The organism is Nonomuraea sp. bgisy101 (assembly GCF_057708945.1).
This window is the reverse complement of record NZ_JBYITD010000015.1, coordinates 112,376-221,975: the sequence shown is the minus strand read 5'-3', so window position 1 is coordinate 221,975 and position 109,600 is coordinate 112,376. Positions and strand designations below refer to the sequence as shown.

At 71.0% G+C, this 109,600-nt stretch carries 113 protein-coding genes and 3 pseudogenes (1 of these 116 only partly in view); 66 read left to right on the top strand and 50 right to left on the bottom strand.

Annotated features, from left to right (window positions below; all coding sequences use genetic code 11):
• Positions 1–237 precede the first annotated feature (237 nt).
• The 4 genes from AC3EO4_RS27990 to AC3EO4_RS27975 all read left to right on the top strand — a co-directional run bounded on the left by AC3EO4_RS27990 (position 238) and on the right by AC3EO4_RS27975 (position 4,880).
• A complete protein-coding gene (locus tag AC3EO4_RS27990; protein ID WP_431898542.1) occupies positions 238–2,631 on the top strand; it encodes an ATP-binding cassette domain-containing protein in 2,394 nt (797 codons plus the stop codon).
• A gap of 340 nt (positions 2,632–2,971) precedes the next feature.
• Positions 2,972–3,739, top strand: a complete 768-nt coding sequence (locus tag AC3EO4_RS27985) for an SDR family oxidoreductase (protein WP_379580583.1) — start codon at positions 2,972–2,974, stop codon at positions 3,737–3,739.
• Positions 3,733–3,960: a hypothetical protein gene (locus tag AC3EO4_RS27980; protein ID WP_431898541.1), complete on the top strand. Its 228-nt coding sequence runs from the start codon at positions 3,733–3,735 to the stop codon at positions 3,958–3,960. The genes AC3EO4_RS27985 and AC3EO4_RS27980 overlap by 7 nt, the downstream gene beginning before the upstream one ends.
• Positions 3,957–4,880: an RNA polymerase sigma-70 factor gene (locus AC3EO4_RS27975; RefSeq protein ID WP_431898540.1), complete on the top strand. Its 924-nt coding sequence runs from the start codon at positions 3,957–3,959 to the stop codon at positions 4,878–4,880. Before AC3EO4_RS27980 ends, AC3EO4_RS27975 begins: the two co-directional genes overlap by 4 nt.
• Positions 4,881–4,990: 110 nt before the next feature.
• Here the strand turns inward: AC3EO4_RS27975 and AC3EO4_RS27970 are convergent, their stop codons facing one another.
• Both AC3EO4_RS27970 and AC3EO4_RS27965 read right to left on the bottom strand, forming a co-directional pair.
• Positions 4,991–5,626 (bottom strand): hypothetical protein, encoded by a 636-nt coding sequence (locus tag AC3EO4_RS27970; RefSeq protein WP_379580577.1) that lies wholly within the window; start codon positions 5,624–5,626, stop codon positions 4,991–4,993.
• A 60-nt stretch (positions 5,627–5,686) separates the two neighbouring features.
• Positions 5,687–6,433: a VOC family protein gene (locus AC3EO4_RS27965; RefSeq protein ID WP_431898539.1), complete on the bottom strand. Its 747-nt coding sequence runs from the start codon at positions 6,431–6,433 to the stop codon at positions 5,687–5,689.
• Positions 6,434–6,825: 392 nt separating this feature from the next.
• Between AC3EO4_RS27965 and AC3EO4_RS27960 the strand changes: the two genes are divergently transcribed.
• Positions 6,826–8,154: a hypothetical protein gene (locus AC3EO4_RS27960; protein ID WP_431898538.1), complete on the top strand. Its 1,329-nt coding sequence runs from the start codon at positions 6,826–6,828 to the stop codon at positions 8,152–8,154.
• Positions 8,151–8,951 carry a substrate-binding periplasmic protein gene (locus tag AC3EO4_RS27955; RefSeq protein WP_379580573.1) on the top strand — a complete coding sequence of 267 codons (801 nt, stop codon included), beginning with the start codon at positions 8,151–8,153 and terminating at the stop codon, positions 8,949–8,951. The genes AC3EO4_RS27960 and AC3EO4_RS27955 overlap by 4 nt, the downstream gene beginning before the upstream one ends.
• On the opposite strand, the gene AC3EO4_RS27950 is transcribed toward AC3EO4_RS27955, so the two are convergent.
• The 3 genes from AC3EO4_RS27950 to AC3EO4_RS27940 all read right to left on the bottom strand — a co-directional run bounded on the left by AC3EO4_RS27950 (position 8,948) and on the right by AC3EO4_RS27940 (position 11,837).
• Positions 8,948–9,958, bottom strand: a complete 1,011-nt coding sequence (locus tag AC3EO4_RS27950) for an ABC transporter substrate-binding protein (RefSeq protein WP_379580571.1) — start codon at positions 9,956–9,958, stop codon at positions 8,948–8,950. The genes AC3EO4_RS27955 and AC3EO4_RS27950 overlap by 4 nt on opposite strands.
• Positions 9,959–10,243: 285 nt before the next feature.
• The gene (locus tag AC3EO4_RS27945) at positions 10,244–11,392 is read right to left on the bottom strand and encodes a hypothetical protein (RefSeq protein ID WP_431898537.1); all 1,149 of its coding nucleotides are present in this window, start codon (positions 11,390–11,392) and stop codon (positions 10,244–10,246) included.
• A 76-nt stretch (positions 11,393–11,468) separates the two neighbouring features.
• Complete coding sequence (locus tag AC3EO4_RS27940) at positions 11,469–11,837, bottom strand: hypothetical protein (protein WP_431898536.1); 369 nt, start codon at positions 11,835–11,837, stop codon at positions 11,469–11,471.
• Positions 11,838–12,086: 249 nt separating this feature from the next.
• Between AC3EO4_RS27940 and AC3EO4_RS27935 the strand changes: the two genes are divergently transcribed.
• On the top strand, positions 12,087–12,284 hold the full coding sequence (locus AC3EO4_RS27935) for a transposase (RefSeq protein ID WP_431898535.1): 198 nt from the start codon (positions 12,087–12,089) through the stop codon (positions 12,282–12,284).
• On the top strand, positions 12,251–12,571 hold the full coding sequence (locus tag AC3EO4_RS27930; protein ID WP_431898534.1) for a hypothetical protein: 321 nt from the start codon (positions 12,251–12,253) through the stop codon (positions 12,569–12,571). Before AC3EO4_RS27935 ends, AC3EO4_RS27930 begins: the two co-directional genes overlap by 34 nt.
• Before the next feature lie 369 nt (positions 12,572–12,940).
• On the opposite strand, the gene AC3EO4_RS27925 is transcribed toward AC3EO4_RS27930, so the two are convergent.
• Positions 12,941–13,576, bottom strand: a complete 636-nt coding sequence (locus tag AC3EO4_RS27925) for a transcriptional regulator (RefSeq protein WP_431898533.1) — start codon at positions 13,574–13,576, stop codon at positions 12,941–12,943.
• Positions 13,573–13,968 carry a DNA-binding protein gene (locus AC3EO4_RS27920; protein ID WP_431898532.1) on the bottom strand — a complete coding sequence of 132 codons (396 nt, stop codon included), beginning with the start codon at positions 13,966–13,968 and terminating at the stop codon, positions 13,573–13,575. The genes AC3EO4_RS27925 and AC3EO4_RS27920 overlap by 4 nt, the downstream gene beginning before the upstream one ends.
• A 59-nt stretch (positions 13,969–14,027) precedes the next feature.
• Here AC3EO4_RS27920 and AC3EO4_RS27915 point away from each other — a divergent pair, with 59 nt between their 5' ends.
• The 3 genes and pseudogenes from AC3EO4_RS27915 to AC3EO4_RS27905 form a co-directional block, all read left to right on the top strand.
• Positions 14,028–15,275, top strand: a complete 1,248-nt coding sequence (locus AC3EO4_RS27915) for a PEP/pyruvate-binding domain-containing protein (protein ID WP_431898531.1) — start codon at positions 14,028–14,030, stop codon at positions 15,273–15,275.
• Between the two features lie 245 nt (positions 15,276–15,520).
• On the top strand, positions 15,521–16,135 hold the full coding sequence (locus tag AC3EO4_RS27910) for a histidine phosphatase family protein (protein WP_431898530.1): 615 nt from the start codon (positions 15,521–15,523) through the stop codon (positions 16,133–16,135).
• Positions 16,136–16,190: 55 nt separating this feature from the next.
• Positions 16,191–16,727, top strand: a pseudogene (locus AC3EO4_RS27905) (IS5 family transposase); the annotation flags it as partial.
• 22 nt (positions 16,728–16,749) lie between these two features.
• On the opposite strand, the gene sigJ reads toward AC3EO4_RS27905, so the two are convergent.
• Positions 16,750–17,649, bottom strand: a complete 900-nt coding sequence (gene sigJ / locus AC3EO4_RS27900; protein ID WP_488186357.1) for an RNA polymerase sigma factor SigJ — start codon at positions 17,647–17,649, stop codon at positions 16,750–16,752.
• Between the two features lie 342 nt (positions 17,650–17,991).
• On the opposite strand from sigJ, the gene AC3EO4_RS27895 reads away from it, so the two are divergent.
• On the top strand, positions 17,992–18,498 hold the full coding sequence (locus AC3EO4_RS27895; RefSeq protein ID WP_379580555.1) for a carboxymuconolactone decarboxylase family protein: 507 nt from the start codon (positions 17,992–17,994) through the stop codon (positions 18,496–18,498).
• Between the two features lie 353 nt (positions 18,499–18,851).
• On the opposite strand, the gene AC3EO4_RS27890 is transcribed toward AC3EO4_RS27895, so the two are convergent.
• Positions 18,852–19,538, bottom strand: a complete 687-nt coding sequence (locus AC3EO4_RS27890; RefSeq protein ID WP_379580553.1) for an alpha/beta fold hydrolase — start codon at positions 19,536–19,538, stop codon at positions 18,852–18,854.
• A 2-nt stretch (positions 19,539–19,540) separates the two neighbouring features.
• A complete protein-coding gene (locus AC3EO4_RS27885) occupies positions 19,541–20,341 on the bottom strand; it encodes a DinB family protein (protein ID WP_379580551.1) in 801 nt (266 codons plus the stop codon).
• A gap of 70 nt (positions 20,342–20,411) precedes the next feature.
• On the opposite strand from AC3EO4_RS27885, the gene AC3EO4_RS27880 reads away from it, so the two are divergent.
• Positions 20,412–21,374, top strand: a complete 963-nt coding sequence (locus AC3EO4_RS27880) for a helix-turn-helix transcriptional regulator (protein WP_431898527.1) — start codon at positions 20,412–20,414, stop codon at positions 21,372–21,374.
• 91 nt (positions 21,375–21,465) lie between these two features.
• Here AC3EO4_RS27880 and AC3EO4_RS27875 read toward each other — a convergent pair whose 3' ends face one another.
• From AC3EO4_RS27875 to AC3EO4_RS27865, 3 genes are all read right to left on the bottom strand, one after another.
• Positions 21,466–24,255 carry an AAA family ATPase gene (locus AC3EO4_RS27875; RefSeq protein WP_379580547.1) on the bottom strand — a complete coding sequence of 930 codons (2,790 nt, stop codon included), beginning with the start codon at positions 24,253–24,255 and terminating at the stop codon, positions 21,466–21,468.
• Between the two features lie 352 nt (positions 24,256–24,607).
• A complete protein-coding gene (locus AC3EO4_RS27870; RefSeq protein ID WP_379580545.1) occupies positions 24,608–25,312 on the bottom strand; it encodes an alpha/beta fold hydrolase in 705 nt (234 codons plus the stop codon).
• 622 nt (positions 25,313–25,934) lie between these two features.
• Positions 25,935–26,639 carry an alpha/beta fold hydrolase gene (locus AC3EO4_RS27865; protein WP_379580543.1) on the bottom strand — a complete coding sequence of 235 codons (705 nt, stop codon included), beginning with the start codon at positions 26,637–26,639 and terminating at the stop codon, positions 25,935–25,937.
• 430 nt (positions 26,640–27,069) lie between these two features.
• On the opposite strand from AC3EO4_RS27865, the gene AC3EO4_RS27860 reads away from it, so the two are divergent.
• On the top strand, positions 27,070–28,119 hold the full coding sequence (locus AC3EO4_RS27860) for a pentapeptide repeat-containing protein (protein WP_379580541.1): 1,050 nt from the start codon (positions 27,070–27,072) through the stop codon (positions 28,117–28,119).
• A gap of 27 nt (positions 28,120–28,146) precedes the next feature.
• Here AC3EO4_RS27860 and AC3EO4_RS27855 read toward each other — a convergent pair whose 3' ends face one another.
• On the bottom strand, positions 28,147–29,091 hold the full coding sequence (locus AC3EO4_RS27855; protein WP_379580539.1) for a helix-turn-helix transcriptional regulator: 945 nt from the start codon (positions 29,089–29,091) through the stop codon (positions 28,147–28,149).
• 61 nt (positions 29,092–29,152) lie between these two features.
• Here AC3EO4_RS27855 and AC3EO4_RS27850 point away from each other — a divergent pair, with 61 nt between their 5' ends.
• Positions 29,153–29,974, top strand: a complete 822-nt coding sequence (locus AC3EO4_RS27850) for an NAD(P)H-binding protein (protein ID WP_379580538.1) — start codon at positions 29,153–29,155, stop codon at positions 29,972–29,974.
• A 320-nt stretch (positions 29,975–30,294) separates the two neighbouring features.
• Here AC3EO4_RS27850 and AC3EO4_RS27845 read toward each other — a convergent pair whose 3' ends face one another.
• Entirely contained in the window at positions 30,295–31,701 is a 1,407-nt protein-coding gene (locus tag AC3EO4_RS27845) for a S41 family peptidase (protein ID WP_379580536.1), read from the bottom strand.
• Between the two features lie 87 nt (positions 31,702–31,788).
• Between AC3EO4_RS27845 and AC3EO4_RS27840 the strand changes: the two genes are divergently transcribed.
• Entirely contained in the window at positions 31,789–32,442 is a 654-nt protein-coding gene (locus AC3EO4_RS27840; protein WP_379580535.1) for a response regulator transcription factor, read from the top strand.
• Positions 32,439–33,563 (top strand): sensor histidine kinase, encoded by a 1,125-nt coding sequence (locus tag AC3EO4_RS27835; protein ID WP_379580533.1) that lies wholly within the window; start codon positions 32,439–32,441, stop codon positions 33,561–33,563. The genes AC3EO4_RS27840 and AC3EO4_RS27835 overlap by 4 nt, the downstream gene beginning before the upstream one ends.
• A gap of 97 nt (positions 33,564–33,660) precedes the next feature.
• Here AC3EO4_RS27835 and AC3EO4_RS27830 read toward each other — a convergent pair whose 3' ends face one another.
• Positions 33,661–34,221 carry a GNAT family N-acetyltransferase gene (locus tag AC3EO4_RS27830; RefSeq protein ID WP_431898526.1) on the bottom strand — a complete coding sequence of 187 codons (561 nt, stop codon included), beginning with the start codon at positions 34,219–34,221 and terminating at the stop codon, positions 33,661–33,663.
• Between the two features lie 224 nt (positions 34,222–34,445).
• Between AC3EO4_RS27830 and AC3EO4_RS27825 the strand changes: the two genes are divergently transcribed.
• Complete coding sequence (locus AC3EO4_RS27825; RefSeq protein ID WP_431898525.1) at positions 34,446–35,351, top strand: alpha/beta fold hydrolase; 906 nt, start codon at positions 34,446–34,448, stop codon at positions 35,349–35,351.
• Between the two features lie 15 nt (positions 35,352–35,366).
• Here AC3EO4_RS27825 and AC3EO4_RS27820 read toward each other — a convergent pair whose 3' ends face one another.
• Positions 35,367–35,966, bottom strand: a complete 600-nt coding sequence (locus AC3EO4_RS27820) for a TetR/AcrR family transcriptional regulator (protein WP_431898524.1) — start codon at positions 35,964–35,966, stop codon at positions 35,367–35,369.
• A 73-nt stretch (positions 35,967–36,039) separates the two neighbouring features.
• On the opposite strand from AC3EO4_RS27820, the gene AC3EO4_RS27815 reads away from it, so the two are divergent.
• The 3 genes from AC3EO4_RS27815 to AC3EO4_RS27805 all read left to right on the top strand — a co-directional run bounded on the left by AC3EO4_RS27815 (position 36,040) and on the right by AC3EO4_RS27805 (position 38,040).
• Complete coding sequence (locus AC3EO4_RS27815; RefSeq protein WP_431898523.1) at positions 36,040–36,864, top strand: class I SAM-dependent methyltransferase; 825 nt, start codon at positions 36,040–36,042, stop codon at positions 36,862–36,864.
• Between the two features lie 91 nt (positions 36,865–36,955).
• Positions 36,956–37,339 carry a GNAT family N-acetyltransferase gene (locus AC3EO4_RS27810; protein ID WP_431898522.1) on the top strand — a complete coding sequence of 128 codons (384 nt, stop codon included), beginning with the start codon at positions 36,956–36,958 and terminating at the stop codon, positions 37,337–37,339.
• A gap of 146 nt (positions 37,340–37,485) precedes the next feature.
• A complete protein-coding gene (locus AC3EO4_RS27805; protein ID WP_431898521.1) occupies positions 37,486–38,040 on the top strand; it encodes a histidine phosphatase family protein in 555 nt (184 codons plus the stop codon).
• A 39-nt stretch (positions 38,041–38,079) separates the two neighbouring features.
• Here the strand turns inward: AC3EO4_RS27805 and AC3EO4_RS27800 are convergent, their stop codons facing one another.
• Positions 38,080–38,676: a TetR/AcrR family transcriptional regulator gene (locus AC3EO4_RS27800; RefSeq protein WP_431898520.1), complete on the bottom strand. Its 597-nt coding sequence runs from the start codon at positions 38,674–38,676 to the stop codon at positions 38,080–38,082.
• 134 nt (positions 38,677–38,810) lie between these two features.
• Here AC3EO4_RS27800 and AC3EO4_RS27795 point away from each other — a divergent pair, with 134 nt between their 5' ends.
• From AC3EO4_RS27795 to AC3EO4_RS27785, 3 genes are all read left to right on the top strand, one after another.
• Entirely contained in the window at positions 38,811–39,533 is a 723-nt protein-coding gene (locus AC3EO4_RS27795; RefSeq protein WP_379580518.1) for a DUF4440 domain-containing protein, read from the top strand.
• A 175-nt stretch (positions 39,534–39,708) separates the two neighbouring features.
• Positions 39,709–40,311 carry a hypothetical protein gene (locus AC3EO4_RS27790; RefSeq protein WP_379580516.1) on the top strand — a complete coding sequence of 201 codons (603 nt, stop codon included), beginning with the start codon at positions 39,709–39,711 and terminating at the stop codon, positions 40,309–40,311.
• Positions 40,312–40,375: 64 nt separating this feature from the next.
• Positions 40,376–40,591: a hypothetical protein gene (locus tag AC3EO4_RS27785; protein WP_379580514.1), complete on the top strand. Its 216-nt coding sequence runs from the start codon at positions 40,376–40,378 to the stop codon at positions 40,589–40,591.
• Positions 40,592–40,622: 31 nt separating this feature from the next.
• Here the strand turns inward: AC3EO4_RS27785 and AC3EO4_RS27780 are convergent, their stop codons facing one another.
• Complete coding sequence (locus AC3EO4_RS27780) at positions 40,623–42,851, bottom strand: MFS transporter (protein WP_431898519.1); 2,229 nt, start codon at positions 42,849–42,851, stop codon at positions 40,623–40,625.
• Positions 42,852–42,917: 66 nt separating this feature from the next.
• On the opposite strand from AC3EO4_RS27780, the gene AC3EO4_RS27775 reads away from it, so the two are divergent.
• The gene (locus AC3EO4_RS27775) at positions 42,918–43,910 is read left to right on the top strand and encodes an ArsR/SmtB family transcription factor (RefSeq protein WP_379580510.1); all 993 of its coding nucleotides are present in this window, start codon (positions 42,918–42,920) and stop codon (positions 43,908–43,910) included.
• Positions 43,911–43,988: 78 nt separating this feature from the next.
• Here AC3EO4_RS27775 and AC3EO4_RS27770 read toward each other — a convergent pair whose 3' ends face one another.
• Positions 43,989–44,150 carry a response regulator transcription factor gene (locus tag AC3EO4_RS27770; protein WP_379580508.1) on the bottom strand — a complete coding sequence of 54 codons (162 nt, stop codon included), beginning with the start codon at positions 44,148–44,150 and terminating at the stop codon, positions 43,989–43,991.
• On the opposite strand from AC3EO4_RS27770, the gene AC3EO4_RS27765 reads away from it, so the two are divergent.
• Entirely contained in the window at positions 44,149–44,304 is a 156-nt protein-coding gene (locus tag AC3EO4_RS27765) for a hypothetical protein (protein WP_431898518.1), read from the top strand. The genes AC3EO4_RS27770 and AC3EO4_RS27765 overlap by 2 nt on opposite strands.
• A gap of 194 nt (positions 44,305–44,498) precedes the next feature.
• Positions 44,499–45,335: a glycoside hydrolase family 16 protein gene (locus AC3EO4_RS27760; RefSeq protein ID WP_431898517.1), complete on the top strand. Its 837-nt coding sequence runs from the start codon at positions 44,499–44,501 to the stop codon at positions 45,333–45,335.
• Between the two features lie 51 nt (positions 45,336–45,386).
• On the opposite strand, the gene AC3EO4_RS27755 is transcribed toward AC3EO4_RS27760, so the two are convergent.
• Positions 45,387–45,812, bottom strand: a complete 426-nt coding sequence (locus AC3EO4_RS27755; RefSeq protein WP_379580502.1) for a nucleoside deaminase — start codon at positions 45,810–45,812, stop codon at positions 45,387–45,389.
• On the bottom strand, positions 45,809–46,669 hold the full coding sequence (locus AC3EO4_RS27750) for an LLM class flavin-dependent oxidoreductase (protein ID WP_431898516.1): 861 nt from the start codon (positions 46,667–46,669) through the stop codon (positions 45,809–45,811). The genes AC3EO4_RS27755 and AC3EO4_RS27750 overlap by 4 nt, the downstream gene beginning before the upstream one ends.
• Positions 46,670–46,762: 93 nt before the next feature.
• On the opposite strand from AC3EO4_RS27750, the gene AC3EO4_RS27745 reads away from it, so the two are divergent.
• On the top strand, positions 46,763–47,227 hold the full coding sequence (locus AC3EO4_RS27745) for an Lrp/AsnC family transcriptional regulator (RefSeq protein ID WP_431898515.1): 465 nt from the start codon (positions 46,763–46,765) through the stop codon (positions 47,225–47,227).
• A gap of 31 nt (positions 47,228–47,258) precedes the next feature.
• The gene (locus AC3EO4_RS27740; RefSeq protein ID WP_431898514.1) at positions 47,259–47,735 is read left to right on the top strand and encodes a COG4315 family predicted lipoprotein; all 477 of its coding nucleotides are present in this window, start codon (positions 47,259–47,261) and stop codon (positions 47,733–47,735) included.
• A 450-nt stretch (positions 47,736–48,185) separates the two neighbouring features.
• Here AC3EO4_RS27740 and AC3EO4_RS27735 read toward each other — a convergent pair whose 3' ends face one another.
• The 3 genes from AC3EO4_RS27735 to AC3EO4_RS27725 form a co-directional block, all read right to left on the bottom strand.
• Positions 48,186–49,115: a hypothetical protein gene (locus tag AC3EO4_RS27735; protein ID WP_431898513.1), complete on the bottom strand. Its 930-nt coding sequence runs from the start codon at positions 49,113–49,115 to the stop codon at positions 48,186–48,188.
• 103 nt (positions 49,116–49,218) lie between these two features.
• Positions 49,219–49,446, bottom strand: coding sequence for a hypothetical protein (locus tag AC3EO4_RS27730; protein WP_379580492.1), 228 nt, complete (start codon positions 49,444–49,446; stop codon positions 49,219–49,221).
• Between the two features lie 1,106 nt (positions 49,447–50,552).
• Complete coding sequence (locus AC3EO4_RS27725; protein WP_379580490.1) at positions 50,553–51,002, bottom strand: carboxymuconolactone decarboxylase family protein; 450 nt, start codon at positions 51,000–51,002, stop codon at positions 50,553–50,555.
• A gap of 86 nt (positions 51,003–51,088) precedes the next feature.
• Between AC3EO4_RS27725 and AC3EO4_RS27720 the strand changes: the two genes are divergently transcribed.
• Positions 51,089–51,967, top strand: coding sequence for a sigma-70 family RNA polymerase sigma factor (locus tag AC3EO4_RS27720; RefSeq protein WP_431898512.1), 879 nt, complete (start codon positions 51,089–51,091; stop codon positions 51,965–51,967).
• Between the two features lie 200 nt (positions 51,968–52,167).
• Here the strand turns inward: AC3EO4_RS27720 and AC3EO4_RS27715 are convergent, their stop codons facing one another.
• Entirely contained in the window at positions 52,168–53,103 is a 936-nt protein-coding gene (locus AC3EO4_RS27715) for a LysR family transcriptional regulator (RefSeq protein WP_379580488.1), read from the bottom strand.
• A 131-nt stretch (positions 53,104–53,234) separates the two neighbouring features.
• Between AC3EO4_RS27715 and AC3EO4_RS27710 the strand changes: the two genes are divergently transcribed.
• The gene (locus AC3EO4_RS27710) at positions 53,235–54,491 is read left to right on the top strand and encodes an MFS transporter (protein WP_379580486.1); all 1,257 of its coding nucleotides are present in this window, start codon (positions 53,235–53,237) and stop codon (positions 54,489–54,491) included.
• On the top strand, positions 54,488–55,084 hold the full coding sequence (locus AC3EO4_RS27705) for a cysteine hydrolase family protein (protein ID WP_379580484.1): 597 nt from the start codon (positions 54,488–54,490) through the stop codon (positions 55,082–55,084). The genes AC3EO4_RS27710 and AC3EO4_RS27705 overlap by 4 nt, the downstream gene beginning before the upstream one ends.
• Positions 55,085–55,359: 275 nt before the next feature.
• On the opposite strand, the gene lgt is transcribed toward AC3EO4_RS27705, so the two are convergent.
• Positions 55,360–56,190, bottom strand: coding sequence for a prolipoprotein diacylglyceryl transferase (lgt, locus tag AC3EO4_RS27700; protein ID WP_431898511.1), 831 nt, complete (start codon positions 56,188–56,190; stop codon positions 55,360–55,362).
• Between the two features lie 112 nt (positions 56,191–56,302).
• Here lgt and AC3EO4_RS27695 point away from each other — a divergent pair, with 112 nt between their 5' ends.
• Entirely contained in the window at positions 56,303–57,442 is a 1,140-nt protein-coding gene (locus AC3EO4_RS27695; protein ID WP_431898510.1) for a sensor histidine kinase, read from the top strand.
• Positions 57,439–58,116 carry a response regulator gene (locus tag AC3EO4_RS27690; RefSeq protein WP_379580476.1) on the top strand — a complete coding sequence of 226 codons (678 nt, stop codon included), beginning with the start codon at positions 57,439–57,441 and terminating at the stop codon, positions 58,114–58,116. Before AC3EO4_RS27695 ends, AC3EO4_RS27690 begins: the two co-directional genes overlap by 4 nt.
• Here AC3EO4_RS27690 and AC3EO4_RS27685 read toward each other — a convergent pair.
• Positions 58,096–58,241 (bottom strand): annotated as a pseudogene (locus tag AC3EO4_RS27685) (IS982 family transposase); the annotation flags it as partial. The gene AC3EO4_RS27690 and the pseudogene AC3EO4_RS27685 sit on opposite strands and share 21 nt — an antisense overlap.
• Before the next feature lie 149 nt (positions 58,242–58,390).
• Here AC3EO4_RS27685 and AC3EO4_RS27680 point away from each other — a divergent pair.
• From AC3EO4_RS27680 to AC3EO4_RS27660, 5 genes are all read left to right on the top strand, one after another.
• On the top strand, positions 58,391–59,260 hold the full coding sequence (locus AC3EO4_RS27680; RefSeq protein ID WP_379580474.1) for a GNAT family N-acetyltransferase: 870 nt from the start codon (positions 58,391–58,393) through the stop codon (positions 59,258–59,260).
• A gap of 520 nt (positions 59,261–59,780) precedes the next feature.
• Positions 59,781–60,386, top strand: a complete 606-nt coding sequence (locus tag AC3EO4_RS27675; protein ID WP_379580472.1) for a TetR/AcrR family transcriptional regulator — start codon at positions 59,781–59,783, stop codon at positions 60,384–60,386.
• Entirely contained in the window at positions 60,383–61,555 is a 1,173-nt protein-coding gene (locus AC3EO4_RS27670; RefSeq protein WP_431898509.1) for an FAD-dependent monooxygenase, read from the top strand. Before AC3EO4_RS27675 ends, AC3EO4_RS27670 begins: the two co-directional genes overlap by 4 nt.
• On the top strand, positions 61,552–62,028 hold the full coding sequence (locus AC3EO4_RS27665) for a nitroreductase family deazaflavin-dependent oxidoreductase (protein WP_379580468.1): 477 nt from the start codon (positions 61,552–61,554) through the stop codon (positions 62,026–62,028). Before AC3EO4_RS27670 ends, AC3EO4_RS27665 begins: the two co-directional genes overlap by 4 nt.
• A 203-nt stretch (positions 62,029–62,231) precedes the next feature.
• On the top strand, positions 62,232–62,690 hold the full coding sequence (locus AC3EO4_RS27660) for a hypothetical protein (protein WP_379580466.1): 459 nt from the start codon (positions 62,232–62,234) through the stop codon (positions 62,688–62,690).
• Positions 62,691–62,861: 171 nt separating this feature from the next.
• On the opposite strand, the gene AC3EO4_RS27655 is transcribed toward AC3EO4_RS27660, so the two are convergent.
• Together AC3EO4_RS27655 and AC3EO4_RS27650 are read right to left on the bottom strand one after the other, a co-directional pair.
• Complete coding sequence (locus AC3EO4_RS27655; RefSeq protein WP_379580464.1) at positions 62,862–63,548, bottom strand: MerR family transcriptional regulator; 687 nt, start codon at positions 63,546–63,548, stop codon at positions 62,862–62,864.
• A 141-nt stretch (positions 63,549–63,689) separates the two neighbouring features.
• Positions 63,690–64,331: a DNA alkylation repair protein gene (locus AC3EO4_RS27650; protein ID WP_431898562.1), complete on the bottom strand. Its 642-nt coding sequence runs from the start codon at positions 64,329–64,331 to the stop codon at positions 63,690–63,692.
• A 193-nt stretch (positions 64,332–64,524) separates the two neighbouring features.
• Here AC3EO4_RS27650 and AC3EO4_RS27645 point away from each other — a divergent pair, with 193 nt between their 5' ends.
• Together AC3EO4_RS27645 and AC3EO4_RS27640 are read left to right on the top strand one after the other, a co-directional pair.
• The gene (locus AC3EO4_RS27645) at positions 64,525–64,830 is read left to right on the top strand and encodes a hypothetical protein (protein ID WP_431898508.1); all 306 of its coding nucleotides are present in this window, start codon (positions 64,525–64,527) and stop codon (positions 64,828–64,830) included.
• 261 nt (positions 64,831–65,091) lie between these two features.
• Positions 65,092–66,276 (top strand): erythromycin esterase family protein, encoded by a 1,185-nt coding sequence (locus tag AC3EO4_RS27640; protein WP_431898507.1) that lies wholly within the window; start codon positions 65,092–65,094, stop codon positions 66,274–66,276.
• A 329-nt stretch (positions 66,277–66,605) separates the two neighbouring features.
• Here the strand turns inward: AC3EO4_RS27640 and AC3EO4_RS27635 are convergent, their stop codons facing one another.
• Together AC3EO4_RS27635 and AC3EO4_RS27630 are read right to left on the bottom strand one after the other, a co-directional pair.
• Positions 66,606–67,010 (bottom strand): ArsR/SmtB family transcription factor, encoded by a 405-nt coding sequence (locus AC3EO4_RS27635; protein WP_379580456.1) that lies wholly within the window; start codon positions 67,008–67,010, stop codon positions 66,606–66,608.
• A gap of 20 nt (positions 67,011–67,030) precedes the next feature.
• Positions 67,031–68,050, bottom strand: coding sequence for a cation diffusion facilitator family transporter (locus AC3EO4_RS27630; protein ID WP_431898506.1), 1,020 nt, complete (start codon positions 68,048–68,050; stop codon positions 67,031–67,033).
• 257 nt (positions 68,051–68,307) lie between these two features.
• On the opposite strand from AC3EO4_RS27630, the gene AC3EO4_RS27625 reads away from it, so the two are divergent.
• The 4 genes from AC3EO4_RS27625 (at position 68,308) to AC3EO4_RS27610 (ending at position 72,178) form a co-directional block, all read left to right on the top strand.
• The gene (locus AC3EO4_RS27625) at positions 68,308–68,481 is read left to right on the top strand and encodes a hypothetical protein (RefSeq protein WP_431898505.1); all 174 of its coding nucleotides are present in this window, start codon (positions 68,308–68,310) and stop codon (positions 68,479–68,481) included.
• Positions 68,482–68,522: 41 nt separating this feature from the next.
• Positions 68,523–69,335, top strand: coding sequence for a DivIVA domain-containing protein (locus AC3EO4_RS27620; protein ID WP_431898503.1), 813 nt, complete (start codon positions 68,523–68,525; stop codon positions 69,333–69,335).
• A gap of 99 nt (positions 69,336–69,434) precedes the next feature.
• Complete coding sequence (locus AC3EO4_RS27615; protein ID WP_431898502.1) at positions 69,435–70,808, top strand: hypothetical protein; 1,374 nt, start codon at positions 69,435–69,437, stop codon at positions 70,806–70,808.
• A gap of 356 nt (positions 70,809–71,164) precedes the next feature.
• On the top strand, positions 71,165–72,178 hold the full coding sequence (locus tag AC3EO4_RS27610) for an ROK family protein (protein ID WP_431898501.1): 1,014 nt from the start codon (positions 71,165–71,167) through the stop codon (positions 72,176–72,178).
• A 56-nt stretch (positions 72,179–72,234) separates the two neighbouring features.
• Here the strand turns inward: AC3EO4_RS27610 and AC3EO4_RS27605 are convergent, their stop codons facing one another.
• Positions 72,235–72,387, bottom strand: coding sequence for a hypothetical protein (locus AC3EO4_RS27605; protein WP_379580436.1), 153 nt, complete (start codon positions 72,385–72,387; stop codon positions 72,235–72,237).
• 320 nt (positions 72,388–72,707) lie between these two features.
• Between AC3EO4_RS27605 and AC3EO4_RS27600 the strand changes: the two genes are divergently transcribed.
• The 4 genes from AC3EO4_RS27600 to AC3EO4_RS27585 all read left to right on the top strand — a co-directional run bounded on the left by AC3EO4_RS27600 (position 72,708) and on the right by AC3EO4_RS27585 (position 75,583).
• Positions 72,708–73,202 carry a dihydrodipicolinate synthase family protein gene (locus AC3EO4_RS27600; protein WP_379580434.1) on the top strand — a complete coding sequence of 165 codons (495 nt, stop codon included), beginning with the start codon at positions 72,708–72,710 and terminating at the stop codon, positions 73,200–73,202.
• Positions 73,199–74,248, top strand: coding sequence for a mandelate racemase/muconate lactonizing enzyme family protein (locus tag AC3EO4_RS27595; protein WP_379580432.1), 1,050 nt, complete (start codon positions 73,199–73,201; stop codon positions 74,246–74,248). The genes AC3EO4_RS27600 and AC3EO4_RS27595 overlap by 4 nt, the downstream gene beginning before the upstream one ends.
• 216 nt (positions 74,249–74,464) lie before the next feature.
• Entirely contained in the window at positions 74,465–75,076 is a 612-nt protein-coding gene (locus AC3EO4_RS27590) for a DUF7737 domain-containing protein (protein WP_431898500.1), read from the top strand.
• Positions 75,077–75,262: 186 nt separating this feature from the next.
• The gene (locus AC3EO4_RS27585; protein ID WP_379580426.1) at positions 75,263–75,583 is read left to right on the top strand and encodes an L-rhamnose mutarotase; all 321 of its coding nucleotides are present in this window, start codon (positions 75,263–75,265) and stop codon (positions 75,581–75,583) included.
• A gap of 91 nt (positions 75,584–75,674) precedes the next feature.
• On the opposite strand, the gene AC3EO4_RS27580 is transcribed toward AC3EO4_RS27585, so the two are convergent.
• Positions 75,675–75,950: a hypothetical protein gene (locus AC3EO4_RS27580; RefSeq protein WP_431898499.1), complete on the bottom strand. Its 276-nt coding sequence runs from the start codon at positions 75,948–75,950 to the stop codon at positions 75,675–75,677.
• Positions 75,951–76,042: 92 nt separating this feature from the next.
• Positions 76,043–77,281, bottom strand: a complete 1,239-nt coding sequence (locus AC3EO4_RS27575) for an ROK family protein (protein WP_379580422.1) — start codon at positions 77,279–77,281, stop codon at positions 76,043–76,045.
• 131 nt (positions 77,282–77,412) lie between these two features.
• Between AC3EO4_RS27575 and AC3EO4_RS27570 the strand changes: the two genes are divergently transcribed.
• The 6 genes from AC3EO4_RS27570 to AC3EO4_RS27545 all read left to right on the top strand — a co-directional run bounded on the left by AC3EO4_RS27570 (position 77,413) and on the right by AC3EO4_RS27545 (position 85,471).
• On the top strand, positions 77,413–78,471 hold the full coding sequence (locus AC3EO4_RS27570) for a sugar ABC transporter substrate-binding protein (RefSeq protein WP_431898498.1): 1,059 nt from the start codon (positions 77,413–77,415) through the stop codon (positions 78,469–78,471).
• A gap of 68 nt (positions 78,472–78,539) precedes the next feature.
• Positions 78,540–79,514 carry an ABC transporter permease gene (locus AC3EO4_RS27565; protein WP_431898497.1) on the top strand — a complete coding sequence of 325 codons (975 nt, stop codon included), beginning with the start codon at positions 78,540–78,542 and terminating at the stop codon, positions 79,512–79,514.
• Positions 79,511–80,284: an ATP-binding cassette domain-containing protein gene (locus tag AC3EO4_RS27560; protein ID WP_379580416.1), complete on the top strand. Its 774-nt coding sequence runs from the start codon at positions 79,511–79,513 to the stop codon at positions 80,282–80,284. The genes AC3EO4_RS27565 and AC3EO4_RS27560 overlap by 4 nt, the downstream gene beginning before the upstream one ends.
• 35 nt (positions 80,285–80,319) lie before the next feature.
• A complete protein-coding gene (locus tag AC3EO4_RS27555) occupies positions 80,320–81,201 on the top strand; it encodes a sugar phosphate isomerase/epimerase family protein (RefSeq protein WP_379580415.1) in 882 nt (293 codons plus the stop codon).
• Complete coding sequence (locus AC3EO4_RS27550; RefSeq protein WP_379580414.1) at positions 81,198–81,887, top strand: nucleoside/nucleotide kinase family protein; 690 nt, start codon at positions 81,198–81,200, stop codon at positions 81,885–81,887. The genes AC3EO4_RS27555 and AC3EO4_RS27550 overlap by 4 nt, the downstream gene beginning before the upstream one ends.
• 62 nt (positions 81,888–81,949) lie before the next feature.
• Positions 81,950–85,471, top strand: a complete 3,522-nt coding sequence (locus AC3EO4_RS27545; protein WP_431898496.1) for an AAA family ATPase — start codon at positions 81,950–81,952, stop codon at positions 85,469–85,471.
• Between the two features lie 31 nt (positions 85,472–85,502).
• On the opposite strand, the gene AC3EO4_RS27540 is transcribed toward AC3EO4_RS27545, so the two are convergent.
• Entirely contained in the window at positions 85,503–86,210 is a 708-nt protein-coding gene (locus AC3EO4_RS27540) for a hypothetical protein (RefSeq protein ID WP_379580410.1), read from the bottom strand.
• A gap of 275 nt (positions 86,211–86,485) precedes the next feature.
• The gene (locus AC3EO4_RS27535) at positions 86,486–87,820 is read right to left on the bottom strand and encodes a serine/threonine-protein kinase (RefSeq protein ID WP_431898495.1); all 1,335 of its coding nucleotides are present in this window, start codon (positions 87,818–87,820) and stop codon (positions 86,486–86,488) included.
• Between AC3EO4_RS27535 and AC3EO4_RS27530 the strand changes: the two are divergent.
• Positions 87,749–88,414, top strand: a pseudogene (locus AC3EO4_RS27530) (MFS transporter); the annotation flags it as partial. The gene AC3EO4_RS27535 and the pseudogene AC3EO4_RS27530 overlap by 72 nt on opposite strands.
• A 137-nt stretch (positions 88,415–88,551) precedes the next feature.
• On the top strand, positions 88,552–89,094 hold the full coding sequence (locus AC3EO4_RS27525) for an MFS transporter (RefSeq protein ID WP_431898494.1): 543 nt from the start codon (positions 88,552–88,554) through the stop codon (positions 89,092–89,094).
• A gap of 183 nt (positions 89,095–89,277) precedes the next feature.
• Here the strand turns inward: AC3EO4_RS27525 and AC3EO4_RS27520 are convergent, their stop codons facing one another.
• A complete protein-coding gene (locus AC3EO4_RS27520; RefSeq protein ID WP_379580406.1) occupies positions 89,278–89,985 on the bottom strand; it encodes a TetR/AcrR family transcriptional regulator in 708 nt (235 codons plus the stop codon).
• A 315-nt stretch (positions 89,986–90,300) separates the two neighbouring features.
• Between AC3EO4_RS27520 and AC3EO4_RS27515 the strand changes: the two genes are divergently transcribed.
• From AC3EO4_RS27515 to AC3EO4_RS27500, 4 genes are all read left to right on the top strand, one after another.
• Positions 90,301–90,633, top strand: a complete 333-nt coding sequence (locus tag AC3EO4_RS27515) for a nuclear transport factor 2 family protein (protein ID WP_431898493.1) — start codon at positions 90,301–90,303, stop codon at positions 90,631–90,633.
• A 305-nt stretch (positions 90,634–90,938) separates the two neighbouring features.
• A complete protein-coding gene (locus AC3EO4_RS27510; protein ID WP_431898492.1) occupies positions 90,939–91,832 on the top strand; it encodes an NAD(P)-dependent oxidoreductase in 894 nt (297 codons plus the stop codon).
• Between the two features lie 405 nt (positions 91,833–92,237).
• Positions 92,238–92,762 (top strand): DoxX family protein, encoded by a 525-nt coding sequence (locus AC3EO4_RS27505; RefSeq protein ID WP_431898491.1) that lies wholly within the window; start codon positions 92,238–92,240, stop codon positions 92,760–92,762.
• 272 nt (positions 92,763–93,034) lie between these two features.
• Positions 93,035–94,963: a glycosyl hydrolase family 8 gene (locus AC3EO4_RS27500; protein ID WP_431898490.1), complete on the top strand. Its 1,929-nt coding sequence runs from the start codon at positions 93,035–93,037 to the stop codon at positions 94,961–94,963.
• Between the two features lie 285 nt (positions 94,964–95,248).
• On the opposite strand, the gene AC3EO4_RS27495 is transcribed toward AC3EO4_RS27500, so the two are convergent.
• The 3 genes from AC3EO4_RS27495 to AC3EO4_RS27485 form a co-directional block, all read right to left on the bottom strand.
• On the bottom strand, positions 95,249–95,695 hold the full coding sequence (locus tag AC3EO4_RS27495) for a tautomerase family protein (RefSeq protein WP_431898489.1): 447 nt from the start codon (positions 95,693–95,695) through the stop codon (positions 95,249–95,251).
• Between the two features lie 139 nt (positions 95,696–95,834).
• Positions 95,835–96,242, bottom strand: coding sequence for an Imm7 family immunity protein (locus tag AC3EO4_RS27490; protein WP_431898488.1), 408 nt, complete (start codon positions 96,240–96,242; stop codon positions 95,835–95,837).
• Positions 96,243–96,313: 71 nt separating this feature from the next.
• A complete protein-coding gene (locus AC3EO4_RS27485) occupies positions 96,314–96,736 on the bottom strand; it encodes a hypothetical protein (RefSeq protein WP_431898487.1) in 423 nt (140 codons plus the stop codon).
• Positions 96,737–96,824: 88 nt separating this feature from the next.
• Between AC3EO4_RS27485 and AC3EO4_RS27480 the strand changes: the two genes are divergently transcribed.
• Entirely contained in the window at positions 96,825–97,607 is a 783-nt protein-coding gene (locus AC3EO4_RS27480; RefSeq protein WP_431898486.1) for an SDR family oxidoreductase, read from the top strand.
• Here the strand turns inward: AC3EO4_RS27480 and AC3EO4_RS27475 are convergent.
• Entirely contained in the window at positions 97,604–98,509 is a 906-nt protein-coding gene (locus tag AC3EO4_RS27475; protein WP_379580390.1) for a LysR family transcriptional regulator, read from the bottom strand. The genes AC3EO4_RS27480 and AC3EO4_RS27475 overlap by 4 nt on opposite strands.
• 189 nt (positions 98,510–98,698) lie before the next feature.
• Between AC3EO4_RS27475 and AC3EO4_RS27470 the strand changes: the two genes are divergently transcribed.
• Positions 98,699–99,490: an EamA family transporter gene (locus AC3EO4_RS27470; RefSeq protein ID WP_431898485.1), complete on the top strand. Its 792-nt coding sequence runs from the start codon at positions 98,699–98,701 to the stop codon at positions 99,488–99,490.
• Positions 99,491–99,706: 216 nt separating this feature from the next.
• On the opposite strand, the gene AC3EO4_RS27465 is transcribed toward AC3EO4_RS27470, so the two are convergent.
• Positions 99,707–101,314, bottom strand: a complete 1,608-nt coding sequence (locus tag AC3EO4_RS27465; RefSeq protein ID WP_431898484.1) for an AfsR/SARP family transcriptional regulator — start codon at positions 101,312–101,314, stop codon at positions 99,707–99,709.
• A gap of 152 nt (positions 101,315–101,466) precedes the next feature.
• On the opposite strand from AC3EO4_RS27465, the gene AC3EO4_RS27460 reads away from it, so the two are divergent.
• A complete protein-coding gene (locus AC3EO4_RS27460) occupies positions 101,467–102,492 on the top strand; it encodes an ArsR/SmtB family transcription factor (protein ID WP_431898483.1) in 1,026 nt (341 codons plus the stop codon).
• Here AC3EO4_RS27460 and AC3EO4_RS27455 read toward each other — a convergent pair.
• The 5 genes from AC3EO4_RS27455 to AC3EO4_RS27435 all read right to left on the bottom strand — a co-directional run bounded on the left by AC3EO4_RS27455 (position 102,449) and on the right by AC3EO4_RS27435 (position 106,215).
• Positions 102,449–102,811, bottom strand: coding sequence for a hypothetical protein (locus AC3EO4_RS27455; RefSeq protein ID WP_379580384.1), 363 nt, complete (start codon positions 102,809–102,811; stop codon positions 102,449–102,451). The genes AC3EO4_RS27460 and AC3EO4_RS27455 overlap by 44 nt on opposite strands.
• A gap of 100 nt (positions 102,812–102,911) precedes the next feature.
• Positions 102,912–103,910 carry a hypothetical protein gene (locus AC3EO4_RS27450; protein ID WP_379580383.1) on the bottom strand — a complete coding sequence of 333 codons (999 nt, stop codon included), beginning with the start codon at positions 103,908–103,910 and terminating at the stop codon, positions 102,912–102,914.
• Positions 103,911–104,007: 97 nt separating this feature from the next.
• Positions 104,008–104,469: an MSMEG_0567/Sll0786 family nitrogen starvation N-acetyltransferase gene (locus tag AC3EO4_RS27445; protein WP_379580382.1), complete on the bottom strand. Its 462-nt coding sequence runs from the start codon at positions 104,467–104,469 to the stop codon at positions 104,008–104,010.
• A 7-nt stretch (positions 104,470–104,476) separates the two neighbouring features.
• Entirely contained in the window at positions 104,477–105,580 is a 1,104-nt protein-coding gene (locus AC3EO4_RS27440; RefSeq protein WP_379580381.1) for an MSMEG_0568 family radical SAM protein, read from the bottom strand.
• A 59-nt stretch (positions 105,581–105,639) separates the two neighbouring features.
• Positions 105,640–106,215 (bottom strand): hypothetical protein, encoded by a 576-nt coding sequence (locus tag AC3EO4_RS27435; protein WP_431898482.1) that lies wholly within the window; start codon positions 106,213–106,215, stop codon positions 105,640–105,642.
• A gap of 123 nt (positions 106,216–106,338) precedes the next feature.
• Here AC3EO4_RS27435 and AC3EO4_RS27430 point away from each other — a divergent pair, with 123 nt between their 5' ends.
• A complete protein-coding gene (locus AC3EO4_RS27430) occupies positions 106,339–107,787 on the top strand; it encodes an AllF/FdrA family protein (RefSeq protein WP_431898481.1) in 1,449 nt (482 codons plus the stop codon).
• A complete protein-coding gene (locus AC3EO4_RS27425; RefSeq protein WP_431898480.1) occupies positions 107,784–108,884 on the top strand; it encodes an MSMEG_0565 family glycosyltransferase in 1,101 nt (366 codons plus the stop codon). Before AC3EO4_RS27430 ends, AC3EO4_RS27425 begins: the two co-directional genes overlap by 4 nt.
• Here the strand turns inward: AC3EO4_RS27425 and AC3EO4_RS27420 are convergent.
• The gene (locus AC3EO4_RS27420) at positions 108,866–109,180 is read right to left on the bottom strand and encodes a nitrile hydratase accessory protein (RefSeq protein ID WP_431898479.1); all 315 of its coding nucleotides are present in this window, start codon (positions 109,178–109,180) and stop codon (positions 108,866–108,868) included. The two genes, AC3EO4_RS27425 and AC3EO4_RS27420, sit on opposite strands and share 19 nt — an antisense overlap.
• On the bottom strand, positions 109,177–109,600 hold the 3' portion of the coding sequence (nthA, locus tag AC3EO4_RS27415; RefSeq protein ID WP_431898478.1) for a nitrile hydratase subunit alpha. Its footprint extends 158 nt past the window's final position; 424 of the gene's 582 nt are visible here — the last part of the coding sequence; its start codon lies off the right edge, out of view; it ends in the stop codon at positions 109,177–109,179. The genes AC3EO4_RS27420 and nthA overlap by 4 nt, the downstream gene beginning before the upstream one ends.

The window sequence follows — 109,600 nt, the reverse complement described above, 5'->3', positions numbered from 1 at the left end:
ACCACGACCAAGGGGTCTGGACGGCCGGTGCCTCGGCGCACGGTGGGCCGTACCGCCGGTTGCGCCGGAAGAGGCGCCGCGGCATCCCGGCCGGTGCCGCCGATCAGGTAGACAGGGGACCGTTGCCGTGACCGCGCCGATACCGGAAACCCAGACATGCTGCTGGAGCTGGTTAGATCGAGCGAGGCGACGCCGACAGAGACCGCGAAGGCGGCCCGCGTAACAGAGGGAGACACGATGAGCATGGCCACGAGGACGGACACGCAGTCGCCTGCGCAGCACGTAGCCGACAGCCACGATCTGATCCGCGTGCACGGCGCGCGCGTGAACAACCTCAAGGACGTCAGCATCGAGCTCCCGAAGCGCCGGCTGACGGTGTTCACCGGCGTCTCCGGCTCGGGCAAGAGCTCTCTGGTGTTCAGCACGATCGCCGCGGAGTCGCAGCGGCTGATCAACGAGACCTACAGCGCCTTCGTGCAGGGCTTCATGCCGACGCTGGCGCGGCCCGAGGTCGACGTACTCGACGGGCTGACGACCGCGATCATCGTCGACCAGCAGCGGATGGGCGCCGACCCCCGCTCCACGGTCGGCACCGCCACCGACGCCAACGCGATGCTGCGCATCCTCTTCAGCCGCCTGGGGCAGCCGCACATCGGCTCGCCCCAGGCGTTCTCCTTCAACGTCGCCTCGATCAGTGGAGCGGGCGCGGTCACTCTGGAGCGCGGCGGACGGACCGTGAAGGAGCGTCGCGACTTCAGCATCACCGGAGGCATGTGTCTGCGCTGCGAGGGCCGGGGCAGGGTCTCCGATATCGACCTCGCCCAGCTCTACGACGACTCCAAGTCGCTCGCCGAGGGCGCGTTCACCATTCCCGGCTGGAAGTCCGACAGCTTCTGGACGGTGCGGGTCTACGCCGAGTCGGGATTCGTCGACCCGAACAAGCCGATCCGCGACTACACCAAGAGGGAGCTCAACGACTTCCTCTACAAGGAGCCGGTCAAGGTCAAGGTCGACGGCGTCAACCTCACCTACGAGGGGCTCATCCCGAAGATCCAGAAGTCGTTCCTCTCCAAGGACAAGGAGGCGATGCAGCCGCACATCCGGGCGTTCGTGGAACGGGCGGTCACCTTCGCCACCTGTCCCGAGTGCGACGGCAGCCGGCTCAGCGAGGAGTCCCGCTCGTCTCGGATCAAGGGCGTCAACATCGCCGACGCCTGCGCGATGCAGATCTCCGACCTCGCCGAATGGGTCCGCGGCCTCGACGAGCCGTCGGTGGCGCCGTTGCTCGCCAAGCTGCTGCACACCCTCGAATCGTTCGTGGAGATCGGGCTGGGCTACCTCTCGCTCGAGCGGCCCGCGGGCACGCTGTCGGGCGGCGAGGCGCAGCGCACCAAGATGATCCGCCACCTCGGCTCCGCGCTCACCGACGTGACCTACGTCTTCGACGAGCCCACCATCGGCCTGCACCCCCATGACATCCAGCGGATGAACGACCTGCTGCTGCGGCTGCGGGACAAGGGCAACACGGTGCTCGTCGTCGAGCACAAGCCAGAGGCGATCGCGATCGCCGACCACGTCGTCGACCTGGGCCCAGGAGCCGGTACGGCGGGCGGCACCATCTGCTACGAGGGGACCCTCGAGGGCCTGCGGGCCAGCGGCACCATCACCGGCCGCCACCTCGACGACCGGGCCGCCCTCAAGGAGACGGTGCGGACGCCCAAGGGCACGCTGGAGATCCGCGGCGCCGGCCGCCACAACCTCCAGGACGTCGACGTCGACATCCCGCTCGGCGTCCTCTGCGTCGTCACCGGCGTCGCAGGCTCCGGCAAGAGCTCGCTGATCCACGGCTCGATCCCCGCCTCCGCGGGTGTCGTCTCGGTCGACCAGGCGCCCATCCGCGGCTCGCGACGCAGCAACCCGGCGACGTACACCGGACTGCTCGATCCGATCCGCAAGGCGTTCGCCAAGGCCAACGGCGTGAAGCCGGCGCTGTTCAGCGCCAACTCCGAGGGCGCCTGCCCCAACTGCAACGGCGCCGGCGTCATCTACATGGACCTGGGGATGATGGCCGGTGTCGACACCCCCTGCGAGGAGTGCGAGGGCAAGCGGTTCCAGGCCTCGGTGCTGGACTACCACTTCGGCGGTCGCGACATCAGTGAGGTGCTCGCGATGTCGGTGACCGAGGCCCAGGAGTTCTTCGGCGCCGGCGAGGCGCGCACGCCGGCCGCGCACGCCATCCTCGGCCGGCTCGCCGACGTCGGGCTCGGCTACCTCAGCCTCGGTCAGCCGCTGACCACGCTGTCCGGCGGCGAGCGGCAGCGGCTCAAGCTGGCCACCCACATGGCCGACAAGGGCGGCGTCTACGTCCTCGACGAGCCGACCACCGGGCTGCACCTGGCCGACGTCGAGCAGCTGCTCGGCCTGCTCGACCGGCTCGTCGACTCCGGCAAGTCCGTCATCGTCATCGAGCATCACCAGGCGGTCATGGCGCACGCCGACTGGATCATCGACCTCGGTCCCGGCGCGGGCCACGACGGCGGCCGGATCGTCTTCGAGGGCACACCGGCCGATCTGGTCGCCGCCCGCTCCACCCTCACCGGCGAGCACCTCGCGGCCTACGTCGGCACCTGACCACCGCGATCGGTGACCGGGTGACGGGTCGGCTGGCGGCGCGGTCATCACGACGATGTGCTGAGCGATGCTCGCGCCGACCCCAGCAGGGCCGCGTCCGCCGTGCGGTTCGAGACCGGGTGGGCCTTCGAGGGTGTCGTCGACCGATTCGACGATCCGGCGGATGGGTTACTGCTCGCCTGGCCGGGTGTGCGGTTGCGACAGTGAAGGACACGGCAGCCGCACGCCCCGTCGCCCCAGCTGTTTTCTGCGTGCATGTCACAGGAGGCCGGGCTGTCTCGTCTCGGGTTCGAAGGCAGGTTCTGAGAAGGACACCCCTCCTATGGCAAGGAGCTTGGTCATGAGCGGGCACACCACACAGCAGAAGGTCGCGCTGGTCACCGGGGCGAACAAGGGGATCGGCCGTGCGGCCGCCGCGCAACTCGCGGCCCTGGGCATGACGGTCCTGATCGGCGCCAGAGACCCGCGGCGCGGCGAGCAGGCCGCCGCGGACCTGCGCGCGGAAGGCGGTGATGTGCACGCGATCACCCTGGACGTCACCGACCCGGCCACCGCCCGGGCGGCCGCGAAGCAGATCGAGGAGCGCTTCGGCCACCTCGACGTGCTGATCAACAACGCCGGCATCACCGGCTCCGGTCAGGTGTCGCCCGAGGACGCCCACGACCAGGTCCCCAGCTCCGTCGACCTGGACATGGTCCGGACGGTGTTCGAGACCAACGTCTTCGGGGTGATAGCGGTGACCAACGCCATGCTGCCGCTGCTGCGGCGCTCGCCGGCGCCGCGCATCGTCAACGTCAGCAGTCACGCCGCCTCGCTGACCCTCACCAGCGACCAGGACGGCCCCTTCGCGGCACTGCTGCCGTCGGCCGCGTACACGCCCTCCAAGAGCGCGCTGAGCGCGCTGACCGTGCAGTACGCCAACGAGCTGCGGAAGGACGGCATCCTTGTCAACGCCGCCGCCCCCGGCTACGTCGACACGGACAGCAACAACCACAGCGGGCACCTCACCCCCGCGCAGGGCGCCGCGGTCTTGGTGCGCCTGGCCACGCTCGGCGCGGACGGGCCGACCGCCGGGTTCTTCAGCGAGGACGGCTCGGTCCCGTGGTGACGGCAACCACCGAGCCGCTGCAGGTCCCGGTCGTCAGGGGCGGCGCCGGGTACCGCTCGCGGGTGCACCTCGACGACGCGGCGAGCGCTACCTGGCCTGCCCGGCCGCCGGCCGGGCAGGTGGCGGTGACGACCGCGGGGCGCGGCTTCTCCGCCACCAAGGCCGAACGGGAGCCGCGCCACCCCTCGTGGCGCCAGGGCCGCAAGGAAGAGCCGGCATGACCCGCGCCGAGGAGTTCGAGGAGCTGCGGCCGCTGCTGTTCTCGATCGCCTACCGGATCCTGGGCAGCGTGAGCGAGGCCGAGGACGCGGTCCAGGAGACCTGGCTGCGCTATGAGGCCTCCCCGACACCACCCGCGTCGGCCAAGGCGTTCCTGTCGGCCGTGGTCACCCGGATCTCGATCGACGTGCTGCGCTCGGCTCGCGTCCGGCGGGAGGAGTACGTCGGGCCGTGGTTCCCCGAGCCGCTGCTGTCCGACCCCTACGAGGACCCGGAGCGCTCGGCGGAGCTGGCCGACTCGCTGTCGATGGCGGCCCTGCTCCTTCTCGAACGGCTCAGCCCGCTCGAACGGGCGGTCTTCGTGCTGCGGGAGGTGTTCGGGTTCGGCTTTCCGGAGATAGCGTCGGCGGTGGGGCGCTCGGAGGCGGCCTGCCGGCAGCTCGCGGTGCGGGCGCGCCGCCACATGGACGCGGGCCGACCCCGGTTCGAGGCCGACAGGAGGCGGCGCGAGGAACTCGCCGAGCGGTTCTTCGACGCCTTCAGGGAAGGCGACGTCGACGGGCTGCGGGCGCTGCTCGCCGCCGACGCTCAGCTGGTCGGCGACGGCGGCGGCAAGGCCCCGCAGTGGAAGCCCGTCTTCCTCGGCGCCGAGAACGTGGGCCGGGTGCTCGCCACGCTCGTCCCACTGTTCGTCAGACTCGGTGGTGTCGTGGAGCAGCACCAGGTGAACGGCCAGCCGGGCGCGATCTTCCGCGACCCGGACGGCAGGGTCCTCAGCACCTGGGCGCTCGACGTACTCGACGGACAGATCCAAACGATCCGCACGGTGATCAACCCCGACAAGCTTCGGCACATGGGTCCCGTGGCGGATACGTGGGCGGCCCTGCGCGAGGCGAGCCAGATCCGCCGGCCGGCGGATTGACCGCAAGAGCCGACCGCGCTCCAGACCTGTGGCACCGGATGCGGCGGACGGGCCGGGGAAACCCACCGTGAGTGATCACGGCAGGGCGCCCCGGTCCGGCGTGGCGCCTCCTACGGCCCCGGGTAGAAGCCCGGAGAGCCCAGCTGCCCGAACCAGCTCGGTGGCTCAGGCGCGGTGAACGCGTTGGCCATCGCCTCCAGCCAGGCGCCGAACGTGGCGAAGTCTGGGGTGGCGTTGGCCAGGTCCTCCCAGTCCCCGCCCTCAACGTAGCGTGCGCGCCCTTCCTGATCGTCGTAGTGGTGGTAGTAGACCGGGTATTCGCCGTCTGCGTCCGGCTGGGTGACATCGAAGCACCAGACCGCCTCGTTGTCCGCGTCGGCGAGGGCGAAGCCGACCAGGTGGTTGGTGGACAGCCACCGGCCGTCACCGCGGTCCACATGCTCGGGCATATGCACGAGGTTGGAGTTCAGCTCGACGATGGCGTCGTCACCGACGACGACGAACTCGACGTACCCGTTGGATGAGACGTCCCAGCGCTTACAGGCAAAGGTGTTGTGCTCGGCGAGGAAAGCGCGGTAGCTGGGCGGAGCCGTCCAGTCGACGGTTCCGAAATGGGGCTTCAGCCCTGTCTCGCGGTCACGGACGGCTTCGGCGGAGGCGGGCTCCGACGCCGTGATGATGACCGTTCCGGATTCGGCGGCGCGGTGAAGGATCGCCAGGCTCTGGTATATCGACATCGCGGTCATCGGGTGATCGTACGGCTACGTGGGCGTGGCCCAACGTCGGGGTGTCGTCGAGGCTCCGCGTCAGGACAGGGCGAGGACGCAGAACTCGTGGCCCTCCGGGTCGGCCAGGCACGTCCACGGGACGTCGCCCTGACCGAGGTCGAGGTCGGTGGCGCCGAGGACCCGCAGCCGGGCCACCTCCGCTGCCTTGTCGCCACCGGGGTACGGCAGCAGGTCGAGATGGACGCGGTCTGGCACGGTCTTCACGCCAGGCGTGCGGAGGAACTCGAGGTACGGGCCGACACCCTTGGCGGAGCGCAACACTGCATGATCGTCGGTCACCTCGTGCAGGGTCCAGTCCATCGCCTCGCCCCAGAACCGGGCCATGACCTGCGGATCCGCGCAGTCGATGACCACCCGGGCGATCGGCCCTGTGTCCCGGTAGATCTCCCGAGGCTCCAGCACGCAGAACTCGTTGCCCTCCGGGTCGGCGAGGACCGTCCACGGCACTTCGCCCTGGCCCACGTGGGCGGGCGTCGCACCGAGAGCCTGGAGGCGTGCGACCAACTCCGCCTGATGGGCCGCAGAGGTGGTGGCGAGATCGAGGTGCACACGGTTCTTCGTTGCTGTCTTGGGTTCCGGGACGGTGACGACGTCGACGCAGACGGCGACCGGGTCCGGCCAAACGAAGCCGCCGACGGGTCCAACGTAGGTGCTCACGCCAGGTCTCTCGCGGGAAACACTCCAGCCGAGCACCTCCGCCCAGAACCGGCCGACCGCCGAGTGATCAAGAGCCTTGATGTTCACCTGAACAGGCCGCAGCGTCATGCCGGCGATCCTACGAGCCCACTCTGCGACGACGTCAGCAGGCCGACTCTCCTGAAATTCGCACAGATCCCGCGCCTCCGCAGGTGCGCGAGGTCATGAGGGAAGGGCAAGTGCCGCTTGTAAGGGTGGATCGCTGTGCAGGTGGTGGGCCTCGGGGAACATCGGTGCAGCCCTCGGCGCGCCGAAATCGGTCATGGTCGCCAGGCGGTCCCGCCGACTGCCTCCCGGATGGAGTCGGGCCTGGAGACAGGGGCGCAGGTCGATCTCCTCGGGGGCGGCCACACCTCTTGCGGACCTGCCGCGCCCGCAGCCATGCTCGATTTCCAGCACGAGTCGATCTCGGGAGGCGCGGTGCACGTCCACGATCCCGGCGTCTCCCGCCGGAGCAGGCCATGACGGTGACGGCGGTGCCTCCGGTCCGGCGCAAGAAGTCGGTCTCCAGACGGGTGCGCACGCTGGCCGGGCTGTCCCTGACGACGCTGGTCCTGCTGCTGGCCGCGATCCTGGCCGGCGCGGCCAGTACCGGATCCAGCCTGCGCACCATCGGGCATGACGCAGGGCCGCAGGTGCTCGCCACCACGGGCCTGCATCGGCAGATGTCGGAGATGGACGCGCTGGTGGCCGAGACCCTGCTGCTGGGCAGGGAGTACGGCCCGCAGCAGCAGGCCGACCTGAGCGGCTATGACCAGCGGCGGCTGGAGATCTCCGAAAGCCTGCTGAAGGCCTACCGTCTGGCCCTGGACAACCCCGTCGAGCAACGCACGGTCGAGTCGCTGATCGAGGGGCTGGGCCGCTACGAACGGCTGGCGGCCCAGGCACGGCTGCTGGACATGCAGTCCGAGCACACCGCGGGACAGCCGCCCGACACCGTGGTCGAGGCCTATCAGAAGGCCACCGACCTCATGCACCGCGAACTGCTCCCCCAGGCCTACAACCTGACCCTGGAAACCGGGACGATCGTCAGGCGCGCGCACGACGCCGAGCGCTCGACCACCTCGCTGGCCCGCTCCGCGGTCATCGTCGCCGGGCTGCTCGCGCTGGCCTGCCTGCTGGGCCTGCAGGCCTACCTGACCAGCAGGTTCCGCCGGGTCTTCGCGCCGGTCCTGGTGGTCGCCACCGTGCTGACCGCGGCCGGTCTGGTGACCGGCACGGTCCTGCTCGACCGGCAGGGCCAGGCGCTGGAGGAGGCCAAGCGAAGCGGGTTCGACTCGGTGCTCACCCTGACCAGAGCACGGGCGATCAGCAAGAGCATGCACGGAGACCAGAGCCGCTACCTGCTCGACCGCTTCCGCAAGGACACCTACGAACACACCTTCCTGGACAAGTCCCGGACGATCGCGGCCGTCGAGTCCACCAGCCTGCCCGACTACCAGAGCAGGCTGCATGCGAACTTCCAGGGACTGCTCGGCCGGCTGACGGGCCAGGACAGGGAACGACTCTTCGCCGTCTACCAAAGGTTCCAGCAGGCCGACGCGCGGATGCGGACCATGCAGGCCGAAGCGGCGATCAGGTTCTGGGACGGCGAGCTCACCCAGGCCTACGAAAGCTACGACAAGGTGCTGGAGGAGCTGGTCCGGCGGCACGAGTCCGACTTCGAGCGCGCCATCGACAGCGGCGACGGCGCCCTGAAGACGCTCTGGCGGTCGATCCCCGCCGGGCTGGCCGCCGGCGCCCTGCTCGTCCTGGTCGGCGTCTGGCCACGACTCAGGGAGTACCGGTGAGACGAGTGCTGATCTGCCTGATCCTGTTGCTCACCGCCTGCGGCGCCGCGCGGCCGGAATCCCTCGTGGGCAAGGACGAGCTGATCGTCGCCATCCGCTCCGACGTCCCGCTGATCAGTTTCAAGGGGCAGGACGGCGCCTACGACGGCTTCAACATCGACGTGGCCAAGGATCTCGTCTCCCGGCTGGGCAAGCGGATCCGCTGGCTGGAGATCAAAGCAGGTGACCAGCTCACCGTCCTCACGGACGGGCGTGCCGACCTGGTCTTCGCCCACATGTCGGTCACTCCGGAGCGGAAGAAGGTGATCGACTTCGCCGGGCCGTACCACGTCGACTTCCAGGACATCGCGGTACGGCCGGCCGACAAGGGCGTCATCCGCGACGTCCGCGACCTGAAGGACCGCAAGATCTGCTGGGTGCGTGGCACGAACATCGCCCAGCGGATCGTCGACGAGCGCCGGGTCGAGGCGATCGCCGTCCCGGCACCCGACTACAACGTCTGCCTGGAGATGATCAAGGACGGCAGGATCGACGCCATCTCCACCAACAGCCAGATCCTGGCGGGGCTGCTCACCAAGCCGGGCGTCGACCTGCACCTGGTCGGCGCGACCTTCAACGAGCAACGGACGGCGATCGGCGTGCGCAAGGGCGACGTGGACGGCTGTGAGGAGCTCAACCGGGCCATCACCCAGATGTACCAGGACGGCACGGCGCACATGTTGCTGGACAAGTGGTTCGGCAGGTCGGGCATCGACCTGTCGGTGGTCTCCGTTCCGCAGTTCGAGGGCTGCTCCTAGGCAGGCGGCCGGGCGATCTCCGCACTGAACCTGTCGACGAGCGCCTGCTTGGCGCGTCCCGCGACCTCCACATCGTAGGAGACCAGCTTGACCGTCGCCGGGTCGGCCGCCTTGGAGTGCGCCGGCACCTTGGTGTTGGTGGGCAGGGCGTAGAAGTTCACCAGCGGCCCCAGTCGCTGGGATGCTCCGCTCAGCGCCCAGTCGACGTACTCGCGTGCGCTGTCGGGGTTGTGAGCCCCGGCCAGCACGGCCAGGCCACCGAGTTCGTAACCGGTGCCCTCCTGAGGGAAGGTCACCTGCAGGTTCGGATAGCCCTGTTCCTGGGCGGCGACGCAGTCATGCGAGAAGACCACGCCGACCGCCGCCTCCTGCTTGGCCGCCTGCAGGGCGGCGGCGCTGCCGGAGGAGTTGTATCTCAGCACGTTCGGATGGAGGCTGCGCAGGTAGCCGAGGGCCGCTTCGCGATCGCCGCCGCCGAGCTCCACACGCGTCCACAACGCGGTGTAGGCGGTTCCGGAGGTGGCAGGGTGGGCGATGGCGACGCCGCCGCGCAGCCGCTCGTCCAGCAGCTCCCGCCAGGAGCGGATCGGCCGCATGCCCCGCTTGGCCAGTTCCTTGGTGTTGTTGCAGAAGGCCAGCACGCCGGCGTAGATCCCGCTCCAGGTGTTGTCCCGATCAGCCCACCCCTGCCGAATTTCACCGGCCTTTTCAGATTTGTACGGCTCCAGCAGTCCCTGACTCTTGGCGGCCACATAGGAGTCGGCCGGACCGCCATGCCAGACGTCGAACTCCTGCCGTGCCCTGGCCGCCTTGATCCGCTCCAGCGCCTCTCCGCTGGACAGCCGGACGAAGTCGGCCTCCACGCCGGTGGCATCGGAGAACCGCTTGACCATCATCGCGCACCATCGCTCGCTCGCGCCGCACGCGACCGTGATCTTGTCCCGTCTCGGCGTCGAACAGCCCGCGGCCAGCAGGACCGCTACCAATGCGATGGCTAACGGCCTCATTGCCTCTCCAAGGGGTTCGCCGACGTCTCGCCCATGTGCCCGATCCCATTCGACACTCCGCCACGAGAGTCACGCAACCGATCTCCGCTCGGCCGACCTGCCACGACGAGGTCATGTCTCCCGACGAGGAGCGGAGGGCGGCGCGGCGAGTGAGAGCACACCGCGGGATGGGGCCGCGAGCCGTCCCCGAACCCCTTCACTTCGCGGCCATCTGACAGTCGGCGGCGTGGATCCGGTCATCATCGGGCAGCTCTGCGGACTGGCCGCAGATGCCTGCGGGGACGGCTACCGTCGACCTCCCGCGAGTTCCCGCCGTCTCCTGCGGAGGAACGCGAACTGCAGCAGCAGAGCGGTGGCGCGCGGCAGCGGGGCATGGACGAAGGACGGCAGCGACCGCATGACGTCCTGGCCCTTCGCGACCATGAGCAGTCGCCCTGACTCCTGGTAGGCGGGAGGGCGGACGCCGAGTGATCTCAGCACCCGCGTGGCCTGCTTCCATGCCCCGGAGTAGTCGCGCGCGCCCTCCATGGTCGCGGGCATCACGAAGACGCACTTGTCCAGCAGCCGGTTCTCATGCAGCCACCTGATCTCCCAGACCGTCCCGGCGAAGGCCAGCGGGACGATCACGATCAGCTCGGCCTGCCTGGCCAGCAGCTTGACCTTGTCCTGCCAGTCGTCCTCCGTGCATGCCACCTTGCCGGTGCCGGGGATGTCCCAGGTGCGGTTGATCGGCCAGGTGTTCACACCTTCGGGCCGGGTGGGCAGCAGCGTGCCCGGTCGGCCGAGCGCGATCAGCGGCAGGTGGGCGGGAAAGGCGGCGGCCAGGATCGCCTCGAAGTCGGTCTGGATGTTTCCGGGCTGCTCGGTGGCGCTCGCCTGCACACCCACGGCGTTGCTGGCCAGGTGGCCGGTCGTCGCGAACGGCCGCAGGTAGAGCGAGAAGCGCGGCGGCGGCCCTCCGGTGGGATCTTCGAGGAGGGCCATGACGCGCCCGGCCCGCCTGTCGCGTGAGTACTGCCGGCCACGGCTCTCCAGTTCGATGAGCGCGAACAAGGGGCCGAGGATGAGTACGACCTGGAGAAATCCGGCCACGGTGGCGACGACCAGGAACAGGACGATGTAGAGGAGGCGGCCGGGGACCCGCAGGAAGATCGAAGGAAACGTGCCGATGAACTCCCAGCCCTCGATGACCTTGGTCACCATCCATTCGTAGAGCTCGAGTGAGGCCGACCACAACGGCGACAGCACGGACACCACGATCACCGTTCGCAGGATCGGCCCCATGTGGATGGGCCGCAACGCCACGCAGGCCAGCGCCACCCCCGCCACCAGGAGGGGATGGTGGCCGAACGACAGACCCGAGACGACCGCCGCCGCACTCGGCAGCGCCCAGTGGACCACGAAGAACGCCCTCAGAAGGGAAGCAGGCCCCACACGCTCACTGTGCACCTTGAGCGCCACGAGACAAGCCCTGCCGGCGGAAGTCCTCGCTGGAGCCGCGTGAACGTCGCTATCGACCTGCGGCGGCCACGTGAGCGCTGCGGTCCGCCCAGACCTGGCTGAGTTGAAGGACGCTCATGCCGAACAACAGCACACCCAAGGGGACGTGCAGGGTCTTCGCGCCCGCGATGCCCAGAGCTATCTGCGCCAGTGTGAGCCCGAAGAACCCGACCGCGTACAGCATGGGCCTGGTCGAGCCGCCGCCCGGCCGCCAGACCAAGATCGCGGCGACCAGGTGCAACAGCGCCACGAAGAACACCCCGTACGCCGAAACACTGTGCAAGGTCCGTCCGCCGGGCGAGGACAACAACAGTCCGGCGGTGATCGGGGCGGCGAAGAGAGCCAGGGTCTGCAGAGTGATCGCGACGCGTAAGAACATGAGTGACTCCTTGACGGCTGTGGGACGGGCGAAGACGGCGACGGGCTGCGTGCTGGATGGCGTCTCAGTAGTCCGACGACACAGCAGCCGGGAATGTGAGGCGACGCGCCGATCTCACCGTTCGGCGCTCGTCTCGTCGAACGGTGAGGTGCGATCCGGGCGCGTCCGGGCTGGACCTGGGACCTGTACGAAGTTGAGATCAGAGAGATTCGCCTGCGTTGAGGTCGGAGGTCCTGGTAGGCCATCGCCATGGCGCGTGGAGACCTCACTGATTCGGAATGGTCTTTGATCGAGCCTCACCTGCCCTTGGGTGAGCGGGGCCCGGTTCCGGATCTGCGGCAGCAGTTCAATGCGGTGATGTGGCGGGTTCGCACCGGCAGTCCATGGCGGGATCTGCCCGCCGAGTACGGGCCATGGTCTACAACAGGTTCCGGTTGTGGGCGATAACGGGTGTCTTCGAGCAGTTGATACAGGCGATGATCGCTGAGGCGGCGGCTCGTGGGCAGGCCGATCTCGACTTGGTCAGCGTGGACTCCACGACCGCTCGAGCCCACCACCACGCCGCCGGGATGGCCCTTGATCCCGAACTGGTGCAGGCGTTGGAAGAAGCAGCCAAGCAGGAAAAGGGGCTGCGCCAACGGGGCAAAAGCCGAAGGATGGCGGGCTCGGCGAAGGCGCGGCCGGGGACCGCACCGGACGCCAGCGGTTACGACTGCGGCACCGGATCCGGCTGAAAGCGGCCTGGGCCGGTCACGGGGTGGGCTGACCAGCAAGGTTCACCTGGCCGCCGGCCGGCAATGCCGTCCGCTGGCCTTCGTCCTGCCCCCGGGCCATGCGGGAGACAGTCCGCAGTTTCGCACCGTCCTGGCCCGTATCAAGATCCGCCTGCCTGTTGGGCGGCCGCTGTCATCCCGGAGAAGACCGACCAAGCGGCCAACCGCAAGAAGCACGACTCTCGCGGAGGCCTCTCGGCCAGCCATGATCCAGACCTCTACAAGCAGCGCAACACGGCGGAACGCTGCATCAACCAGATCAAGCAGTGGCGCGGGCTCGACTCCGGTTCCTCAGGCCCGAGACCGGGCGGACGTACGCATGCGACCAGGTCAAGGTTGCGCGTGCCGGTTGAGGCCGAGCGTGGCGATGAGGTCTTCGTGGAGCTGGAACCAGACGCGATGGCAGGAGTCGACGTCGGTGCGGTCCACCCAGGCGCTTTCCCCGGCTCTGGCGCGCGCCAGGGCTGCGGTGAATCGGGTGTCGTATCCGCCCAACCGTGTCAGGACGCTCCCGAGCCGGTCGGCCAGTGGCGTGAGCGCGCGGGAGATGGCGGCGAGCTCGTGGAGGACCTTGGCGTCCCAGGCGGGATCGCAGTGGTCGTTGGCGGCGAGCCGGTCGCCGGCGGTGGGCCGGAGTTGCCAGTCGGTGCAGGCTCGTAGCAGGAGGGCGTTCAGCGGGAGGAACTCGCGGTAGACGTCCAGGACCTCGTCGGCGCCGCCGACGCGTGCGAGCTCGGCCGCGAGCTGGCGCTCGTTCTCGGCCCGGCCCGGTTCGGTCAGCGACCAGCCCGCGGTGCCGGCGAAGGCGGCGTGCCCGGCCCAGCCGCGCGCCTCGGCGTCGCGCAGCAGCTCTTCGGTCTGGGCCGCGTCGAGCCCGTACCGCTGCGCGATCATCGGGGTGTCCGCGAACCCGAGGATGCGCACCGCGTGCAGGACCAGCAGGCCGGGCGGAGAGTCGCGCGTCACGAGCCGGCGTCCTGTCGCGTTGTCAGGCGGGTGTAGTGCTGCTGGCACGCCTGGGGGGAGTTGAATCCCATCGCGTTCGCTATCTGCGCCCAGGTCAGTCCGGCGCTGCGGGCGGTGAACAGCAGGGCGGATTCGAGTCCTTCGACTTCGGCGCGTGCGGCGGGCAGGAGGGCCAGCACGCTCAGGACGTCCTCCGGGTCCAGGTCGGCGTTGCGCCAGACGGCGAACTGGACGAGGTCGACCGCCGACGGCGGGGCCGGCGAGGGGCGCCACGGACGGGCGTCGAGCTCGTCCGCGCCCAGGCGCAGAAGGCGTTCGCTCGCGTCGTGCTCGCGGTCGGCCTGGGCGTAGTCTGCGCGCCCGGTGTGAGTGATGTCCTGCTTGCGTGACATGCCCTTCATGATTCACAATCAAGAAATTGTTGTCAATCTTTCGTTGAAAGGCGGAGTGGATGATCGTACCCCTCATGTCGGCTGCCGCCGATACGTGCGGGGGCAAGGCCGGTGCGCTCGGCGCGCTGCTTCGCGCAGGACTGCCGGTTCCCGACGGCTTCGTCGTGTCGTTCGCCGCTTACCGCGCCGCCGTCCGCGACCTGGACCTCGAGCGGTTCGCCGGCGAGCCGGACCATCTCGACGCCGTGCGGCGGGCGATCGAGGCCCGCCCGGTCCACGCCACCCTGATCGACGCGCTCGGACGCGCGCTCGACAAGCTCGGTGATCCGCCCGTCGCGGTGAGATCGTCCGCCGCGCATGAGGACACCGGCCAGGCGTCGGCGGCCGGTCAGCACGACAGCTTTCTCGCCGTGCGCGGAGTCGGCGCGGTCACCGACGCCATGCGCGCCTGCTGGGCCTCGCTGTTCACTTCGCGCGCCATCGACTACCGGGGCGCCTCCGACCGCGGTGGCCGGCCCTTCGACGATCTCGTCATGGCCGTCCTCGTGCAACGCCATCTGGACGCCGAGGTGTCCGGGGTCATGTTCACGCCCGCGGACCCGCACGACGCGATCCGCATCGAGGCGTCCTGGGGGCTCGGCCCCAGCATCGTCGGCGGCACGGTCACCCCTGACGCCTATCGCGTCGCCGAGGACGGGTCGGTCACTCGCACGGTCGCGCACAAACGGACCCGCCTTGACCGGCGCGGCAGGCAGCTCGTCATGTCCGACGTGCCCATCCGTGCCCGCGACCGGCCGGCAATCGACGACGCGACCGCCACACTGCTCGCCGAGCTGGGCAAGGAGATCGCCGCCGTACGCGGTGGAGCGCAGGACGTCGAGTGGGCGATCGCCGATGGACGTACCTGGATCCTGCAGGCACGGCCGGTCACCGCCGCACCCCCGGCGTGGCCTTCGCCTGCCGGTCGCACTTCGGCCGCCGCGCCCACGCTGACTGGAACACCGGGCAGCCGCGGGGTCGTGACCGGCCCTGCGAGGATCGTCCGCGGTCCCGGCGACTTCGCGAGCGTGCACCCGGGCGACATCCTCGTCTGCCCCTTCACCGACCCCGCCTGGACGCCGCTGCTGCGTATCGCGGCCGGCGTCATCACCGAAACCGGAGGCGTGCTCTCCCATGCCGCGATCGTCGCTCGCGAGCACGGCATCCCCGCGGTCCTCGGCATCCCGAACGCGACGAGCAGACTCCACGACGACAGCACCATCACCATCGACGGCACCACCGGCGCCGTCACGGCGGCCAATGCGTGACCGATCCTCTGCCTCTCCGGCCGGGTAGGCATCACCCGAGAGCCGCACCCCGCCGACGAAGCACAAGTACCGGCAGTCGCCACGGCGTGGACCCCACCCATCCGGCCAGCGATGATCGCGCCGCTCGGCCGCGCACAGCCTCCTCGCCCTCCGCCGCACCGAACAGCCCCACCCAGACCCACGTCACCCACGGATCGAAAGGAGACGGGAAGCGGGCCCACGCGGGCATCGCGCCCCATCTGCTCATGACCACGCGACACCTCTACCTGGCACGCCACGGTGCGGCCGACGCATTCGGGAACCTCACCGACATCGGTCGTCGGCAGGCGGGCCTGCTGGGCGAACGGCTCGCCGGCCTACCAGTCGACGCCGTGTGGCACTCTCCGCTACCGCGCGCCGCAGCCAGCGCGCACGAACTCGCGCGGCACCTGCGGAACGCGCCCGTCGCCGAGGCCGCCGAACTTATCGACCATGTGCCCTACGTTCCCCAAGCGGCCGAAACACCCCCATCCTGGGCCGGATTCTTCGACGGCTACGACGACGCCGAGGCGGCCTCGGGCCACAAGCTCGCCGAGGCCCTGGCCGCCCGGTTCGCGAAGTCCCCCGACACAACCGCGGCAGGAACCCGGCGCGACACTCACGAGGTTCTGGTGACGCACGCCTACCAGGTCGCGTGGCTGGTGCGGCACGCCCTGGACGCGCCGCCATCTCGGTGGCTCGGCCTGAACAGCGCCAACGCCGCACTGACGGTCATCGACTACCGCACCGGCCTGCCGCCGACGCTCGTGATGTTCAACGACATGAGCCACCTCCCGGCCGACCTGCGCTGGACGGGGTTCCCCGACGGCATGAGGCCATGAGGCGGCCCCTCAAGGCCCGTACGCGTCTGCCGGCGAAGGCAAGGACGGGGGTGGACGCCGGCGGTTACGGCTGCGGCGCAGGATCCGGCTGACGGCCGCCGCGCTCGGCCGCTCGCGGGGCGGGCTGACCAGCAAGGTGCACCTGTCGGCCGACCGGCGATGCCGTCCGCTGTCGTTCGTGCTCACTCCAGGCCAGGCAGGCGACAGCCCGCAGTTTCGCGCTGTGCTGTCTCGTATCAAGGTGCGCCTGCCCATCGGCCGCCCTCGTACCCGCCCGGCAGCGGTGGCTGCCGACAAGGCGTACTCCTCCCGCGGCAACCGCGCTTACCTGCGCCGACGCGGTATCAAGGCCGTCATCCCGGGGAAGAGCGACCAGGCGGCCAACTGCAAGAAACGCGGCTCCCGCGGCGGCGGCCCGGTCAGGCATGATCCAGATCTCTACAAACAGCGCAACACGGCCGAACGCCGCATCAATCGGATCAAGGAGTGACGTGGGATGGCCTTCCGTTTCGACAAGGCTCCTGACAGCTACCTCGCCGGCCTTCATCTACGCGGAGCCATCTCGTGGATCCGAAGCCTTCAACCTGTCTAAAGATCCGAAGTCCGTACAGGCTCTAGTCCTCTGCCCCCGCCGTCCACGGCCGGAGCTTGTCCGGGTTGCGTACGGCCCAGATGTGCTTGATCCGGTCGCCTGCGACGTCGAAGGCCATCACCGTCACGGTGACGCCGTCCTGCTGCGCCACCAGACCGGGCTGACCGTTGACCATACGCTCCAGGATCGTCATGTTGGGCACCATGCCGGCGATGTCGATGGCGTAGCGCGCGATCTGCTCGCCGCCTCCGATCGGGCGGAGCACGGCGTTGACCAGGCCGCCCCCGTCGCTGATCGCCGTGGCGTCGGGGTCGAGCAGGCCGATGAGGGCGTCGATGTCCTTGGCTTCCCATGCCAGCTTGAAATCCCTGACGATGCCCGCCTGCTGGGCCGTCGGAGTCGCGGGGGCCTGCGACTCGCGAATGCGACGGCGGGCCGAGGATGCCAGCTGGCGACATGCGGCGGGCGTACGCCCGACGATCTCGGCCACTTCGGCGAAGGAATAGCGGAAGACGTCGTGCAGGATGAACGCGACGCGCTCGGCCGGGGTCATCGACTCGAGTACGACGAGGAAGGCCATGTTGACCGACTCGTCGAGGGTGACCCGGTCGGCCGGGTCGACCGGGGTGCCGACCGCCCGTCCGCTGACCCACTCCGTACGCTCGGGCAGCGGCTCGGGGATCCACTCACCCACGTAGCGCTCGCGCCGGGCCCGCGCCGATCCGAGCAGGTCCAGGCAGATGCGGCCGGCGACCTTCGTCAGCCAGCCGCCGGGCGAATCGATGGCGTCCTGCTGCTCCCGGGACATGGCATACCAGCGGGCGTACGTCTCCTGTACGACATCCTCGGCATCGGCCAGAGAGCCGAGCAGCCGATAGGCGAGATTGAGCAGGTGACGTCGCTCGCTGACGATCGCGCTCAAGCTCGGATCGGGCCGGACTTGTCCTGGCTCGGATGGGGTGATCATGTGTCGTCGGCTCCCTTGGTCACATCTGCCCTCACCAGTTCGACGAGGCAGCGCATCGAACTGTGAGGTCGGCGCGTCGCCTCACATTCCCGGCGGCTGTGTCGTCGGACTACTGAGACACCATCCACCACGCAAGGAAGCGCGGCGACCCCGGGCCGGTACGCGGATCGCACGCCGAAAACCCGCGCCGGAACGTGTGATCGTCCCCCGCGGCCGGCCACGTCGTCTCGGACGGCCGACCCCACCGGGTCGCAGCCCTCGAAAGCACCGCTGAAAGTGAGAAAGGAAGACCTCGCGATGTCCACACCCACGACGGCCGAGCAGGACGGCCTTCAGTCGCGTCTGCCCGACCCCATCCAGTTCTTCCCCGAGGTGGCGACAATCGCCGGAGCCATGACCAAGGCCACCAGGAACGGTTCGATCCCGCACACCACCGTCAGCCTGGTGCAGCTCCGCGCCGGGCAGATCGCCGGCAGCACCTACCACACCGTCCGGCAAACCGACCTCCTCCGCAAAGCCGGGGAAACGGACGAGCGCATCACCGCCGTGGCGTCATGGCAGGACGCACCCTACTTCACCGACGCCGAACGGGTCGCGCTGGAGCTCGTGGAGGCCGTCCTCACCCCGAACCCGTCCGGGGAGCGCGTCCCCGACGCGTTGTACGCCAAGGCGTCCGCACACTACGACGACAAGGCGCTCTGGACGCTCACCCTGGCGATCGGCCAGATCTGCTTCTTCATCCCCGTCGCTCTCATCGCCAAGCCGATCCCCGGCAGGCCCCTGGGGAAGAACTACAGCAAGTAACGCCCTACAGGGTCAGGGTGGGGGCAGGCCGCCGTGCCTCACCCTGATCACGGCCGGCTCCGCGATACCCGCACCGCCGCCTGTCCGGTCACCTCGGAGACGGCCTCGACGAGCCCGCCGCCCGCCTGGGCGATCTGGTCGAGCGCGCCTTCCGGCGCCATCCGTGCGATGCCCTGGCCGCGGTGCTTCCTGTCGACGTCGAAGCAGGTGATCCGCCAGTCCGGACGCGGAGGGCCTCCTTCTCGTACTCACGCCTGTGCTTGCGTTCGGCCGGCGACGACCGCTCGGACGCTGGGTGCACCGCGGTGAACCCAGCGACGACAAACGTGTCCGTCCCCGGCTTCAGCGCGCGATCAGGCCTCGGCAGCCGCCGTGGCCAGGAGCCGGGCGAGTTCGATCGGCCTGGTGACCATGGGCCAATGACCCGAGTCGATGTCGACGAATTCGAGGTGCTTGGCCTTGGCGAGCTCGGGCACGTCACCGGCGTCGATCCACTCCTGCGCCTGGGCGGGGGTGAATTCGGGGCAGACGAGTACGACCGGGACGTCGAACCGTCGCTCGTCCGTCAGACGAACCACGCCCTTGGCCACTCCTTCGGGTACCGGGATCGCCGCAGACGCGATGGCCCGCTTGGCCTCCTCGTCCAGGTCGGCGGAGTCGGGCCCCTCGAACGGGCCCCAGCCGGGGAAGGGCATGACGCCGTCCTTCGATTCGAAGAAGTCGGCGTAGGACTCCCCGTCGGCGGAGGGGAAACCGCCGATGAGGGCGACTTTGGCGACCTGCTCCGGTCGCGCGTCGGCGGCCAGCCACGCCAGGGTGCAGGCGGCGGAGTGGCCCACCACCATGACCCTTCCCGACGCCGAGTCCATGGCGGCGAGCACGGCTGCCACCTGGTCGTCGAGCGTGGCCGAGGTGGATCCGTCGCCCTGACCGGGAAGGGTGAGCGGCACGGGGCGGTGGCCGAGCGTCTCGAGGGCGGGCGCGACGTCGTCCCATGCGGATCCGTCGAGCCACAGGCCGGCGATGAGCAGGATGTCCATGATCAGTACTCCTTCTCCAGTGACATCAGATCACGTTCGGCATAGAGCCGGTGTTCCCATTCCTCGTTGAGGACGATGCCGAGACACTCCTTGAAGGGGAAGTCCTCTTCCTGGGGCCACCCGGGCTCGGCGCGGGTCACCTCGGAGGCGAGTTGCTCGTCGGTGAGTGACTCCATGACGTGGCGGACCATCGCCTGGCGTTCACGTCGGACCGTGAGCACCTCGTCGAGCGAGGGCCGTGCCTCGCGGTCCCGCGGGATATCGTCCCATTCGGGCGCCTCCTCCCACGGCAGGTCCAACGAGTGCCACGGCGAGGCGTTGCCAAGGATCATCCGGCCCACCCAGGCGGCACCGGCGAAGTTGAGGTGCCGCAGGGTCTCGATGAACGACCACTCATCGTCGACGCTGCGGTGGAGCGCCGCCTCGGGCAACCTCCTCGCACGCGCGACGGTGCCCTCCCACAGCCGCTCCAGGATCGCCCACGCCTCACGGAACCCGTCAGGGTCGTCGGGGCGCATCCTCGCCCGCTCGGGCATGCGGCGGTTCAGTTCGGCATCGACGAGCGGCGCGATGTCGACGCCGTTCACGACGACGTTCTTCAGCTCGCCGCTGATCTCGACGTCGACCAGCTCGACGCCGCGCATGCGGCTCCCGCTGAACAGGGCGGCGCGGAACTGCGCCCCGGTGAAGTCGACTGCGCGCATACGCGCATCGTTGAGGAACACCCGGGTGAAGGAGGCGCCCCGCAGGTTCACGCGCTCGAAGCGTGCTCCCGCGAGGTCCTGCTGGTGGAACTCGGTCATGGGGCACACGCTAGGACTCATTCCGGACGTTCTGCTTCCGGTACATCCCTTGACCACCTAATCTGCTCGTGTGCCGACCGATCTCAGCCCCACCGCACGAGCTCTGCGCACCATGGAGATCCTCCAGACCCGCCCCGGCGTGACGGCCGACGAACTGGCCGCCTGTCTGGGTGTCACGGAGCGGGCCGCGCGCCGGTACGTCGGGATCCTCCGAGAGGCGGGCATCCCCGTCGAGTCAACCCGAGGCCCCTACGGCGGGTACCGGCTCGGACGCGGGACGAGGCTGCCACCGGTCGCCTTCACCGAGCCCGAGGCACTCGGTCTGGTCATGGCGGTACTGGACCGCCAGCCTGCGGCCACCGACGTCGACGACCTCGTCGGCTCCGCCCTGGCCAAGGTCATCAGGGCACTGCCCGAACGCGTCGGCCGGCAGGCGGCCGCACTGCGAGAGCATGCGTCGGCCGCGCCGGACCCGCGATCGGCCCGTCCTGACCCCGCCACCACCAGCGCCCTCGTCGCCGCCATCGCGAGCCGACGCCGCGTGCTGGTCACGTATCGCAGCGAGTCCGGCAACGAGTGGGAGGCCGACGTGGACCCCTGGGCGGTCGTCGTCCGCCACGGGCGCTGGTACCTCCTGTGCCACTCCCATCGCGCGGACGCGATCCGCACCTACCGGGTCGACCGGATCCGCGCGGTCCAGCAGACCACGCGCGCGTTCGAGCCGCCCGACGGCCTCGACCCCGTGGCGGCGCTGGAGGAGAACCTGGGCACCGGCTGGGAGTTCCCCACCCGCGTCGTGTTCGACGCTGCGCCGGGTGAGGTGACGCCCTGGGTCCGGCCTCCCATGGGGCGGCTCGAACCGTTGGGAGACGGGTGCGTGCTCGTCGGCAGCACGAGCAATCCGGAGATGTACGCGCAGGAGTGGTTGGCGACGGTGCCGTTCGCCTTCCGCGTGGAAGGCGGGCAGGAACTCCGTGCGGCGGTCGCGAGGCTCGCCTCGCGTTTCGCCGCGGCCCTGGCGGACCGCCCCTGACAGGCCACCGCCGACGCCGCGCCGCACCGCCGAAACGGCCCCTTCCCGCTTGCGCGCGCGGCCCGTGGTAGCGGTCGACTCGCATGCCGTGTCACTCGGAGTCCAGGGTGTCGGCGAGGGCGTCGCGGAGGGCGGCGCGCGAGGTGATGCCGAGTTTCGGGAAGACCTGGTAGAGGTGGGTGGAAACCGTTCGCGGCGACAGAAAGAGGCGGGCGGCGATCTCTTTGTTGGTGTGGCCTGCCGCGGCGAGCCGAGCGATCTGGCGCTGTTGCGGGGTGAGGGAGGCCAGGCCGGTCGCCGGGCTGGAGCGGCTGATGCCGGTGGCGCGTAGTTCCCGGTCGGCTCGCTCTGCCCACGGGATGGCTCCGAGGCAGTGAAAGATCTGTGAGGCGCTCGCCAGGTGCCGGCGGGCATCGGTGGTGCGTTTGGCGCGGCGTAAGTGGGAGCCGTAGGCGAGCTGGATGCGGGCCAGGTCGAAGGGCCAGCGGTCGTTGCCCGGTTCGGCGATCGCCTGTTCCAGCGCGAAGGTGTCGGCCCGGGGGTCAGTGATGGCCGCGGCGGCCAGGACCACCAGGCGAAGGCGTGGGGACAGCCGGTCGAGGCGGGCCTCGCGGGCGGCGGCGACGTGAGCCGCGGCCTGCGCGCCGCGACCGGTGTGGACGGCGGCCTCGATGAGGTCGTGGAACACCCACAGGGCGTGCGGCGCGTAGGGGGCCAGGGTGCCGGGCGGGCTGATGGCGGCGGCGTTGTGGAAGGCGGTCTCGAAGTCACCCTGACCGAGGGCGGCGAGGCCGCGGATGTGAGAGGCGTAGGCGCCGATGATCCCGGCGCGGCGGGGAGCCGCCCATGCGTCCATGTCCCGGGCGGTGTCGGCGGCTTTCCTGAAGTCGCCGCGGGCCGCGGCCAGCAGGGCGCCGGTAAGGCGGCCCGGCCAGACCAGCAGGTCGTAGCCGTGGGTCCCGCACAGCTGGAGGCCCTCCTCGATCAGCCGCTGGGCTTCGTCCCACCGCCCGGTGTGGAAGGCGTCTTGGCCGAGGAGGAACAGCGCTTCGATCGCCGAGCTGATCGCACCGCCTTCACGGCCGTGCTGGATGACGCGATGGAGGGCTTCCCTGCAGCGGGAGAGCCGGTCGAGGTAGGCCACGGCGATGCCGGTACGGATGATGCGGGCGGAGCTGACCTCGTGGCTGAGCCTCGCGACGGCGGCGTCGGTGCGAGCCAGCATCCGCGAGGTGAGGCGGGCCGGATCGCCGAAGGCGTGGGAGAGGATCACCAGGAGTTCGGGCGGACGTGGCCGCAGGCGGTCGACGGTACTGTGCAGGGGCGGCCACAGGCCGGCCCTGCCGCCGAAGAAGCAGACCATGAGCAGGGTGTACAGCACCTCGAGGACGACGATGTCGCCCGCGTCGTAGGGATCGTCGTGCTCGTGGACGGCGGTGATCAGCAGTCGGTGGGCGGTGTCGACATCGCCGTCACCGTGCAGGAGGTGGAAGGCGCGGGCGCCGGCCACCGAGAGCAGGTCGCCGGGGCCGGGGCCGGCCAGGCGGGCCTGCTCCAGCAGGCGGGGGGCCTCACGCAGGTCACCGGTGACGAGGGAGCCCAGGTAGGCGGCTTCGGCCAGCCGTCCGCTGCGGCCCCTTCCCTTGGGACTGAGCTGGGCGGCGCGCAGCAGTTGGGTGACGGCGCCGACGGAGTCGCCGCGCCGCAAGTTGGCGATGGCGACCTCCTTGAGGAGGGCCGCGACCTTCTCGTCGGGTTCCTCGGTGGCCTCGGCCAGGTGCCAGGCGTGCCGTTCGGGCTGGTCGGCGAGGCGGGCGGCGATTTCGGCGTGGGCGCGGCGGCGTTGCTCGCTGGTCGACAGCTCCACGATCGCCGACTGGATGAGGGGGTGGCGGAAGGTCAGCCGTTCGCTGGGCTCGTCAGCGTGTACCAGGCCGGAGCGTTCGGCGGCCGACAGGCCCCCGCCGCCCCGGTCGGCGTCGACCGCCCGGACCAGGCGCAGGTCGCCGGTGCCGTCCAGGACGGCCAGGAGCAGCAGGTCGACGACGTGCGCCGGCAGTGCCCGGACGCGGGAGGCGAAGACGGTCTGCAGCCGGCGACTGAGAGGCAGCGCCGCGGGCAGAGCCCCGGCGACGGTGTGGGCCAGGTCGCCGAGGGAGACGGGCAGCTCCAGCAGGGCGAGCGGGTTGCCCAGCGCGGCGTCCAGCAGCCGCCGCCGCACGCGCGGGGTCATCACGGGATAGCGGCTGGTCAGCAGTTCGGTCGCCGCCTCCTCCGAGAGGGGTTCCACGTACACGACCGGCAGGTTGCTCTGGTCGAAGGAGCTGGGTTCACCGGTACGGCAGGCCGCGAGCAGGGCCACCGGCAAGCCGGCCAGACGGCGGGCCACCATGCCGAGCACGAGCGCGCTGGCCCGGTCCAGCCACGGCAGGTCGTCGACCACGAGTAGCAGCGGCTGCCGCTCGGCCGCCCGCTCCAGCAGCGCCAGCACCGCGCCGGCGACCAGCAGCTGCGCGGGCGCGGCTCCCTCACCCAGACCCAGCGCCACGCTCAGCGCCCCGGCGAGCAGCGGGCTCAACCGGGGCACCTCGCCAAGGCATGGGTGGAGGAGTTGGTGAAGGGCGGCATTGGAGATGTCCGCCTCGAACTGCGAGCCGGTCGCCCGCAGCAGCCTGATCCCCGAGTCGGCGGCGAGAGCGGCGGCGTGATCGAGCAGGGCCGTCTTTCCGACACCCGGGTCGCCCGCCAGAAGGAGCGCGTCCCCCACCCCTTCGGCGATCCGGCTGGTGAACAGCCGCAGTCGTCCGATCTCCGGTTCGCGGCCGATCAGCGTCGTCGGCGTGGCAGCCCCCTGATCGTGGCGTCCGCTGAACCCATGCATCTCCCGACCTTCCTTCCTCCGCTGGGCCGTGTCCAGCCCGCACGCTCCTCGTGTCCCCCTCGGACGGTCTCCCCTTGCGGCGCTCCCCCGTTCGACACGCTCGTCGTCACGGGCTGGAGGGCGGGAGGCCAGCGGATGGTCGGCGTGTGAGGGCCGGAAGGCGGCGGATCGGTGCGGCCCGCAGGGCCCCCGCCACCGTTTTCCCGTTCAGCCGCCTGCTTCGCGGCTCGCCGTAAGCGTCAGGGATGCCGGGCAAGACAGACGGGAGACAGACGTCTGGCCCGGCCACAGGTGCCGGGCCAGACGGTTCGCAGGCCGTTCAGCGGCGCGCCGTGGGAGCGCACCGCGTTCTCTACCGGCCGGTGCGGGCCGTGGCGGCCTGGGCGATGACAGCGGCCACGGCGGCCGGGTTGGACACGTAGACCGCGTGGCTGCCCGGCGTCTCGGTGACCGTCGCCCCGGCCCGCTCGGCCATGGCGCGCTGGGCGGGCGGCGGGATCATCCGGTCGTCGGCGGCGACCAGGTACCAGGACGGCGTGGTCCGCCAGGCCGGCTCGGAGACCGTGCCCCCGAGCGCGTCGACGCCCCACGGCACCTGAGAGTCGGCCATGAACCGCGCCTGCGCCTCGGGCAGGTCGCCGGCGAAGGAGGCGGGGAACTTGTCGCGGTCGAGGAACAGGAACCCGTCTTTGGGCGGCAGGATCGGGGGGACCGGCGCGCCCGGCGGCGGGTCGGCGATGAGGGTGTTGACCGACTCGCCTTTGTCGGGGGCGAACGCCGCGATGTAGGCCAGCGTGGCGACATTGGGATGGGTGCCGGCCTCGGTGATGACGACGCCGCCGTAGGAGTGCCCGGCCAGGACGGCGGGCCCGTCCAGGCCGTCGAGGATCTGGTGGGTCGCGGCGACGTCTCCGGCCAATGACAGGGTCGGATTCTGCACCACGGCCACCCGGTAGCCATAGGCGGTCAGGTGCTCGTAGACCCCCTGCCAGCCGGAGCCGTCGACGAACCCGCCGTGCACCAGCACGATGTTCTTCACTTGCGGACCTGCGTTCACGGCACTGCCTCCTTCGCCCGGGACTCGGCCCCGGGCTCGATCGGGGAGATGCCCGGAACGCTAGACGGCCGGGAAGAGGCGTCGATTGCGTCAAATGACGTAGTTTCGGCCTTCCCATAGTCGACGCCGAACGCAGGTTCGGAGTGGTGCTGGAAGTGGGGGTACCTGGGCCGGGATCACGCCGCCATCCCCGCGCCCGGAGCCGGTTCGACATCGCTCACGACGCCGAGCCCCTGGAACGCGGCCGCGTCGCGAGGGTCCGCACGCGTCCCTCGTCAGAAGGGCTGACGGTCGCAGCCACTCATGCCGGTGGCCTGGGCAGTCGAACCGGTACGGCTCGGCGACCATGCGCAGCGTCCGGCACGGGTAGTCAGCCGAACAGCACTCGCGGCAGCGCAGAACCGCCTGGGCGCGATGTCGAGGAGCGGCGAACTTCCGGTGAAGACGACCTCGGTGGGGCCGTGCCAGGCCATCAGGGCGGCGTCTTCGTCGGCGCGGTGCCCGGCGAACGCCGGGTCGCGGCGGCCGGCCCGGTGGCTGATGGCTTCGCTCAGCCGACGGGCGAACGCGGCCGGTGCATGCAGGGGGGTGAGACGGTTCGGCCTCGTCCCCGCTGCGGGAACTACCCGCGTGCCGCCGCGTCGAGCAGGATCCGCGCCAGCTCGCGTGGCCGGGAGAACATCGGCCAGTGGCCGGCGTCCATCTCGACCAGCCGCCAATGCTCGCTGGTCAGCAGCTTGACCACGTCGTCGCTCGGCTGGTCGCCGTCGAGCAGGCATTTGACGTACGTCGCCGGAAGCCGGCCGAGCGGGCGTGCCAGTACGGCCGGCTCGGTCAGCGTGGCGCCAGGGTGTGGTGTCGAACCGCGCACGATCCGGGCGATCTGCTCTCCGGTGAGGCCCTGACCATCGTAGTCGGCCGCGATCAGCGGCGGCCAGAAGCCCCCGTTCTCGGCGATCGAGGACTCCACCACCGTCCGGCCGTGAACCGACCAGCGGGACACGAACGACTCTCCGTCGCCCGGAACGTTGGAGTCGACGAAGACCACACGGGCCAGCCGGTCGCCGATCCGCTCGGCGGCCTGGCCGACCGGGATGCCGGAGTAGCTGTGCCCGACCAGGATGACGTTGCGCAGATCATGGCGTCCGACCTCGTCGACGATGTCCTGGACGTGGGTCTGCTGCCCAGCTGGAAGACCACGCCTGTCGGCGAGGCCGGACAGCGTCAACGGGTGGGCGCCGTGGCCGGCCGCACGCAGCTCCGGCACCACCTCGTCCCACGCCCACGATCCAAGCCACGCGCCCGCGACCAGTACGAATTCCGCCACGGTGCAAAGGTAGCGGAAGGGTCCGACAACCACCCACAACGCGGAGCATCGCACACGTGCTCGCCGTCGAACCGGCCGCACGCGCAGCAGGCGCGGTACACCTCACGGCCGTCCACCGCGGACGCGACCGGGTCGAGGTCTCGCCAAGGGCTGTAAGCCTGCTGGTCGACGGGCCGCGACGGCGCACCGTCGGCGTGTCAGCCTCTCGGCGACGGAGCCCTGGTTCCCAACTCGTGTCGGGCTCAAGCGCTGGGACCCCGGTCAAACATTTGTCGCGTCGCCTCGGCGGCGGCCAGGCCATCACTCGGGGCCGGTCCGGGACTCAGAAGATCGCACCCCGGGTTCTCGGGCGGCCCGGTTCTGCTTACCTATGTGCGTGACGCCATCAAGGATGAAGCGGTGTCGGCGCTGGTTCGCCGAACACTCGCTGGTGACGAGGTCGCTGGTGGGGATGGTTGCCGCCGCCGCGCTGGTGGGGACCGTTGTCCTGGTTCTGGGACCGTTGTCGTGGCTGGTCGCGGGTGAAGCCGTCAGCCGATTGGCGGGAAAGGAACAAGCGGATGCGATGAACGCGGTCCGGCAGACGGTGCTGGCCGCGCTCGGTGGAGCATCTGCTCTCATCGCTCTCGGTTTCACCGTGCGGACCTACTATCTTTCGCGGCGCGGCCAGGTGACGGATCGGTTCGGGAAGGCCGTCGGCCAGCTCGCCTCCGAAAAGCTCGAAGAACGGTTGGGCGGTGTTCACGCGCTGGAGCACGTGATGGCGGAGTCCGCGGTCGACCATACGGCGGTCATCGGCGTTCTTTGCTCCTTTGTTCGGGCTCGCACCATGCGCCCCAAGGACGAACAAGGAGAATACGTCTCCGAGGACGATCAGGAGCTCGGCTGGACCGAGCCGGCGGCTGACATCGATGCCGCGATGACCGCCTTGGCCCGCAGGCCCAGGCGAGACGAGCCCAACCGGCCGGATCTGCGGGCGGCGAAGCTCGTCGGCCTGTCCGTGAGAAGCATGGACTTCTCCGGTCCACCGCGGCTGACCCGGATGTTCCTCACGGCGGCGGATCTTCGTCGGGCGGACTTCCGGGGTGCGGACCTGCGGGGCACGATCGCCACCGCAGCGGACCTGAGGCACGCCCTGCTCCACCGGGCCGACCTGCGGCAGGCCTCGTTCGATGCCGCCGATCTTCGTGGGGCCTACCTGGATGGCGCTCGACTGGCGGGGGCGATGTTCGAAGGGAGTGATCTTCGTGGCGTGCACGGGCTCTCCGCCGCCCAGGTGGCGGAGGCCTATGTCGATGCGGAAACCCGCTTCTCGCCGGAGCTTGCCGACCATCCGTGGGTGCAGGCTCGGCTGGCGGACTGCGCCGCGTGGACCAAGACCCACCCGGACCCATGGGCCTGCCCACCTCCCACTCGATGGAAGTCCGTGCCCGAACCGACATCCGCATCCGGGCCGAAGCCCGCACCGGAGCCGGAATGAGCGTGATACTCCTGCGGGGGCGTGCGGTCACGCGTTGGCGAGACGCCGGGCGAGGGTGTGGCAACGCTGCTTGAGCTCGTTCGGTTCGAGTACCGTGAAGGCCCCGCCCACGAGGGTCGCGAGCATGGCCGCCCACTCCAGCGAGTCCACCCGAGCGGTCAGGATCACATGCGCCGGACCGTCCTGGACGACCTCGGGCTCCGCGTTGCGGAAGCGGTCGACGACAGCGGCGGCCTCGGCCTCGAACCTGATGCGCACCTGGATCCGCGGGTCAGGCAGGAGACGCTCGATCTCCTCTGCTTCCCGGCCGGGGGTGAAGGCGTAAGGAACGAAGGTGGTCTGCGCCAAGGCGCAGGACCGGACCCTGTCCAGCCGGTGGATCCCCCAGGAGTCGGAGGCCCGCGCGAGCAGGTACCACCGCCGGCGTCGAAGGAGCAGCCGGTACGGCTGCACCTCTGACGTCGTCCCGTCGCACAACTCCAGCACCGCGGTACGGCCTTGCTCGGCCCCCTGCGCCAAGGTGGCGAGGAGGCTCGCGTCGACGGAGATCGTCACTTCAGGTGACGTGGTCAGGGCCTCGGTGACGCGCCGGCACGTCGCCACCAGAGGACGCGGTATCGCCCGCAGCATCTTGCCCAACGCGGTCCTGGCTGGATCCTCGACCCGTGTGTCTTCTCCCGTGCCGACCAAACCTGACCTCGCCGTGGCCAGGGACATCCCCACCACGAGTGCCACGGCTTCCTCGTCCGACAGCATCAAGGGCGGCATGGTGGTGTTGGCACGCAGCTCGTACGCCCCATGCGGTCCGGGTCCGGCGTCGACGCGATAGCCCATCTCCCTGAGCCGGGCGATGTCCCGGCGAACTGTCCGGACGTCCACCTCCAGCCGAGCGGCAAGTTCGCGACCGGACATCGAACGGCCCGACTGCAGGCAGGAGAGCAACGAGAACAGGCGCTCCGTCGAATGAACCATGCTCCATCTTCACCCCGCATCGAGGACAGGACCTGCCCTCAACCGTTCATAGCGTGTCCCCATGAGCACAAGCACTCCCATCCTCGTCCTGGGCGGCACCGGCACGGTCGGTAGCAGGGTCGCCGACCATCTCCGCGGCGCCGGTCACAGCACCCGGGTCGCCACCAGGCACGCCGAGTGCCGCTTCGACTGGTCGATCCCCGACACCTGGGGGCCTGCCCTCGCCGGCATACAGACCATGTACGTCCTCCTGCCGGATGACACCGGCATGCCGACGTCGTTCATGCAGGAGGCCCGCCGATCCGGAGTACGGAGAGTGGTCCTGCACTCGGACCGCGGCATCGACGTCATGAACGTCACCCACCTCCAGGAGACGGAACGACAGGTACGCGAGTCCGGATGCGACTGGACGATCGTGCGCCCCGACTGGTTCAACCAGGACTTCGAGACCTTCTTCCGCCAGTCCGTCCTCGACGGTCGGCTGTGCGTGCCCATCGGCTCGACCCGCCAGGGCTTCGTGGACGCCGACGACATCGCCGCCGTCACGGCCCAGGCCCTCACCCGGAAAGATCACATCGGGCAGATCCTGCCCCTGACCGGTCCCAGGGCGCTGTCATTCCCGGAAGCCCTCACCCACATCCACGACGCGACGGGACTCACCATCGACTTCGACGGCACTCCAGACGCGTACCGCGACTCGCTCCGCGCCGAGGGGACACCGGACGAGGTGGTCGACACCTTGATCGAGAACTTCTCGGCCGCCGCGGCTCAGGGTGACACCACACCCACCGGGATCGTCGAGGAGATCCTCCAACGCCCGGGAAAGGACTTCAGCACCTACGCGCGGGAGGCCGCGGCCAGGGGCGTATGGCAGAAGCCTTGAGCACCCGCCCGCGACCGGCGGAGGCGGATGGACGGGTGGCGACGTCGCCCCGGTCTCCGTTGATGTTGCCGACCAGCGCCGTGGCGCTCTGCTTCCTTCCGGTCCCCCGCTCCGACCGCCCGACCTCGCGCTCGACGACCGCAAGGGCCGTACCCGATCCGCGTGTACCACGCCTGGTTCCCCTGGGACGGTCTCCAGGAGGGCGCCCGGCGCCCCGCGGCGACGAGGTCGCCACCCACCGCGAACCGGCGAAGTGACGACCCTGACTTCGGCCCCCGTCCCAGGGCAGGCCCCGGTCGCGGGGCCTGCCCTGGGCGGCTCTACAGAAGCTCAAGGGCCTTGGCCACGCCCGGGTCGCGCCCGGCGGCCAGGTCGGGGGCCGTCATGGGGGCGTGGTGGTCGACCGGCACGCCGATCGTGTCGATGATCTCGCGGGCGGGCCCGAGGTGCCTGAACTTGGGCAGGAGCAGGACGCTGCCGTCGTCGAGAAGGTACCCCTCGGACGGACCGGAGACGGCTCCGGCGGTGCGGGTCCCGACGAGAGTGCCCAGGCCGTTGTCCTTGACGGCCGCGCTGAAGTCCTCGCAGGCCGAGGCGCAGGCGCGGTCGGTGAGGACGACCAGGCGCAGGCCCAGCAGCGGGACGGTGTCGTCGGTCCTGTTCGGGACGCAGTCGCCCTTGAGCGGGCAGAAGTAGCTGGTGACCTTGCCGTGCGCGAACGCGCCGAGCAGCCGCGTCACCTCCCGAGGTGACCCGCCGCCGTTGCCACGCAGATCGAGGACCACGGCCTTCGGCTTGTCCGGCAGCTTGGCGATGACCTGGTCGGCGGCGCCTTCGAAGAATCCGGGCAGGTGGACGTAGGCGACACCGCCGGGGAGCGGCTTGGACGTCACCGATGGAGGTTGTTGTGGCGTGATGGGGCCCTGCCTGACGTCGACGGTGCGGGTCCGTCCCGTCGTGGGGCGCTTGAGCGTGAGCCGTACCGTGCTGGAGGTGAAGGCGTCGGTGATGCCCTGGTTCGGGGTGTCACCGACGAACGCCGGCACGCCGTTGACCTTGACCACGATGTCGCCGGGTCTGATGCCGGCCTTGGCGGCGGGGCTGCCGGGCAGCACGCGGGTGATGTACAGCGGCGGCCGGGCGGCGGGGTCGAGCTGCGGTCCCTGCAGGGCCGACAGGCCCACGATGCCCGTTCCTTCAGGCCCGCCCTGCGGCGGCTGGGCCGGCCTGATCCAGCGGGCGTGGTTGTCGTGCAGGCCGGCGACCATCCCGGTGATCGCGGCGCGCAGTGCGGCAGGCTCGCCCGTGCCGAGAACCTTGGCCAGGGCGTCCCAGTCGGTGTCGCGGTTGCCTGTCAGGGCGGGCAGCCGGAGGTCCGCCCGGTCGGCGCCGCGCCGCATCAGGTCCTGGGTGTAGGCGGCGAAGGCGCTCTTCAGCAGCGCCTTCGGATCCATGGCCGGGCCGCTGTAGTAGTTGTCCAGCACGCAGAAGTAGGCCTGCCGGAGCGTGTTCACCGACGTCGGCGGTGCCGACTCCGGCGGTGGCGCGGTGATGGCGGCGCAGCCGGCGGCCGGCGTGGACGCCGGTGTCGGCCGGGCGACCGGGGCCGGCAGGGCCAGTTGGGCGGCCGGGGCCGACCGGGCGACCGGTGCTTGCGGGGCGGCCGGGGTCGGCGCGGACATCGAGCAGGCCGTCAGCAGGATGCCGGAGCAAAGGGCTCTGATCATGAGCCCAAGGTGGCCGAAGGCGGGTTGCGCCGCGGTGAACGGAACGGTTAACGCCGCTGTAACCGGTTTGCGGGTATGAAGGGCGGCATGCGGGTTCTGGTGGCCGAAGACGAACGCGATCTGGCCGACCTCGTGGCGGTGGGATTACGCCGCCACGCCATGGCCGTCGACGTGGTGTACGACGGGCTCTCGGCAGCCGAGCGGCTGGCGGTGCACGAGTACGACGTGCTCGTGCTCGATCGGGAGCTGCCCGAGATGCACGGCGACCTCGTGTGCCGGGAGCTGGTGGCGCGCGGGAGCCGTACGCGGATCCTGATGATGACGGCGGCGGCGTCGGTGCCGGAGCGGGTGGCGGGTCTCGGGATGGGCGCCGACGACTACCTGCCCAAGCCGTTCGACTACGCGGAGCTGGTCGCGCGGGTGCAGGCGCTGGGGCGGCGCAGCCCGTCGCAGGTCCCGCCGGTGCTGATGCGGCACGGCATCGTGGTCGACACGCACCGGCTGCAGGCCTCGCGGGACGGCCGGCACCTGCACCTGTCGCTCAAGGAGTTCGCCGTCCTCGAGGTGCTGATGAGGGCGGACGGCGCGATCGTCAGCTCGGAACGGCTGCTCGAGGAGGCGTGGGACGAGAACGCCGACCCGTTCACGACGGTGGTGCGGGTCGTGGTCAGCCGCTTACGGGCGAAGCTGGGCGACCCGCCGTGCATCCGGACGGTTCCGGGCGCGGGATACCTGCTGTGACGACGGTCAGGGTACGGCTCACGCTGGTCTACTCCGGACTGTTCCTTCTGACCTCGCTCGTGCTGCTCGTCACGGTCAACCTGCTGCTGCGCCACGCGTTGCGCGCACTGATCACGCAGCCGGTCGCGCCGGTGGCGCCTGAGCCGGGGGCCGCGGCCGACCGGGTGCCGCCGATGCCGCAGCTGCCCGCGCTGGTGGAGGACGTGGTCGACTACCAGTGGGGGGTGACCGCGCTGCTGGTCGGGATCCTGGCGCTGGTGTCGGTGGTCGTCGGCTGGCTGGTCGCCGAGCGGATCCTCGGGCCCGTCCACCGGATCACGGCCACCGCGCGGCGGCTGTCGGTGTCGAACCTGCACGAGCGGATCGCGCTCACCGGGCCGAAGGACGAGCTGAAGGAACTGGCCGACACGTTCGACGCGATGCTCGACCGGCTCGAACGCTCCGTCGAGGGGCAGCGGCGCTTCATCGCGAACGCGTCCCATGAGCTGCGTACCCCGCTGGCCGTCCAGCGGGCGGCGATCGAGATCGGCCTGCCGGAGGACGTGGGCGAGATCCGCGACAAGCTTCTGTTCCACAACCGCCGAACCGAGAACGTCATCGACGCCCTGCTGGTCCTGGCCCAGGCGGAACACGGCTTGGACAACAGGCAGCCGGTGGCCCTGGACCAGGTCGTACGCAACGTCCTGGCCGAAGCAGGCTCGGACGAGGTCAGCGTGACGGCGCGGACCGAACCGTTCGTCGTCGACGGGGATCCGGTCCTGCTGAACCGGCTCGTCGCCAACCTCGTCGACAACGCGATCCGCTACAACCACTGCGGCGGAGGCGTCGACATCACGCTCGCCGACGGAGTTCTGACCGTCCGGAACACCGGCCCTGACGTGCCGAGGGAACGGTTCGGCGACCTCTTCGAGCCCTTCCGGCGGCTGCACACGACCCGGGAGCAGGGCACCGGGCTCGGGTTGTCGATCGTGGCGTCGATCGCCAAGGCGCACGGGGCAGGCGTGCGAGCCGCCCCCAACCCGGGAGGCGGGCTGGAGCTCACCGTCGCGTTCGCGCGAGGTCAGGGCCGGGAGCCTGCAGGGGACGAACGGCGGCAGGCCGAAGAGGGCCTCGCCCGTTGACGCGCGGCACGCCACGGCGACAGCCCTGCGCCCTTTGCTCAGTGCGGCAGCTCGGCGGGCTTGCGACGCCACCGGCGAGACAGCCACGGCGGTACGTCTAGGACGCCTGCTTGGCCGCCCGCCACTCCGGCGCGAGCACCGACCAGACCTCGATATCGTGCCGCTTGCCCCGGTACAGATAGCTCTGTCGCAGCACGCCCTCTTTCGTCATCCCGAGCCGCCGGGCCACGGCGATGCTCGGCTCGTTCGCCGCCGAGACCTGCCACTCCACGCGATGAAGGCCCCGCTCCTCGATGGCCCAATCGATGATCACCCGCGCCGCCTTGGTCACCAGCCCCTTGCCCGCTGCCGACGGCTCCAGCCAGCAGCCCGCCTCGGCGTTGCCGTGCTCGATGTCCATCGTGCGGAAGAGAACGCCGCCGACCAGCTTGCCGTCGGCCCAGATGCCGTAGATCCGGCCGGTCTCGGCCACGGCCTTCTCCGCGTAGCTCTGCAGGAGGGCGCGGCTGGACTCCAGGTCGGTGACGCGGTCCGGCAGCGCGATGTGCTGTCCGATGAACTCCCGCCCCCGGTCGATGTGGGTCAGGAACTCCTCGGCCAGCCACGGCTCGAGCGGGCGCAGCTCCGCGCCGTCCTCGCCCAGGGATATCGCGTACACCGTCACCCTCCACGGTCGAAACCTGTCCATTCTGCGAGGGGATCTTCTCACGGATGGCGTCGGCCTTCGGGGGCGGGGTCGTGCTCGCGGCGGCCACGGCCGACCCGGACCGAACAGGCGAGTGGCCGACGGGCGCGCCGCTCATGGATACGGACTTCCTCGGGAAGTCGGCGTCGAATCCAGATACGTTCCCTCTGCCTTTCCAGCGAGGAGATGATGCGAAGGTGAGCGAAGAGAAGGCCCTGAAAGTCGGGCCGTCCGGCATCGAGGTGGCATACGAGCGCTTCGGCGACCCCCAGGCACCGCCCGTCCTGCTGATCATGGGCATCGCCATACAGATGTCCGGCTGGCCCGACGGCTTCTGCGCCGAGCTCGTCGCCCGCGGCCTGCAGCCGATCCGGTTCGACAACCGCGACGTCGGACTGTCCTCCCACTTCCCCGGCGCGCCGACGCCCGACCTGCAGGCGGCGCTCGACGGCGACATGTCCTCGGCGTCCTACACCCTGTCGGACATGGCGGCCGACGCCGTCGGCCTGCTCGACGTCCTCGGGCTGGACAGGGCCCACCTCGTCGGCTCCTCGATGGGCGGCGCGATCGCCCAGACGATCGCGATCGAGCATCCCGGCCGGGTCCTGTCGCTGACCTCGATGATGTCGACCACGGGCGATCCTTCCGTGGGCCAGGCGAAGCCCGAGGCGCTGGCTGCGCTGGCGGGGCCGGCGCCGCAGGGCCGCCAGGACGTGATCGACCAGATGGTCAGGGCCGTCCGGGCGCTCGGCTCACCCGGTTTCGAGATCGACGAGGCGGCGGTCGCCGACCGCGCGGGGCGCTCCTTCGACCGGGCCTACGACCCGCTCGGCGTCGCCCGTCAGGCGGTGGCCTCCGTCGCCTCAGGCGACCGGACGGATCGGCTTCGGTCGCTGGACGTGCCCACGCTGGTGATCCACGGCGCCGACGACCTGATGTGCGATGTCAGCGGCGGCCGGGCGACCGCGGCGGCCATCCCCGGAGCCGAGCTGGTGGTGATCGACGGCATGGGCCACGACCTGCCCCGGGCGCTGTGGCCCGAGATCGCCACACGGATCGCCGGCCTCGCCCAGGCCGCCGAGGCGCGCTCGGCCCACGACTGACCGGTCTGGGCCGGTTCACGCCGGCGGTTCACGCACGACGCCGCCGATGACCGTCGTCACGACCCTGTGGACGGCCTCGGCCTCGGGCGGGGTGCCTCTCCGGTCAGCGAACAGCAGGTGCCCGGCCCCGATCAGCGTGGGCGCGAGCGTGTCGACGTCGGCCTCGGCCGCGATGCGGCCCCTATCCCGCTCGGCGGCGAGGTAGGAGGCGATCATGGCGGCGGCCTCCGTCAGGACCGGGACGCCGGTCGGCCTGACCTGGCGCAGCCGGGCGCGCAGGTCGTCGCGGAAGGTGATGAGCGCGACGATGGCCACCGCGACCGACCCGAACAGTTCCGTCAGCGCGCCGGTGAGGTTGCCGGTGACGGTGCCGCTACCGGCGTGCTCGCGCAGGGCGGCGGCCTGGTCGCCGATCCGGGCGACGCGGTCGAGCACGAGTTCGGCGAGGAAGGCGTCGAAGTCGGCGAAGTGCCGGTGCAGGACGCCCTTGGAGCACCCGGCCTCCGTGGTGACCGCCCGGCTGGTCAGCGCGTTCGGCCCGTCCCGGAGCAGGATCCGCTCGGCGGCGTCGAACAGCTGCTCACGTGCGTCGCGCATGGCCACCCCTGTCGGCATACCGCGCATCCCTGCCTTCCACGTCCTGGCCCACCCGTTGCCGAGTGGGCATGTGCCCACTTATAGTGGGCGCATGCCCACTATACCTCCGGAGCGCGCTTCCCTTCCCGGGCCCGCGCCTCATGAAAACCGTCAGGTCGCCGAATCGTTCGGCTCGGACGCCGAACGCTACGACCGGACCCGGCCCCACTACCCCGACGCCATGGTGAACAGGATCGTCGCCGGCAGCCCCGGCCCCGACGTCCTCGACGTCGGAGCCGGCACCGGCATAGACGCCCGGCAGTTCCAGGCGGCCGGCTGCAAGGTGCTCGGGGTCGAACCCGACGCGCGGATGGCCGACTTCGCACGGCGCGGCGGGCTCGAAGTCGAGGTGGCGACGTTCGAAGCATGGGACCCCGCCGGCCGGGACTTCGACGCGGTCGTCGCCGGGCAGACCTGGCACTGGGTGGACGCGGTCGCGGGGGCGGCCAAGGCGGCGCAGGTACTGCGTCCCGGTGGACGGCTGGCCGTGTTCTGGAACGCCTTCCAGCTCCCGCCCGACATGGATGAAGCCTTCGCCGCCGTCCATCGCCGCGTCATACCCGACTCGCCGATCCGCCAGCGCGGCATGCCCGGCCTGGACGCCTATGTGATGCTGTCCACCACGGCGGCCGACGGCATCCGGCAGGCGGGCGCGTTCGGCGACCCCGAGCACTGGCGGTTCGAATGGGAGCTGCCCTACACCCGCGACGAGTGGCTGGACCAGCTGCCCACCTTCGGCCTCCACACCCAGCTCCCGCCGGCCACGCTGCAGGAGGTGCTCGCGGGCACCGGCGCCGCCATCGACGCGGTGGGCGGCGGCTTCACGATGCGCTACACCACGATGGTGGTCACCGCGGTGCGAACCGGCGCCGCCTGAGCCGGCGCGGCCGCGGCCGCAGGCGGGGGTGCCGGGGACGTCCCGGCTAGGATCTGCTCGGCCAGACCACCTCGGCAGCACGGAGGGTGCCATGACACCCGGTCGCACGGATCCCGTCGCGCCCGACCGGCTCACGATCTGCGGCGAGCCGGGGGCTCGCTCGACCAGCGGTCTGGTCGCCTACCTCGACGGCGAGCCGGTCGGCTGGTGCGCGGTCGAGCCCCGCACCTCCAATCCTCGCCTGCTCCTCACCCGTACCCCATGGACCGGACGCGAGGAGGACAAGAGCGACGGCGGCGTCTGGGCCGTCACCTGCCTGCTCACCCGCAAGGGCTTCCGCAGGCGCGGCATCACCTACGCCCTCGCCCGCGCGAGCGTCGCCTTCGCCCGCGACCGCGGCGCTCGAGGCCTACACGATGATCACCCAGCCGGGCAAGGAGATCACCTGGGGCGAGCTGCACGTCGGCAGCCGTGACGTGTTCGCCGACGCGGGATTCACCGAGGTCAGCCACCCCAGCCCCCGGCGTGTGGTCATGCGCGTCGACTTCTGAACACAAGCACCCGGGCCGCCGGAATTAATGGCGTGCGGAGCCGGCCGGCCGTAGGGCATCCTGCGACACCATGGCGATCTTCTACGTGGTCCAGCACGGTGAGAAGGAGCAGCACGCCGGCGATCCGCCGCTGACCGCCGCCGGGCGGGCGCAGGCACGTCGAACCGCAGGCCGGCTAGGCTCCTTCGAACCCAATGCCGTCTTCAGCAGCCCGCTGCGACGCGCCCGCGAGACGGCCGGCATCATCGCCTCGGCGCTCGGCCTCACCGTCGGCGAGGACGCCCGGCTGAGCGAAAGGATGAACTGGGACGGCCGGCGGCCGCTCGAGGACTTCCTGGCCGACTGGCACACGGCCGCACGTCATCGCGACTTCGTCCCGCCGGACGGCGACTCCTCGCACCAGGCCGCTCGCCGCTTCCAGGCCTTTCTCGACGATCACGCGCAGGAGCCGGGCTCGATCGTCGTCTGCACCCACGGCGGCGTCACCGTCGACCTTCTGCGCACGCTGGCGGGTGAGGCGTCGCTGCCCGACGGCCTCCTGGAGTACGGCGTGCCGCCCTGCGCGATCACCACCCTGGACGGCCTGCTGGTGGTGGACATCGCCTCGGTCAGGCATCTGCGATGACCGGCGAAGGATCCAGCCGGCCGCGGACACCGCCCCTGCTCACTCCGGCCGCTGCGGCCGGGCCGTCGCCCGCAGGCCGCGGATGAACAGCTCCAGGTGACGCCGGGCGAAGGCGTGCTTCTCCCCGGCGTCGAGCGATCCGGGCAGGGGTCGGGCGATGCGGACGAGCATCGTCACGACGTCCATGAAGGTGACGTCCTCGGGCAGGGCTCCGCAGGCGCGCGCGTCGTCGACGAGCCGGCGCACGCTGGTGGCGGACTCCTCGCGGGCGGAGGACAACTGCGGGTCGGCACGCAGGTCCACCACGTCGATCAGGGCGGGCAGTACCGCCGAGACCCGCAGTTCGAGCGCTTGTCGCAGGTAGCGTGCCAGTGCCTCGAACGGGTCGCTCTCCGCCGCCGCCGTCGCCGCGGCGGCCGCGGCGGTGGTCTTGTCCAGCGCGTCCAGGGCGACGGCGTGCAAGAGCGCGTCGCGGTCGGGGAAGCGGCGGTACAGCGTGGCGCTGCCGACTCCCGCGCGCCGGGCGATGTCGTCGAGCGGCACGTCGGGGCCGCGTTCGGCGATCATGTCGCGCGCGGCGAGCAGGATCTGTTCCAGGTTGCGCCGCGCGTCGGCCCGCATGGGTTTGGGCTCCACCTCGTTGCCTCCCTCGTCGTGCGCCCAGCATAGCGGTAACCGGAGAAAATCCCCCCACTTACGCTTGTGCGGTCGCCGGCCCCGTGCCACAGTTAAGTGGGGAAATTTTCCCCACTTAGGAAGGGACGGATGACATGAGCAGCCAGCAGCAGGTCCTCGACCTCCTCCACCGGTGGGCCGGCGCCGAACTCCACGGCGACGCCGACGCCTTCGACGACCTCCTCAGCGCGGACTTCACCGGCATCGGACCCGTCGGGTTCGTCCTGGACAAACACCAGTGGGCCGGCCGCCACCGCGGCGATCTGACGAATCACCACTTCGAGATACGCGAGCCGCACGTGCGCCTGCACGGCGACAGCGCGATCGTGGGCGGCGTCCAGGAGCAGCGCACCTCCGTCATGGGGCGCCAGGTCGACGACTCCTTCCGGCTGACCCTGCTCGCCGTGCGGCAGGACGACCGCTGGGTCATCGCCAACATCCAGCTCAGCGGCCCGCTGCAGTCCCCCTCCGCTCCCCCGCCCTTCGCCCGCCAAGCCGGCCCCGCCTCCCGAGAGGAGCTCCAGGCGGCGATCAAGGGCGAGAGCGTCACCGTCGTCGACGCCCTGCCCGCTCCGGTGTACCGGCGAAGGCACCTGCCCGGCGCCCTGAACCTCACCGCGGAGGACGCCTCGCGCTCGGCGGCCGAGCTGCTGCCGGACCGGTCCGCGCCGATCGTGGCCTATTCGACCGACACCGCATGCGAGCGGGGCCCCGCCCTGGTCGCGGAGCTGAAGCGGCTCGGCTACCGAAACGTGCGCCTGTACGCCGACGGCATCGAGGACTGGGCAGGAGCGGGACTACCGCTCGAGAGCGCCTGAGGCCACCCCTCGCGGCCCGGACCTGGCCTCGCGCAACGAGGCCGACGGCCCGCGGCACGAACAGGGCGCCGCGGCGACGATAGAGTCTTGCGATCATGACGTCGCCCGCCACCGTCCCCCGACGGTTCGGACCGCGGGCGATCCGAGACGCGCAGCCGGGAGGACGACGCGCCCCGTGGCCGATCGCAGCAGAGGACGCCCCGGCTGGCTTCACGTCGGCCCCCTCGAGGCGCGGCTCACCCGCGCGTGGGACCCCGGCGCCTTCCCTCCGGCTCCCACCCTCCTGGCGATCATGACGCTGTCGGCCGTACCGCGGGCGCTGGCCACCAGGCTGGCCGACCACCTGACCGGCGGCATCGTGGTCGGCACGGGGGCCGTTCCCGACCTGCCCGGCTTCGAGTCGCTGCGCGACCGGCCGCTACCGGTTCAGGCCGGCTCGTGGGAGCGCTCCGCCGGGGTCTACGACCCCGGGCAGCGGCGCATCGGAGTCGGCAGCGTCCCCTCCCCGTCGGTCAGCGTCTGCGGTCACGAGCTCGGCCACGCGGTCGACGATCTGGACGGACGAGCCTCGCAGAGCGAGTTCTGGGTGGTACTGCACGCCTTACGCGGCAGCCGGCTGGAGCCGCCCTACCGCCAGGACGTCACCGAGCTGTTCGCCGAGTGCTTCGCCGCGGTCCTCACCCGCAGGGCCGCGCGGCTGCTCAGGCTGCTCGACGGTGACGAGGCGAGCGCGTACCGGGTCTACCGATGGCTGTGCGAGCGGTACCGATTGGGCTGAGGCCCCGCTCCCCCGACCGCGCCTGGCTATGCTGAGGGACAGGAGCGATCGGAAGGGGCAGGCGATGAGCGTCACCATGCTGCCGGGCGGCGTGCTGCGCGTCCCTACCGTCACCACCCTCGACAACGGCACACAGGTCGACGGGACACGCGACATCACCCCTGACTCGCCGGACTACGAGGCCTACCTGCCCTACGCCGTCGGCGAGGACGAGCAGTGGCACGAGGACGCCGAGGACGCGGCGATCCTGGCCAGGTGGCGGGCCAGGGCCAGCGCGTAGCCCCCGCCCACCCGCCGACGCCAACCGCCGTTCAGCCCCCGAGCAGGACCGCCCGCAGCCGGGTGGCGAACCGGCCGGGATCGTCGACGAAGCCGATGTGCCCGCCGGGGAACAGCGTGGGCTCGACGCCGAGCTCCCCTGCCAGCGCCCTGGAGGCGCGGTCGCAGAGCTGCTCGGCCGAGTCCTCGCCGATGCCGACCACGATGCGGGTCCCGACCGCGCGCAGGGCGTCGAGGTCGGGCTGCCAGCGGGTGGTCGCGAGCAGCTCGTGGGCGAACCAGCGCCGCTCGTCGGCGACCTGCCGCGGGTCGCGTTCGCCTCCGAACATCGCCTCGATCGCCCCTTCCGGCATGACGATGTTGGCCTGCGCCATGAACTTCGTCCATGCCCCGATGACGTCGCCTGCCAGGTAGGTGGCGATCTGGTCCTCGGTCCCCGCGCGCAGCTTGTCGCGGTCCTCGAGCAGCTCGACCAGCGGCGGCTCGTGGGCGATGACGGTGTGGACGCGGTCGGGGTCGGCCTGCGCGAGGGCCAGCGCGGTGACGGCGCCGCCGCTGGAACCCAGGACCACGGCAGGACCGAGGTCGAGGTGGGCCAGCAGCCTGGACAGGTCGTCGGCGCGCAGCTGCGGGGTCGAGTCCTGCTCGGGGTCCTGGAGCGGGCTGCGGTTGATGCCGCGCGGGTCGGTGGTGAGCACGGTGTGGTCGGCGGCCAGCAGGCCGGCCAGCGGCGCGAACGCGTCGGCGCCCATCGGGGCGCCGACCAGCACCACCGCAGGGCCGTGGCCGCGCACCTCGTAGTGCAGGCGCGCGCCGGGGACCTCGAAGGTCCGGGCGGTGGCGGGAACGGTCGGGGCGGGGGTCGTCACAGGGTCCTCCTGGTGGGTGCGGTCACTGTCCGGTCGAGGACTTGGACTCCCTTCACGAGGCGGACTCATCGCTTTCCGGCGAGATTTCTTCACCATCTCCTCGCCGGCCGTGGACGCGGCCTCGCCGCCGATGCATGCGGCCTCGCCGTCGATCCGCTCGCCCGGCCACGGCTCGCGCTCGCGCATGGCACGGATCAGGACCGGCGTCGCGACCAGCAGGGCGACCCCGCGCAGCACGCCCGCGACGAGGTACGGCGCGCGCAACCCGAACGCGTGGGCCACCAGCCCGCCGGCCAGCGCCCCGAGCGGCATCAGCCCCCAGCCGACCGTCTTGTAGACGCTGTTGACCCGGCCCAGCAGCGGGGACGGCACGATCTGCTGCCGGAGTGTGACGGTCACGATGTTCCAGAGCGTGGTGACGAACCCCCCGGCGGCCAGCAGGAGGCCGAGCATGATCGCGTTCGGGCTCAGCCCGATCCCGGCGAAGACGACGGCGTTGGCGGCAAGCGCGGCCAACAGCGCGGCCTGCGCGCCGAATCTCCTGACCACGCGCGCGTTGACCAGCGCGCCGAGCAGGCTGCCGACCGCCGCGCCGGCCAGCAGCAGACCGTAGCCGCGCGCGTCGAGGTGCAGCGCTCCGGTCGCCAGCAGGACGAGCGTGGCGTTGCCGAGCTGACCGCAGAAGGTGTTGACCCCCAGCAGCACCGCGAGGGTGCGCAGCAGCCGGTGCCGCACCAGCGAGCGCAGGCCGTCCGCGATCGCCGCGCGCATCGGCGGGCGCCCGACACGCAGGCTGCCGGGCGTGTGCCTGTGCCTGGGAAGGGTGGCCAGCAGCGCGGCGGACACGGCCGACATGGCGGCGCTCATCCCGAACGGCAGCGCCACGGCGAGCCCGAACAGCATGCTGCCGGCCGGCGGGCCCAGGAACTGCTGCCCGATCGTCGCCACCGCCTGCTGATGGCCGTTGGCCCCGTGCAACCGGGGCCTGGCGACGAGGTCCGGCAGGATCGCGTGGGCCGCGTTGCCGGAGACGACCGCGCACGCACCCAGCCCGAAGGCCAGCACCGCGAGCAGCGGGACGCCGACGTGGCCGAACGCGGCGAGAACCGCGACGCAGCCGACGAGCACCGCCTGAACCGCCTGCGAGCGCCACATGAGGGTGGCATGGTCATACCGGTCGACGAGCGCACCGGCGGGCAGGGACAACAGCAGCCAGGGCAGATACGTCGCCGCGGACACCATCGCGACGAGGCGGGGGTCGCGCGTGAGCGTGACGGCCAGCAGCGGAACAGCCGCGGCGAAGGCCCCGTCACCGGCGGTGCCGACACCTGTCGCCCACCACAACCGCCAGTAGGCTCCGGGCAGGCGAGGTTCGGCGTCGCTTCGCGTCATGCCGGGATCATCACGCTGCCGCGGGCAGCGGCGACACCATGTAGCTCATGCCTACACAATCGATTCATGGCTTTGACGGTCGAGCTCGGTGTGGCCGAGCTGGCGGCGACGCGATTCGCGACCTCGCCGCTGTCCGAGACGGTGTCCGGCCTGCAGCAGCTCGGCGGCCGTGACCGGCAGGCGATCAACCTGCCGTGGCTGCGATGGGCTGAGGACAGCCTCGCCAAGGACCCCCTCGACCTGCCACGCACCTGGCCCCTGATCGTGAACGACCGGCCGAGCTGGCCGGAGTTCCTGGTGCCGGCCCCGCTCGGCGCGGGCACCTCCATCGACGACGACCTGGCGGCCCTGCAGCGGACGAGCGCCCGTCAGGTGCGGGCCAGCCTGCGGCGGGTGTTCGGCGAACACCCGCCTGACACCGCCGCCGCGCTCGCCGCGCGTCCGGCGGCGGGACTGCGCGCGATCGCCGCCGAACTGCGCGCGGCCTACGAGCGGCTCATCGCACCGCACTGGCCACGCATCAGGGCCGTCCTGGATGCGGACGTCCTGTATCGCGCCAGGCAACTGGCCGCGGGCGGCGCCGAAGGGGTGTTCACCGGCCTGCACCCCGATCTGCACTGGTGCGAGGGCCGGCTGACGCTGAAGCAAGCGCGCTGGCCGGCCGAGCTCGCGGTCAACCGCGGCCCGGGCGGGCTGGTGCTCATCCCCGTCGCTCTCGGCTCCCCCTACGTACTCATCAAGAAGAGCACGTCCACGCAGACCACGGTGCGATACCCGGCGCGGGGCCTCGCGACGTTGTGGACGGCGGGCACGCGGCCGCCCGAGGACAGCGCTGTGCGGCTGCTCGGTCGCGTGCGGGCCGAACTGCTGCAGGCGCTGCGCTCCCCCGCGACCACCACGGACCTGGCCCGCGCGTTCGGCGTCACACCCAGCGCGGTGTCGCAACACCTGGGCGTGCTGCGCGCCGGCGGGCTCATCGCGCGAGAGCGTTCCGGGCGCCACGTCCTGTACGTGACGACCCCTCTCGGGCAGTCCCTGAGCGGGCCGCCCACCACCTAGCCGCGAACCGCCGCCCGCCCGGGCGGCCCGGGCGGCCCGAGGGGCCCGAGGGGCCCGGCGCGGCACGAGGCCGGCCGGTCAGCCGGACGGCGACACCAGGCCCGCGTCGTAGGCCACGATGACCAGCTGTGTCCGGTCACGGGCGTCGAGCTTGGCGAGCAGGCTGGCCACGTGCGCCTTGGCGGTGCCAGGACTGATGTGCAGGTGGGCCGCGATCTCGGCGTAGAAGGCGGCGGGCATGTCAGCGCCCGGCGACCTGTCGCCGCAGCGCTCGCTGGAGATCACCCGCGCCTACGTCGGCGCCTTCTTCGACCTGCACCTGAAAGGCAGGAAGCAGCCGCTGCTGGACGGCCCTTCACCGGCCGACCCCGAGGTCGCCTTCCACAACCCCTGACCCCGCGGTCACCGGTCACAGGGCGCGCAGGCGGGCTGGTGCGCCCTCCCGTCGATCGAGACCGCGCCGTGCTCGGCCCGGCAGGAATGCAGGCCGCCGGGCACAGCGGCGGTCGCCCTGTCGCCGGCCGGCCCGGGCCTGGGTTGGAGTATGGGTGCTGTAGGACCGACCGCTCGACCCGAAAGGCGCGCATCGTGCAGGAACCCACCGTCAACCGGCCGCAGGCGCCCGACCCGGTCACCAAGGCCGGCTACGAGCTCGAATTCGAGGACACCTTCGACGGCGACGTCCTGGACGAGACCCGCTGGATCCCCTACTACCTGCCCCAATGGAGCAGCCGTGCCACATCCGCGGCCCGATACAGGATCGAGGACGGCCACCTGCACCTGCTGATCGAGGAGGACCAGCCGCCCTGGGCGCCCGACCTCGAGGGCGGGCTTCGCGTCTCGTCCCTGCAGACGGGCCTGTTCGCCGGGCCGGTGGGAAGCTCCATCGGCCAGCACGGGCGCGGCGCGATCGTCCGCGAGGCGCAACCCGACCTCAGGCTCTACACCCCGCAGTACGGCCTGATCGAGCTGCGGGCCAAGGCGATCGACGACCCGCGCTCCATGGTCGCACTGTGGATGATCGGCTACGAGGACGAGCCCGAGCGATCGGCGGAGATCTGCGTCTGCGAGATCTTCGGCCGCGACGTCACGGCCGACCACGCCGGCGTCGGGATGGGCCTGCACCCCTTCGGCGACCCCGCGATCGTCGACGACTTCGCGGTGGAACGCATCGCCGTCGACGCCCGGGAGTTCCACGTCTACGCCGCCGAATGGACCCCCGAACACGTCGCCTTCTTCGTCGACGGCCGGCACGTCAAGACCATCCGCCAATCGCCCGGCTACCCCATGCAGCTCATGCTGAACATCTACGAGTTCCCCGAGGCGGACGGCTCGCCGGCGGCGCGGCACCCCTATCCCAAGCGGTTCACGATCGACTACGTCAGGGGCTACCGGCCGCCCGGCCGTCCCGGCGGAGCGCCCTGACCGGGACCGGCGCGCCGGGACCGGCGTGCCGGCCCGCTCGTGAGCGGACGCTCAGGTGTAGTAGCCCTCCACGGGAGTGCGAGCCTCGTCGTACAGCGCGGGACCCTCCAGCAGCGGCTGCGGGAAGCCGCCGCCGGGCTTGAGCCCGGCGAGCTGGTCGTTGGACAGCGCGAACACCACCCGGCCCAGCCCGGACCGTTCGATCGCGCCGCCGCACATGCCGCACGGCTGGCAGCTGGTGTACATGGTGGTGGCCGCCGCCGTGGCGGGATCCAGCTCGCGCGCCGCCCACCGGGCCAGCTTCAGCTCCGGGTGCGCGGTGATGTCGGAGTCGGCGACGGAGGTGTTGTGGTCTTCGGCCAGCACGGCACCGTCCGGGCCGACCAGCAGCGAGCCGAACGGCGGGTTGCCGCCCTCTCGCGACCTGGCGGCCAGGTCGATCGCCCTGCGAAGGTGACGCTCGTCGTCGGGGGTCACGGTTGCTGCCTTCCTGTAAGGGTTGTCGTGCGGGCGGCGACGGCGGCCAGCGCGCGCCAGGCCGTCTCGGGGCGGAGGGTGTCGTCGGGGTCGGTGTCGAACGGGTCGAGCACGACGGTGCCGACGCCCATGGCGCGCAACTGGTCGAGGTCGTCGACGATCTGCTCGATCGTGCCCTCGCCGGCACGCCGTTCAGGGCCGGTGACCGGCTCGTCGGTCATCCGCAGCACGATCCGCGGCATCAGGGCGGGCACGGCCGCCCCTTCCTCGTCGGCGATGGCCTTCAGCCGGTCCAGCGCCTCACGCAGCCACGCCAACGTGACACGCAGCGGATGCCACGCCGCGCCGTGCCGTACCGCGCGGCGCATGCCCGCGTCGCTGTTGCCGCCCACCCAGATCGGGATCGGCCCCGGCCCGTAGTCGCCCTTGTTCTCCCATGCCGCCCTGACGGCGTCCAGGTACTCGTCGGTCAGCCTGCCGCGCCGCTCGAACGGCACGTCGAGCGCCTCGAACTCCTGGCGGGCCCAGCCTGAGGCCACGCCCAGCACGAGGCGTCCGCCACTGAGCTGGTGGAGGTTGGCGGCCATGCGCGCGATGAGCAGCGGATGGCGGTAGGGAACGATGAGCACCGTGGTGCCGAGCCTGACCCGGCTGGTGATGCCCGACAGCCACGCGAGCGTGGTGAACGGCTCATAGAAGGGGGCCGGGTACTGCTCGGCGACGTCCGGTGTGATCACCACGTGGTCGGAGACCAGCAACAGGTCGAACCCGAGCCCTTCCACGATCTGCGCCCACCGCCGGAGCGTGGCCGGGTCGGTGCCCGGACCAAAGTTGGGAACATTAACGCCTATCTGCATCAATTCAGACTATTAACCAGATAGCCGCTACCGGAAGGGATTCCTCCTGGCATAAGGAGCGAATCGCCGTGGATTCATCGGTATCGTGGGCATATGACCGTGACTCTGGACGGGACCGACTGGGTGATCCTGGCCGAACTCCAGCGCGACGGCCGGATCTCGCTGACCGAACTGGGCAGGCGCGTCAGCCTCAGCGCCTCAGCGGTGACCGAACGGGTCAAACGACTGGAGTCGGCCGGCGTCATCACCGGCTACCGGGCCGAGGTCGACGTGGAAAGCGTGGGCTTCGCGGTACTCGCCGTGGTGCGCCTGAAATACCCCGGCAACCGGCACGAACCCCTGCACCAACTGCTCGGCGAACGCGCCGAGATCCTGGAATGCCTGCGCACCACCGGCGACGACTGCTACCTGCTCAAGGTGGCCGCCACCTCCATGAGCCACCTCGAACGCCTCGTCAACGAGCTGGCGGAGTTCGGCAGCACCACCACCAACCTCGTCTACAGCCAGCCCCTGCCCTACCGCGGCCCCCGGGCGCCCCTGACCCCCGACACCCGCTGAACGACCAGAAGATCGTTTACGTGGTGATGTCATGAGGAAACTTCTGGCTCCGGCTGCCGCCTTCCTCATGATCACGAGTTGTGGCGGCACAGCCGAGCATCGCGCGTCCGAACAGGGTGCGATCAACCCAGCCATGGCGACGCCCGTCGCGCCGGCCACGGTCCACCTCGCCTCGTCCAGCATCGGCAAGATCCTGGTCGACGACGAAGGCATGACGCTCTACCTGTTCGAGAAGGACAAGAACGGCACATCCGCGTGCTACGACGAGTGCGCCGAAGAATGGCCGCCCTACCTGACCAAGGGCGACCCCAAGGCCGAGCAAGGCGCCAAACCCGACCTGCTCACAACCGTCAACCGCACCGACGGCGGCACCCAGGTCGTCTACGGCCGCTGGCCGCTGTACCACTACCACGACGACAAGAAACCAGGTGACCTCACCGGCCACGACAAGAAGGAGTTCGGCGCCGAGTGGTACGCCGTGAACGCCCAAGGCCACAAGGCCCACTGACGCCAGGCACCCCTCAACCCTGACCGAGGCCCGGCAGGCCCGCTCCACCACGACACCACAGGCACGACCAGGCGAGCACCCCGGCCGCGCCACGGACGACGACGCCCCCACACCCCCAGCCCCACCGACCGCCCATCCCCGCAGACCCGGCCAGAGCACACGCCACCCGACGCCACACGATGCCCTGGACACCGACACCGCGCCGAACTCCCCTCGATCGTCGACGAGGTCCCCCGGCGCGCAGGCATGGTCGTCGTCAGCGACCACCAAGCAGGACTGCGCGAACTCCCCTCGATGCGCCGCCTGAACGTCACCGACGGCAAAGTCAAGGAGGGTACGGCAACCACCCCCGACCGTCATCGTCGCGGTCACCGTGCCCGCATCCGAATCGCCACCCATGCCATGGCCGGCCCTACCCTCACTGCTGCGGCCCTCGCTCGGGCTGGCCGCCTACCTATGGCTGCGACGGGGCAGACCCCGAACACCGGCCGGCACGCCGCTCAACCGCGCCCAGGCAACCCGAACGGCCGCCACCACCCGCCTCCTCGACAACCTGCCGACCGCCGCCACCCCCGCACCCGCCAACGCCGCCACGCTCACCACCAGCACCACACCCGAGACCACCGTCAGGTCAGCCGGAGCCAACCCCGCGGCCGCCTGCAGCACGCTCACCAGCACCACCCCGCCATACCCCAAGGCCGCCACAGCCACCAGCCGCACCCTGACCACCTCACTCCAAGCCGACAACGCCAGCACCCCCGCCAGCACCGGCAACACCTGCACCGCGTGCAGCGTCACCGCATGCGGCACCTTGAGCTGCCCGGCCACCCCGAAGATCGACAGATCCCTCGCCTGAGGCGGCAGCCCGATAGCCCGGCCGTTGGCGATGAGCGCCGCCCCCGACACCAGAGTCAACAGCAGCACCGCCAGCCCCGAACGCACCGCCAGCCGCATGCTGGGCGCACCGTCGAAACGCCGCCAAGCCAGCACCGTCACCACGACGATCGCCGGGATCAACCCCACGATCGCGACCACGGCCAGCGCCGCCGAGACGGCCGCATCGAACGGCGTGCCGAAGTTCAGATGCGAGGGCACCCCACGCCAGCGCTGCAGGTCGATCAGACCCGTCTCCAACACGCTCGCCACCGACAGCGCGCCCACCAGCCACCCACCCTGCCGCCGGCCGAGCCCTGAACGCGCCGCGATCCAGACCAGACTGATCAGGGTCACACCGAAGGCGAAACCGAACAGGATGGGCTTACGCCACGACACCGGACCATCCCACCCACCCCCATCGACGGCGTACACAAGAAGATGAAACGCGCTGCTGGCCAGCAGGAGCACAGCCGCGCCATACCCGAAGCGCTGAAAACCGGACATGACACCAGCCTGGCCGCACACCACCCACCAGACATCCGCCCGGAGAAGGCGACCGCCCTACACCCACCGATGTAGCACCCGCCGCCACCGGCGCGCCGTCGGATCAGCCGCCCGCCGCCACCGCCACCCCGAGCACCAGCAGCACCCCACCGGCGACAACCTGCAACCACCGATGGACCACAGGCCTCCACACCAACACCCGCCCACACTCCACCGCCCAGGTGAACAACAGATACCACGCGACGTTCACCAACGCCCAGACCACACCCAGGACAACACTCGACAGGAACACCGGCCCCTCCGCCGCGACGAACTGCGGCAACACCGACACGACACTCACACCACTCGTCGCCGCCTTCCTCGCACTACTCCACGACGTCGCGGCCGACATCCGCTCCAGCTGGGACCCCACACCAACCCCACCCCCCTGACAGCGCCAGAAAGCCAGAGCCGCGGCGGCGGACACCAGTCCGCCCACCGCCGCGGCCGCCCATGAAGCCCACCGCCGGCCTCGCAACACATTCGGAGCCACCCCACCCAACGGATGGGCGACCACCCCGACCACGCCCCGTGAGCAGCTCGATGCGCGTCATAGACAGCCGAATAATGCGCCAGCGCCCGGCCCGAAAAGGGTGCCACCCGAAGACGGCAGAAACGGGCCGCATAGCCGCTGGTCAGCATCGGTCTGGACGCGGATCTCGGTGTCGGCGAGTGTGTAGAGCTGGGTGGTTTCGGTGGAGGCGTGGCCGAGGCGTCGGCGGATGGTTTCCAGCGATCGATGACCTCAGTGACGGGGGCATGGCGGAGTTGGCGAATGTCGATCTCGACCCCGGCCGCTTCGCAGTAGCCCTCCCACCGGAGATGGGCGGCGTAGGACTTCGGCGCCCCGAGCCCCACACACATAGATCGTCTCGAACAGGACCCGCTCAAGGGGCACATCCTCGCGTGGGCGGCGATCGAGCCCAGGACCTCGGGCGTCTGTCCCCTGTCCGCCACACCATCGCCGCAGGTCAGCACCGTGACGACAAGCCCACAGTGAATCCGGTCCCCGCCAGAACCGGCACGTTTCCAGGCGGCTGCGCGCCGCACTGCTTGTTGGAGTGAGTCTTTAGTCCTTGATTGAAGGGCGGCCGAAGGCCGCCCCACCAGGCGCCTTTACAAAGTAGATTTCTTGAGTGGCCGATCTTCGTGTGAGGCGTCATGGGTGTCGATCGCGCCACTCCCACAGCGGCTCAGGTCACGCAGCGCCCGACTCGGCCGCGGTCGCCGCCCCGATGTCGGCGGAACGGTTGGGGGCGTCCGCCATCCGTGCCAGATCCGTCCCGTTGGCGTGCATCTCATGTCCGACCGGGGTGGTGACAACTCCAGCACGCGCATCCCATAGACGATCCCGGCTGCTCCCCCACGATCAGCCGGGATCCACGTGTCACGCTGCGCTCACCAGGTCTTGCCGGCCGGTTCCCGGATCGCGTGGTTGATCCGGTTGTAGAAGTTGGTCAACGCGATCTCCATGATGATCGCGCTCAGTTGCGCATCGGTGTAGTGGGCGGCGGCGGCGTCCCAGATCTCGTCGGTCACGCCGGGCGCGCCGTCCTGGATTCGGGTGGCGGCCTCGGTCAGCGCGAGCGCCGCCCGTTCCTCGTCGGTGAAGAACGGCGCCTCGCGCCAAGCGGCCACGGTGTGCAGCCGCTCGTCGGCCTCCCCGGCCTTCTTCGCCGAATCGATCGAGGCGTGAACGCAGGGGCTGCAGCCGTTGATCTGGCTGGCCCGCAGGTGGACAAGCGACAGCAGCCGCCTGTCAACCCCACCGGCGGCGATCGCCTTGTTCAGGTGCTTGATCGCCGTGAACACATCGGGGTTCGGTGCGCTGGTCAAACGAGCCTGCATCTGTCTTTCTCCATCATGATCGGTTACCCAGGCCCGTCCGGGCCCGTCATCCTCTATGACGGAGCAGATCCAAGGAAGGTAACAGCGTGTCCGAAACCAGCCCGGTGAACCCGATGACCGAGGCGTTCGAGGCCCAACGCGACCGGCTACACGCGGTCGCCTACCGGATGCTCGGCTCGCACGCCGACGCCGAGGATGCGGTCCAGGAGGCTTGGCTGCGGCTCTCCCGCCAGAACTCGGCGGCGATCGACAACCTCGCTGGCTGGCTGACCACAGTGGTCGGCCGGATCAGCCTGGACGTCCTTCGATCGCGCCAGGCCCACCCTGAGGCGTCCTATGACGACCGCCTGCCCGAGTTCGTGGTGACGCTCGACGACGGACCGATTCCCGACGAGGAGGTGGCGCTGGCCGATACGGTCGGGCTCGCGCTCCTGGTCGTCCTCGAATCACTCCGCCCCAGCGAACGGCTGGCCTTCGTGCTGCACGACCTGTTCGCGGTGCCGTTCGACGAGATCGGCAAGATCCTCGGCAAGTCCGGCGACGCCACCAAGATGCTCGCCAGCCGCGCCCGCAGGAAGGTGCGGGCCACTGAACGGCCGACCGATGGCCGCCAGGAGCAGCGCGTGGCGGTCCAAGCCTTCCTGGCGGCAGCGCGTGACGGCGACTTCGAGGGGTTGCTGCGCGTCCTCGACCCCGACGTCCGGTTGACCGTCGACACCCCCACCGACGTGGTCGTCATCCTCGGCGCCACCCAGGTCGCCGCCGGCGCGCGACTGGCCGCCGGCGCGGCACCACGGGGGCGAGCGGCCGTCGTCAACGGTCTCCCCGGCGTCATCTCGTGGGACGAGGACGGCACTCCGCTCTCGGTCCTCGCGTTCACCGTCCTCGACGGCCGGATCACCGGCATCACAGCCGTGGTCGACCCAGCCAAACTGACGCTCATGGACCTGCCGGACCCGGCGTGACGGCCCGAGAACCGGAAGGGCTCGGAACAGCCCTTGGCCGAGCGGCTCGCCTGCCGTGCCGGTGATCCGTCAGGATGTCACGACCTTCACCACGGACGCGGCCTCAGCAGGCGAGCATCCCGCAACAGCCTTCTCGCTGCGTCCGCAGAGGGCGTCACCGTCGGTCGATCCGGCCACGGTGATCGCAGACGCGGCGGCGGTCAGTGCCGGATCACCCAGCCCGGCGTCCAGCTCCCGGCGGCGTCGTGGCCGGCCACTGTGGCGGCGAGGTGGGCGCGGAGGGTGGCCAGCGCGGGGTGGGGGTTGTCGCGGCGCCACAGGAGCGAGTGCGGATAGACGGGCGACGGGTCGGTCACCGGGATGCGGCGCAGGCCGTGGCCGGCAGGCCAGACCAGGCGGGTCTGCTCGCCCATGAAAGTGGCCAAGGCCTGGGTGTCGGCGATGGTGTCGAGGAGCGCGTCGGAGCCGAAGTTGGGGCCCGTCGCCTCGATGGTGAGGCCGAACTCGGCGACGAGATCGTCGTAGTAGGCGGCCCATTCGGTTCCGGGGACGATGCCGGGCATCCAGATCCGGTGCCCGGCGAGCTGGGCGACGGTCACCGACCGGGCGCCCGCCAGCGCGTGAGCGGGCCCGGTGAGGAGCTGGAGCGGCTCGTCGAGCACCCGGACGGACTCGATGTCCTCGGGCAGGGGCCTGCCGGGCACGGCGACGGCGCGGAAGGACGCGTCGATCGCACCGGACCGAATGGCGGCGACGGCCGTCTCGATATCGAACATCATCACCACGTCGAGCTCGATCTCGGGGTGCGCGCGGTGGAAGCCGCGCATCAGGCCCGAGGCCGCGCTGCGTGAGGCGATCACGTCGACGCGCAGTGGACGGCTGCCGGGGAGCACGGACGCGACCGCGCGCTCGGCGACGCGCAGCAACTCGCGCGCGTGAGGCAGGAACGCCTGCCCGTCGATGGTGAGCCGGGCCCCGCGCGCCGTGCGGGTGAACAGCCGCACGGCGAGGTCCTTCTCCAGCCCGGCGATGCGCTTGGAGACGGCCTGCTGGGTGATCGACAGATCTGCGGCGGCTTCCTGGAACTGGCCGGTGTCTACGACGGCGACGAACGTGCGCACAGCATCGAGATCCACATCAACGGACTTTAGCGTACGACTCACGGTTGTGCAGCTTCGGTCAGCCGGTTGTTTGACGTGCCTATTGGCTGCGCGTTTTGATCTCCCAGATCAACGGTTGGTTGTTTCACAGAGATGGCGGGTGCGCGTTGGGAAGGTCGCTGGGGCGGCGGTTCAGGTGGTTCTGGGCCGCATATGCGGTCAGCACGTTCGGCACATGGCTCGCGTTCGACGCTTTCGCCCTGATCGCGATTCTCGCTCTGGACGCAGGGCCTACCGAGGTGTCGGTTCTGGCCGCCGCGGGACTCGCGGTCGGGGCGGTGGTCGCGGTGCCGCTCGGGCCATGGGTGGAGTTCCGGCGCAAACGGCCGGTGATGATCGCGATGGACCTGATCCGGTTCGCGGCGCTGATGAGCGTTCCCACCGCCCACGTGCTCGGCTGGCTGAGCTTCGCTCAGCTCCTGGTTGTGGCGGTCGTTGTCGGCGCGGCCGACATCGCCTTCACCGCTGCGAGCGGAGCATGCCTGAAGGCGCTCGTCCGGTCCGAGGACCTGCTCGTCGCCAACGGGCGGTTCGAGGCCACGACCTGGACCGCCACCGCGCTCGGGCCGCCGCTCGGTACCGCCGCGATCGGGCTGGTGGGGCCGGTGACGAGCGTGGCGGCCAACGCGGTCAGCTTCCTCCTCTCGGCCGCGGGGATCCGCGCCGTCGGCGGGCGGGAGCCACGTCCCGCGCGAACCGCCGTACGGTCCCGGCCTGGAGCCGGCGACCTGCTGGAGGGGTGGCGGTACATCCTCGCCAGTCCGGCGCTGCGCCCGTTGTTCTTCAACACTGTCCTGGTCAGCGGCCTGATCATGGCAGCCTCGCCGTTGGTCGCCGTCCTCATGCTCGGCGACCTCGGGTTCGCGCCCTGGCAGTACGGCCTCGCCTTCGGCGTCCCCTGCGTCGGCGGCCTCATCGGCTCGCGACTGGCCCGCCCGCTCCTCGCACGGTTCGGACAGCACAAGGTCATGCGCACCGCCGGGACGCTGCGCGCGTGCTGGTCACTCGGATTGGCCTTCATCAGCCCCGGCCCCACCGGGCTCTTCCTCGTCATCGCCGTCGAACTCGGGCTGATCACCTGCATGGGCGTGTTCAACCCGATAGTCGCTACCTACCGGCTCGAACAGCTCCCGTCGGACCGGGTCGCCCGCACGCTGTCCGCCTGGTCGATCACCAGCAAAGCCACCATCGCGGCCATGACCGGCATGTGGGGCCTGCTGGCAGGCCTCACCAGTCCCCGCACCGCGATCGCGATCGCCGGTCTCCTGCTCCTGGCGACCCCGCTCCTCCTCCCTCGACACGACCGCACGCCCCAACCCAAGAACGCCGACCAGGCGCCACCGGAAAGGCGAACACTCGCATGAGCACCGCCCCCGCGCTCGACCCCGCACACACCGCCCTGCTCGTCATGGACTATCAGCCCGCGATCCTCGCACTGCTCCCCGAAAGCGACAGTGAAGCCCTGCTGGGACGCATGGAAAAGGTCATCGCTGTCGTTCGCGCCAGGGGCGGTACGGTCGCCTATGTCCGGGTCGGCTTCACCGAGGCCGACTGGGCTGCGATCCCGCCCACCAACAGGTCATTCGCACCGATCGCCCAGCACCGTCTCATGCACCACGCGGACCTTGACACCGCTGTCCACGAACGTCTCGCTCCGCAGGACGGAGACATCATCGTCCGTAAGATCCGTTACGGAGGCCTGTCCACCACCGACCTCGATCAGCGATTGCGCGAACGCGGCATCACCACTCTGATCATCGCGGGCATCAGTACCAGCGGCGTCGTCCTGTCCACCGTCCTCGACGCGGCCGACCGCGACTACCAGCTCTACGTCCTGGCCGACGGCGTCGCCGACCCTGACCCCGAAGCGCACATCGTCCTGCTCCATCAGGTTCTTCCCTCACGGGCCCACATCCTCGAGACCGCCGAGTTGCGCACCCTCCTGCGGGCCGACTGACGCCAGGCGCGCCCGCCCGGCGTGGCACGGCCCGCGGCTCCCGAGGATGTCACCAGCCCCGAAGTAGCAGGGCCGTGCGCGCTGACCTGCTGTGGTCCGGCGCGCGCGACGACGGGCAGAGTGGCGTGGCTGATGCGGCGTCGCGGCGTGGCGCATGCCCTCGGGGACTTCCTGTGCTGCTCGCCCAGCCGGAAGATCCGCAGCTACGCATGCGAACCTGCGACCGAGCGTTCGCCACCTGCCGCCGACCGGCCGCCACCGTACTGCCGCGTGGGTCATCGACTTCCATGCCGAAGCCGGCCGCCTGGTCGATCAGCTGGAGTGGCCTTCCTCGTGACCACCAGGTAGATGACCGCGGCCGAGAAGATCAGCAGTGCCGTCCAGTCGTTGAGGCGCAGGCCGACGATGTGGTGACTGGGATCGATGCGCAACCACTCGATCCAGGCGCGGCCGGCGGTGTAGGCCGCGGCGTAGAGCGCGAAGGTCCGGCCGCGGTCGAGCCGGAACCGCCGCTCGGCCCAGATGACGAACCCGGCCACGCCCAGGTTCCACAGCGACTCGTAGAGGAACGTCGGATGGTAGGTGGCCGTGGATTCCAGGCCGGGCGGCCGGTGGGCGGGGTCGATCTCCAGCGCCCACGGCAGGGTGGTCGGCCTGCCGTACAGCTCCTGGTTGAACCAGTTGCCCCAGCGGGCGATCGCCTGCCCGAGCGCGATCCCGGGAGCGACGGCGTCGGCGAAGTCGCGCAGCGCGATGCCGCGCCGGCGGCAGGCCAGCCACACGCCCACCGCGCCACCCGCGAGGGCGCCGAAGATGCTGATCCCGCCCTCCCAGATCGCGAAGGCCCGCAGCGGCTCTCGGCCGGGGCCGAAGTACAGCTGCCAGTCGGTGGCCACGTGGTAGAGCCGGGCGCCGACCAGGCCGAACGGCACGGCCCATGTGGCGATGTCGCCTACCTCGCCGGGCTCACCGCCGCGGGCGACCCAACGGTGCCGGGTCACCCAGATGCCGACGAGGACGGCAAGGACCATCAGGAGGGCGTAGGCGCGGATCGGGATCGGGCCCAGATGCCAGACTGCTTGGGACGGGCTGGGGATGGCTGTCACGCCGTCGAGTCTGGTTCCGGTAAGGCTGCGTCCGCATCGAGCGGTGCGCCGATTGTGCGATCAGTCGACTGGTTGATGCCGATCCGGCAGAAGGCTGAATATCGTCAGCGGTGTGGAGTCCTGGGAGCGGTCGCGGCGCCGGTGGCAGCACGCCTTTTTCGTCTCGTGGCTGGTGCTGACCTCTGCGGGACCCGTGATGGAGGGAGGCCGGGCCCTCCCGGTGGTGCTGGTGGCCGGGCTGGCCGCCTGGTACGCGGTGTGGTTCGTGCTGCGCACGCCACCCTCGGGTGACGTGCCCGTGCCGTACGTGCTGGGCGGCGGGTTGCTCTGGCTGGGGCTGTTCGCCGTCGATTCCTCCTTCCTGGTGGTCGGGCTGAGCGTGCTGGTGCCGTACTGCATGGACGCCGTGCGGGTCGGGCTGGTCGCGGTGGTGTCGTGCGCCGGGGGCTGGCTGTGGCACCGATACCACGCGACCGGATCGATCACCTGGACCGAGATCGCCATCAGCGCGCTGATCGCGATCAGCGCGGCCACCGCTGTCGGATACTTCCATTCCGTGGCCCAGCAGAGCGCCGAGCGTAAGCGGCTCATCGACCAGCTGCAGGCCGCGCAGGAGGCGCGGGCGGCGGCCGAACGGCAGGCTGGAGTGGCGGCCGAGCGGCAGCGGCTGGCCCGAGACATCCACGACAGCCTCACCCAGGGGTTCGCCAGCGTGGTGATGTTGCTGGAGGCAGCGCAGGCGACCCTGCCGGACAACAAGCACCTCAGCCAGGCGTTACGGGCGGCCCGGGAGAACCTGGCTGAAAGCCGCCGCGTGGTGCGAGCGCTGCGACCCGGCGAGCTCGACGAGTGCGGCCTGCCGGTGGCCCTGCAGCGGCTGTCCGGCCGGCTGTCCGACGAGACCGGCATCAAGGCGCACACCGTGATCACCGGCACGCTCCGGCCGCTGGAAGCCCAAGTCCAGGCAGAGCTGCTGCGCGTGGCGCAGGAGGCGGTCGCCAACGCACGCCGCCATGCCCGTCCCGAGCAGGTTACGCTGACCCTGTCGTACATGGAGGACCTGGTCGTGCTGGATGTCCACGATGACGGCGACGGTTTCGATCCCGAGCGGGCCGCCTCCGGACATGGCCTGTCGATCATGCGGGAGCGGATGGAGCAGCTCGGCGGCGCACTGCTCGTGGAAAGTGCTCCCGGCGCGGGCGCCACGGTCGTGGCCAGCCTCCCGGCCGCGGTGCTGAGGGGGGCGCGATGACCGTCCGGGTCCTGATCGCCGACGATCATCCGGTGGTCCGCGACGGCATCCGGGCGATGCTCGGCACGCAGGACGACCTGGAGGTGGTCGGCGAGGCGGTGTCCGGCACAGACGCGGTACGGCTGGCGCGCGACCTGCGACCCGACGTCACCCTGATGGACCTGCAGCTGCCCGAGATCGACGGCGCGACGGCGATCAACCGGATTCGCGAAGACGACCCCGGCGCCAAGGTGATCGTCCTTACCACTTACGACACCGACGGCGACATCTCACGTGCCATCGACGCGGGAGCCATCGGCTACCTGCTCAAGGACACCCGACGTGAGCAGCTTTTCGACGCGATCCGGGCGGCGGCGCGAGGAGAGAGTGCGCTGTCGCCGACGATCGCCACCCGGGTGTTGTCGTGGGCACGTGCCGATGCGCCTGACGCCCTCAGCGGTCGGGAGATCGAGGTCCTGGGCGCGGTCGCCCAAGGGATGAGCAACAAGGCCATCGCCGCCCACCTGTGCATCAGCGAGGCCACGGTCAAGACCCACCTCCTGCACATCTTCGCCAAGCTCGGCGTCGACGACAGGACCGCCGCCGTGACGGTCGCCGCTTCCCGCGGGATCATCCGTCTCGGCGGCTGGACGAGCATGTCCGATCTCCCACCGGTGATCGTAGGCGATCAGTGACCGGGTGATCGGGCGTTGGTCGCGTTGTCGTGCCGGATCGCGGCGGCCGGCGCCAGGACGCGCTGGGCGACTCTCTCGAAGGAGCGGCCACCGTGGTCTTCCAGATCGAGCCGGCCCTTGAGTGGTGCCGTCAAGAAGCTCGCCATCGGCCGCAAACGAGCGTGTTCGGGCAGGTCAGTGGCATGGTGTGGACGTGATCACGGCGACGCCGATCACTGACCGCCGGCGGGAAATTCGGGTGCGGAGGGTCGGTGGCGTGGTGTGTGATCGGGGGATGACGATCGAGATGGGTAGGCCGGGGGCCGACGGGCTCGGTGACGTGGTGCGGGTCTTGAGGGAGTGGCAGTACGACGGAGCGCCGGTGCAGTTGCATCCGGGGGATGTGGGGTGGTTCTGGCGGTTCGGCGGGGAGCGGACGGCGGAGGCCACGCGAACCTGGAGTCGGGCTGGTGAGGTTCTGGCCGTCGGACTGCTGGATGGTGCGGAGTTGCTGAGGTTGGCGTTCGCGCCGGAGGCGTTGCGGGACGAGGACTTGGCGCGGCAGGTGGTCGAGGACGTGTCGGCCCCTGAACGTGGTGTGCTCCTCGAGGGCACGGTGTACGTCGAGGCGCCGATGGGCGCGCTGGTCCAGGACCTGTTGTTCAAGGACGGCTGGGAGAGCGGCGAGCCTTGGACACCGCTTCGGCGTGACCTCGGCGAGCCTGTGCCTGATCCCGGTGTTCGCGTCGAGGTGATCGGGCCGGAACAGGCGCACGAGTGGGCCGCGGTCGTGCGGGCGTCGTTCGACGGGTCGACGTTCACCGACGAGCGCTGGCACGCGATGGCGGCAGGTGCACCGTACGTCGACGCGCGGTGCCTGGTCGTTCGCAATGGGCAGGGCGAGGCGGTGGCGGCCGTGGCGGTGTGGTCGGCGGGCGAAGGCAAGCCGGGGCTGATCGAGCCGATGGGGGTGCATCGGGCACACCGCGGTCACGGTTACGGCCGAGCGATCACGGTCGCCGCGGCGCGCGCACTCCAGGAGTTGGGTTCGTCCAGCGTGATCGTGTGCACCCCGAGCTCCAACGTCGGCGCCGTCGCCACCTACCAGTCGGCCGGGCTCGAGCAGTTGCCCGAAAGACGGGACCTGAACCGCAACGCTTCCTGAGGCTTTCGGTGTGGGGGCGGGGTGTGGCCGGTGATCGCGGGGCCGGCTCCGTGTAGCGCGGAGGTGAGCTCCGCCGCGGCCGGCTCCGCCCCAGTCCCAGCACGGTCAGCGGGGTCGGCTGGGCCGTCTCCCAGCGGTCGCCGGCCGGCAGCTTGGCCCGCGGATCGCCCCACCGGTCGCCGTCCTTCGCGAAAACGTCCCGGCGGCCAAGCGCGCGGTGCAGATGTTCCCGCACGCAGAACGTGTACGCCGCCTTCTCCGCGCACCCCGCGAGCCGCGAGCGCCACGGACGCCGCTGGGGTGGCGTAGGCGGCGCGACTGCTTGCGGGGCGCAGGGTCTCGGCAGCCCAAGAGCTCGTCTTCCACGTGGCCCTCCCGGGCGCGGCCTGGTCTGGTGTCACCCTCCACAGCCACGCTGCGGCGTCCACCACTGCCGGGGCCGCCCCGCCGCGTTGCTCGATCAGGCGGTCGCGATCGTGGAAGGCCTGCGCGAAGGCCGACGCGATGCTAACTTGGTCGTATGACTAATTTAGTCGATCGACCAAGTCCTGACCGGGGGGAGCGGCGACGCGAGCGGCTGGTCGAGGCGGGGCTGGCGCTGCTGGCCGAAGGCGGCTGGCCCGCTGTCACCACGCGAGCGGTGGCCGAGCGCGCCGACACGAACCTGGGCCTGATCCACTACCACTTCGGCGGCCTGAAGGAACTCCACGTCATGATCGCGCGGCGGGCGGGCGAGATGGTGATCGAGCCGCTGCTCGCCCAGCTCCTCGCCGCGACCGGCGAGCGAGCGGGCGTCGAGAGCCTGCGCCACCTGCTGCCGGCCGCCGTGGACGACGACCACGTCACCCGGCTGTCGGTGGAACTGGTGGCGGGGGCGTTGCGCACGCCCGAGATCGGCGAGGTCCTCCGCGACCAGCTGCGATTCGCGCGCGAGCGGATCGCGGCGTGGCTCGGCGACCTGCATCCCCAGTGGTCCCCGAGCCGCTGCCTGGGCGCGGCCACACTGATCACCGGCCTGCTGGACGGGCTGGTGCTGCACCGGCTGCTCGACCAGGAGTTGCCCGCGCGGGAGGCGGTGTCGGCGCTGGGCGACCTGCTCGACGCACTCGGCGGAGGCGCGGCATGAGGATCCTGATCTCCGGTGGCGGCGTGGCGGGACTGACCCTGGCGTACTGGCTGCACCACCACGGCTTCACGCCCGTGGTCGTCGAACGCTCCCCGCAGGGGCGGGTCGGCGGCTACGGCATCGACTTCTTCGGCACCGGCTACGACATCGCCGAACGCATGGGCCTGGTCCAGCGGCTGGAGCGGGGCAGGATCCCCGCCGACTCCGTCACGTTCGTCGACGCCGACGGCCGGGTGCGGGCGCGGCTGAAACGCACGCTGGTCGAGAACGTCGTGCGGGGCCCCTCCCTGCCCGTCATGCACGGCACCCTCGAAAAGGCGCTCGCCGGCACGATCTCCGGTCTCGTGGAGATCCGCCACGAGCAGACGATCACCGAGGTACGGCAGGCGGGAGACGGCGTCGCCGTCACCTTCGCCGACGGCCGCGAGGAGGGCTTCGACCTGCTCATCGGTGCCGACGGCGTCCACTCGGTCACCAGGCGGCTGGTCTTCGGACCGGAGCGCGACTACGCGCGCCACCTCGGCTACCATCTGGCCTGCTACCCGCTGCCCGACGACCACGACCTGGGCCCGACCAGGATCCACTACACCAGACGGGGCCGCCAGGTGGTGGTCTACCGTACCGACCGGCCGGGCGAGATGATCGCCTTGTTCCTCTTCAAGGCGCAGGACGAGGGCGGGGTCCCGCGTGCGGCCAGGCTCGCCAGGCTGAGGGACGAGTTCGCGGGGATGGGATGGATCACCCAGCGGCTCCTGGACGGCGCTCCCGCCGACGAGCCCGTCTTCATGGACACCATGACGCAGATCGTCATGCCAGGCTGGCACCAGGGCAGGGTCGCCCTCGTAGGCGACGCCTGTGGCTGCATGACGCTGGTGTCGGCCCAGGGCGTCTCGATGGCGATGGGCGGCGCCTTCCTGCTCGCCGAGGCGCTGGGCCGGCACCGCGGCGACCACCGCGCCGCCTTCGCCGCGTACGAGCGGCGGATGCTGCCCGAGGTGACCCGCCGCCAGCGCAACGCCCGCGCGGTCGCCCGCACGCTCATCCCCTCGACCCGGCTCGGCACGAGCGCGCAGCACCTGGTCATGCGCCTGCTGGCGCGGAAGGCGTTCGCCCCCGTCCTGCGCCGGCGGTTCGGCGCTGGCAGCATCCTGTCGGTGGGGGAAGCATGAAGGTCGTCGCGACGCCACCGCCGCCGTCCGGCATCCGCCGGCTGCTCTTCCGGCTGCCCATCCACCTGTACCGCCTGCGCCTGGGATGGCTGCTGGCCGGCCGCTTCATGCTCCTGACCCACACCGGACGGATCTCCGGCAAACCACGACAGGTCGTCATCGAGGCGATCGCCCACGATCCCGCCGACGGCAGCTACGTCGGCCCTTCCGGCTACGGCAAGCGGTCCGACTGGCTCCGCAACGTCCTGGCCACCCCGGAGGTCACCGTCCAGGTGGGCACCCGCGCCATGCCGATGACGGCGCGCCCGCTCGGCCCGGAGGAGGGCGCCGAGCTCATGGCCGCCTACGCCGGCCGCTCCCCCAGGGTCGCCAGGCGGCTCGCCCGGTTCATGGGCTTCCTGGTCGACGGCTCCGAAGCGGACTTCAGGGAGGTCGGCAGCCGCATCGTCTTCGTCCGCTTCACCCCGCGCTGAGGCGGTGCGGCTGTCAACGGAAGACGGCGGGAACGGGCCGTGTCCTTGAACTGCTGCCAGGGCTGTCGCACGGGCGCCGCGGCGAGAGAGCCGCGCGATCATGCGGATTGCAGCCGCGGTGCAAGCGACACCTGATCAAATACCGGCATCGGAACAGACAAGGCCGGCCCGATAGGCGCCGCCTATCAGCGTGAGGTAGAGCGATGGCATCGATCGTCTTCGGGACACTCGCCGGCATTGCATGGATCGTGGGCGTGGTGCTGTTCCTCGTGTTGAGGCGGAAGCCGCACACCCGGGTCGGGGCGTACGTCAGCGCGACGTTCGTCTTCCTGGGCGCGGGGGTGCTCACCATGGGCTCCCTCTCGTTCGGGAGCCTGGAATCCGCAGCGCTGCAGACCTTCACGCCGGAGGAGCGCGCGGCGGCGGTGCCGTGCAACGCGGCGGTCCTGGAAGCCGAGGAGACGTCCAACAAGCTCAACGGACGCTACATCTGGCTGTTGCGGCTCCGCGTGACTCCTCAAGCCGGCAGCCCGTACGAGATCGAGCGTACGGCCCGGCTCACCTCGTCCATCGGGGAACGCCTGGAGCGGGGCAACGTCGTGCTTTCCTGCCTGGTGGCCCCCACCGACCACACCCGGATCGAGATCTCGGCCCTGGCCTGAGCCTTCCACGCCGACCACGACGAACGGCGGCTCTCCCAAAGATCGATTCGTCTGGAGTGAGAACCGGCTGCGCGGCCTGCCCTGCACGAACGGCCCCGAAGCTCCCAACCGGACTCCCTGCCGGTCGCGGTCGTCTCCAGCTCCCAGACCGCCTGCGCACCGGCTGGGGCGTCATGGCGTCCCCAGATAGGTGTCGAGCGCGGCCGCACCCGCCAGCATCGCCAGGCCCCGCGCCGTCAGCCGATCGCGCCACTCCCGCAGCGTCGCCTGCAGCGGCTCAGGTCCGCCGGCCGCCCGCACCCGCTCCAGCACCCGCGCGATCGGCTCCAGCCCGTACCCGCCCCGCCGCAGTTGGTGGGCCAGCAGTACGTCACGCACGTCGGCGGAGGTGTAGACGCGGTAGCCGGTCCGCTGATCGCGCCGGGGCACGATCAGCCCCGCCCCCTCCCATTTGCGCAACGTCGCGGGCCGGATGCCGAGCCTGCGCGCCAGCGGCCCGATGAACGTCACACCCGGCTCCAGCTCACGCGGCGGCACCAGGTCGCGTAGCGCCCGTTCCACGGCCTCCAGCGTGTGCCGGTCCCCTGCCAGTTGCGCGTGGCTCTCGTCGATCAGCCGCAGCGCCTCCTCGACCGCGCCGCCGTTCACGGCCCGCATGATTGCCCCCGCGGTCGCGTGGCCGTGTGCGGGGATCAACGCCAGGAACGTCCGCAACGCCGCCGCATGGCGCGGAGTGTAGACGCGGTAGCCGTACGGCGAGCGCTCGGCCGGCGGCAGGATCCCCGCCTCCTCGTAGTTGCGCACCGCCTGCGTGGACAGGCCGTGCTCGCGCGCCAGATCGATGGGCCGCAACCGCATTTTGAAGGTATGTCCTCACCAGCAGCAGGAGATGTCACCGAAGTTTGCAAACAAGGTGCAATGATACGGTTAACCATGGGACGGTCTCGATCGCCCTCACCGATCTTCCGTCCCCCGCCGCCCTCCTGTGCTACCGCCGACTCAGATCGGCTGCCGGCGCACCATCTCGGTGATCCAGATGGGCGCGAACGGAGACGTGCAGCCCGGGGAGGTCGGGTAGTCCTTGAGCACCTCCAGGCGCTCACCGATGTCGATCGCACGGGCGCGGAGCTCGGCGTGCTCGATCCCGATCTGGGCCAGGCAGTGGTTCATCGCCCACTGCAGGCGGTCCGGGGCGTCTTTCATCTCGGCCTCGATGACGTCGAGCAGTCCTGCGAGGTCCAGGCCCTCGGGCTTCTTCGTCACACGTTCAGTGGTCAGCGCCCAGCCGGCGCTCGCGACCACCGGATCCGGATCGGCGGACCAGGCCAGGCGCAGCTCTTCGGAGTGCGGGTTCTTCTTCACCACGTAGTTCACGAGCCAGTCGTGCACCTTGGGTGTGCGCGCCCCACGAACCATGACGTCCAACTCGTCACGCTCGAACGCCTTCGGGCGGCAGATCAGGATCGCCAGCAGTCTCGCCGCGGTGTCATCCGTCTCCCAGAGCCGGCACGCGAGCTCCTGCTGCGTCTTCAGCCGCTTCGCGAGCGCGCGCAGCTTGCTGAGGTTCACACCGTGATCGTCACCGTGTTTCTCGTTCACCTCGCGTATCTTCGGGTCCTCGAGCCCGGCCAGCTCGGCCATCACCTCCGCCACCGTCGTCTCGGTCAGCGATGTCTCGGCCACCTCAGCCTCCTGTCCCTCACGTGCGAGATTCAGCCTATGACGGGTGCCGCCGGAGCACGGAGGGAACGGGCCGCGTCGGCGTCATCGCCGAGACGTTCCTCACCGCTTGGCGGCGCATCGGCGACGTGCCCGAGGGCGAGGAGGCGCTGCTGTGGCTGTACGGGGTGACCCGCCGCGTGCTGGCCACGTGCGCAGCTCCGCCTACCAGGCGCTGGCGACGCTGCCCGCGGTACGGGTCGAAGGCCGGAGCACCGACCCGCAGGGGCGGCCGGGCGTCGCCGTGACCTTCCCGATCCAGGAGGGCCGGCCCGGCCAGGGCAGGCTGATCATCGACCCCGACACCTCCAAGGTGCTGACCTTCGACGTCACCGGCACACCGCAGAGGGGCGACCGGGTCAACGTGGTGCTGGAGTCCGGCTGGACTGATACCAAGCCGTCCCCGCCCTCGGCCGAGTGAAGGCCGACGGGCCGACCGGGCGCGAGCACCGGCCGGCCCGTCCCCCTCGGTGAGGGTCGTAGGCGATCAAGCGGCGGTGGGGTCGAGCCGGGTGTCGGTGTCCAATCTCACCGCTGCCTTGCGGCTGGCCGTGGCGCGTCGACAGGCCGTGCTCGCACGCCGGATCGGTGGGCCGCAACGGCAGTTTGAAAGTACAGCCTCGTCAACAGCCGGGAATATCACTAAAGTCTCCACGAGAGGTTCAACGATACCGTTGAAGGCATGGCAGCCTTGATCCAGGACTCCGCCCGCCCCTTCACCGGCGGCGCTCTCACCGCGCTCCTGTCCCCCGCCACCCGCCTGCTCGGCCTCGGCGAGCCCACCCACGGCGTCGAGGCCTTCCCAGAGCTGCGCAACGAGCTGTTCCGCCATCTCGTCGAACACGAGGGCTACCGCTCGATCGCCATGGAGAGCGACTGCCTGGCAGCCCTGGCCGCCGACGCGTACGTCACCGACGGCATCGCGACCCTCGACGACGCGATGAGCCGCGGCTTCAGCCACGGCTTCGGCGCCTCACCCGCCAACCGGGAGCTTCTGCGGTGGATGCGCGCCTACAACGAGCAGCGTCCTCCGCACGAGCGGCTCCACTTCTACGGCTTCGACGGCCCCCTGGAGATGACCGGCGCCGCCGGCCCCCGCCCAGCCCTCACCGCCCTGCACGGCTACCTCGCCGCCCACCTCGACCTGGCCTGGAGCCGCGAGACACTCGACGAGCTGCTCGGCCCCGACGAGCGCTGGACCGACCCCGCCACCATCATGGATCCCACCCGGTCAGCCGGCCGCACCCCCGAGGCCAAGGAACTGCGCCTGATCGCCGACGACCTGCGCGCGCTGCTCACCGCGCACGCCCCCCACCTGACAGCCGAAACCTCCCCCGACGACTGGTGGCGCGCCGACCTGCACGCCCGCACCGCCACCGGACTCCTGCGCTACCACGCCGGCATGGCCGACACCGCGCCCACCCGCGTCGGCGCGCTGATGTGCCTGCGCGATGCGATGATGGCCGACAACCTCGACGCCATAGTCCGCCGCGAGGCCCGTCGCGGCCCCACCCTCGCCTTCGCCCACAACCGCCACCTGCAGCGCGACAAGAGTCACCTGCGGTTGGGCGACCTGGCGCTCGAGTGGTGGAGCGCGGGGGCCATCATCGCCACCCACCTCGGCGACCGGTACGCCTTCGCCGCCACCACCTTCGGCGCCCGCGGCTCCGACGTCCCCCCTCCCGACACCCTCGAAGGGCTCCTGTCCGCTCTCCCCCACGCCCGCGCCGTCATCGACCCCGGCCACCTCGCCGCGGCCCTCGACCGGAGGCTGACACCCCGCGTCCCGGCCGACCACACCTACCTCTCCCTCGACCCGGCCACCACCGACCAGGTCGACGCCATCGTCTTCGTCAAGGAGATCTGAGCCGCCCATGGCGGCGACGGGTGATCCAGGCCGGGGCCGCCGATGATGGTCTGCGGCGCAGTCCCGGATCGCGGACCCGATCACCTGGCGACCAGGCCGCCCCGCTCAGCGGCGGGCCGGCCGTCGCGCGCCACGGTGTGCCACGGCCCTGCGTCGCAGGCTCCGATGACCGAACCGGGGCCGGTGCGGTGCATTCACCACTGCCGCCATCTCGCCTGCGGCGGCGCCGGGATTCCGGCGGTCGCCGTACGCAGGTCCCGGCCGGCAGGGACCGCCGGGCCCGGCGCCCGGCCGCACCACCGGATCTCCCGGCTGACGGGACCTGCCGGTCAGGTCTCCAGCAGGTCCGTCGGGATTTCGCGTTCCAGGTGAACGGCCTCGGTGTGCTCGGTGTGGGCGAGAGCCAGGTCCAGCAGCAGGCGTACGTGGGCGTCGTCCAGTCGGTAGTAGGCCATGCGCCCGGCCCGCCGTACCGAGACCACACGGTGGGCGCGCAGCAGGCGCAGCGCGTGGGAGGCCGCCGATTCGCTCAGCTGCGCGACCACCGCCAGGTCGCACACGCACAGCTCGCCTTCGAGCAGCGCCAGCAGCAGCCGCAGCCTGCTCGGGTCGGACAGCAGGCCGAAGACGTCGGCGGTGTCGGCGAGATCGGCCTCGGTGGGCATCCGGGAGGCCACCGTCGCGACGCGGTCGGCGTCAACGACGCGGGTGGCGCAGTGGTCGATCACGCTCACCCGCCGATCCGACGCGCTCTTCACAGAGCTCCGAAGGAGCCACCGCGCGTGCGCACCGGCGTGGCGGTCATCGTCGCGGCCGGCGGTGGCGCGGCGGGGCGGAGCTCGGGATGGGTCGGGCGGTGATGGGTCGGGCCGTGTGGGTCCACGCAGTGCGCGGCCGTCCGGGACTCGGCTTCCCCCGCGTCGGACACCTCGGGCGTGTGGTCGACCTGCAGGGTGGCGTGCTCGATACCGTAGCCGTCACGCAGCAGCGTTTGGACGCTCACGCGGACGTCGTGACAATCGGCGCCCGGCGTGACCAGGATGTGCGCCGACAGGGCGGCGTAGCCGGAGGTGAGTTCCCACACGTGCAGGTCGTGGACCTCGACCACGTGTTCCGCCTCGGCGCAGCGGCGGCCGATGTCGGCGGGGTCCATCCCGGCGGGCGCGGCCTCCATGAAGACGCGGCCGGCGGCGCGGACCAGCGCCCAGCCCGCCTTGAGCATCAGCCCCGCCACCACCAGGGCGGCGATCGCGTCCGCACGCATCCAGCCCGTCAGCAACACCACGGCGCCCGCGGCGGTGGTGGCGACGAAGGCGAACAGGTCGTTGAGGATGTGCTGGTATGCGCCCTCGACGTTGAGGCTGGAGCGGTTCGCCCTGGACAGCAGCCAGGTCGCGGCCAGATTGACGGCGATGCCGGCCAGCCCGGTGATCACCACGAACACGCCCTCGACCGGTGAGGGCTCGATCAGGCGGCGAACGCCCTCGACGGCGAAGTAGACCGCCAGCAGCAGCAGCGTGACACCGTTGACGTGGGCGGAGATGATCTCGGCGCGCTTGAGGCCGTAGGTGAAGCCGCCCCGCGCGGGGCGGGCCGCGACGCGCATCGCGATCAGGGCGAAGCCGATCGCCATGGCGTCGGTGAGCATGTGCCCGGCGTCGGAGATCAGGGCCAGCGACCCCGCCAGCACGCCGATCACGACCTCGGCCGCCATGAAGGCCGTGATCAGCCCGAGCGCCAAGCCCAGATACCGGCGGTCCGTGTGCGCGCCCACCGCATGTCCGTGCCCATGCCCGTGTCCATGTCCCTGCCCATGTCTGTGCCCGTGCTGTTCAGGCATGTGCGCGACTCCTTGTCGTCGGGGGAGCGAGCGTCCGCCGGTGACGCTCTCATCTTTACTTCTGAACAGCTGGTCACATGTTTAAACACAGAGCAATCAACCAATTACTCTCCGTATGAAAATGCGATCACCCCCGGGGCCGCGTCTTCAGGAAGTCCCCGTCACCCGCTCCTTCGCGTCTGGAGATCGTCATGACCCACGTCCACACCGACCACGACGACCATGCCCACGGCCCGTGTGTCGAGCCGCACGCCCACATCCACGGTTCCGGCGCCGAGCGGCAGGACGGTGCCGGCTGCGACGACGGGAAGGGCGGCGGCGAGGAAGGCCGCGACGTCCACGCCTCGCACGACGAGGACGCCTAGCGAAATGAACGTCTCACCGATCGTGAAAGCTGGTGTCAGGCATGCATACCGACCATGACGAGACCGACCACGACCACTTCGAGCGGGGCGGTCACGAATCCCGCCGTTCCGACTACCGGCAGGCCACCTCGTCCGCGGGCCGTGCGCACGCCGACACCACGGCCGGACTGCTCACCGCGTCGGCCGTTCATCACCAGGTCTTCAGCGTGGTACGGCTGCGCGAGGGCTACGACCTGGCCGAGGTCGACGCCTTCCTGACGCGTGTGGAGACCAGCTTGGCCCAGCTCTGGAACGACAACACACACCTGCGCGAGCAGCTGGCCGCGTGGCTGGCCGCCGAACCCGCGCCCTCCCCCAACGGCGCCGCGGCCAGACGCGACGCCGAGGAGCTGATCACCTCCGCCCAGCAGCAGGCCCACGAGATCCTCCAGGAGGCGCGGGCACGCGCCCAGACGCTTCACGACGAAGCCCAGCAGGCCGCCCGCGCCCTGAGGGAGCAGGCCCACGCCCCCTACCGGCACCTTGTGGAGTACCACCTCGGTCAGCTCGCCGGCCTGGCCACGGACCACGGCCAGTATCTGAACGACGGTCTGGCCGCGCACCTCGCCCAGTTGCGGCACCTGCTCGCCGACTCCCTCTCCCCCGACCCGCTCTCCCCTGACCCTCTGGTCTCCGACCCCGTCACCTCTCCTCTGGCACGGTCCGGCGTGTCCGCCGATCAGCCGCAGGGCCCCGCCCCGCACTCGGTTCCCCTCCCCGCCTCCTACAGGCCAGGACACCTTCCCGCAGGGGTGGACGTCGCCGGCTCGCTGATACCGACGCAGCCCCTTCCCGAATCCAGGCACAGGGCATGACCGTCGCTCGCCCCCCGCGACCCATGACCGACCCCGCCAGGGATCCCGCTCGCCCCTGAACCCCCGACTTCGCGCCACCCGCGTCAGAAAGGCAGCGTCATGCTCCTGCCATCCGGGGCGTCCGCACTCGCCCTGGCCCTGCACCACACGCCCCGGCCCGATCTTTCCTCCCCTGCCTTTCCTGCCGTCTCCCCCGTCGGGTGGCCGTCGGGTTGGCCGCCACCGGACGCGTTGCTGCCCGGATGGCTCACCTCGGCCGGCCTCGGCACCTGGACCGCGGTGCTGCTGGTGTCTTTGTCGACGCTCGCCGGAGCGTGGCTGGCGCGCCGCAACGCCCGGAAGATCACCGTATGGCTGGCCGTCGCCTCGGCGCTCATGCTCATCACCGCGCTGATCGAGCTCCTGCCGGACGCCTGGCGCGAAGCATCCGACACCAACACGCCGCTGTGGTTGCTCGGACTCGCCACCGTCTTCGGTTTCGCGGTCATCACCTACTTCACCCGCAAAGGGTGCGGCCACTCCCACGAGAGCGCCCGGCGCGGCAAGCATGCCCCTGGCCTGCACCGCAGGGTGACCCGCGTCGTCGGCGCCGCCCTGTTCGGCGGCGTGGGCACCGCCGCGGCGCTCACCGTGCACCGTGTCGTCGAAGGAGCGACGCTGGCCCTGGCCGCCTCGGCCGTGGTGGTCGCGGCCCTGATGGTCCATTCCGCCAGCGAGGGCCTGGCATTGACCGCCCTGCTGGACCTGGGACGTCAACGCCTCGCGCCCTGGCTGCTCGCCTCCTGCTTGAGCCCCGCCCTCGGCGTGGCCCTGGCCACGCTCGCCCCGCTGCCGCCCGCTGTCGTGCCGCTGCTCCTCGGCATGATCACCGGCGTGCTGCTGCGAACCGCCGTCGTCGGCCTCAAGCTGGCCGGCAACGCCAACGGCGGCCGCCTGTCACGTCGTCACCTGATTCTCGCCTCCGCGGCGGTCCTGGCCACCACGGTCCTGCTGCTGTCCGCCCAGACCGTGCTCGAGGACGGCTCTCCGTCGGCCGCCGACATCCCCGCGGCCGCCCCGGCCGCCGCGGGCCGTACCGTGACCAACGCCCAGGCGGGCGGTATGGAGGAGGCCGAGGGGCCTGCGGAACCGGACTCCCTCACCGGTGACGGCGGCGGCCCTTCCCCCGCCCCGCCGACGGACCTGCACAGCGGTGAGCCCGTGCTCAGCCGTGACCAGCTGCGCCAAGCCGTGGCCAGCGGACGCCTGAGCCTGGCCGAGCTGCTGCGGCGCACCGACGCCACCGCCGCCGCCACCCCCATCGGCTGGTTGCTGCAGGTCATGCCCGGCTGCAGCGCCGACCGGATCGGGACGTTGCTGGAACTCGGCGAGATCGCCGCCGACGCCAGCATGGGCGAGCTGACCAACCGTCAACGCCGCTACCTGCTGCGTACCTTCGCACCGGCACCCGATCCATCCGAATCGGCCGAGTGAGCCGTGCGCCAACTGTCACCGCACGGCCGCCCGCCTCACCAGACGGCCGCGCCTGCCGCCACTCCCCCCGCGGCAGGCGCGGTTGACCGGGGCGAGGCGCGGCACGCGAGACGATGCCCAGGCATCGAGGTGCCGCAGGATCGTCGCGGCGCGCCAGGTCGTCGCGCGGCGATCAGCCGGTGCCCGGGTGGGCCTAGCGCAAGGTCAGGACGGCGGCGGGCAGCCCTCGCAACGCCCACTCCGCTGGTTCCCTTCCTCGAGAGGATCTGATCCGGGCAGAGATCCTCGCCCTGTGCGGGTCCCAGTCGCTCAACCGGTCGCAGATCGCCGGCCGGCTGGGGCTCGGCGCCGCCACGGTGACCGAGCACACGCGCCGCCTCATCGAGCTGGGTTTCATGCGCGAGCTGCCGCCGCAGGTCAACGGTCCCGGGCGGCCGAGGGTGCCGCTGGAGGTGGTGCCCGACGCCGCCTACACGCTGGGCCTGCGCGTTCACCCCGACCACCTGGTGGGCGTGCTCATGCGGCTCGACGGCAGCGAGGTGCGCCGGTTCACGCTGCCGTTCGATCCGTCCGGTGACCCGGTCGAGCAACTGTCGCAGGCCTGCGAGCCGGTGCTGGCCGACCCTGCCTCGGGCCCGAAGGTGCGTGGCATCGGCCTGGCGCTGCCCGGCGTCATCGATCCTGCGGCGGGAAGCCTGCGGCTGTCACCCCGGCTGGGCTGGACCGGCCTGCCGCTGCGCCCGCTGCTGGGCGCCCGCCTGCCCGTGCCGGTGCTCATCGACAACGACACCAGGGCGAGCACCACGGCCGAGCTGCTGTTCGGCACCGGCCGCGACCACGACGACTTCCTCGTGCTCGCCATCGGCGACGGCGTCGGCATGGGCATCGTGCTGGGCCGGCGCGTCCACCGGGGGCCCGACGGGGTGGCGGGCGAGTTCGGTCACGTGCCGATCGGTCCCGATGGGCCCGCCTGCGTGTGCGGCAGGCGCGGTTGCCTGGACGCCTACCTGGCCACCTACGCGCTGGCCAACGAAGCCCAGGCGCGCGGGCTCACCGGCGCGGGCCTGACGCTCCCCGATCTGGTACGGCTGGCCGAACGCGACGCGCCCGGCATCCGCGACCTGCTCGCCGAGCGCGGCGCCATCCTGGGCAGGGCCGTGGCGGGGGTGGTGAACGTGCTGGCCGTACGAGCGCTGACGGTGATCGGCGAGAGCCATGTGCTCTGGCCGTTCCTGGAGCCCGGTTTCCGTCCCGCGGTCGAGGGCGGGGTCCTGTCCGCGCTGGACATCAACGTCCGGCGGTGGGACGACAGCGCGCACGCCCGCGGCGCCGCCAGCCTCGCCCTCGCCACGATCGTGGCCTCACGCTGAGGCTGCGCCCGCGACGCCACCCGCCGGCCCGGAAGCCGACAGGCCGCGCCGGATGCTCAACGGCGCGAGGCCGCCGCCCCCGTGGACTCGCGGACCGCCAGCGTCGTCTCCAGCCTGGCCAGCGTCGGCGTCCCCGCCTCTCCCGCGTTGACCGCCGCCGGCAACAGGTCGACCGCCATCCGGCCCGCGGCCGCCGTCGGCTGCCGCATCAGGCTCGTCCGATTCTGCTACCGGTTGCGTATGGGAACGCCGCCTGGATCCCGGCGAATCGCCGGCTCACCGGCGCACGCTCCGGAGCGCTCTTGACGTAGTCCGTCGAGAACGACACTGTTTCATGCAACTGGTTGCAGTACCGGAAGAGAAAGGCCCGCCACGTGAGCAGACCTTGTCACCGGGAGCGCGGGGCGCCCGGCCCCGGCGGCGTGGCCCCCCGCCACCGGAGACGAGGCGGCCGGCGTTGGCGCCGCGCTCGGCCGGCGGGCAGGCGCCGCCGGCGCGCCACCGAACTCTCTTGAAGGAGCTTTGACGAATGAACCTCAGTGGTGTCCTGTTCTTCCCTGTGACACCGTTCGACGGCGAGGGAGCGCTGGCCGAGCACATCGCCCGTGGTCTGCGCCACGGTCCCGGTGCGGTCTTCGTGGCGTGCGGCATGGGCGAGTTCTCGGCGCTGCCGCAGGACGAGCAGGCGCGGGCCGTCGCGGTGGCGGTCGAGGTCACCCAGGGCGCGGTGCCCGTCGTCGCGGGCGCGGGCGGTCCCCTCGGCATGGCGCTGTTCGCCTTCGCCCCCGAGATCGCGACGGCCTACTTCGCCGGCGACACCCGGTTGCTGACCGCCTTCTACGCCCCGCTGGTCGAGCTGCGCAGCAAGGCGCCGGGCTACGCGGCCTCGCTGGTCAAAGCCGGACTGCGGCTGCGCGGGCTGGACGTCGGCCCGGTGCGGGCGCCGCTGACCGACCTCACGCCCGAGCACCTTGCCGAGCTGGACACGCTCATCAAGACCGGCCTGTCGCTGGTGGCGTCATGATCAAAGACCTGGTGACGGAGCTGCGCTCGGTGCCACTGCGCAGGCCATGGGGCGCCGACGTGCGCCACAACCATGTGATCGTCTGCACGGTCGCACTGGAGGACGGCCGCGTGGGCACGGGGTTCTCGTGGACCCCCCAGATCGGCGCGAAGGCCATCAAGGCGCTCCTGGACAACGACATCCGCCAGGCACTGATCGGCATGCCCGCCCATCCCGAGCTGGTGTGGGAGCGGCTGTCCAGGCACCTGAGCGAGGCGGGGCGCGGCGGGCTGACCACGATCGCCATGGCCGGAATCGATCTTGCCTTGTGGGACCTGCGCTGCGGCGAGTCCTCACTCGCCGACGTGCTGGGCGCGCGCCGCGCCGGCGTCCCCGTCTACGGCAGCGGCGTCAACCTGCACTACTCCCTGGACGAGCTGGTCGAGCAGGCCAGGCGCTGGAGCGCGGCAGGCCATCGCGCCGTCAAGATCAAGGTGGGCAGGCCCGACCTGGCCGAGGACGTCGAACGCGTCGCCGCGGTCCGCGAGGCCGTCGGCCCCGCCACGACGCTGATGATCGACGCCAACCAGCGGTGGGATCTGCACCGCGCCCGCCGCGCGATCGCCGCGCTCGCGCCGTACGACCTGCACTGGATCGAGGAGCCGCTGCCCGCCGACGACGTGGCCGCGCACGTGGAGCTGCGCCGCCGCATCGACGTGCCCGTGGCGGTCGGCGAGAACGTCTACACCGTCCACGGATTCCGCGACCTGCTGACGGCGGGCGCCTGCGACGTGATCCAGCCGAACGTGGTCAGGGTCGGCGGCATCACCCCGTTCCTGCGGATCGCGGAGCTGGCCCACGCCTTCGACGTGCCGGTTCACCCGCACCTGCTGACCGAGCTGTCGGGACAGCTGGCCCTCGCGCTCCCCCATCCGGCCATGGTGGAGAAGGTCGAGGACGCCACGCTGACCGACCTCGGACTGCTGGCCGAGCCGTATCCGGTCGTGATCGAGGGTGCCGAGCTGCGGTCTTCGGGCGCCAGAGGGCTGGGGTTGACGTGGAGCTGACCAGGGTCGTGCCGGCGGGCGCCCACGGCCACGGCCGCGCGCACCTCGCGTACCTGCGCGCGACGGCCGCCAGAGGGCTGGTGGAGCTCGTCGGAGTGTGCGACATCCGTCCTGTCGAGACCGGCCTGCTGGACGGCCTCGGCATGCCCGACCAGGCGGGGCCCGAGGACTTCGGCGATCTGATCGCGCGCACGTCCGACTTTATCGGGCCGTGGGATGGCGGCGCCGACGGGCAGGCCCGGCGGGCGCTGGCGGGTGACGCTGCACCACGGTCTGTACGACGAGGGCTACGCGGTCACCGACCAGGTCGTCTTCCAGCGGCCGGCCGGGGGCGGATGGCGCCAGGCGCCGGTGACGGAGGTCCCGGCGCTGGTGTTCAGCGAGGCCATGCGGGACGTCGACCTGTTCGTGGCGCTCACCTCGATCACGGCCGATCCCCAGCGGGCCGACCAGGGGCCTGATCGGCTGCGGGACTACTGGCGGTCCGGCTTGTTCGCGGCGCTGCCGCCCTCCGCTGAGGTGCGCCGCGACGCGCTGTCCCGATTGATCGGGCGTCCGGCCATCGCCGACCGGTGCGCCGTGACCGATCGCTTCCTGGTGGTTCGGGGCGACCTACGCACCTACAAGATCCACCTGGGGTCGGCGAACATCCTGATGGAGCCCAACGACGCCTACCTGTGCGTCGTCTCCGCTCGCGATCCCCACGCCGGGCTGTTCCTTCCGTTCGAGGAGGACGGCAGGTTGGCGCTCATCCTCAGCAAGGCCTTCCTGCTGGCGAACGACACCGCCATCACCGGCTCCTCCATCACCAGCCAGATCCGGGCCTGATCCACGAGCGAACAACGGCATGGTGGAGGGGTGACCGTCGTCGCGGCGCTTCACCGTACAGCCTGCGCGCGAGGCCGCCCGATCGCCCTTGGTACATGGCGACCACGGCTCTTGACGGCATCGGAGCACGGCTCGTAATGTCTGCTGGCCAGGCGTTAAAACGTTTCTCTTGCGGGTGGGAGTCTCATGCGACGCGTCTGCTTCCTTCTGAAAGTGCGCCCCGACCGCCTGGAGGAGTACCGGCGACGGCACGCGGCCGTCTGGCCTGACATGCTCGACGCGCTGCGCCGCACGGGGTGGCGCAACTACTCGCTGTTCCTGCGCCCCGATGGGCTGCTCGTCGGCTACCTCGAGACGGAGGACTTCGACGCCGCCCGCAGCGCGATGGCGGCGACCGAGGTGAACGACCGGTGGCAGGCGGAGATGGCGCCGTTCTTCGAGGCCCTGGACGGCCGCCGCCCCGACGAGGAGATGCTCACTCTGGACGAGGTGTTCCACCTGGACTGAGGCGCACACCCCGGGGCGGGCCGGTCCCCCGCCCCCCACGGCCGGGCCTGTCATCGCGGCCTGGCCGCCGGGGCGAGGGACGCGCGCCGGGTCACCTCAGGCCGGCCGACGCGCCTTTGACCCTGCCCTTGCCCGACGCCTTCCCGGCCCAGTAGAAGGCGCCGGTCAGGACGTTCCTCTTGCAGGTCAGCACTCTGTGGTTACCGGCCTTGATCTTCTCTCCCTCGTCGTAGCGGACGCCGTCGAAGGTGCAGCCCTGGGCACGGGCCGCTGCGGCGTCCGCCGGCGACATCGGCATGAAGGCGACACCCGCGGCGAACAACGTCGCGGCCAGGGCGAGCACCTTGGATCGGACACGGATGTTCATCGTTTCCCCCGGTTGACCGAATCCGTCGTGGGGTTCGATCCGGCCATTCTGGGAGATACCGGTTGCCGGCCGCTTGCGACCCACTGGCATGGTTACCAACGCCGACCTGCGGAAACAGGCGCCCAGGCGACCGCGCCGTCGACGAGTTCCTGGACGCGCTCAGGGGTGTAGATCCCGTCCACGAGGAGTTGCGCGAGACCGAGGATGCCCGCGTGCGGGTCGAGGTCGCTGCGGACGATCTGGAGGTTGCGCGTGGCCAGCGGCAGGGACCGCCGGTAGACGATCTCGCGGATGCCGGCGAAGAGTTGCTCGTCGGTGTGGGCGAGCTGACCGCCGATCGCGATGACGCGCGGGTTGAACAGGTTGACCATGTCGGCGATCGCGCCGCCGAGGATGCGGGCCGCGCGCCGGGCGAGCCGTACCGCGACGAGGTCACCGCCGCGGATCAGGCGCACGGCGTCGTCCACGGTGGCGACGTCGCGGCCCGCCTCCCGCAGGTCGCGGACCAGGGCCCACCCGCCCGCGTAGGCCTCCACGCAACCGGCGTTGCCGCACCGGCAGGCGGGCGGCTCGGCCACGTCGTCGACGGTGACCTGGATGTGGCCGACGTCACCGGCCGCGCCGTCGGCGCCGCGGTGCACCTGCCCGCTCGCGATGAGACCGGTGCCGACCCCCGTGCCGATCTTGACCATGAGCAGGTGCGGGACGTCCGGATAGCGCAGGCGCTGCTCTCCGAAGGCCATGGCATTGACGTCCTTGTCGACCAGGACGGGGCAGCCGTAGCGGGAGCCGAACCAGCCGGGGATGTCGAAGCGGTCCCAGCCCGTCATGATCGGCGGGCTGACCACGCGCCCGGTCGCGAAGTCGACGGGGCCAGGAACGTCGATGCCCACGCCGAGCACGGAGGCGGCGTCGTGGCGGCCGTCCTTGATGATCCGGGCGAACAGCTCGTCGACGATCGTCAGGATGGCCTCGGGGCCCGCCGTCACGTCGGCGCGCGTCTCGAGTTCGGCGCGCACGTCCCCGCCGAGGTCGCACAGGGCGGCGCGCAGGCCGGTGGCGCCGATGTCGGCCACCAGCAGCACACCGCGGCCGCGGTTGACGATGAACTGGCCGGCGGGGCGGCCCCGGGTGCGCGCGTCCTCCGGCGCGGGTATCAGCAGGCCTGCGGCCAGCAGCCCGTCGAGGCGCTGGTTGACCGTGGTGCGCGAGAGCCCGGTCCTGCGCATGACGTCGGCCTTCGTGAGGCCGTCGGAGGAGTCTCGGAACAGGCTGAGGATCTCACCGGCGCTGACCCCCATCCGCGCCGAGACGACGCCCGGTGTGTGCATTCGACCACTCTAGCTATGAACTGCATTGGGCGTAAGTCAAGGATGTTTCGACTTAAAAAGTCGAAAGAGGTCTTGTCAGGATTCAGAAGTGGACTTACGGTCATCAGACCAACGCCGAAAGGGGCACCCGAATGCACGCGAACACCAGCAGCCGTCACGCGGCGGCAGTCGGCGCCGTCGTGACCGCGGGCGCGCTCGTGCTGGGGGCCTGCGGCTCCAGCGGGTCCGCCGACACGAACGCCGCCACCGGCGCGAGCGACGCGGCAGACGCCCAGACGAAGATCGCCGCCATCATCAAGGGCCTGGACAACCCCTTCTTCCAGACGATGAAGCAGGGCATCGACGACCAGGCCAAGGCCGCCGGGGTACCCGTCACGGTCCAGGCGGCCAACTCCATCACCGACACGACCGGCCAGGCGGACAAGCTCAACGGCCTGGCCGGGCAGGACTACTCCTGCTACGTGGTCAACCCGATCTCCGGCACCAACCTCATCCAGGGCCTGGCCAGGCTCTCCGTGCTGAACAAGACCGTCGTCAACATCGACAGCCCGGTCGACGCAGCGGCGGCCAAGAGCGCCAACGTCACGCTGGCCACCTACATCGGCACCGACAACGTCCAAGCCGGGAAGATGGCCGGAGCTCGGATGACCGAGCTGGTGCCGGCAGGCGGCGACCTCGCCGTGGTCGGCGGCATCGCGGGAGACGTCACCAGCGGCGCCCGGGTCGAGGGGTTCCAGAAGGGGATCGGGCCCAAGCTCAAGGTCGTGCAGACGGTCGCCGCCAACTGGGACCGCCAGACGGCCCTCACCGCGGCGACCGACGTCATGCGGGCCAATCCGAACCTGGTGGGCTTCTTCGTCGCCAACGACGACATGGGACTGGGCGTGGCACGGGCCATCGCCAACTCAGGAAAGACGGGCAAGGTCAAGGTGATCAGCGTCGACGGCGTCAAGGACGCGCTGGAGGCGGTCAAGGCAGGCACGCTGGACGGCACCGTCGCCCAGTACCCGTACGCGATCGGCCTCATGGGCGTCGAGGCCTGCCAGGCCGCCGCGAAGGGCAAGGCCCTGCCGCCCAACGTGAAGGCCCCGGTCGAGATGGTCACCAAGGACAACGCCGAAAAGGCGCTGGCCGCCACGCCCAAGCCGTTCGGCACCTACGACGACCCGTTCAGGAACCTCACCCGGTAGCGGCTCACCGTCGCGACCGGCCACCGGCTGTCCCAGCCTGCCCGGCCGCCGCGACAAGGAGGACATCCATGGCGAACGCAACGCTCGCGGCACCTGAGCGCGAGGCCTGGTCCGCGAGGCTGAAAGACGTCGGCTTCTGGGCCGAATGGGCCGCCCTCGTCGGGCTCATCGTCCTCGTCATCGTCTTCCAGGCCCTGAACCCGACGTTCCTGAGCACGGGCAACATCGCCTCCATGCTGGTCGCCGCGGCGATCCTCATCATCCTTTCGGTGGGCCAGACCTTCGTCGTGGCCACGGCGGGCATCGACCTGTCGATCGCCTCGACCATGACACTCGGCGCGGTCGCCTTCGGCCAGGCCTACGCGGCGGGCTGGGGGCTGCCGCTCTCGTGCCTGCTGGCGGTCGTGGCCGCCGCCCTGGTCGGCGTGGCCAACGGCCTGATCATCGCGAAAGGGAAGATCACTGACTTCATCGTGACGCTGGGAACGCTCTCCGCGGCCTCCGGCCTGGCGCTGATCCTGGCCGACGGCAAACCCGTGACGATCATCGACCCGGCCCTGCTGAGCCTGTCGACCGGCGGGATCGGGATCTTCGGCTGGTCGGTCATCATCGCGTTCGTCGTCGCCGTCGTGGCCCACGTCGCGCTCTTCCACACCCGCTTCGGCACCCACCTGCTGGCCACCGGCGGGGCACCGGAGTCCGCGACGGCGATGGGCATCAGCACCCAGCGCATCAAGATCGCCGTCTACACGATCAGCGGCGTGCTCGCCGGGCTCGGGGCGATCCTGCTGGTCGCCCGCATCGGCGCCGCCGAACCCGCGGCCAACACCGCCTTCCTGCTCAACTCCGTGGCCGCGGTCGTGCTCGGCGGGGTCAGCCTCTTCGGCGGACGGGGAACCATCGTGGGCCCCGTCATCGGCGCCCTGCTGCTGACGGCCCTGGTCAACGGGCTCACCCTGCTCGGCGTCTCGCAGTTCTACCAGCCCTTGGCCGTCGGCATCGTCGTGGTGCTGGCCGCACTCCTGACGAGGTTCCAGCGATGACCGACCACCTCCAGCCCGGCGCACGCGAGGACATCCTGTTGCGCACCGAGCACGTCTCCCTGTCCTTCGGCAGCGTCCGCGCCCTCGTCGACGTCTCGGTGACGCTGCGCCGCGGCGAGATCACCGCCCTCGTCGGCGACAACGGCGCGGGCAAGTCCACGCTGGTGCGGTGCGTCTCCGGGATCCACCGGCCGCAGAGCGGGCGGATCGTCTTCGACGGCGGAGAGATCGACTTCCACTCGCCGGAGGACGCCAGGGAGGCCGGCATCGAGACCGTCCACCAGAACCTCGCGCTCGTCGAGGACCTCACGGTCTGGCAGAACCTCTTCCTCAACCGTGAGATCGTCCGCAGGTTCGGCCCTGTCCCCGTCCTCGACCGGCGCGCCATGCAGGTCCGCGCGAAGGAGATGGTCTCCACCCTCGCCGTCAACGTGCCCGCGGTCCGCTCACGTGTCCGTCGGCTGTCCGGCGGGCAGCGCCAGGCCGTCGCCATCTGCCGCGCGGCGGGTTTCAGCTCCAAGCTCGTCATCATGGACGAGCCCACCGCGGCCCTCGGCGTCCAGGAGACCGCACGGGTCGAGGAGCTCATCGTCAGGCTGCGGGACGAGGGGCACTCCGTCCTGCTCATCAGCCACAACTTCAGCCAGGTCATGAGGCTCAGCGACCAGGTGTGGGTGATGCGCGCAGGCCGCTGCGTCGGCGGACGCCGTACGGCCGAGACGACCGGCGAGGAGATCGTCGCCCTCATCACCGGCGCGGCCGGCAGTTGACCCCGTCCCCAGCAACCCGAGAAGGCACCCACCTGATGACCGATGACACCACGACCAACCCGATCGGCGTGCACGCCCTGGTATGGGCCGGTGACACGAGCCCGTCCTCAATCGCCTCCGCGATCGAGAAGACCAGGGCCACCGGATTCGACCTTCTGGAGATCTCCCTGCACGACTGCGCGAACCTCGACGCCGAAGCCGCCCGCGACGCCCTGAGCGCCGCAGGCCTGGGCGTGGCGTGCTCGCGCGGCCTCGCCTTCGACGCCGACATCTCCAGCGATGACCCGTCCGTGGTCGAGCGCGGCGAGAAACTGCTGCACGACTCCCTCGCCGTGACCAGGGCGCTCGGCGGCACGCACTTCACCGGAGCCCTCTACAGCGCCCTGGGCAAGTACGACCACCCGCTGACCGCCGCCGGCCGCCGCAACGTGGTGTCGGTGCTGCGCCGACTGGCGCAGGAGGCCCGCCCGTACGGCATGACACTCGGCCTGGAGATCTGCAACCGGTACGAGACCAACGTCGTCAACACCGCACGCGACGCGCTCGTCCTCGCCGACGACATCGGCGAGGACAACGTGCTCATCCACCTGGACACCTACCACATGAACATCGAGGAGGACGATCTGGTACGGCCCGTGCTCGAGGTCGGGGACCGGCTCGGCTACGTCCACATCGGCGAGAACCACCGCGGCTACCTCGGCTCGGGGCACCTGGACTTCACCTCGTTCTTCCACGCGCTGGCGGACATCGGCTACCGTGGGCCGATCACCTTCGAATCCTTCTCCTCGGCGGTCGTGATGCGCGGTCTGTCCAACGATCTGGCCATCTGGCGCAACCTCTGGTCCGACGGCGAGGACCTGGCGCGGCACGCCCACGCCTTCATCACCAACCACCTGCACACGAGCCGCTCGCGATGACGTCCCTCGACGACCTGGCGGACCGGGCCCGATCCCTCGTACGAGGCAGGCATCGCACGCTGCTGGGCATCGCGGGCGGACCCGGGTCGGGCAAGACCACGCTCGCCGAGAACCTGGTCGCCCTGCTGCGACGCAGGCCTCCCGCCGGACTGCCGCCGCTGGACTGGGTGGCCTACCTGCCGATGGACGGCTTCCACCTGGCCGACGTCGAGCTCGACCGGCTCGGTCGGCGCGACCGCAAGGGAGCCCCTGACACCTTCGACGCCGCCGGCTACGCGGCCCTGCTCCGCCGCCTGCGGCAGGACGAGGACGACGTCATCTACGCGCCGGCCTTCGAACGCGAACTGGAGCAGCCGATCGCCGGGAGCATCCCGCTCCCCCGGGCCGCCAGGCTCGTCGTCACCGAGGGGAACTACCTGCTGCTCGACCAGGGTGACTGGGCGCGCGTGCGGCCCACCCTGCACGAGGTCTGGTACTGCGACCTGGACTCGGACGAGCGCGTGCGCAGGCTGGTCGCCCGGCACGAGCGGTTCGGCAAAGACCACGACGCCGCCGTGGCCTGGGTGCTGGGAACCGACCAGCGCAACGCCGACCTCATCGCCACCACCCGCCCGAAGGCCGACCTCATCGTCCCCGACGCCGTTCTCCGCACGATCGGCGAACGGGACCAGGCGATGATCGACTGACTCCTGGTGGCCGCCGGCTCCCCGCGCGGGCGGCCGGGCAGGGCTGACGTAAGATCCCGGCCATGGATCGCCCAAGCCTGCCGGACGGCCTGCGGTTGCTGCTGTCCGACGACCCCGTCCTGGACCTGTACTCCTACGGGCCGTGGCGGGTTCCGGACGGCCTGTACGAGCAGGTGCGGGCGCGGGCCCTCGCGCTGAACGCCGATCCCGCGGCCGAGGCGCTCGCGGTCGAGCTTCCCGACTTCCTCGCCGAGGACACCACCGTGATCGGCGCGGAGCTGTGGTACCTGCTGCAGTTCCTCGTCGGGTCGGTGGCGCTGTGCGGCGGCTCCGCCTGCGACCTCGCCTACGAGACGATGAGCGACTTCGTGGCCGAGCCGAGGCGGCCCAACCGCAGCTGGACGTGGTCGTCGGCCGACACGCCCTTCCTGCCGCCGGCGTACTGGCTGCTGGACGGAACCGGCGACGATCCGGAGCTGCGCGAGCTCGCGTTCACGCTCGCCCGCCGGTGTCTGGACGTCTTCGCGGGCATCGAGCCGCTCGAACCCCGGCGCAGGGCGCTGATCGCGCTGCACGACCAGCGCGCCACCGACCCCGCGCTGGCCAAGGAGGATCTGGTCGCGCCGCTGGAGGCGTTGCCGCGGCTGTGGGCCGAGCGGGCCGACCCGCGGCACCTGGCCGTCCTGCCCGAGCTCCTGGGACCGGCGGGCTACCTCGACTGGGCCTGTACGGGATTCCTGGCCGCGCACACCCGTCTCATCGAGAACGTTCCGGGGGCGGCAAGCGCGGGACCGCTGCCGGGCACCGCCTTCACCTTCGAGCACGAGGTGACGCTGGCGTGCCTGCTGGCCCAGGCCGAGATCAGCGAGGTGCCCGCCGAGCTCGCCGTGAGCCTGGGCATGTCGCGATACACCCAGGTGCAGGCCCTGTTCTCCCAGGTGCGCGAGGGATTCAACGCCGACGGCTGGCACGCGCTGACACGGTCGTGGCTGGCGCGCGGAGTGCTCGCGGGTGAGGCCGAGGCCTGCCGCGCCTGGCTCGACATGGCCATCAGGGTGACCGGCGCCGTCCAGGGGCTGCCGGGGCCCGCCGCGGTGAACCCGGAGAGTTCGCTGCCCGTCAGCTCGTTCCAGCGGGACGTGCGCATGCTGTGCGCGCCGCGCAGGGCCGTCAATCCGCTGCTGGCCCGGTACGTCGCCGGCCAGGCGCCCCGCACGGACCCCGCAGCGGAACTGGTCGGACAGCCGGAGCTGGCCGAGGCGGTGCGTGCCGCGGTCGAGGCGAGGTGGCAGGGCGCCGCCAGACCGGCACGGCTGCTGCTGGCGGGGCCGGACAGCACGGGACGCATGACGGCGGTGGAGATCCTGCGGCGCGCGTTCGCCACAGCCGAAGGACCGCCCGAGGTCGTCTACGTCTCCGACCAGGTGTTCACCGACATGAACGCCAGCGAGGCCGCGCTGCACCTGCTGTCGCGCACCCGGGATCTGGGGGTCGGTGACCTGCTGGTGGTGCAGGGGCTGGACCGGATCGTCGCCAACGGCCGCTGCGGGGCTGTCGCCCTCGAGGAGCTCCGCCGGGTGCTGCGCCAGCAGCCGGGCCTGCACGTGGTCGCGACGTGCGGTGCGGGCGGTGATGTCACGGTCGCGCTGGCCAACCCCTCGTTGCATCACGAGTTCCGCGTCGCCGGCACACGCGAGTTCACCGAGGACGAGCGTGCGGAGTTGTTCCGGCGGGCGGTCGGCAGGCGAGGCGCGACGGCCTTCGACGAGGCGGCCAACCGCGCGGCCAGGCTGAGCGGCGCCGGCAACCTCCGCGGCGCCCGCCTCATGGAACACCTCGCCGAGCAGGCCGTCGGGTCAGCGCGACGGCGCGGCTCCGCCGAGGTGACCGGCGCCGACCTGCCGGCCGCCCCCGGCCACCGGGGAACCGGGCTGGAGGCGTGCCTCGGGCTGGAGCCGGTCAAGGCGGAGGTCGCGCTCGTCATCGCGGAGGCGAGGGCGGCCAAGCTGCGGCGTGCCGCCGGCATGCCCGCGCTCTCCCCGCCGCCGCACCTGGTGTTCACCGGCAGGCCCGGCACCGGCAAGACCATGGTGGCGGGCGCGCTCGGCCGGACGCTCGCCGAGCTCGGGCTCCTCTCCTCGGGTCATCTGGTCACCGTCGACCGCGCCGACCTGGCCGGCCGACACGTCGGGGAGGCCACCGCCAACGTACGGCGAGCCCTCGAGCGCGCTCTCGGCGGCGTGCTGTGCGTCGAGGACGCGGGAAATCTCGCCCGCCCCGGCATCGACATCGACAGGGCGCGCAGCCGCGACGTCGTCGACGCGCTGCTCGCGGGTGTCCAGGCGCACCAGGATGATCTGCTGATCGTCCTGTGCGGCCCAGACGGCGCGGTCAACGGCCTGCTGAGATCCTCCCCCGAGCTGGCGGAGGCCTTCCCGCGGGTCGTCCACTTCCCCGACCTCACCGGCGAGCAGGTGGTGGCCCTGTACGAGAGCAAGGCGGCCGAGGCCGGATTCACCCTCCGGGAAGGGGTTCTGACCAAGGTGGAGCGGATCGTCCGGTCGGCACGGCCCGGCGCGGCGGGCGCACGCCTCGCGCTCCGCCTGCTCGAACGCTCGGTGGCCATGCAGTCGCGCCGGGTACTGGCCGACGGCGTGATCGACGGCGACGAGTCGCTGCACGAGATCCTCGCCGACGACGTCCCCGACTCCGTTCGCCTCGCCGCGCGCACCCGGCAGGGCGACGATCCGCTCGCCGCCTTCGACGCGCTGGTCGGGCTGGAACCGGTCAAACGCGAGGTGCGGCTGCTGGTGGCCGAGGTCGAGGCGGACCGGCTGCGCAGGTCGGCGGGCCTGCCGGCCGTCTCGCCCACCCGCCACCTGGTGTTCACCGGAAACCCCGGCACGGCCAAGACGACCGTCGCCAGGTTGATCGCCTCGGCGTACGCGCAGCTCGGCCTGCTGTCGTCCGGACACCTGGTGGAGGTCTCCCACGCCGACCTGATCGCCGAGTATCTCGGCCAGACGGCGCCCAAGGTGCGCGCCGCGGTCGAGAGCGCCCTCGGCGGCGTGCTCTTCATCGACGAGGCCTACGCGCTCACACCTGGCGGCTCGCACAACTCCTACGGTCCCGAGGCGATCGCCGAACTGCTGCGCCTCATGGAGGAGCACCGCGACGACCTGGTCGTGATCGCCGCCGGGTACGAGAGCCGGATGACGGACTTCCTCGCGGCCAATCCCGGTCTGGCCTCGCGCTTTCCCACCACGGTGCGATTCCCCGACTACAGCGAGAACGAGCTCGTCGCGATCTTCGAATCCATGGCGTCGACGGCCGGACTCGTCCTGCACAGCGGGGTACGCGACGAGGTCCGCGGCGCCCTTCGGGCGATCCCGCGCGGCGAGTCCTTCGGCAACGGCCGCGTCGTCCGCAACCTCCTCGACCGCGCGGTGGCCCACCAGGCGGAACGCATCCTGGCCCGACAGGACCCGACTCCCGACGACGTGCGGGCGCTGCTGCCCTCGGACATCGTGACGAGCCCGTCGGCCGCGACGGCCGAGCAGGACGGGACAGGCCAGTACCTGTGACCGCGGCGGCCCTACGGCCCCGCGGTCCTGACTAGTGGCCCATCACGGGCTTGGCACCCGCGGAGGGCACGGGCAGGTGCTCGCGGATGAGCAACCAGCTCGCGACCAGCACCCACGCCGCTGTCAGCAGCCCGGGCAGGATCACCATGAGCGGGCCGTCCGGTGACAGCGCCCCTCCCGTACTGCCGATCATGGCCGCCGCCAGCAGCCTGATCGCGGCGACGGCGATGGCGAACCAGGCCATCCACATCGGGAACACCCGCGTGTGCATGATCGCGGCCGCCACCGCCCCGAACGTCCCGGCGACCGCCACCCCGGCGATCCCGCCCATCACCGTCAGCGCCGTGTACGGCCCTGCGGCCACCGCCAGCAACGCCGGATGCGCGGTCATGGCATAGGTCACGCCGGCGAAGACGGCCACCCCGATGAACCCGAGCGCGGTGACGAGCACGAACCCGGCCAGCACCATCCCGGGGGTGTCACTGTTCTCGTCGGCCCGGCGGAAGGCCGTGGCCAGCGCGACGCCGAACCACAGGAACAGCATCGAGGCGATGGCGAACAGCAACGCCGCCGTCAGTATCTGGGTCCGGTAGCCGGACAGATATCCGGCGATGACGAGCGCGGGATCGTGGATGCTCGGAGCGTTCCCCATCACCAGCCGTCCGAGGAGCCCGACGACCAGGGCACCGATACCGGCCAGTCCACCCCATCGAAGTTCGTGACTCTCTTTCGTGTGCATGAGAATCCCCCCTGACTTCGATGATTCGTCCTGCTCGGGACCGGCCTCAAGCATGAACAGCCCAATTTTCGCCGCTCATCGCTGGGGAACGCTTTGCCCGACGCGGCCCACCGCCAGGGATCGCCCCCGGCGTCCCCGAGCCAGGTGGGCATCACGCCAACGAGCCGCTCAGCGGGTTTCTCCTGTGGGCGGCATGGCGGGGAAGCCGGGCAGCACCCGTCCCACCACCCGAGTACGGCGCCCCGCCCGCGCCGACCGAACCGGCGCGCCCGCGCTCACCGCTTGTGCCCGTGGCCGTTGCCGTGCTTGAGCTTGCCCTTCTTCGACTCGGCCTTCTTCGGCTCGGCCTTCGTGGCCGGCTTCGACGAGGTGCCGGCATCCGTGGCCGCGACCGGGACAGGGGCGGGACGGGCATCGCCTCGATGATCCCGCGTCGACGGGGCGGCGCGCCGTTCCTCCACCACCGGCACGGCCTGCATGACACTCGCCGTCCTCTGCGCCGACCGGGAGTCGCTCTCGGCGGAACCCATGGGACCCGCCCCGCCGGAGCCGGAGACCGCCCATGCGGCGGCCAGGGCGCTGACGATCAAGCCGGCGGCGGTCACGGCGGCCGTCCTCCGCCAGTGCGCGGCCGGCGGTCCTGGCACTGGCCGCGGCGTCCGTCGACCGTGAGCGGGGCGACGGCCAAGGCCGCCACAGGGGCGACCGCCCGCCCGCAGGCCGCCATCGTGGACGGCCAGACCCCGGGCGGGCGCGGTCGGATCAGGCCGGACGGCCGCCTGCGCCCCGGTCGCCTCCGGCCCCTGGCCGGAAAGCGCGCTCACCCGTAGCAGTTGCTCCTCCGCGGAAGCGGCGTCGGTACGGCGGGCGGGATCCTTCTCCAGCAGGCCCGCGATGATCGGGGCCAGCGGGCCTGCCCGCCGGAAGGGAGCCGGGCCCGAGGTCAGCACCGCCGCCAGGGTGGCCATCTCGCTGCTGTGAACGAAGGGCGCACGGCCTTCGACGGCCGCGTACAGAGTCGCCCCCAGAGACCACAGGTCGGCCGGCGGCATCGTGGGCCCGCCTTTGACGCGTTCCGGCGCGATGTAGGCGGGCGTGCCGACGACCAGGTTCGCCTGGGTCAGCTGGGCCTCGTCGTCCACCCTGGTCGCCAGACCGAAATCGGTCACGATCGCGTGCCGGTCACCGGTGACCAGGATGTTGGCGGGCTTGACGTCGCGGTGCACGACACCGCAGGCGTGCGCGGCACGCAGCGCGGCCAGGACCTCCAGCCCGATGCGCACGACGGCGGAGACGGGCAGAGGGCCCCGCTCGGCGATCACCTGGGCCAGGCTGGGCGCGCGGACGAGCTGCATCACGATCCACGGCCGCCCGTCGGCCGGCACCACGTCGTAGACCGCGGCGATGTTCGGGTGGCTCAGTCTCGCGGCCATGCGCGCCTCGCGCATCGTGCGGGCGACCAGCACCTCGTGCTGCAGCGCGGGCGAGCCGGCGAGAACGACTTCCTTGATCGCCACCTCGCGGTCGAGGAGCTCGTCATGAGCGCGCCAGACCCTGCCCATGCCGCCCCTGCCGACCTCGGCCAGCAACCGGTACCGGCCTGCGAGCAACCATCCCTCACATCGCGAATCCGACATGGCTCCAGCACTACCCACGGACGATCTCCCCATGCGGCACCGAACGCGGCCGCGACGGTCTTCGCCGATGTCTTCTTCCCCGAGTCCAGCACCTACGCCGGCAGCCTGTCGGCGTTCGCCACCTACGCGGTCGGCTTCGTCGCCAGGCCGATCGGCGCCGCCCTCTTCGGCCACTGGGGCGACAGGATCGGCCGCAAGGCTCGCAAGGCGACCCTGATCATCACCCTGGTCATGATGGGCGTGTCGAGCGCGCTGATCGGCCTGCTCCCCGGCACCGCCACCATCGGGGTGGCCGCGCCCGTCCTGCTCGTCATCCTCCGCATCCTGCAGGGCATCGCCGTGGGCGGCGAGTGGAGCGGCTCGGTGCTGTTGTCGATGGAATGGGGCGACCAGCGCAGGCGCGGCCTGATGGCGAGCTGGCCGCAGGTCGGCGTGCCCATCGGCCTCATCCTCGGCACAGAGGCGATGTCGCTGTTGGCGATCGCCTCGGGCGACGCGTTCAAGGACTGGGGCTGGCGCGTGCCGTTCCTGGCCAGCCTGGTTCTGGTCGGCGTCGGGCTCTGGGTGCGGGTGCGGGTCATGGAGACGTCGCTGCTCGCCCGGCTGCTCGAGACCCGGCAGGTGGCCAAGCTCCCGGTCGTCGAGGTGGTCAAGCGGCATCCCAAGGAGGTCGTGCTCAGCGCGCTCCTGCGGGCTCCGAGCAGATGCCGTTCTACACCACGTTCGTCATCACCTACATCACCTCCGAGACCATCGGGATGTCCAAGACGTTCGCGTTCGCCGCGGTCACCTGCGCGGCCGCCGTCGAGCTCTTCGCGATCCCGTACTTCGGCCATCTCAGTGACCGGGTGGGCCGCCGCAGGCTCTACGCGCTCGGCGCGATCGTGCTGGCGGTGGTCGCCTTCCCGTACTTCGCGCTGCTCAACACCGGCATACCGCTGGTGATCCTGCTGACGATCATGATCGTGCAGCTCCAGCACTCCACGGAGTACGGCCCGCAGGCCGCGCTCATCGCCGAGAGCTTCCCCACCGGCCTCCGATACGGCGGAGCCGGGCTCGGCTACCAGCTGGCCTCGATCGTCGCGGGCGGTCCCGCACCGCTGATCGCCACGTGGTTGCTGCACGACTACGGCTGGCAGGCCATCTCCATCTTCATGATCATCGGTGCGGCGGTCGGGCTCGCGGCCACCCTGGCGCTGCCCGATCGCTCGAAGATCGACATCTCGGACGACGCGGCGTACAGGTGACCGGCCTGTCGTGACCCGCGGGCACAGGCCAGGAGCACTCGCGACGCCGTCACTTCACGGCCCGCCGCCGGCGCGATCGGATCCAGTGAGGTGATCGTGCCGCGGGAGGGTGCGGCCGGCGGCGTCAGCCGTGCGCCCCTCGCGGTCGGCGCGTTCGCCGGATCCGCTGATGGCGGGCCGCGGTCACGATACGAGGCCGAGAGAGGCGATGAGGTCGTGCATCTCGTCGCGGTAGACAGCGGCCGGGTCGTGGATGAGGCGTAGGTGGCCGTAGATCTCCAGCGCCATGAGCCCGTGCATCCGGCCCCACACCCTCAGCGTCATCGCGATGCCTGCCGGTGGCAGGCCCGGGAAGTCCTCCCGGACATGGGCCACCAGGTCCGGGTCGAAGTCGGCCCAGCTGTAGGCACGGTCCGCGGATCGGCTCGCCCGGGCTGTCGGCCAGGCTGCGGCGACGAGGCCGATCAGTCCGCCGCAGGCGCGCGCCTCGGCTTGCTGGCCGGGGCCGTCGTCGGGCGCGCGGTAGCCGGGCACGGGGTCGCCGTAGATCAACCGGAAGCCTTCGGGGTTGGCCAACGCCCACGCGCGCATGGCCTGGGCCCAGGCCAGGATCCGGCCGCCTGGATCAGCTTCCGGCACCGCGTCGCGGGCGGCCTCCGCGGCGTCGACCGCCGAGGTGTAGACGTCGCCGATGAGCGTCGTGATCAGGTCATCGCGGGTGGCGAAGTAGCTGTAGATCGCGCCGGCCGTCATTCCCATCTCGCGGGCGATCGCGCGTAGCGAGATGGCGTCCGGGCCGCCGTCCGCCATGAGCTTCATGGCGATCGTCTTGATCTCGGCGCTGGTCTGGGCGCGTAGCCGGTCCCGGCGGCTCATCGTGTGGTCGCTCACACTTGACAGTCTACAGGGTTGGTTTAATCTACGTCGTGCGATGACTGAACACCGTGTAGAAACGAGACGGCATGTAGGACAGAGGCTGATGACCAGAGAAGGACTTCGTCTCGGGCTGCCCGCGCCGACCCAGCGCACCGTGGCGCTCGACGACACCATCGACGCCGCCCGACATCGGGAACGCGCTCGAGTTCAGGCCCGCACGTCGCAGGCTGGACGTCCGCCGCCGTCACCGCCGGCCGTGGCCTGATCCCCCTCGCCCGCAGGCCCGCTTCGCAACCACAGCGAACGTCCCCCACTGGAAGGAGCCAGCAAGTGAGCACCACCGAGGTGATCCTCGCCTACCTCGACATCTGGAACGAGCCGGACGCCGCCGCCCGGATGACCCTGATGAAGTCCGTCCTCACCGAGGACTCGCTCTACGCCGACCCCGACAACGCGGGCCTGCGTGGGCACGCCGAGCTGTCCGAGGTGATCGGCCGCGTCAGGGAGAAGCTCGGCGACCTGAGGTTCACCCTCGACACCGTGGTCGGCGTCCACCACGACCGCGCGCTGTTCCGCTGGAAACTCGGCTCGGTCGCCACCGGCTACGACGTCGTCGAGTTCGCCGGGGACCGCATCCGCAGCATCGTCGGGTTCTTCACCTGAGGCGCCCGTAGCACGGCTGGACCGCCACATGGGCCACCCCACCGCAACGACCGAGCGCCGGCAGAGGCTTTGACCGGTCCGAGGACGGCTTTCGCCCGTCGCCCTGCCGGCGGACGGCCGGCAGGGCCGAACCGGCCGAACCGGCCACCGACAGCGTGCCGTTCCCGGCAAGGCGCGCTGGGCTCGGCGATCGTCACGACATACCTGGCAGAACCCTCCGGGCTGGGATCGACCTATGCCCGAACCCCGGCCCCGGCACCCACACCCGTCGCGGCTGACGCCGCACGAGACAGGCAGGAGCACAAATGTCCACCCTTTCCGCCTCGCAATCGCCGGTCACCGTTGTCGGCCTGGGACTGATGGGCCATGCGTTGGCCGCGGCCTTTCTGACGAACGGTCACCCGACCACCGTCTGGAACCGCTCGGCCGCCAAGGCTGACGATCTCGTCGCCAACGGCGCCACCCTGGCCGACTCGATCAAGAGCGCGGTCGAGGCAAGCCCACTCGTCGTCGTCTGCGTCTCGGACTACGACGCCGTGCACGAGTTGCTGGACCCGGTCGGCTCCTCGCTGGCCGGCCGCACCCTCGTCAACCTGACCACGGCCAGTTCCACTCAAGCACGCGAGACCGCCGCGTGGGCTGCCACGATCGGCGGCGTCTACCTCGACGGGGCGATCCTTGCCCTTCCCCAGGCCATCGGCACCGCCGACGCCACGCTGCTGTACTCCGGCTCGAAGGCCGCCTTCGAGGAGCACCAGGCCACCCTGCAGGCACTCAGCGCGACCGGAACCATCTACCTTGATGAGGACCACGGCCTGTCTGCCCTGTACGACATGTCCATCCTGAGCATCATGTGGGGTGTCCTGAACGGCTTCCTGCAGGGTGCCGCACTGCTGGGCACCGCGAACGTCAAGGCCACGACTTTCGCGACCCTGGCCAGCACCGCGATCAACGTGACGACCGACTACGTCTCCGCCTACGCGCAGCAGATCGACGAGGTCAAGTACCCGGCCGCCGACGCCACCGTTGCCGTCCACATGGGCGGGATGGAGCACCTGGTCCAGGAGAGCGAGGCGCTCGGCGTCAGCACCGCGTTGCCGAATCTCTTCCTGGAACTGGCCCGACGCGCGGCAGCCGACGGCCACGCCGACGACAGTTACGCAGCGTTGATCGAACAGTTCCGCAAGCCCGCCGCCTGACCGCTTCCCTACGACCTCCCAACGACGGAACGAGAAGAGCCAGGGATCCGGATCACGTGATCCCCGGCTTCGATCGGGCCGGCCGCCTTCGCCGAGAGCTCTCGACAGCACCGCCTCCAAGGCCGGCCAAGCCTCATCCTCGCCGATCCCGGACCCAGGAGGACGGCTCCGCGGCTCTGTCCCAGCGCTCCCCCGATCGATCGGACCCATGTTTGTCGGAGAAGGGTCTTCAGTCCTTGAAGGAAGGGTGGCTGCAAGCCACCCCGCCCGGCGCCTTTACAAAGTAGATTTCTAACTGCCTGACCGGCGACCGAACGGCCCGCGGCCTGCTCGCCACCCCTGTGGCCACCCGGCCCCCCTTTCGGGCCATTCATATTGTCAGGCATGTCCGGGTAAGAACCCCGTATGAAGGTGACTGCGGAGGACTTCGGGGTGCTGCTCCTGCGGGTACCCATGGGACTGCTGCTCATGGGGCACGGCGCGCAGAAGCTGTTCGGATGGTTCGGCGGAGGAGGTCCCGACAAGACGGGCGAGATGATGACCGCCCTCGGCTATCCGGAGGGCAAGCTCGTCGCTCTGGCGGCGGGACTGGGCGAGCTCGGCTCCGGCGCGGGCATCGCTCTCGGCGCGGCCACGCCGTTGTCCTCGGCCGGTCTCGTCGCGACGATGACCAACGCGGTCGTCTCCGCGCACCTGCCGCAGGGACTGTGGGCACAGCACGGCGGGTTCGAGTACCCACTCGTGCTCGGCGTGGCCGCGACGGCGCTCGCCGTGCACGGGCCTGGCACGTTCTCGGTCGACGCCGCCCTCGGTTGCGAGCGCAAGGGACTCGCCGTGGGACTCGGGGCGCTCACCCTCGGGCTCGTCGCCGCCGCGGCCGTCCTCGCGCTTCGCCGGGAGAACGACGAAGACATCGAAGGAGCCCAGTAGGAGGCAGGACCTCCTGGCCGAGCTCGAAACCCTCTCCCCCGCCGGCACGCGTTCGCGCAGCCCCCGAACGCCACGCGACCCACCCCCCGCAGGGCGCGAGCCCGCCGAGGCGACACCGCCGAACCCGGCGCGAATGGGATGCGGAAAGCCCGGTCAGGCCTGTTTCGGGAGGGCGCGCCGGAAAGTGGGTCTTGCGCGGCGGCGCGGAGCACCTTACTCTCCGCGTTAGTTAGGAAGTCTTCCTAACTATCACCGCACAAGAGGACCTGCCGATGCCGCCTTCCTTCCGCCTGGCCCTGAGCGCCGCCGTCCTTGCCGCCATGGCATTACTCCCGACCTCCACAGCGTCCGCCACCACCGCTCGAGCCGAGACCCTGCTGTCCCAAGGGAAGCCGGCCACCTCCTCCTCGGTGGAGGCCTCCGGCTTCGAGGCGGCCAAGGCGGTGGACGGCGACGCCGCCACCCGCTGGGCCAGCGCCGAGGGCCACGACCCCGAATGGATCAGCCTCGACCTCGGCACCACCGCCGCCATCACCAGGATCAAGCTCACCTGGGAGGCCGCCTACGGCAAGGCCTACAGGATCCAGACCTCCGCCGACGGCTCCACCTGGACGGACATCTACACCACCAGTACCGGCAACGGCGCCACCGACGACCTGACCGTCTCCGGCAGCGGACGCCACATCCGGATGTACGGCACCGCCCGCGGCACCCCGTACGGCTACTCGCTGTGGGAGTTCGAGGTCTACGGCACCGCAGGGGGAAGCGACGCCACCCCGCCGAGCACGCCGGGCAACCTGCGCGCGACGGGCACCACCGCGAGCACCGTCTCACTGGCGTGGAACGCCTCGACCGACAACGTCGGCGTGACCGGCTACGAGATCTACCGCGGCTCCACCCTGCTCACCACCGTCACCGGCACCACCCACACCGACACCGGCCTCACTCCCTCGACCGGCTACACCTACACCGTCAAAGCCCGCGACGCGGTAGGCAACACCTCATCCGCCGCGGGACCCGTCACCGCCACCACCCAGCCCGGTGGGAGTGGCCCCGCCGTACCCTTCGGCAGCCACACCATCCCCTACGCCGCGGGGATGCTCAGGCCCTCGGGCGACCAGGCCACGCTGGACCAGAAGGTGATCGACTACTACAAGCGATGGAAGGCCGCCTTCGTCAAGCAGAACTGCGGCAACGGCTGGTACCAGGTCATCTCCCCCGACGCCGACCACCCCTACGTGGCCGAAGCCCAGGGCTACGGAATGGTGATCACCGCGACCATGGCCGGAGCCGACCCCGACGCCAAGAAGATCTTCGACGGCCTGGTCAAGTACATGCTGGCCCACCCCTCGTCGATCAACCCCGACCTCCTGGCCGCCGAGCAGAACACCTCCTGTCAAAGCGTCAACGGCACCGACGGCGCGACCGACGGCGACATGGACGTCGCCTACGGCCTGCTCCTGGCCGACCGGCAGTGGGGCAGCGCGGGGACCTACAACTACAGGAACCTCGCGATCAAGCACATCAACGCGATCAAGAAGGACGAGCTCAACCCCGGCACGAACCTGCTCAAGCTCGGCGACTGGACCAGCTCCGGCGACGAGTACTACTACATCTCCCGGGCCTCCGACTGGATGGTCGACCACTTCCGCGCCTTCAGGAAGGCCACGGGTGACACCACCTGGGACACCGTCCGCACGGCGCACCAGAACGTGATCGCCTCCCTCCAGTCGACCTACGCGCCGAACACCGGCCTGCTGCCCGACTTCGTGGTCAACACCAACACCACGCCCAAGCCCGCGCCCGGCAAGGTGCTCGAGGACCCGAACGACGGCTCCTACTGGTGGAACTCCTGCCGGGTGCCGTGGCGCATCGGTGACGACGCGGTGACCAGCGGGGACGCCAAGTCGCTGGCCGCGGCCCGCAAGCTCAACACCTGGATCAGGAGCAAGACCGGCGGCGACCCCAACAAGATCGCCATCGGCTACCGGCTCAACGGCACGCAGATCTCCAGCGGCAGCGACGCGGCCTACTTCGCTCCGTTCGCGGTCGCCGCGATGACCGACTCCGGCAGCCAGTCCTGGCTGGACGCCCTCTGGAACAAGATGCTCACCACCCCGATCGACACCGGCAGCTACTTCGCCGCGAGCATCCAGCTCCAGACCATGATCACCGTGTCAGGCAACCACTGGGTGCCCTGACATGAGGTGAATGTTCGTCGTCTCCCCGTGGTGGCGTGCCTGCCGTCGCCCGCCGTCCCCGCTCACGCGGCGACGGCGCAGGCCCTCCTGTCGTAGGACAGGCCCGCCACCACGTCGGCGGCGGACATGATCCGTCGACCGGCCCGGCATTCCCTGACGGCTGCGAGAACGTCCGGCCGGCCAACCGCTCGGACCTCGGCGGGGCCGGAGCGGCGGCCCCGGAACCCAGCGCCTCCCCGAACCAGTGGCCCCGGGCCCCGATCGGCGGGTACCGGGAGCCGAACGTCAGCCGGCGACGGCGGCGGTCGAGGTGAAGTCGACGATGTCGGGGAGCCGGAAGACCCTGCCCATGGCTCCCCAGTTCCCGTCGGGGATCTCGACCAGGTGCACCCAGGCGACCGGCCGGTCGTAGATCCGGCGCGGATCGTCCTCGGCCTCGGACAGGACGCGGGTGATCCGCTCGATCATGTCGGCCCGCTTGGCGTCGTTCAGGGAACCGGCGGGCACGCTCACCCGGACGACGTAGCGGGGGTGCTCCTTGTCGAGGACCTGCCGGCCGCCGACGAACCAGGCGTCGGGCTCGTTGAGCACGAGCCAGGAGATCTCTCGCGCGGCCGCGGTGTCGGGGGCGCCTTCGGCCAGCATCACCTCGGCCACCAGTTGCTCCTTGACCCGACGGCCGCGTTCGCCGCGCAACGCACCCTTGGGGGCGAACAGTTCCACGAAAGGCATGCAGCACTCCCCTGTAAGTACATAATTTGAACTGACTGGGTCCGACGCTAGACGAGTGAGTTCATTAATTCAACTCACTCGTCTGTCATGACGGAACCGCCCGTTCGCCTGGCGGGCGCCGCAGGACCCGCCCGCGGCCCTACCCGCCCTCAGACCAGGGGTCCTCCACGGTCGGGACCACGGGAGACAGCAGCGCATCAGCGTGCTCGCTCACCTCACCGCGCACCAGCCGGAAGACCCGGAACCCGTTCGGGTGGGCGCCCTCGTCATCCCACACGTGCAACAGCCCGTAGGAGCCCGGCGCGATCCGCCCGACCCGCTCGAACAGGCCGACGACGGCCGCGCCCCACCCTCCGTCGTGGTTGGGCTGCCCCGCCACGTGCAGGAACGGCGTGCCGTTCATGAACCGCAGGTCGACCAGGCCGTAATCGCCGAGTTCGGCCAGGCAGGCGCGGATCTCGGCCAGCCGCCGCTCCAGCAGTCCGTCCTGGCCGTCCTCGGCGCCCGCCGTCTCGCGGATCGTCACCCACCCGTGATACTCGAACATCCGCGCCCTTCAGATGGAGCCGACGCGCCGGTCGACGGCGTCCCCGCGCGGCCCGGAGGAACAGCCAGGCATCAGTCAGGAGCCCAGTACTTCTCGAGGGCCTTCTCCAGATCCCGCACCACCGGGCTCCAGGACGTCGTCAGCGTGTAGCGACTGACGCGGTGACCCTTGTAGGAGACCGTGTACTTGATGAAGTCGGCCCCCTGCGGCTGCGCCTCGGAGCGCCCCAGGCGCAGGCGCTTCAGGTGACCGCGCAGCGTCGCCACTTCCTTCCTGGTCAGGCACTTGTCCACGGTCAGCCCCGTCCGGCGGCTCAGCCGTGCGCACCCGTTGGTGTACACGATCACCCGATCGTCGAGCCCCGCGAATCCGCCCTGCTTGTGGAGCGTGACCAGCGTCTTCTTCGTGGGGGTCACCGCCTGTGCCGGCTGGGCGACGCCCGTCCCCAGGGTCAGCAGGAGCGCCGGTAGGAGCGCGATACGCCAGATCTTCATGTCTCTATGACGTACCGGCCGGGCGAACGGCTCAGTCCGCGAGAAAAAGAGTTGCGTGGGCTGCGGCCGATCCAGGACGCTCCTCGTGATGACGACCCAGAACCAGATCGACCATCCCACGTCGCGCCCGCTCGCCCTGATCACCGGCGTGGGGCGCACCGTCGGCATCGGCGCGGGAATCGCCCGCCGCCTGGCGGCGTCGGGCTGGGACATCGCCTTCACCTACTGGACCCCCTACGACGAGCGCATGACCTGGGGCGTCGAGCCCGGAGCGGCCGATGCGACCGAGACGGCCCTCATCGGGTACGGCGCGGCCACCGCGGCGATCGAAGCGGACCTCACCGATCCCGACACCCCCGCCCGGATCTTCGACGAGGCCGAACGCCGACTGGGCGAGGTCACCGCCCTGGTGATGTGCCACTGCGAGTCGGTCGACTCCGGCCTGCTCGACACCACCGTCGAGAGCTTCGACCGGCACTTCGCCGTCAACACGCGCGCCACCTGGCTGCTGATCCGCGAGTACGGCCGGCGCTTCCGCGGCGTACAGGGATCAGGCCGGATCATCAGCCTCACCAGCGACCACACCGTCGGCAACCTCCCCTACGGCGCGAGCAAGGGGGCCCTGGACCGCATCACCCTGGCCGCCGCCCACGAGCTCGCCCACCTCGGCGTCACCGCCAACGTCATCAACCCGGGACCGGTGGACACCGGCTGGATGTCGGACGAGGTCCGGGACGCCGTCCTGCCCCGAACCCCGCTCGGCCGCCTCGGCACCCCGCAGGACACCGCACACCTCGTCGACTTCCTGTGCTCGCCCGAAGGCCAGTGGATCAACGCCCAACTGCTGATGAGCAACGGCGGCTTCGCCTAGCGGGCGGCGGCGCGATCCGCGGCGACGTCGTTCGCCACGAGGTCGACCACCAGCCGGACGCCCGGCCAGTCCCAGCCGCCCGGCCGGGTCACCGCGTACATCCGGCGCCGCACGTCGAGACCGGCGAGCGGGACGAAGACCACCCCTTCCCGCTCCCTGATGAACTCCGGCACCAGCGCGACGCCCAGCTCCGCCGCGACGATGTCCAGCACTAGCTCCAGGCTGTCGGCCCGATGCACGACGACGGGCGTGAACCCGGCCAGCGCGCAGACCCTGGCCACGAGCTCGTCGTCGGCCTGGCCGCGCGAGTTGAGCACCCACGGCGACCGCGCGTGGACCGTGAGCGCCTCGCGGAAGTCCGCGGCCCCCGGCACGTGCTCGCTCGCCGGCACGGCCAGCACCAGCGGCGTCTCGCACAGCAGTCGCGAGGGGTCGTTGCACGTCCAGGGCACCAGGTTGTAGTCGTAGACGAAGCCCAGGTCGATGAGCCCTTCGTCGAGCAGCTTCAGAACCTCGTCGGGCTCGTGCTCGTGCAACTGCGGCCGCAGCGCGGGGTGCGAGTGCGCCAGGCGGCGGGCCACGGGCAGCAGATCCCTGGAGATGGCCCCGGCATAGGCCGCGATGCGCAGCACGCCGCTCGGCTCGGCCTGCGGGTCCAGCGCGGCGTGCGCCTCCGCCACGGCCGCGAGGATCCTTCTGCCGTGCTCGGCCAGTCTGCGCCCGGCGGGTGTCAGCCGAAGCCTGCGACCCTCCGGCTCGACCAGCGGTTTGCCCACCTCACGCTCCAGGGCGGCCAATTGCTGGGAGACGGCCGAGGTACCGTAGCCGGTCGCCGCGGCCACCGCCCGGAGCGTGCCCAGCCGTTGCAGCTCGACCAGAACGCGGAGCAGTCGCGTGTCCATGCCTCCATTATCCGCCGTATACGGATATTTAATCCGTCATCACGTGGTGGACGCGGACAGTGGACAACCGGTGACATGTTCAGCATGACGAACACGACAACGCCGGCGTCCACCATCGGAAGGAAGGCCTCTCCTCCGCTCCCGAGAACGCGTGGCCGGGTAGGGGCCGCCGCGATGGCGGTGGGCGCGATGGCGAGCGTGCAGACGGCCGCGGCGGCCTCCACCGGGCTGTTCGGGAGCGTGGGGCCGGCCGGCAGCGCCTGGCTCAGGCTCTGCTTCGCCGCGCTGGTGTTCGTCGCCGTCGCCCGTCCGAAGGTGTGGGCGCTCCCCCGCGCCGACCTGGGCTGGTCGATCGTGCTCGGCGGGGTGACGGGGGCGATGACCGTGCTGTACGTGGAGTCCATCGCGCGTATCCCGCTGGCCATGGCCACCGCGTTGGAGTTCCTGGGACCGCTGGCGGTGGCCGTGCTGCGCCGTACCGGACGGTGGGGGCTGGTGTGGCCAGCGCTCGCGCTCGCCGGGGTGCTGGCGCTGACCCGGCCGTGGCAGGGGGGCGCGGACCTGGTCGGCGTGCTGCTGGCCCTCGGCGCGGCGTTCTGCTGGGGCGCCTACATCCTGCTCACCCAGCGCGTGGGCGAGCGGCTGCCGGGCGTCCATGGTCTGGCGATCTCGTTGCCCGCGGCCGCGCTGGCGACGGCGGTGGTCGGGCTCCCGCAGGCGCTGCCGGGGATCTCCGCGCAGGTCCTGTGGCAGGCCGCGGCGCTGGCGCTGCTGCTTCCCGTGCTGCCCTTCACTCTGGAACTGCTCGCCCTTCGCAGGCTGCCGAGCGCGGTGTTCGGCGTGCTGATGTGCCTGGAGCCCGCGATGGCGGTGCTGGTCGGTCTCGTGCTGCTCGGGCAGGTCCCCGCGACGGTACAGCTGGCCGGGATCGTGCTGGTGATCGTGGCGGGGGTCGGTGCCGGCCGCACGGCGAAAGCGTAGCGACCCCGGCGCCTTTACAAAGTAGATCTCTTGCGCGCGGCGGCTCAGGGTCGCGGCCCTCGACGGCCACGACCACCCCCTGGCCCGCGCACGCCGGGCGGGCCGGTGGCTACAGCGCGAAGGACTCTCCCCTGTGGTCACCGAGTTCGGTGACCGTGTCGAGCATGCCGGTCAAGGCGCTCCGCCTCGTCGATGCGCCCCGAGGCGAGGAGCAGCTCACCGATCCTCGCCGTACCGCCCTCGCATGCCCGCGGTGAACGCGGCCACCGAACGGGCGAGGGCACGCCCGTGCCGGTCACCGCAGCGCTCGAACAGCGTCAGAGCCTCCTCGACCGCCGCGGCGGCGCGTTCGTAGCGGTGCCGGTAGGCCTCGAGCAGCCCGATTCCGGTGAGCAGCGCGGCGGAGCCGCGCGTGTTGCCCGCCGCGCGGGTGGCCACGAGGGCCACCCGATGCGTTTCCGCCCAGTCGTCGTAATGCCCGCGGGTCTGGAACAGCGAGACGGCGCTGACGGCCAGGTCCCAGCAGAGCTCATCGAGGCCGAGGCCGGCGGCCTGTCTCACGGCGGCGACGAGGTTCGGGCGTTCGATCTCGTACCAGGACAGGGGGTCGCTATCGACGATCTCCGTGCCCGGCGGGTCCCATGGCGTGGCCGTCCCGTGCAGGACCGCGAAATCGCCGCCGTAGACGGCCCGGTGCGCACGCCTGACCAGCGACAGCCAGCCGCACAGCATGCGCGTGACCTCCGGCCGCAGATCGTATGCGCCTGCCGCCTCGCGGGTGTGGGCACGCACCGGATCGTGCACGCGGTAACGCAGGTGCCCGCTCGCCTGGAGGAGCCGGGAGCCGACCAGGCCGTCCGCGAGGTCGGGCGACCCGCCCATCGCGAGCACCGTCCAGCCGGGTACGTCGCGGCCGTCGGCCAGGGAGAGCGCGGCGAGAAGCCGCAGCGCGGCCGGATCGAGCCCCTCGGTGGCCAGCGCGATGCTGCCGCCCGCCGGCCCCGACCCGCCGGTGAGACCGGGCACGTCCGGCGGCAGCTGACGGGGGCGCGGCCACCGTGGCGCGTCGCCGAGGTCGATCGACGCGTCTTCCGTGAGGATGGCCTGTTCGAGGCTCCGCAGGCGCCGGCCCGGTTCGAGTCCGAGCTCCTTCACGAACGTCGTACGGGCCGCCTGGTAGACCGCGAGCGCGTCCGCCTTGGCACCGCATCGGTACAGTGCGAGCATCCGCAGCCCCCACAGCCGCTCGCACAGCGGATGCTTCTCGGTGAGCACGGCGAGTTCGGAGACGAGTTCCTGGTGCCGGCCGAGCTGTAACTCGAGCTCGAGGCATTCCTCGAGCACCGCCCTGCGCTCGCTCTCGATCGCGTTCGCCTCGACGTCCAGCCCGGCTCCATCGATCCCGGCCAGCAGCGGTCCTCGCCACAGCGCCAACCCTCGCCGCAGATGGGTCACGGCCGCGTGCTCCCGGCCCTCCGCGGCGGCCTTGCGGCCCGCCTCGACGTGCCGGCCGTATTCGAGCAGGTCGAGGCCGTAGGTGTCGAGCTCCAGCAGGTAGCCGCCCTGCCTGGTCCTGATCACCTCCGGGCAGCCGGCCGCCGCCAGCGCCCTGCGCAGGCGGCCCACGGTGTTCTGGACCTGCCTGCGCGCCGAGTCCGGCACCGGGTCGGGGAACGACACCTCGACCAGCCGACCGATGTCCACTGTCTCGTTGGCGTGGAGCAGCATGAACGCGAGCAGCTCGCGCTGCCGGTGCCCGAGGTCGAGCACCTCCCCGTTCACGGTGACCTCGACCTGCCCGAGAACGTGGAATCGCACAGTCATGTGGTCGCCCTCACCCCTTGCCGCTGACTGCGGCAATCGTGCCCGTTGGCGGAGGCTGCGGCCAGGTTTTTCCGCCCTGGCTTAAAAGCCCCGTTCACACGGATGATTGCCGGGAAAATGAGGCCACGATCGCGGTTCCTCTGGAGATGGTGATGCTGCGGATCCATTTCACCGGCGAGGATCTCGCCCGGACGCGGATCGCCCCGGCGGCCGACCCGCTGTGGGAGATCGCGCTGAGCATGTACCGCCTGGCGGGGCGCAGAGGCAGGGCCGCGTTCGCCGCGTGGCGGCACCGGGCCCGCGCCGATCTCGCCAGGCTCGACGGCCTGGCCTCCGTGAGGCAGGTCCTGTCGCCGCTCTTCCCGGCCGCCTCGTCCTACTTCCCCGACTTCCTCACCCCGCCCGACGGGATTCTCGGTTTGGAGGCGGGGGTGGACGCGGTGCTGTCCGCGCCTCGTCCGCGGCTCCGCCGGGAGCTGGACAAGCTGGCGAGCAGGACCGGAACGCCGTCATGGGCGTGGGGCCTGATCGACGGCCGCCGAGACGCCTTCAGCGACCTGCAGCGCGCTCTCCGCGGCTACTTCGAGACGGCCGTCGAGCCGTACTGGCACGACATCCAGGCCATGGTCGACGCCGACCGCGCCTTGCGCGGGCGGGCGTTCCTGGACGGTGGGATCGACCACATGCTGGCAAGCTTCCGCCCGACCGTCAGGTGGCGGCCGCCCGTGATGACGATGGACCACCCGGTGGACCGGGACGTCCATCTCTCCGGGAGAGGACTCGTGCTCATCCCCTCGTATTTCTGCTGGGGTGCGCCCGTCCCGCTGGCGGATCCCGCACTGCCGCAGGTGCTGGTCTATCCCGTGGAGAGAGACCAGGTGCTCGCCGCTCCGCGAGCGCGCCAGGCCCATGGCGCGGATGCCCGGCTGCTCGGCGCCACGCGCGCGGCGATCCTGCGCGCCACCGTGAACGGCGCGACCACGGGTGAGCTGGCCCAGCGCCACGGGATCTCACCCTCCAGCGCGAGCCAGCACACCCGCGTCCTGCGGGAGGCGGGACTGATCACCAGCCGCAGGTCGGCAGGCAACGTGATCCACACCATCACCGAGGTGGGCACGGCCCTGGTCGAGACGGCTAGGGCTCGCACGCCCGCCGCAGGGCGGCCCCCGCCTCGGTGACGGGCCCCAGCGACGGCACCCGGGCCGAGCCACTGCGCACGTGGGCGGCGAGCGCGGACCACGCGGCGCCCACGTCCTCCGCGGCCTTCGCGACCGCGTCGTCGCCTGATCGAGCGCCGTGCTCTCGTATCGCCTTCGCGGCGCCGTCGTAGGTTGCGGCGAGCTGGTCGGGAGCCCCGATCTGTTGCATTCCCTTGGCGGAGACGTCCCCGATCAGCCGGTGCATCGCCGAACACTCCCTGGCCACGTCCGCGCCGCTCCCACCGCACCCTGCGAGCAGGCCGGCGACGGAGGCGGTGACCACGATGGTCTTCTTCATCGTTTCTCTCTCCCGAGACAGCAGATCCAGGTCGAGGAGACCAGTGGGCCTTCATAACGCCGTCATAAGGCGGGCCGGCGGGCGCCGGTACGGGTGGGCGTCACCCCGGGAAGTCCACCCACGCGAGGTGCGGCTTGTAGCCCGCCGCCACAGGTTCGGTGTAGCGGAGCCTCTCCCGGATCAGCACCGTGCCGGCCCTTCCGCCGGGGCTCACGAGCCGGAACGTGGACGTGGGCGGCCCGGCCGTCTCCGCCTCGTGGCCGCGCATCACGATGATGTGGTCGTCGCCGTACCAGCCCTGGAACGAGCCTCGCAGCCTGTGGACGATCCGTCCGCTCACGGCGTCGACGACGCGGATCTCACGCGTGTCCGAGGTGTCGCCATCGCCGAGGCTGACGAACCGTCCGCCCGAGGGCGCGAAGACAGAGGTCGCCAGCGTTTCGAGGGAGCCGGCACCGGCGTAGACGCGGGTTCTGCGCCCGCTCAGGTCGAAAGCCGCGACGCCGGCGCCGTCTTCCAGCGTCGACAGCACACCCGTTCCTTCGCCGTTCCAGAAGAAGCGGCCGCTCAGGCCGACGTCCCAGCCTTCGACGAACCACGTGGAGCCGGCCGGGACCAGCCTGGGCCTGCGCTCGTGGACGTCGACGGTGACGAACCCGATCGTCTCGTAGGACTCGCCCCGCGACCGGTAGGCCGTGAGCAGGACGGTCCTGCCGTCAGGCGACCATTGCGCGGACGTCACGCCGACCGGCATCGCGACGGTGTACCTCTGGTCACGGGCCCGGTCGATCAGCACGATCCTTCGTGCCGGCTTGTACCGTTGGTGGCCCGGCACGCCCACCGCCCACCGGCCGTTCTTCGACACCGGCACCTGGCGGTACGGAGTCCTGACGAACCCGTCGCCCACCCGGAGATAGCCGATGTTCGCGTTGCCGGCGTCCTCGGTGAGGATGTATGACGCGAGCCGGCTCGGTCCTTTCACGTCGTCGAGTGTGGCCGAGGTTCCCGCCAGCCTGATCCGCGAACCCTGTTCCGCCTGCGCGGGCGCCGCTACCAGGCTCAGGGCGAGAACCAGTGCGACGGTCAGCTTGCCGTCCATGTCGGGCCTTTCCTTCGGGCCGTCCTGTGGATGAACAGTCTCGCGTGACCGCGTCATCGACCGGTCATAACGCACGGGCCCTGCGCTGCCGTCGTGGCTATGTGCGCAGGTCGATCGCCATGGGCTGGTGCGGCAGGCCGGCGTAGATCTCCACCTCGCCGTCGCAGCGCCAGCCCAGACGCCGGAAGTAGCCGACGTTGCGCAGCTGGATGTGGGCGACCATCAGCAGGCCGCCGTGTTCGGCCCCGGTCCTGACCGCGTATCTCACGAGCGGGGCGCCGAGGCCGTGGGCGCGGTGCTCGGGGAGGACCGCGAGCCGGTCGCCCTGCCAGAGGGCACCGGCCTCGTCGAGGGGGTAGAGCCGGACGGCCCCGCCGATCACCCCGTCCGCGCAGGCGACCACGTGGACGGTCAGCGGGTCGTCGTCGTGAGCGTCGCGGTCGGTGCCGTCGAAGATGTGCTGCTCGTCGACGAAGACGCGGTGCCGTACCGCGTAGTGGGCCGCGAGTTCCTCCGGGGTGGCGGCCGGGTGGCAGTCCGTGCCGAGCGTGCGCAGCATGGCCGGCTCAGGCCGCGGGAGGGGGGCCGATGTGGAGCAGGCGTTCCATGGAGCTCAGCCCGGAGCAGGCCTGGCAGCGGGCGCAGCCCGCCCTGGTGGTGGCGGAGGTCATGCCGCGCCTGGCCATGTAGGCGAGGACCTTGGCGTAGATCGGCCGCGTGTAGGTGCGCGGCGGCGGCCGCCAGCCGGCCATGGGAGTGCCGACGACCGGGCGCAGCGGCACGACGAACGGGTAGACGCCCGCGTCGACGGCCCGCTTGCAGCCGTCGATCGTCACCTGGGGGTCCTCCCCCATGCCGAGGATCACGTAGGTCGACACCTGTCCTGCGCCGAAGACGGAGACCGCCCGTTCCCACGCCCTGAAGTAGCCCTCGATGCCGGTGCGCGCCTTGGCGGGCGCGACGCGTGCCAGGACGTCCGGGTCGAAGGTCTCGACGTGGATGCCGACCGAGTCGACCCCCATGGCGCCCACCTCGTCGATCACGTCCAGGTCCGCGGGCGGCTCGAACTGCGCCTCGACGGGCAGCCCGCTGCTTTCCTTGACCGCCTGGCCGCAGCGCCCCACGTACAGGGCGCCGCGGTCGGGACCGCGCGTGCTGCCGGTCGTCAGCGTGGCGTCGACGGCGCCGTCGAGGTCGCGCGCCGCCACCGCCACCTCGGCGAGCTGCTCGGGGGTCTTGCGCGCGATCGTACGGCCGGCCGCGAGCGAGAGCCCGATGCCGCAGAACGTGCACTGGTCGTCGTTGCCCCAGTAGGCGCAGTGCTGCACGACCGTGCTCGCCACGGAGTCGAGGTGCAGGAGGGCGATCTGCCAGTACGGCACGCCGTCGGCGGTGGTCAGGTCGTAGAAGCGCGGTCGGCGCTGGGCGGACGCGTCGGCGAGCCGTACGCCGTCCCTGTAGATGCCGTAACCGTCGTCCTCGGCGCGCAGGACGTACGGGGAGTCCTTGGCGATGCCCTCTGTGGGCGCCGTGACGGGAAGCCCTTCGACCCAGAGCATCCCGCAGTCGGTGGGCCCCGCGCCGCCGGTGCGTCGTTCCATCTGCGTCTCGAGCCGCAGGCCGCGGGCCTGGAGGTCGAGGACGAGCTCGCTGACATCCGTAGCCGTCACGACAGGCACCTCCCGTGCCTACGACCAGATCCCCCGATTCTACCAAAATGGGATCGGCGTTAACTTTCCGACGCGAGCGCCCGCCGTGCCTGGTCGACCGCGGCCAGCCAGGCCTCACGCGAGGTGAACTCCTCCACGCGGACCGCCTCGCCGGTGACTTCCAGCCGGTAGGTGATCACGGGTTCGGCGACCACCGAGCGGACCATGACGGTGCCGGTCGGGACGTGCACGTCCACCCACCGCGCCGAGCCGCCGCGCCAGGCCGCGTCGTCGGGCTCCTCGAGGACCGCCCACTCCTGGCCGGCCGCGCGGGCGCGGTCGACCGCCTGCTCGCGGTAGGAGGTGAGCAGCTCGCGGAACCGCTGTGACATCGCTGCCTCGATCACCAGCTGGGGGTCGAGGCCGTCCAGGGAGACGCCCACGTCGTCGAGCCAGCCGCGCATCTCGCCCTCTGCGGCGGCCAGGGCCGGGTAGTCGCCGGCGCGTGCCAGGCGCCGGGCGAGCGCGCCCACCATCTGCAACGCCCGCTGGTAGCGGTCGGCGTCGATCATCGCCAGCGGGAAGAGCCTGTCCTCGGCGGCTCGCAGCCGCCGGGCGAGCTCGGCGTACTCCGCGGGGATCGGGCTGCTTGGCAAGGCTTCACTCGTTCACTATCGTCAGTGTGACAAGTCGGATCCTAGACGTCATTCGGGTGATTCGCCAGAACGGCGAAGGGTGGACCCCGTGAACAGGACTGCGGTGGCCGGTCGGGGGGCGGCGTGAAGCCGGCCGTGCGCGTGCTGCGCGACACCTACCTGGACTCCGTCCTCCAACTCCTCGGCGCCCGGGCGATGGGCGGCACCGACGGCGTGGAGTGGGCGACGGCCCTGATGGCCACCGCGGCCAACCTGGACGCCCTGCGGCAGGAGGGTTTCGACCCGCCCGAGGCCTCGCCGTACGATCTCATCCTCGCGGTCCGGGCGACGGACCCGGAGGCCGCTTTCGCGGAAGGTGAGCGGGCGATGTTCGGCGCCCGTGAAAGCGGCCGGGCCGAGGAGAGCCCGCGCTCGCTCGAGGAGGCGCTGGAACGGCAGCCGGGCAGCACCGTCGCCGTCGTCTCCGTTCCCGGTGACTACGCCGCGCTCGAAGCGCACAAGGCGCTCGGTCACGGCCTGGACGTCCTGCTGTTCAGCGACAACGTCTCCGTCGGCGACGAGATCGCGCTCAAGGACCACGCGGCACGGCGGGGCCGCCTGCTCATGGGCCCAGGCGCGGGCACGGCGGTGATCGACGGGGTGGGGCTGGGATTCGCCAACGTGGTGCGTCGTGGCCCCGTGGGGGTCGTCGCGGCGGCGGGCACAGGGGCACAGGAGGTCATGTGCCTGCTCGACCGCTGCGGCGTCGGCGTGTCGCAGGTGGTCGGCGTGGGCGGTCGCGACCTGTCTCCCGAGGTGGGCGGGCGCATGGCGGCGCGAGCCGTCCGGATGCTCGACGAGGACCCGGAGACGGAGCTGATCCTCCTGGTGTCCAAGCCGCCCGACGAGCAGGTGGCGCGTCGAGTGATGGCGGCCGCGCGGGCGACGCCCCTGGTCGCCAGCCTGGTCGGCGTGGGCGGCGAGACGCTCGAAGGCGGCGTGGTCAAGGCGCTCGGCGTCCTGGGCAGGCCGGTGCCGCCCTTCGACCTGCATCGCGGACCGAGTGTGGAGGAGGCCACCGCCCGCCTCGCGCCGGCGCGCACCACGGTGCGCGGGCTGTTCTCCGGCGGCACGCTCTGCTACGAGGCCCTCGTGGTGCTGAGCGGCGTGCTCGGTCCCGTCTGGTCCAACACCCCGATCGACCCCCGCTACGGCCTGCCCGCGCCACCGGGTCGCCACGTCTGCCTGGACCTGGGCGAGGAGGAGTTCACGAAGGGCAGACCGCATCCGATGATCGACCCGGGGGCCCGGATCGAGCTGCTCCGCGAAACCGGGCCCGACGTCGCCGTGGTGCTGCTCGACGTCGTCCTCGGCCATGGCTCGCATCCCGACCCCGCCGGGATCCTGTCGCCGGAGCTGGCCCGACTGGACGGTCCGCAGGTGGTCGCCTACGTCCTGGGCACCGAGCTCGATCCCCAGGGGTATCACGACCAGGTACGCAAGCTGGCCGCCGCGGGATGCGCGGTCACCGCGACCGCCGCCCGCGCGGCACGCGCCGCGGCGGCCATCGCCACCAGGAAGAGCACCTCATGAGCCGCGTCGCGCTCCTCACGTACTCCACCAGACCGCGCGGCGGAGTCGTCCACACCCTCGCCCTCGCCGAGGCGCTCGCCGACCTGGGCGTCGACGTGCACGTCTTCGCCCTGGGCGAGGAGGCCTTCTTCCGCCCGCTCAAGGTGCCGTTCACGCTGTTCCCCGTCACGGTCGAGGGCGACTCGCTGGAGGAGAAGGTCTTCGCCTCGGTGGACGCCATGGTCGCCGGGCTGGCGAGGGTGGCGGGCGAGTTCGACATCCTCCACGCCCAGGACTGCATCACCGGCAGGGCGGCGCCGCAGGTGCACGCCCGGGTGGTGCGCACCGTGCACCACGTCGACGACTTCACCACGCCGGCCCTCGTCGACTGCCAGCGCAGGGCGATCCTGGATCCGGGCCACGTCCTGGTCGTCAGCGAGCACTGGCGCGACGTGCTGCTCCGGGACTACGGCGTCGCCGCCCAGGTCGTGCGCAACGGCGTCGACCCGGCCAGGTTCCCGCCGGTCGGCACCCGGCGGAGCGCCGCCCTGCGCGCGTCCGTGGGGGCGGCGGGCCGGTTCCTGCTGCTGGCGGTGGGCGGCGTCGAACCGCGCAAGGGCAGCAAGACGCTGTTCCGCGCCCTGGGCCTGCTGCGGGGTGAGCGGCCGGTGCTGGCGATCGTCGGCGGCCAGTCCTTCCGCGACCACGAGGCCTACCGGCGCGAGGCGCTGGCCCTCCTGCCCGCGCTCGGCCTCGACGTGGTGCAGGTGGGGACGGTCTCCGAGGATCGGCTGGCGGCGTGGTACCGCACTGCCGACGCCCTGGCGTACCCTTCGATCGAGGAGGGGTTCGGCCTGGCACCGCTCGAGGCGCAGGCCTGCGATCTGCCGGTCGTGGCCAGCGATCTGCCGGTGTTCCGCGAGTTCCTCACGGACGGCGTGGACGCCCTGCTGCCCGCCGTGGGCGACCCCGAGGCACTCGCGGCCGCCCTGGAGCGGATCATGGCCGACGAGGCGCTGCGCGCCACCCTCGTCGCCGGTGGCCGCCTGGTCGTGCCGCGGTTCACGTGGGCGGCCTGCGCCGCCAGGCACGTCGAGATCTACCGCTCCATCGTGTGATCGTGGCCGGCGGGCCTGCCGGCCAGCAGCGCCGCCCGCTCGCGCACCTGCCCCTCGACGGCGAGCACCTGTTCCAGGGCCTCGAACCAGCAGAGGTAGTACCGGGCGTCCGGCCGGGCCGCGATGCGCGCGATCAGTGCCCTGCGGAAGTCCTCCCAGGCGAAGACGCCCGCCTCACTGGCGGCCACGGCCAGGCCGAACGCCCTTCCCTCCCATGGCTCGGCGAACACCAGCTCGCCGTTGGAGCGCGGCGGCGCGGCCGGGCTGTCGACGTCGAGCCGGACGGGGAGCGTCATGGCGTCACCTGGGCCACGCCCACCATCGCGTCCCGCGTGACGAGCGGCACGAGCTGTTCCTCCGAGAGTCCTTCGGTCCCGGCCGGTCTGGAGGGGAGCACGAAATAGCGCACCTCTGAACTGCTGTCCCAGACCCTGACCTCGACGTCGTCCGGCAGCCGCAGCCCCATCTCGGCCAGGACGGCGCGCGGCTCGCGGACCATCCTGGCCCGGTAGGCGGGATCCTTGTACCAGGAGGGCGGCAGGCCGAGCAGCGGCCAGGGGTAGCAGGAGCAGAGCGTGCAGACGACCACGTTGTGGACGGCCGGCGTGTTCTCCAGAACCACGATGTGCTCGCCCTGCGGTCCCTTGAACCCGAGCTCGGCGACGGCGGCGGTGCCGTCGGAGAGCAACCGCTCCTTGTAGCCGGGATCCGTCCAC

Coding starts and splice junctions, on each gene's coding strand:
- AC3EO4_RS27655 (WP_379580464.1), bottom strand. CDS start 63,548: ATGCGGTTGCGGCCCATCGATCTGGCGCGCGAGCACGGCCTGTCCACG.
- AC3EO4_RS27675 (WP_379580472.1), top strand. CDS start 59,781: ATGACTAATTTAGTCGATCGACCAAGTCCTGACCGGGGGGAGCGGCGA.
- AC3EO4_RS27990 (WP_431898542.1), top strand. CDS start 238: ATGAGCATGGCCACGAGGACGGACACGCAGTCGCCTGCGCAGCACGTA.
- AC3EO4_RS27665 (WP_379580468.1), top strand. CDS start 61,552: ATGAAGGTCGTCGCGACGCCACCGCCGCCGTCCGGCATCCGCCGGCTG.
- AC3EO4_RS27585 (WP_379580426.1), top strand. CDS start 75,263: ATGCGACGCGTCTGCTTCCTTCTGAAAGTGCGCCCCGACCGCCTGGAG.
- AC3EO4_RS27805 (WP_431898521.1), top strand. CDS start 37,486: ATGGCGATCTTCTACGTGGTCCAGCACGGTGAGAAGGAGCAGCACGCC.
- AC3EO4_RS27735 (WP_431898513.1), bottom strand. CDS start 49,115: ATGTCCGGTTTTCAGCGCTTCGGGTATGGCGCGGCTGTGCTCCTGCTG.
- AC3EO4_RS27560 (WP_379580416.1), top strand. CDS start 79,511: ATGACCGACCACCTCCAGCCCGGCGCACGCGAGGACATCCTGTTGCGC.
- AC3EO4_RS27840 (WP_379580535.1), top strand. CDS start 31,789: ATGCGGGTTCTGGTGGCCGAAGACGAACGCGATCTGGCCGACCTCGTG.
- AC3EO4_RS27815 (WP_431898523.1), top strand. CDS start 36,040: ATGCCCACTATACCTCCGGAGCGCGCTTCCCTTCCCGGGCCCGCGCCT.
- AC3EO4_RS27470 (WP_431898485.1), top strand. CDS start 98,699: ATGGCGAGCGTGCAGACGGCCGCGGCGGCCTCCACCGGGCTGTTCGGG.
- AC3EO4_RS27625 (WP_431898505.1), top strand. CDS start 68,308: ATGACCCACGTCCACACCGACCACGACGACCATGCCCACGGCCCGTGT.
- AC3EO4_RS27680 (WP_379580474.1), top strand. CDS start 58,391: ATGACGATCGAGATGGGTAGGCCGGGGGCCGACGGGCTCGGTGACGTG.
- AC3EO4_RS27920 (WP_431898532.1), bottom strand. CDS start 13,968: ATGTCACGCAAGCAGGACATCACTCACACCGGGCGCGCAGACTACGCC.
- AC3EO4_RS27780 (WP_431898519.1), bottom strand. CDS start 42,851: ATGACGCGAAGCGACGCCGAACCTCGCCTGCCCGGAGCCTACTGGCGG.
- AC3EO4_RS27480 (WP_431898486.1), top strand. CDS start 96,825: ATGACGACCCAGAACCAGATCGACCATCCCACGTCGCGCCCGCTCGCC.
- AC3EO4_RS27590 (WP_431898500.1), top strand. CDS start 74,465: ATGGCGGCGCCGACGGGCAGGCCCGGCGGGCGCTGGCGGGTGACGCTG.
- AC3EO4_RS27985 (WP_379580583.1), top strand. CDS start 2,972: ATGAGCGGGCACACCACACAGCAGAAGGTCGCGCTGGTCACCGGGGCG.
- AC3EO4_RS27485 (WP_431898487.1), bottom strand. CDS start 96,736: ATGAAGATCTGGCGTATCGCGCTCCTACCGGCGCTCCTGCTGACCCTG.
- AC3EO4_RS27770 (WP_379580508.1), bottom strand. CDS start 44,150: ATGCCCGCCGCCTTCTACGCCGAGATCGCGGCCCACCTGCACATCAGT.
- AC3EO4_RS27895 (WP_379580555.1), top strand. CDS start 17,992: ATGTCCACACCCACGACGGCCGAGCAGGACGGCCTTCAGTCGCGTCTG.
- AC3EO4_RS27910 (WP_431898530.1), top strand. CDS start 15,521: ATGACCACGCGACACCTCTACCTGGCACGCCACGGTGCGGCCGACGCA.
- AC3EO4_RS27820 (WP_431898524.1), bottom strand. CDS start 35,966: ATGCCGACAGGGGTGGCCATGCGCGACGCACGTGAGCAGCTGTTCGAC.
- AC3EO4_RS27595 (WP_379580432.1), top strand. CDS start 73,199: ATGATCAAAGACCTGGTGACGGAGCTGCGCTCGGTGCCACTGCGCAGG.
- AC3EO4_RS27660 (WP_379580466.1), top strand. CDS start 62,232: ATGGCATCGATCGTCTTCGGGACACTCGCCGGCATTGCATGGATCGTG.
- AC3EO4_RS27885 (WP_379580551.1), bottom strand. CDS start 20,341: ATGACCGAGTTCCACCAGCAGGACCTCGCGGGAGCACGCTTCGAGCGC.
- AC3EO4_RS27745 (WP_431898515.1), top strand. CDS start 46,763: ATGACCGTGACTCTGGACGGGACCGACTGGGTGATCCTGGCCGAACTC.
- AC3EO4_RS27875 (WP_379580547.1), bottom strand. CDS start 24,255: ATGCATGGGTTCAGCGGACGCCACGATCAGGGGGCTGCCACGCCGACG.
- AC3EO4_RS27890 (WP_379580553.1), bottom strand. CDS start 19,538: ATGGACATCCTGCTCATCGCCGGCCTGTGGCTCGACGGATCCGCATGG.
- AC3EO4_RS27425 (WP_431898480.1), top strand. CDS start 107,784: ATGAGCCGCGTCGCGCTCCTCACGTACTCCACCAGACCGCGCGGCGGA.
- AC3EO4_RS27750 (WP_431898516.1), bottom strand. CDS start 46,669: ATGCAGATAGGCGTTAATGTTCCCAACTTTGGTCCGGGCACCGACCCG.
- AC3EO4_RS27510 (WP_431898492.1), top strand. CDS start 90,939: ATGTCCACCCTTTCCGCCTCGCAATCGCCGGTCACCGTTGTCGGCCTG.
- AC3EO4_RS27495 (WP_431898489.1), bottom strand. CDS start 95,695: ATGCCTTTCGTGGAACTGTTCGCCCCCAAGGGTGCGTTGCGCGGCGAA.
- AC3EO4_RS27450 (WP_379580383.1), bottom strand. CDS start 103,910: ATGGACGGCAAGCTGACCGTCGCACTGGTTCTCGCCCTGAGCCTGGTA.
- AC3EO4_RS27615 (WP_431898502.1), top strand. CDS start 69,435: ATGCTCCTGCCATCCGGGGCGTCCGCACTCGCCCTGGCCCTGCACCAC.
- AC3EO4_RS27475 (WP_379580390.1), bottom strand. CDS start 98,509: ATGGACACGCGACTGCTCCGCGTTCTGGTCGAGCTGCAACGGCTGGGC.
- AC3EO4_RS27565 (WP_431898497.1), top strand. CDS start 78,540: ATGGCGAACGCAACGCTCGCGGCACCTGAGCGCGAGGCCTGGTCCGCG.
- AC3EO4_RS27950 (WP_379580571.1), bottom strand. CDS start 9,958: ATGAGGCCGTTAGCCATCGCATTGGTAGCGGTCCTGCTGGCCGCGGGC.
- AC3EO4_RS27455 (WP_379580384.1), bottom strand. CDS start 102,811: ATGAAGAAGACCATCGTGGTCACCGCCTCCGTCGCCGGCCTGCTCGCA.
- AC3EO4_RS27525 (WP_431898494.1), top strand. CDS start 88,552: ATGCCGTTCTACACCACGTTCGTCATCACCTACATCACCTCCGAGACC.
- AC3EO4_RS27965 (WP_431898539.1), bottom strand. CDS start 6,433: ATGACGCTGCGGCCTGTTCAGGTGAACATCAAGGCTCTTGATCACTCG.
- AC3EO4_RS27930 (WP_431898534.1), top strand. CDS start 12,251: ATGGTCTACAACAGGTTCCGGTTGTGGGCGATAACGGGTGTCTTCGAG.
- AC3EO4_RS27795 (WP_379580518.1), top strand. CDS start 38,811: ATGAGCAGCCAGCAGCAGGTCCTCGACCTCCTCCACCGGTGGGCCGGC.
- AC3EO4_RS27555 (WP_379580415.1), top strand. CDS start 80,320: ATGACCGATGACACCACGACCAACCCGATCGGCGTGCACGCCCTGGTA.
- AC3EO4_RS27605 (WP_379580436.1), bottom strand. CDS start 72,387: ATGCGGCAGCCGACGGCGGCCGCGGGCCGGATGGCGGTCGACCTGTTG.
- AC3EO4_RS27580 (WP_431898499.1), bottom strand. CDS start 75,950: ATGAACATCCGTGTCCGATCCAAGGTGCTCGCCCTGGCCGCGACGTTG.
- AC3EO4_RS27690 (WP_379580476.1), top strand. CDS start 57,439: ATGACCGTCCGGGTCCTGATCGCCGACGATCATCCGGTGGTCCGCGAC.
- AC3EO4_RS27540 (WP_379580410.1), bottom strand. CDS start 86,210: ATGCACACGAAAGAGAGTCACGAACTTCGATGGGGTGGACTGGCCGGT.
- AC3EO4_RS27975 (WP_431898540.1), top strand. CDS start 3,957: ATGACCCGCGCCGAGGAGTTCGAGGAGCTGCGGCCGCTGCTGTTCTCG.
- AC3EO4_RS27445 (WP_379580382.1), bottom strand. CDS start 104,469: ATGCTGCGCACGCTCGGCACGGACTGCCACCCGGCCGCCACCCCGGAG.
- AC3EO4_RS27915 (WP_431898531.1), top strand. CDS start 14,028: ATGATCGTACCCCTCATGTCGGCTGCCGCCGATACGTGCGGGGGCAAG.
- AC3EO4_RS27960 (WP_431898538.1), top strand. CDS start 6,826: ATGACGGTGACGGCGGTGCCTCCGGTCCGGCGCAAGAAGTCGGTCTCC.
- AC3EO4_RS27705 (WP_379580484.1), top strand. CDS start 54,488: ATGAGCACCGCCCCCGCGCTCGACCCCGCACACACCGCCCTGCTCGTC.
- AC3EO4_RS27550 (WP_379580414.1), top strand. CDS start 81,198: ATGACGTCCCTCGACGACCTGGCGGACCGGGCCCGATCCCTCGTACGA.
- AC3EO4_RS27775 (WP_379580510.1), top strand. CDS start 42,918: ATGGCTTTGACGGTCGAGCTCGGTGTGGCCGAGCTGGCGGCGACGCGA.
- AC3EO4_RS27785 (WP_379580514.1), top strand. CDS start 40,376: ATGAGCGTCACCATGCTGCCGGGCGGCGTGCTGCGCGTCCCTACCGTC.
- AC3EO4_RS27570 (WP_431898498.1), top strand. CDS start 77,413: ATGCACGCGAACACCAGCAGCCGTCACGCGGCGGCAGTCGGCGCCGTC.
- AC3EO4_RS27620 (WP_431898503.1), top strand. CDS start 68,523: ATGCATACCGACCATGACGAGACCGACCACGACCACTTCGAGCGGGGC.
- AC3EO4_RS27845 (WP_379580536.1), bottom strand. CDS start 31,701: ATGATCAGAGCCCTTTGCTCCGGCATCCTGCTGACGGCCTGCTCGATG.
- AC3EO4_RS27650 (WP_431898562.1), bottom strand. CDS start 64,331: ATGGCCGAGCTGGCCGGGCTCGAGGACCCGAAGATACGCGAGGTGAAC.
- AC3EO4_RS27545 (WP_431898496.1), top strand. CDS start 81,950: ATGGATCGCCCAAGCCTGCCGGACGGCCTGCGGTTGCTGCTGTCCGAC.
- AC3EO4_RS27490 (WP_431898488.1), bottom strand. CDS start 96,242: ATGTTCGAGTATCACGGGTGGGTGACGATCCGCGAGACGGCGGGCGCC.
- AC3EO4_RS27855 (WP_379580539.1), bottom strand. CDS start 29,091: ATGGTTCATTCGACGGAGCGCCTGTTCTCGTTGCTCTCCTGCCTGCAG.
- AC3EO4_RS27740 (WP_431898514.1), top strand. CDS start 47,259: ATGAGGAAACTTCTGGCTCCGGCTGCCGCCTTCCTCATGATCACGAGT.
- AC3EO4_RS27640 (WP_431898507.1), top strand. CDS start 65,092: ATGGCAGCCTTGATCCAGGACTCCGCCCGCCCCTTCACCGGCGGCGCT.
- AC3EO4_RS27670 (WP_431898509.1), top strand. CDS start 60,383: ATGAGGATCCTGATCTCCGGTGGCGGCGTGGCGGGACTGACCCTGGCG.
- AC3EO4_RS27500 (WP_431898490.1), top strand. CDS start 93,035: ATGCCGCCTTCCTTCCGCCTGGCCCTGAGCGCCGCCGTCCTTGCCGCC.
- AC3EO4_RS27575 (WP_379580422.1), bottom strand. CDS start 77,281: ATGCACACACCGGGCGTCGTCTCGGCGCGGATGGGGGTCAGCGCCGGT.
- AC3EO4_RS27505 (WP_431898491.1), top strand. CDS start 92,238: ATGAAGGTGACTGCGGAGGACTTCGGGGTGCTGCTCCTGCGGGTACCC.
- AC3EO4_RS27810 (WP_431898522.1), top strand. CDS start 36,956: ATGACACCCGGTCGCACGGATCCCGTCGCGCCCGACCGGCTCACGATC.
- AC3EO4_RS27600 (WP_379580434.1), top strand. CDS start 72,708: ATGAACCTCAGTGGTGTCCTGTTCTTCCCTGTGACACCGTTCGACGGC.
- AC3EO4_RS27935 (WP_431898535.1), top strand. CDS start 12,087: ATGGCGCGTGGAGACCTCACTGATTCGGAATGGTCTTTGATCGAGCCT.
- AC3EO4_RS27465 (WP_431898484.1), bottom strand. CDS start 101,314: ATGACTGTGCGATTCCACGTTCTCGGGCAGGTCGAGGTCACCGTGAAC.
- AC3EO4_RS27725 (WP_379580490.1), bottom strand. CDS start 51,002: ATGCAGGCTCGTTTGACCAGCGCACCGAACCCCGATGTGTTCACGGCG.
- AC3EO4_RS27970 (WP_379580577.1), bottom strand. CDS start 5,626: ATGACCGCGATGTCGATATACCAGAGCCTGGCGATCCTTCACCGCGCC.
- AC3EO4_RS27940 (WP_431898536.1), bottom strand. CDS start 11,837: ATGTTCTTACGCGTCGCGATCACTCTGCAGACCCTGGCTCTCTTCGCC.
- AC3EO4_RS27420 (WP_431898479.1), bottom strand. CDS start 109,180: ATGACGCTCCCCGTCCGGCTCGACGTCGACAGCCCGGCCGCGCCGCCG.
- AC3EO4_RS27460 (WP_431898483.1), top strand. CDS start 101,467: ATGCTGCGGATCCATTTCACCGGCGAGGATCTCGCCCGGACGCGGATC.
- AC3EO4_RS27850 (WP_379580538.1), top strand. CDS start 29,153: ATGAGCACAAGCACTCCCATCCTCGTCCTGGGCGGCACCGGCACGGTC.
- AC3EO4_RS27765 (WP_431898518.1), top strand. CDS start 44,149: ATGTCAGCGCCCGGCGACCTGTCGCCGCAGCGCTCGCTGGAGATCACC.